We start from the raw sequence: 115,343 nt of genomic DNA, 5'->3' as shown, positions 1-115,343 counted from the left end.
ATGGTGGGCGCCTATTCGGCCCTGCTCGCCTTGACCTGGATCGACCCGAGCACCAACCCGACGGCACTGGTGTCGGTCTTGTTGGTCGCGGCGGGGTTGGCCGTTTCCGGTACCGCCGGAGCGGCCACGGCCTTCGCTCTGGAAAAAGTCGCGTACAGACCGCTCAGACGCAGGAACGCGCCACGTTTGGCGTTCTTGATCAGCGCGATCGGGGCCTCCTACTTCCTGCAGAACCTGGCGGGGAAGTTGTTCGGTCGCGACTCGCGCGCACTGCCGACGCTGTTCGAGAACAAGAAGGTCTTCTCGGTCTTCGGCACCCAGGTGACCATCCTGCAGCTGCTCATCGTGTGCGCGGCCGTGCTGATGATGGTCGGCCTGGACTACCTGGTGAACCGCACCAAGCTGGGCTCGGGTATCCGGGCGGTGGCGCAGGACGCCGAGACGGCGGGCCTGATGGGCGTGGACATCGACAAGGTGATCTCGCGTACGTTCATCATCGGCGGCTTCATGGGTGGCATCGCCGGTTTCCTGTTCGGCCTGCACCTGCAGTTGTCGTTCACGATGGGCTTCCTGCCGGGCATCACCGCGTTCGCCGCGGCGGTCGTCGGCGGGGTCGGCAACATCCGCGGCGCGATGATGGGCGGCATGCTGCTCGGCATCGTGGAGAGCTTCTCCTCGCCGATCTTCGGTGAGTCGTGGCGGTACGTCAGCGCCTTCGCGGTGCTGGTCCTGGTGCTGATGTTCCGGCCGACCGGCATCCTGGGCGAGCGCTTGGGGAGGTCGGCGTGACCACGACCACGACACAGACGGATTTCGCGCCGACGGCGGCGACGCTGGCCAAGTTGCGGCGCAAGCGCTGGTACCAGCACCCGATGTACGGCCGACTGGTGGGCACCGTTGCGGCGGCCGTGCTGCTGGACGTGATGAGCGGCCCGCAGGGCAGCCGCGAGGACGTGTTCTTCTCGCTGGACAAGACCCTCGGCTCGATGCGCGTGGTCTGGTGGATCATCGGCGCGGTCGCGCTGTGGGCGGTGATGGAGTTCGGCAAGCCGCTCTATCAGCGTTTCCTGGGGCCGAAGGTGGGCCCGTTGGACCGCTTCACCACCCCCGTGACCGAGCCGGTCAAGGCGGTGGCGGCGCAGGCCAGGGCGAAGACGGCGGATTGGCGGCGGATCATCTGGGTCCGGCTCGGCTTCTCGGCGGTGGTGATCGGCCTGCTGATCCTGCTGCCGAACCTGCTGTCCACCTTCTGGAACCAGGTTCTGGTCAACGAGGTGGCGATCTACGTCCTGCTCGCGATCGGGCTGAACGTGGTGATCGGCTGGGCGGGTCTGCTCGACCTGGGCTTCATCGCGTTCTTCGCGATCGGCGCGTACAGCACGGCGTATTGGACCGGCGCGATGCCGGTGGATCCGCCGTTCAAGCTGAACGCGTTCCTGGTGATCCCGGTGGCGGTGGCCACGTGTCTGCTGGCCGGGCTGCTGCTCGGCGCGCCGACGCTGCGGTTGCGCGGTGACTATCTGGCGATCGTCACGCTCGGCTTCCACGAGATCATCTACCTGATCGCCAAGAACGCGGACGGGTTCACCAACGGTCCGCGCGGTGTCCAGGGCATCTCGAACTTCGGGATCCACATCGGTCCGATCGACTACGACTGGGAACTGGATCCGGTGCCCTACTGGTACCTGCTGATCGGGATCGCCACGATCTTGATCATCGCGTTCCTGCGGCTGGAGCACTCTCGGGTGGGTCGGGCCTGGACGGCGATTCGCGAGGACGAGGTGGCCGCGTCGGCGACGGGCGTGCCGACGGTGAAGTTCAAGCTGATGGCGTTCGCGATCGGCGCGTCGACGTCCGGTATCGCCGGGGTGGCGTACGCGAGCAAGGCGCGCTTCATCAGCCCGGAGAGCTTCCTGCTGTTGTTCTCGGTCCTGGTGGTCGCGTACGTGATCTTCGGCGGCATGGGTTCGCTGTGGGGCGTGATCATCGGTACCGCGTTCCTGGCCTGGCTGCCGCAGTACATGAAGGACTGGGTCGATCCGAACGACCGCTTCATGTACCTGGGCGCGCTGCTGATCATCATGATGATCTACCGCCCACAGGGTCTGATCCCCTCGGTGCGGCGCAAGCGTGAGTTGAGCATGGCCAAGGCGGGTCTCGGCGACGCGGACGCGATGTCGGAGCCGGCCGGCGGGAGGATGACGTGAGCATCACCACGACGAAGGCGGACGAGCGGCCTCGGGTGGATCCGGGCGACCAGGTGATGCGGGTGCGCGGTGTGACGCTGCGCTTCGGCGGCCTGGTGGGCCTGTCCGATGTGGCGTTGGATCTGCACCGGGGCGAGATCCTGGCGGTGATCGGGCCGAACGGCGCGGGCAAGACGTCGCTGTTCAACTCGCTCACCGGGATGTACGTCCCGCAGGAGGGCACGATCGTGCTGCGCGACCGGTCGGGCGGCGAGCATTCGCTGCTCGGTCGCAAGCCGCATCTGGTCAACCGGCTGGGGGTGGCCCGCACCTTCCAGAACATTCGCCTGTTCGGCGCGTTGACCGCGCTGGAGAACGTCAAGATCGCGGCGGAGACCCGGCAGAAGTCGGGCCCGGTGTCGATCATGCTGGGGTTGCCGAACGCGCGCCGCGAGGATCGCGAGAGCGACCGGCGGGCGCTGGAGTTGTTGCACTTCGTCGGTCTGGACGGGCTGCTCAACGAGTTGGCGGCGTCGTTGTCCTACGGTCAGCAGCGCAGCCTGGAGATCGCCCGGGCGCTGGCCACCGATCCGCAGGTGTTGCTCCTGGACGAGCCGGCGGCGGGCACCAACCCGACGGAGAAGCTCGACCTGGAGGTGTTGATCCGGCGGATCAACCGCGAACTGGGCATCAGTGTGCTGCTGATCGAGCACGACATGCGTTTGGTGATGTCGGTGGCGGACCGGGTCACGGTGCTCAACTTCGGCAAGGTGATCGCCTCCGGCTCGCCCGCCGAGGTGCAGCGCGATCCGGAGGTCGTGGCCGCGTATCTGGGCGCGGAGATGGCCGCCGAGATGACCGGTGCGACGCAGGCCGAGGTCGGCGGGGTGCCCGAGGACGGTTCGGTCCCCGCGCAGCGGGACGGGGAGGAGCAGCGATGAGCGCCGCCGACGCTGCGGGCGCGGACGCGGTCGGGTTGGCCAAGCCGGCCGCCGGCACCGCCGTACCGCCCCGGAAGAAGATGCTGGAGCTGGACGATCTGCACGTGTTCTACGGCGCCATCCAGGCGCTGAAGGGTGTGCACATCGAGGTGAACGAGGGCGAGATCGTGGCCCTGCTTGGTGCCAACGGGGCGGGCAAGACCACCACGTTGCGCACCATCTCGGGGTTGTTGACGCCGCGTGAGGGCGAGGTGCGCTGGCGCGGCGAGCGCATCGACGGGGTGCCGGCGCATCACGTGGTGGGGCTCGGCATCGGGCACTCTCCGGAGGGTCGTCGGGTGTTCCCGGCGATGACCGTCACGGAGAACCTGAACATGGGCGCCTACCGGTTCAAGTCGGTGCCCAAGGCCGAGTTGGACCGGGTGTTCGAGCTGTTCCCGCGCCTGGCGGAGCGCCGCGAGCAGTTGGCGGGCACGTTGTCGGGTGGCGAGCAGCAGATGCTGGCGATCGGGCGCGCGTTGATGGGGCAGCCCAAGCTGCTGCTCCTGGACGAGCCGTCGATGGGTCTGGCGCCGCTGATCGTGGCGCAGATCTTCGAGATCATCCGGGAGATCAACGAGCAGGGCACCACGGTGTTGCTGGTCGAGCAGAACGCGGCGCAGGCGTTGCGGCTGGCGCACCGGGGCTATGCCCTGGAGACCGGGTCGGTGGTGTTGTCCGGGCCGGCCGATCGGCTGTTGTCGGATCCGAAGGTGCGCGAGGCGTATCTGGGCGAGGGCGCGTAGCGCGAAGGTGTCCGCGCGGCGGAGGGGGTCGGCCCCTTCGCCGCGCGGTCCCGGCGCCGGTCGGCGTGGTCAGGGGCGCTTGATCATGCAGCTGAGCCGTGCGGTGCAGATGCGCCGGTCGTTCTCGTCGGTGATCACGATCTCGTAGGTGGCCAGGGTGCGGCCCAGGTGTACGGGGGTGGCCACGCCGGTGACGACGCCGGCGTCGGCGGAGCGGTGGTGGGTGGCGTTGATCTCGATGCCCAGGGCCATGGCGTCGCGGCCGGCGTGCAGCGCGGAGCCCACCGAGCCGAGGGTTTCGGCGAGGACGCACGACGCGCCGCCGTGCAGCAGCCCGTAGGGCTGGGTGTTGCCCTTGACCGGCATGGTGGCGACCACACGCTGGGCGGATGCCTCGACGAATTCGATCCCCATGCGCTCGGAGAGGGTGTCCCGGCTGCCGAGGTTCATCTGGGCCAGGATCTCTTCGAGGCTGGGCGGGGTGGTCTCGTCGGGCATGGTGCGCTCCTGTCGGATACATGGTTGTGTCGGCCTGACAGCCTAGGATCGCGGTCGTGGCAGCTACTCGGACCCCCCAGACCTCCGTTCCCGCCGGTTCCCGGCCGCGACTCCTGCTCCTCGACGGGCACTCGTTGGCGTACCGGGCCTTCTACGCGCTCAAGGAAGCGTCGATGAGTACCGCGACGGGTCAGCCGACCCAGGCGGTCTACGGGTTCACGTCGATGTTGGTGAACGTGTTGCGCGACGAGGCGCCGACCCATCTGGGTGTGGCGTTCGACGTGTCCCGGCAGTCGTTTCGCACCGAGGAGTTCCCCGACTACAAGGCGAACCGCTCGGAGACTCCGGAGGAGTTCAAGGGCCAGGTCGAGCTGATCGTCGAGGAGCTGACGGCGATGGGCGTGCCGACGATGCGCGTCGCCGGTTTCGAGGCCGACGACGTGATTGCCACGCTGGCCACCCGGGCCGCGGCCGAGGGTTTCGAGGTGCTGATCCTCACCGGCGACCGTGACGCGTTGCAGCTGGTCACGCCGGATGTGACGGTGCTGTATCCGATGATGGGCGTGAGCAAGCTGCACCGGTTCACGCCGGACGCGGTGGAGGAGAAGTACGGGCTGACCCCGGCGCAGTATCCGGACTTCGCGGCGCTGCGCGGCGACCCGAGTGACAACCTGCCGGGCATTCCGAAGGTGGGCGAGAAGACCGCGGCGAAGTGGATCCGCGAGTTCGGCTCGTTCGCCGAGCTGGTGGCGCGTGCCGACGAGGTCAAGGGTCAGGCCGGGCAGAATCTGCGCGACAACCTGGACAACGTGAAGTTGAACCGGCGGCTGACGGAGCTGGTGCGCGACGTCGAGCTGGACGTGACGCCGACGGATCTGGAGCGCAAGCCGTTCGACCGGGTGGCGGTCGAGGTGGTGCTCGACGCGCTGGAGTTTCGCAACGCGAGCTTCCGGGAGCGGTTGTGGGCGGTGGACCCCGGGGCGGTGGTCGCGGTGGCGGAGCCCGAGCCGGGCTTCGAGATGGACACCACGGTGGTCGCGCCGGGCGCGCTGGCCGAGTGGTTGGCCGAGCATGCGGCGGGCGCGGAGCGTACCGGTCTTGCGGTGGACGGCTCGTGGGGGCGCGGCACCGGTGAGGTCAGGGGGCTGGCGTTCGCCGCGGCGGACGGGTCGGCGGCGTTCGTGGATCCGCTGACGATGGACGCGGGCGACGACGCGGCGCTGGCGGCGTGGCTGGCGGATCCGCGGCGGACCAAGGCGGTGCACGACGCGAAGGGGCCGATCCTGGCGCTGGCCGCGCGCGGCTGGGCGCTGTGGGGGATCACCAGCGACACCGCGCTGGGCGCCTACCTGGTGTTGCCCGGGCAGCGCTCGTTCGCGCTGGAGGGCCTGGTGGAGCGGTTCCTGGGGCGCGAGTTGCGGGTGGATGCGGGTGGTTCGGGCGACGGGCAGTTGGCGCTGGACATGTCCGATGAGGCCGACGCGGAGCCGGGCGCGGCGCTGATGCTGGCCGCGCGGGCGGTGGTGGACCTGGCGGCGGCGCTGGATACCGAGCTGGCCGCCAAGGGCGGGTTGGAGCTGCTGCGCGACATGGAGTTGCCGCTGTTGCCGGTGCTCGCGCACATGGAGCAGATGGGCATCGCGGCCGACCTGCCCTATCTGGAGCGGCTGCAGGAGCAGTTCGCGGCGGCGGTCAAGCAGGCCACCGAGGAGGCGCACGCCGCGGTGGGGCACGAGTTCAACCTGGGCTCGCCCAAGCAGTTGCAGGAGATCCTGTTCACCGAACTGGGCCTGCCCAAGACGAAGAAGATCAAGACCGGGTTCACCACCGACGCCGATGCGCTGACCTGGCTGGCGACGCAGACCGACAACGAGTTGCCGGTGATCCTGCTGCGTCACCGCGACCAGACCCGGCTGCGTACCACGGTCGAGGGTCTGATCAAGACGGTCGCCGACGACGCGCGCATCCACACCACGTTCAATCAGACGGTGGCGGCGACGGGCCGGTTGTCCTCGCAGGACCCGAACCTGCAGAACATCCCGATCCGGACCGAGGAGGGCCGGCTGATCCGGCGCGCGTTCGTGGTCGGCGAGGGCTTCGAGGGGCTGCTCACCGCCGACTACAGCCAGATCGAACTGCGGATCATGGCCCACCTGTCGCAGGACACGGCGCTGATCGAGGCGTTCACCTCGGGTGAGGACCTGCACTCGACGATGGCCGCGCAGGTCTTCTCGGTGGCGCCGGAGGCGGTGGATCACGGGCTGCGCAGCAAGATCAAGGCGATGTCCTACGGATTGGCGTACGGGCTCTCCGCGTTCGGCCTGTCCCAGCAGTTGGACATCGAGCCGGCCGAGGCGCGCGGGCTGATGGAGACCTACTTCGAGCGGTTCGGCGGGGTGCGCGACTACCTGCACAAGGTGGTCGAGGAGGCCCGGCAGACCGGCTACACCGAGACCGTGTTCGGCCGCCGGCGCTATCTGCCGGATCTGACCAGCGACAATCGGCAGCGGCGCGAGATGGCCGAGCGCATGGCGTTGAACGCGCCGATCCAGGGTTCGGCGGCGGACATCGTCAAGGTCGCGATGCTCGCGGTGGATCGGGCCATGCGGGAGGAGAAGCTGGCCTCGCGGATACTGCTCCAGGTCCACGACGAACTGGTCCTGGAGGTGGCGCCCGGCGAGCGGGAGCAGTTGGAGGCGCTGGTGCGGCGGGAGATGGCCGGCGCCTATCCGCTGCGCGCGCCGCTGGACGTCTCGGTCGGTTTCGGGGCGAACTGGGAGGACGCCGGTCACTGATCCGGAACGAGTGCGTCGTGGGGGTGGAGAGCCGGCCGAAGCCGGCATAGGTTCGCACGGGCACCGGTGGTCACCGACGACCGGTGCACCGTCGAACTCGCGCACAGAGGGGGGAGCTTCGTGGAAGAGGCCGAATCGGGGCCCGATCCGCGGAAGCCGGGCGAATCGGAGGCGGACGCCGGCGAGGTGTCGGCGGAGCGGATATCCGCCGCCGCGCCCGCGGCCGAATCCGAGGGCACGCCCGGTCCCGAGAAGCCGCCGACGTCCGGCGCGCCCGAGGAGCCGGCCAAGCGCAGACGGATCCTGAATCCGTGGCTGGGCAGCGCGGCGGCGATCCTGGTCGTGTTGGCGTGCGGCGCGGCGGTGCAGTCCCCGTTCACCATGGTCACCGCGCACCGGGTGCCCACCTCCGATCTGCCGCGCCTGTCGGACGCGGCGCCGGTCGGCGGCGTCTCGGTCAACGGCGGCGGGCCGGCGCACTTCGAGTTGCCGCCGCCGGTGGTGCCGGCCGCGCTGCCGGGGGCCGCGACCACCGCCGCCACGCCGCCGGCGACCACGGCGGCCCCGGGCGCGACGTCCTCGGCCGGGCCGCGGGGCACCACCGCGACCGGGACCGGTGGGATACCCCAGACGGTGCTGCTCGCGTATCAGCAGGCGGCGTCGAACCTGGCCCGGATGGATCCCGGCTGCAAACTGCCGTGGACGCTGCTCGCGGGCATCGGCCGGGTGGAGTCGGAGCACGCGTACGGCGGCAACGTGACCGTGGACGGCACGTCGGTGACCCCGATCCTGGGTCCGCGCCTGGACGGCGGGCAGTTCGCCCGGATCACCGACACCGACGGCGGACGCTACGACTTCGACACCGAATTCGACCGCGCCGTGGGGCCGATGCAGTTCATCCCGTCCACCTGGAAGAGCTGGGCGATGGACGGCAACCGGGACGGCGTGGCCAACCCGCAGAACATCTTCGACGCGACGCTCACCGCGGGGCGCTACCTGTGCGCGGGCAACCGGGACCTGTCCACCGGGGCCGGGTTGAACGCGGCCATCCTCAGCTACAACCACTCCAACGAATACCTGCGCACGGTCACCTCGTGGATGACCTACTACGCGACGGGCGCGCGTTCGGTGCCCGACGCGCGGCAGCCGGTCAAGCCGACCACGAAGGCGCCGACCACCAAGCCCGCCGCCACCAAGTCGGCGGACCCGCCCGCGACGGGCGATCCGTCGAAGAGCGCGACGGCGAGCGCGTCGGGGTCGGTGACGCCGCCGATCTCGTCGAGCGCGTCGGGAGCACCGGAGCAGTCCGCCTCGGCGGCGGCATCGGCCGACGCCCCGACGGCGGGCGGTCGGTAGCCGGTCCGAACCCGAGCAGAATCCGATCCGCAAAAAACGGGAACCTGTTCTCGTTTCTTGCTACCGTGCCCCATCGCCGACCGTCGCGGCGTCGGCCGGGGCAGCAGGAAAGGTGGGACCGCCGAATGCGTTCCTTCGCAGCGGTCGTGGCCGGGGCGCTCCTCGCGGTCGGGGCCGCGTTCGTGCTGAACGCGTGCGCCGCCGCGGATCCCGGGCCCGTGCACAAGCCGCTTCAGGTCACGAGCCCGCCCGCGCGTCCCTGACCACGCCGGCGCGAATCCGTACCCGGTTCCATCGTCAAGGGGTCCACCTCGATGCGTCGTAAGTCCGGTCTGATCCTCCTGGTCGCGGCCGTGTTCTGCGTGGCCCTGGCGCCGCTGTTGCGCGAGTTCGTCCTCCCGAGGCTGGTGGCCAAGGCGCTCGCGGGCGAGGACGCCTACCGGGTGCTGGTCCTGGACGCGACGAACGCCACGCTCCTGGGCGCGCCCGAGGGCCCGGGCAAGGCCAAGGTCACCGCGATCCAGGCGATCCGGCCCAACGCCAAGGACAGCCACGGCTCGACCGTGGTGTGGGACCTGAACCTGGCCGTGCTGGACGGCACCGGCAAGGTGGTCACCCAACTGCCCGAGCGCTACGCGTTCGACGCGGCCGGCCAGATCCCGAAGAACTGCTGCGGCGAATCCGTCGACGGCGCCCCGGCCGCGCACACCGGCCTCGCCTACAAGTGGCCGTTCTTCACCGGCAAGCGCGACTACAACTACTACGACTCGCAGGCGCACAGCGCGAACGTGATCTCGTACAAGGGCACCGCCGAGCGCGACGGGCTGCGGACGTACCGCTTCGAGCAGGTCGTGCCGTGGATGAAGATCCCGATGCCCAGGCAACTCCCGGGCGGCCTGGACCCGGTCGCGGTGGAGAAGGAGGGCATGCAGCTCTGGTACACCGCGACCCGGAAGATGTGGGTCGAGCCGGTCACGGGCATCCCGGTGTACGTCGAGGAGACCCGCACCGAGGAGCTGCGCACGTCGCCGCCGGCGGACGACCCCAACGCCAAGCCGGTGGTCACCAAGGTCTTCGACGGCACCTTCAAGCTGCGCCCGGAGTGGTCGGCCGCGCTCGTCGCGGACGCGAAGGACTGGAGCGGGACGCTGCGGCTGCTGCACGATACGGCGCCGTTGGGGTTGATCGTGGTGGGTGTGTTGTTCTTTGTGACGGCCGTCGTGTTGCAGTTCGTGGCGGACCGGAAGGCGGCACGGCCGCGGCTGCGGCCTTCGGTCGAGGAGGAGCGGGCGGTGCGCACGTTGGCCGAGGTGCCGTAGCGCGCTTTGCGCGCGAGGTTGGTGTGCGAGAGCGCGCTTCGCGCGACTTTGGTGTGCGAAAGCGCGCTTCGCGCGACTTTGGTGTGCCCGCCCGCTCCGCCCGTTGCGTTTGGTGTGGATGCTGCGGGTTCAGGGCTTCGGGGGAGGCCGGCTCGGCTCCTTGGCCGCCCGTCGGTTGTAGTGCTTGTTGCGTTTTGTGTGTGGGCTGCGGGTTTGGGGGCTTTGGGGGTGGCCGGCTCGGCTTCTCGGTCGTGCTTCGGGTGTGGGTGCTCAGTCCTTGGTGCAGACGAAGATTGCCGTGCCTGGGAGCAGGCGGCCGCGTAGGGGGCTCCAGCCGCCCCAGGTGGACTCCAGGTCTTCGGGCCATTCCGGTTCGACGATGTCCAGGAGGTGGAAGCCGGCGCCGACCACCTCGCGTACCCGCTCGCCGAGCGTGCGGTGTTGTTCGACGTAGGTGGCCCGGCCGGTGTGGTCCTGCTCGACGTAGGGGGTCGTGTCGAAGTACGAGGCGACCGCGGTCAGCCCCTCCGGCCCCGGCTCGTCCGGGAACGCCCAGCGGATCGGGTGGGTGATCGAGAACACCCACCGCCCGCCCGGTCGCAGCACCCGGAACACCTCGCGCATGATCCCCGCCCCGTCCGGGCTGAACGGCAACGCGCCGTATGCGGAGAACGCCAGGTCGAAGCTTGCGTCGGCGAACGGCAGCCGGCCTGCGTCGGCCTGCACCACCGGCACCCGGGTGCCGTGCTCGGCGTCCAGCCGACGCGAGTGCTGGAGCTGGCGCAGCGACAGGTCGAGCGCGATCGGGAACGCGCCGCGCGCCAGCAGTCGCCGCGAGCACTGCGCCGCGCCCGCGCCCACTTCGAGCACGGTGCGCCCCTCGACCGGACCGAGCAGCTTGACCCGGTCCTCGTCCAGCCCCTCCGGGCACCACGTGAAGCGCGCGTCGCCGAGGAAGTCGCCGTGCTCGACCTGGTACTCGTCGGCGTTCGCGTCCCACCACCGGCGGCCCGCGCGCACACTCTCGACGAGGCCGACCCTGCGGCGTACCGCGTCGTCGTCGACGCCTTCCGCGTCCTCGGGGTCGACGTAGCGCGCGACCAGTGACGCGTGGGGGTCGTGGGACGTGGGCCGGTTCACTTGGCTCCCAGGTTGCGGTGAAGCCGCGGTATCGCTGCGGGCGGGCACGGACGCGCGTAGGGTACTCCCTTCGGGACGTCCGGGTTGATCGCATGCATCCGGTGCGCGTTGACCGCACCCGGTCGGCCCCGTATGCTGCAAGTTGCGCCGCGGGCCTGCGTGAACTCAGACGGAGCAGGTCGCGCTCACCTTTGTCGATCCCACGCCATCCTCTTGCATGGACTGCGGTCGTCGGGGGCGAAACCGGGTCCACAAGCGTGTTTGAAAACGACTTCTGTCCGTACCCGGAGCCCTTACCCACATGACGAGCAGCACCGAGGCCACGCCCAGCACCACCCCGCAGGTGGCGGTCAACGACATCGGCTCCGAGGAAGACTTCCTCGCAGCGATCGATGAGACGATCAAGTACTTCAACGACGGCGACATCGTGGATGGCGTGATCGTCAAGGTCGACCGGGACGAGGTCCTGCTCGACATCGGTTACAAGACCGAAGGCGTCATCCCGTCCCGCGAGCTTTCCATCAAGCACGACGTGGACCCCCACGAGGTCGTCACTGTCGGTGACCACATCGAGGCCTTGGTTCTCCAGAAGGAGGACAAGGAAGGCCGCCTGATCCTCTCGAAGAAGCGGGCGCAGTACGAGCGCGCCTGGGGCACGATCGAGAAGATCAAGGAAGAGGACGGCATCGTCACCGGTACCGTCATCGAGGTCGTCAAGGGTGGTCTCATCCTGGACATCGGCCTCCGCGGCTTCCTCCCGGCCTCGCTGGTCGAGATGCGTCGTGTGCGGGACCTCCAGCCGTACGTGGGCAAGGAGCTCGAAGCCAAGATCATCGAGCTGGACAAGAACCGCAACAACGTGGTCCTGTCCCGCCGTGCCTGGCTCGAGCAGACCCAGTCCGAGGTGCGCCAGACGTTCCTCACGACCCTGCAGAAGGGTCAGGTCCGCACGGGCGTCGTCTCCTCGATCGTCAACTTCGGTGCGTTCGTGGACCTCGGCGGCGTCGACGGCCTGGTGCACGTCTCCGAGCTGTCCTGGAAGCACATCGACCACCCGTCCGAGGTTGTCGAGGTCGGCCAGGAAGTCACCGTCGAGGTCCTCGACGTCGACATGGACCGCGAGCGGGTCTCCCTGTCGCTGAAGGCGACCCAGGAAGACCCGTGGCAGCAGTTCGCCCGGACCCACCAGATCGGCCAGGTCGTTCCCGGCAAGGTCACCAAGCTCGTTCCGTTCGGTGCGTTCGTCCGCGTGGACGAGGGCATCGAGGGCTTGGTGCACATCTCCGAGCTGGCCGAGCGCCACGTGGAGATCCCGGAGCAGGTCGTCCAGGTCGGCGACGAGATCTTCGTCAAGGTCATCGACATCGACCTCGAGCGTCGCCGCATCAGCCTCTCGCTGAAGCAGGCCAACGAGGCGTTCGGCGCGGACCCGGCCACGGCCGAGTTCGACCCGACCCTGTACGGCATGGCCGCGACCTACGACGACGCGGGCAACTACATCTACCCGGACGGCTTCGACCCCGAGACCAACGACTGGCTCGAGGGCTTCGACAAGCAGCGCGAGGAGTGGGAGAAGCAGTACGCCGACGCCCAGGCGCGCTTCGAGTCGCACCAGCAGCAGGTCGTCAAGGCCCGCGAGGCCGAGGCGGAGGCCGTGGCCGGCGAGGCCGCGGGCGCGTACTCCTCGGGTGGTGACGACGAGGTCGAGGCCGACACCACCGGCGGCGCCCTCGCGTCCGACGAGGCGCTGGCCGCGCTGCGCGAGAAGCTGGCCGGCGGCCAGAGCTGAACTCGGGCACACGACGCCTGAGGTGAACCTCGGGTAGCCGGATGTATCGCGAGGCCCCATCTCCCTTCGGGGAGGTGGGGCCTTTCGATGTTCCGGGGCGTCGGCGTTTTCCGGTGCGGGGGCGCTAGGGTCGGGATCGGTCACACGGCAGCCGGGGGAGGGTGCGGCGTGTACGTCTCGTCCACACGTGCGGATGCGCCGCTCGCGCGGCCCGGGTCGGGGCGCGGTGCGGTGGTCACCGGCAATGTGATCGCCCTGGGCATGGTCAGTCTGGTCACCGACATCTCCTCCGAGATGGTCACCGCGGTGATGCCGGTCTACCTGGTCACGGGCCTGGGTCTGACGATGCTTCAGTTCGGCTTCCTGGACGGCCTGTACTCCGGTGTCACGGTCTTCCTGCGGTTGATCGGCGGCCACCTCGCGGATCGGTTCGCCGCCCGCAAGCCGGTCGCGGTGGTCGGCTACGGGATGTCCGCCGTGGCCAAGCTCGGCCTGCCGCTGGTGGGCGCCTCGGTGCCGGGGATCGGCGCGGTGCTCGCCGCCGACCGGGCGGGCAAGGGGCTGCGGACGGCGCCGCGCGACGCGCTGATCTCGCTGTCGAGCACGCCCGAGGCGCAGGGGCGCGCGTTCGGCGTGCATCGTGCGCTCGACACGGTCGGGGCGTTCACCGGGCCGCTGGTGGCGTTCACCATCCTGGCGGCGGTGGGCACCGCATACGACGCGGTGTTCGTGGTGAGCTTTTGCGTCGGCCTGGTGGCGGTGGCGATGCTCGTGCTGTTCGTGCGCGACCACCGCGATCCCACGGAGCACCGGCCCGGATGGCGTGACGGGGCGCGGCTGTTGCGGGATCGGCCCTATCGCCGGTTGTGCGTGGTCGCGGCGGTGCTGGGCCTGGTCACGGTCAGCGACGCGTTCGTGTATCTGTTGCTCCAGCACCGGCTGGAGATCCGCCCGCACTGGTTCCCGCTGTTGCCGCTGGGCACCGCCGGGGTCTACCTGGTACTGGCGCTGCCGCTGGGGCGGCTGGCCGACCGGATCGGGCGGCGCCGGGTGTTCCTGGCCGGGCACGGGGCGCTGCTCGCGGCGTATCTGTTCCTGGGCGGCCCGCTCGGCGGGGTACCGCTGTTGCTGATCGTGCTCGCCCTGCACGGGGTGTTCTACGCGGCCACCGACGGCGTGTTGTCGGCCGCGGTGGGGGCGCGGTTGCCGGCGGCGGGTCGGGCGGGCGGGATGGCGGTGGTGCAGACCGGGCAGGCGGTGGGCCGGTTCGCCTCCTCGATGGTCTTCGGCGCGTTGTGGACCGCGTGGGGGCCGGCGACGGCGATCCGGGTGCTCGCGGTTGCCCTCGCGGTGGCCCTGTTCGGCTCCACCCTCGCCCTGGCGGGTCGCCGGGTGCGGGCGACGCGACCCACGGAGGTCCACGATGTCCGCTGACCTCGACGCCGATGCCGACGCGCCGGTGAAGCCGGTGGTCACCCGGCGGCGCGTACTGGTGTTCGCGCTGGTTCTGGTGCTGCTCGCGGGCATCGCGGTCGGCTACACGGTGTACGCGGTGCGGCGCGAGGACGACCGGCTCTACGGCGGCGACGGCACCGCGCCGGGCGGGCCGCCGCTGAGCCTGGTCGGCGCGCCGCGGTTGTTGTTCCGCAGCACCGAGTCGGGCCCGGGGTACGGCCGGCTGGCCACCGTCGCGGCTGCCGATCCGGGCGGGCCGCGCACGGTGGGCGAGCGCTCCTGCGACCGGGTCTACGCGGCCGGCGGCACCGCGGTGTGCCTGGCCACCGAGGGCGGCCTGACCAGGACCCCCGTCGCGCTGGTCCTGGACGCGGACCTGCGCCAGGTGCGCCGGGTCGAGTTGGCCGGCACGCCCAACCGGGCCCGGGTCTCGGCGTCGGGGCGGATGGCCTCGTGGACCGTGTTCGTCTACGGCGACTCGTACGCGTCCATGACCTTCTCCACCCGGACCTCGATCCTGGACACCCGCACGGGCGAGCTGACCGCGAACCTGGAGGACTTCACCACCACCCGCGACGGCAAGGAACTCAAGTCGCCGGACCGCAACTTCTGGGGTGTCACCTTCACCGCCGACGACAACACCTTCTACGCCACCCTGTCGACCAACACCACCGGCCGCACGTACCTGGTCCGCGGGGACCTCGCGGCGCGCACCATGACGGTGTTGCGGGAGAACGTCGAGTGCCCGTCGTTGTCCCCCGACGGGACCCGGTTGGTGTTCAAGAAGAAGATCTCGCAGAGCACCCGCAACCCATGGCGGCTGCATGTGCTCGACCTCGCCACGATGCGCGAGACGCCGCTCGCGGAGACCCACAGCGTGGACGACCAGGCGATCTGGATCGACGACCACACGGTGGGGTACGCACTGCCCACCGGCTCCGGTGCGGCCGGCGACGTGTGGTCGGTGCCGGCCGACGGCGGCGGCGCGCCGACCCGGCTCGTGATCGGCGGATTCTCCCCGGCGCCGCTGCGCTGACCGCGCGCAAGGACGCGCTTGTGCATCGGCCCGGCCTCGCGCAGGCTGCGGGTCTGCCACAGTTCCGTCACGAAATGCCGGTCGCGGCCCGGGCGGTGTCAGCCGTTCGGCAGCGTGTGACCTGGAACGAAGCCGCAGGACGGGTGCCCGATCGGTGGCGGCCCCTTCGGGGCGATACCGGGCCGACTCGGCGAAGAGCGCCTGCGAGGTTCGCGTACCCTGACTCATTGGTGCCATGCGCCGGGCTCATATGGAAGTGGCCCGTGTGGCGGTCGGGACGACCGCCGAAGCACGTAGGCCCCCGGACTTCGGGGCAGGGCGCCCACTCGACGTGCAGTAGGAATTGGGGATTTCGATGGCCTTTGGTGGAGCGTTCGCCACCGGGCAGGTAGTCAAGAACGTCGGCGCGTCCGACGTCGCCCTGTATCGCGGGGTGCGCGGGCGCACCGGGCACCCGGTCGTCCAGCGCACGAGCAAGGCACTGTCCTTCGCCGGGGAGCACGCGGGTGTCTGGCTCGCCGCGGGTCTGGTCGGCGCCGCGGTGGACCGCGACCGTCGGCCCGAATGGCTGCGCGCCACCGCGACCGTCGCCGGGGCGCACGTGGCCAGCATGGTGATCAAGCGGGTCGTGCGCCGCCCCCGACCGGCGATAGCGGGTCTGGAGCCGACCGTGCGCACCGCCGGCCGACACAGCTTCCCCTCCTCGCACTCCGTCTCCTCCGCTGCCGCGGCCGTGGCGTTCCACGGTCTGCTGCCCACGGCCGTCACCGGCACGGCAGCCGCCGCGACGTGTTTCTCGCGGCTCGTCGTGGGCGTCCACTATCCGTCCGACGTGGCCGCCGGCGCGACCATGGGTCTCGCCGCGGGTGGCCTGGGTCGAGCCTGGGTCCGCCGCGCAGAGCGTCCGAAGGGGTTCTGAAGTCTTGAGTACATCCGAAGTCGAAGCGTCGCTCGAGCCGGACGAGGCCCTGGTCGTACCGGGCCCGGCCGCCGGGGCGGCGACCGCCGTGGCCCCGACCCCGGTCGAGGCGCCCGCGCCGCCGCGTGGCGGACTGGCCGGCGGCCTGCTGAAGCTGGCCCGGCCCAAACAGTGGGTCAAGAACGTGCTCGTGTTCGCCGCGCCGCTGGCGGCCGGGCGACTGGACGAGGGCTACGTCCTGGGCCACAGCGCGATCATGTTCGTGCTGTTCTGCCTCGCCGCCTCGGCGATCTACTACATCAACGACGCGTTCGACGTCGAGGCCGACCGCGAGCACCCCACCAAGCGCAACCGCCCGATCGCCTCCGGCGTGGTGCCGGTCAAGCTCGCCTGGACGCTCGGCCCGATCCTGGGCATCGCCGCCGTGGTGCTCGGGGTGCTGCTGTGCAACCCGGGGACCGCGCTGGTCCTGGGACTGTACGTGGTGCTCAACGTCGCGTACTGCTTCTCCTTCAAGCACGTGGTCGTGCTCGACCTGGCCATGGTCGCCTCCGGCTTCCTGTTCCGGGCGATGGCCGGCGGCACCGCGTCCGAACTGCCGCTGTCGCGCTGGTTCCTGCTCACCGCGGGCTTCGGGTCGTTGTTCATGGTCGCGGGCAAGCGCTACTCGGAGATGGTGTTGATGGGCGAGGAGGCGGCCAAGACGCGCGCCTCGCTGGCCAACTACTCGATCACCTACCTGCGCTTCGTGTGGCAGATGGCCGTGTCGGTGACGCTGCTCACCTACTCGCTGTGGGCGTTCCAGATCCCCGAGGGCGATTCCACTCTGGCCTGGCACCAGTTGTCCCTGGTCCCGTTCGGCTTCGCCTTCCTGCGCTACGCCGTGTACGTGGACGCCGGAACCGCGGGGTCCCCCGAGGACGTTCTCCTCAAGGACAAGGTCCTCGTCGGCCTTGGCTTCGCCTGGCTTCTCACCTTTGTTCTGGGAGTGTTCCATGTCTGACGGCCCGTCGGCCGACGTACGACCAACCGCTCGGCGGGTCCGGCTGAACGGGTGGGGACGCACCGCCCCCACCTTCGCCGACGTCGTGCGACCCACCACCCGCGAGCAGGTCGCGACCGCCCTGGGGCAGCGCACCTCGCGCGGGGTGATCGCCCGCGGCCTGGGCCGCTCGTACGGCGACCCCGCGCAAAACGGCGGCGGCACCGTCCTGGACATGACCGGCTTGGACCGGATCCTCGCAGTGGACCTGGAACGTGGTCTGGTCACCTGCGAGGCCGGGGTCAGCCTGGACCGGTTGATCGAACTGTTCGTCCCGTTCGGCTTCTTCGTCCCCGTCACGCCCGGCACCCGGCAGGTGACCGTGGGCGGCGCGATCGGCGCCGACGTGCACGGCAAGAACCACCACGCCGACGGCAGCTTCTGCAACCACGTGTTGTCCATGGACCTGCTCCTGGCCGACGGCACCGAGCGCACCGTCACCCCGGACAACGACCCGGAGCTGTTCTGGGCCACCGCCGGCGGCATGGGCCTGACGGGCCTGGTGTTGTCCGCGACCATCCGCATGACGCCCATCGAGACCTCGCTCGCGTCGGTGGACACCGACCGCACGCGCAACCTCGACGAGGCGATGGCGCTGATGGCCGAGACGGACGAGAAGTACACGTACACCGTCGCCTGGCTCGACTGCCTGGCCAAGGGCCCGAACCTGGGCCGCTGCGTGCTCACCTGCGGCGAGTTCGCGGCGCTGGACGACCTGCCCGCCAAGCAGCGCCGGGACCCGCTGCGCTTTCGGACCGGCTCGCTGCTGACCGTGCCGGACCTGGTGCCGGGTCGGCTGCCGAACAAGCTCACCATGGGGCTGTTCAACGAGCTGTGGTACCGCAAGGCGCCCAAGCACAAGGTCGGCCAACTCCAGTCGATCACCGCGTTCTTCCACCCGCTGGACCTGGTCCAGGAGTGGAACCGGGTCTACGGGCGGACCGGCTTCCTCCAGTACCAGTTCGTGGTGCCGTTCGGCCGCGAGGACGGGCTGGTCAAGGCGGTCGAGACGATCAGCCGGCACGGCGCGCCCTCCTCGCTCACCGTGCTCAAGCGCTTCGGTCCGGGTAACGCGGGCTTCCTGTCCTTCCCCAAGCCGGGCTGGACGCTGACCCTCGACTTCCCGACCAACACCCCCGGCCTGGCCCGGCTGCTGCGCGAGCTCGACGAGATCGTGCTGACCAACGAGGGCCGCTTCTACCTCGCCAAGGACTCGCGGATGGACCCGGCCGACCTGGCCCGGATGTACCCGCGGCTGGAGCAGTTCCGCGAGGTGCGCGCCAAGGTCGACCCGGACGGGGTCTTCGTCTCCGACCAGGCGCGCCGGCTCGGGATCTGACCGGCCGGCCACGCAGCACTCCCTCCTCCGTCTCGTGAACCACGCTTTTGTGAAGGACGCACCGTGAAAGACGCCTTGGGCGCACCGCAGTCCCTGCTCGTTCTCGGCGGTACCTCCGAGATCGCGCTGACCACGGCCCGCGCGATGGTCGCCGAGCGTGTGCGGCGGGTCGTGCTCGCCGGACGCCCCTCCGCCGGGCTCGAGGCCGCCGCCGACGACCTGCGCGGTCGCGGCGCCACGGTCGAGGTGGTCGCGTTCGACGCGGCCGAGCCCGACGACCACGAGAAGACCATCGACGAGGTCTTCGCGGCGGGCGACATCGACGTCGTGCTGCTCGCGTTCGGGGTGCTCGGCGACCAGGACGCGGACGCGAAGGACCCGGCCGCCGCCGCGCGCGTCGCGCAGGTGAACTACGTGGGCGGCGTCTCGGCCGGGCTCGCGGCGGCGAACGCGCTGTCCCGGCAGGGGCACGGGGCGCTCGCGGTGATCTCGTCGGTGGCCGGCGAGCGGGCCCGCAAGTCGAACTTCATCTACGGCTCGACCAAGGCCGGCCTGGATGCGTTCGCGCAGGGCCTGGGCGACAAGCTGCACGGTACGGGCGTGCACGTGATGGTGGTCCGGCCCGGGTTCGTCCGGACCAAGATGACCGAGGGCCTGCCGGACGTGCCGCTGGCCACCACGCCGGAGGTGGTCGCCGAGGCGATCGTCAAGGGCCTGCGGCGCAAGTCGTCGGTGGTGTGGGTGCCCGGTCAGTTCCGCTTCGTGATGTCGGCGCTGCGGCACGTGCCGCGGCCGATCTTCCGCAAGCTCAACATCTGACCTCACGCCGCGCGAAGGCCCGTCCCGGTGGTCCGGGGCGGGCTTTCGCGTGTCCGGGGCCGGGGCCTTCGGGGCGGGCGCCGCCCGGCCGCTACGGTGGCCCGGTCGTGGTTGACCCGGGTACGGACGAGGGGCGCGGGCATGGGCAGCAGGGGAAACGTCGGCCTGACCGGTGGGATCGGGGCGGGCAAGAGCGAGGTGGCGCGGCTGCTCGCGGAGCTGGGCGCAGTGGTGATCGACTCGGACCGGATCGCGCGCGAGGTGGTGGCGCCCGGGACGCCCGGCCTGGCGGCGGTGGTCGCCGAATTCGGCGAGTCTGTGCTGCTGCCCGACGGCTCGCTCGATCGACCGGGGCTGGGCCGGATCGTCTTCGGCGCGCCGGAGCGGCTGGCCGCGCTGAACGCGATCGTGCATCCGCTGGTCGGGGCGCGCGCGGCGGAGCTGACGGCGGCGGCCGGGGAGGACGCGGTGCTGGTCAACGACGTGCCGCTGCTCGTGGAGAACGACCTGGCCGGGCTGTACGACCTGGTGGTGGTCGTGGACGCGGCCCCCGAGACGCAGCTGGACCGGCTGGTGCGGCTGCGGGGCATGCCGGAGGCCGACGCGCGGGCCCGGATGGCCGCGCAGGCGTCGCGGGAGCAGCGGCTGGCGGTCGCGGACGTGGTGATCGACAACGACGGGCCGCTGGAGGCGCTGGAGCCGCAGGTGCGCTCATTGTGGTCGCGGTTGACGGGCGCCTGAGGCTTGGTCGTGGGTGGGGCGCGGGTCGGTGGGGTTTACCCGCCCGTTCCGCCCGTTGCGTTTGCTGTGGAGGCTGCGGTTTCTGCGGTGAGCAGGTGGCCCGATCCGGCCCGTGGGCGGCCCGTCGTGGCCTTGGGGGTGGGTTTCCGGGGGTACGGAAGGCTGCCGAGGGTTGGGCTTGCGGCGTTTGTCGGCGTGGGGTCGTAACGTGTATGGCGTGCGACCCATCACCGATCTCGAACGCAAAGTGGCGCCTTTCGAGGTCGTCAGTCCCTTTCAACCGTCCGGCGACCAGCCGCAGGCGATCGATCTGCTCGAGGAGCGGATCAAGGCCGGCGACCGCAACGTGGTGCTGCTCGGCGCCACCGGCACGGGGAAGTCGGCGACGACCGCGTGGATGATCGAGCGACTGCAGCGACCGACGCTCGTCATGGCGCCCAACAAGACCCTCGCCGCGCAGCTCGCCAACGAATTCCGCGAGCTGCTGCCCAACAACGCCGTCGAATACTTCGTCTCGTACTACGACTACTACCAGCCCGAGGCGTACGTCCCGACCACCGACACCTACATCGAGAAGGACTCCTCGATCAACGAGGAGGTCGAGCGGCTGCGGCACTCGACCACCAACTCGCTGCTGACCCGCCGTGACGTGGTCGTGGTCGCCTCGGTGTCCTGTATCTACGGCCTGGGCACCCCGCAGGAATACGTGGACCGCATGGTCCGGCTGCGGGTCGGCGAGGAGATCGAGCGGGACGAGCTGCTGCGCCGCTTCGTGGGCAACCAGTACACCCGCAACGACGTCGCGTTCACGCGCGGCACCTTCCGGGTGCGTGGCGACACGATCGAGATCTTCCCGGTCTACGAAGAGCTGGCCGTGCGGATCGAGATGTTCGGCGACGAGATCGAGTCGCTGATGACGCTGCACCCGCTCACCGGCGAGGTGGTCAGCGAGGACGACGAGCTGTACGTCTTCCCCGCCACCCACTACGTGGCCGGCCCCGAGCGCATGGAGCGCGCGGTCGTCGGGATCGAGCGCGAGCTGGAGGAGTCGCTGGCGCTGCTGGAGAAGCAGGGCAAGGTGCTGGAGGCGCAACGACTGCGCATGCGCACCACCTACGACATCGAGATGCTCCGCCAGATCGGCACCTGCTCCGGCGTGGAGAACTACTCGCGGCACATGGACGGCCGCGAGGCCGGCAGCGCGCCGAACACGCTCCTCGACTACTTCCCCGAGGACTTCGTCCTGGTGCTGGACGAGTCGCACGTGACCGTGCCGCAGATCGGCGCGATGTACGAGGGCGACGCGTCGCGCAAGCGCACGCTGGTCGAGCACGGCTTCCGGCTGCCGTCCGCGATGGACAACCGCCCGCTGAAGTGGGAGGAGTTCCTGGAGCGGGTCGGCCAGACGGTGTACCTGTCGGCGACGCCCGGCAAGTACGAGCTGGCCAAGGCCGACAAGGTGGTCGAGCAGATCATCCGGCCGACCGGACTGGTCGACCCCGAGGTCGTGGTCAAGCCGACCGAGGGCCAGATCGACGACCTGCTGCACGAGATCAGGATCCGGGCCGAGAAGGACGAGCGGGTGCTGGTCACCACGCTCACGAAGAAGATGTCCGAGGACCTGACCGACTACTTCCTGGAGCAGGGTGTGCGGGTGCGCTACCTGCACAGCGACATCGACACGCTGCGCCGGGTGGAGCTGCTGCGCGAGTTGCGGCTGGGCGAGTTCGACGTGCTGGTCGGCATCAACCTGCTCCGCGAGGGCCTGGACCTGCCCGAGGTCTCGCTCGTGTCCATCCTGGACGCGGACAAGGAGGGCTTCCTGCGCTCGGGCACCTCGCTGATCCAGACCATCGGCCGCGCCGCGCGCAACGTGTCCGGCCAGGTGCACATGTACGCGGACCGGATCACCCCGTCGATGGAGAAGGCGATCGACGAGACGAATCGCCGGCGCGAGAAGCAGGTCGCGTACAACGCCGAGCGCGGCATCGACCCGCAACCGCTGCGCAAGAAGATCGTGGACATCCTCGACTCGATCTCGCGCGAGGACGCGGACACCGCCGACCTGCTGTCCGGCGGGGGCCGGGGCCGGCAGAAGGCACCGGTGCCGGCGCTCGGCCGCAAGGGCGGGGCGAGCGACATGCCCGCGACCGACCTGGCCGACATGATCCGGGTGATGACGGACCAGATGCACGCCGCCGCCTCCGAACTGCAATTCGAGCTGGCCGCGCGGTTGCGCGACGAGGTCGGGGAGCTGAAGAAGGAGCTGCGCGGGATGAAGGCCGCGGGCATCGCGTAGCAGGATGACGGGACGGCTCGCCGGATCCGAGGGAACGGCCTGCCGAGCCCGTACGTCATGACCGGTAGGTTCGTGACCCTGAATGTGTCCGAGGGGGCTCGCCGGGACACCGGCGACCCCCGAGGACTACTCTGCGGCCAGTACGGGCCCGCCTGCCTCGTTCCGGGGCGGGGCCCACGAGCCGCGTGACCGAAAATCTGTGAGGGGAGACGTCGCCAGTGGCCGTCAACATGTCCAAGGGCCAGAGGATTTCACTCGACAAGCCGGGTGGTGGCGAGCTGACCATGGTCCGGATGGGCCTGGGCTGGGACGCCATCAAGCGCCGCGGCCTGTTCGGCAGCCGGGAGAAGGAGGTCGACCTCGACGCGTCGTGCGTGCTCTTCGCGGAGAACCAGCCGGTCGACGTCTGCTACTTCGGCCAGCTCACCAGCAAGGACGGGTCCGTGCGCCACACCGGCGACAACCTGACCGGGCACGGTGACGGTGACGACGAGTCGATTCTGGTGGACCTGGGTCGCGTGCCGGTGCACGTGGACCAGATCATCTTCACGGTCAGCTCCTTCCAGGGGCAGACCTTCCAGGAGATCGAGAACGCGTTCTGCCGGATCGTGGACGAGACCACGAACACCGAGCTGGCTCGCTACACGCTCTCCGGCGGTGGCAACTACACCGGCCAGATCATGGCCAAGCTGTATCGGCACGGCACCGGCTGGAAGATGGCCGCGATCGGCGAGCCCGCCCACGGGCAGACCCTGCGCGACCTCCTGCCGGCTCTGATGGCGCACCTGTAGGACGCACAACCACACATGGCGAGCGGGCCGGGACGGGCGGACGACGCCTCCCGGCCCGCTCGCGCGGGGTCCGTCCCGGCGGGGCGGGGAGGGGACGAACGCACGTGAGCACCGAACTGGTACGGGGTCAGAATCTGGCACTGCCCGACACCCGGGTGGAGGTCGAGGTCGCCGCGCAGTGTCCGGTCGAGCTGGTGGTGGCCCTGGTGGGGGCCGACGATCGGGTCCGCGGCGACGACGACGTGGTCCAGCGCGGCGGTGGCGACACCGCCGGGGTGACGATCCGTCAGGCCGGTGCGACCTTCGAGTTGGACAAACTGCCCGCCGAGGTCGAGCGGGTGCTGGTCGGCGCCTCGCTCGAGGGCGGCGGCGTGGACCGCTTCGGCGTGGTCGCGGCGCCCGTGGTCACCGTGCGCGCGGGGGGCGAGGACCTGGCCTCCTTCCGGGTCACCGACCTCGGCAACGAGCGGGCACTGCACACCGTCGAGCTGTACCGGCGCCAGGGGGCGTGGAAGGTGCGCGCCGTCGGGCAGGGCTACGACGCGGGCCTGGAGGCGCTGCTCAAGGACGTCGGGGTACAGAACCGGGCCCGGGTGGTGGACCGCGCGCGGACCGCCCTCGGCGGGCCGGCCGCCGCGCCGTTCAGCGCCGCGAACGCGCCCACGGAGCCGCGCGAGCCGGGCACCGTGCCGCGCGTGGACGCGAACGGCGGCATGGCCTGGGCCGCGCCGCCGCCGGATGTCGAGCAGGAAGCGAACCGGCGCGCCGCGCGGCGCGAGGTGGAGAAGCTGTACGAGCAGGTCTGGGGCGTCTTCGAGGACGCGGCGCGGTCGGCGGCGGCCTATCGCTCGGCGATCGAGTACGCGGACGGCCGGCTGGACAAGGAGCTGGAGGGGGTCCTGAACGACCCCGCCGCGCGCTTTTCGCCCGCCGGGCTGGCCGCGCAGGACACCGCGCGGGATCGGCATCGGGCGCTGGCCGAGCAGGCCAAGGCGGTACTGGATCGCGACACCGCGCAACTGGTCGGCGAGGTCGAGCAGTTGGAGCCGAACCTGCCGCCGGTGATGGCGCGTTGGGACAGCACGTCGTGGGCCGGGTGGCAGGCGCCGGAGGACGGGGCGCCGGCGATTCGGCTGGGCGACCTGTATCTGCCGGAGCGGCCCGAGTTGCGGGTGCCGATGGTGTTGCGGCTGCCGATGGACCGCGGGTTGTGGGTGGACACCGGCGCCACCGGTCTGGAGGGCGAGCGGGGCGACGGCGCGGAGCGGGCGAACGAGCTGGCGGTGTCGTTGACCGCGCGGATGTTCGCGGCCTTCCCGGTGGGCGAGTTCAAGGTGCACGTGATCGACCCGGCGGGCAAGGGCACGGCGGCTGCGCCGTTGCAGCCGCTGGCGGCCTCGCGGCTGCTGGTGGGGCCGGTGGCCACGGACGCGGCCGACATCTCGGCGCTGCTGGGTCGGATCATCGACCGCATCGAGCTGGTGCGGATGGCGGTGGCCAACGACGCGGTGGACTCGCTGCCGGACGGGCTTGATCTGGCGCGGCAGTTGTTGCTGGTGCACGATTTCCCGTTCGGGTTCGACGATCGCAGTGCGGCTCAGTTGCGACACATCGTCGAGGAGGGGCCGCGGGTCGGGGTGCACGTGATCGTGGTCGGGTCGCGGGTGGACGCCGAGTCGTTCGGGCCGCTGCTGGAGCCGTTGTGGCGGTCGTTGTTGCGGCTGACGGCGATTCCGGAGGATCACATCATGGATCCGTGGATCGGCCTGCCGTGGGTGTACACCCCGGACCTGCCCTCCGGCGGCGCGGAGGCCACACGCCAACTCCTGTCCTGGGTGGCGGGCGCGCGCTAGGCCGGGGGCGGCCGGGTGGGGGGCCTCCGGGCCGCGGGCCGCGCGGTGTCCTCAAGCGCCGGACGGGCTGGGTGTTTCGGGTGCGTCGGCGCCGGGGGCTGGGGTTGGGTGGTGGCCTCCGGCCGGGTGTCTTCGGGCGCCGGACGGGCTGATTGTTCGGTGTCCCGAGTGTCGGGGCTGCGGTTTGCTGGTCGCCTTCTTGCGGGTTGTCCTCAAGCGCCGGACGGGCTGGGTGTTTCGGGCGTCCCGAGTGCCGGGGGCTGGGGTTGGGTGGTGGCCTCCGGCCGGGTGTCTTCGGGCGCCGGACGGGCTGATTGTTCGGTGTCCCGAGTGTCGGGGCTGCGGTTTGCTGGTCGCCTTCTTGCGGGTTGTCCTCAAGCGCCGGACGGGCTGGGTGTTTCGGGCGTCCCGAGTGCCGGGGGCTGCGGATGGGTGGTGGCCTCCGGTCGGGTGTCTTCAAGCGCGTCGGGCGGGCTGATTGTGTTCGGTGCTCCAAGTGCCAAGGCTGCGGTGGTTGTTGGGCTCCGGCCGGGTGTGCTCAAGTGCCGGGCGGCGCGCTGATTGTTCGGAGCCTCGAGTGTTGGGGGCTGTGGCCCGCTGTCCACAAGTGGCGGATGGGCTGATTGAGGGTGCTCGGCCGAACGTCATTACCCGACCTCAGCCGCCGGCGCTCGGCGTTCTCGAACCAGCTGCCCCGTCCGGCGTTTGGGGACACCGGGCCGGCGGTCATCACCATGCCGCAGCCTCCGGGACTCGGGGTACCCGAACCGAAGTCCCCAGCCTTTCCGGCGTTTGAGGACACCCGGCCGGAGGCCACCAGCAAACCGCAGCCCCGGCGCTCGGGGTACCGAAAACAGTCAGCCCGTCCGGCGTTGAGGACGACCCCCGGGTGAGTCACCGTCCAGCCGCAGCTTCCGGCGGTCGGCGCATCCGAAATCCATCCAGCCGGTCCGGCGTTCGAGGACGACCCCGGGCAGGCCGGGTGCCCAAAGCATCCAGCCCGTCCGGCGGTTGAGGACGATCGCGGGTGAGCCATGACCAAGCCGCGGCCTCCGGCGCTTTGGGGTGGACGATCCCACCCGGCCGGTCCGGCGTTCGGGGACGCCCCGGGTGGGTCGCCGTCCGGCTGCGGGATTCGGTGGTTGGGGCATCCGGCAACCGGCCGGCGCGTTCGGGGGTTGAGCGCCCGGCAGCAGGCCAACGTCGCGCCGCAGCTTTCGGCGGTCGAGATGCCCGAATTGCCAAATCCGTCCGGCGTTTGAGGACGATCCCGCGTGGGTCGCCGTCCGGCTGCGGCTTCCGGTGGTCGGGGCATTCGGAAAGCAGCCGGCCCGTTCGGCGTTTGAGGACAACCCTGGCGGGGGTGGCTACCAGGCTGCCAGGCGTGGTGCTCGGGTGCCCGAAATCGCTGCGCCGGTCGGGTGTTTGGGGGTGATCCGGGTGGGCGCGCACCATGCTGCGGCTCGGTCGAGATCGGCCGGCCGGGTCGGTGGTGGACTGGGAAGGGTCGTCGGTTTGGGGGAGTTGGGGGGAAAGGGGCGGGAAGCGGGGGCCTGGGGTCGTAGACTCTCGGGCCGTCGGTCGTGATCGAGGCGGCCTGGGGAAAGGGATGTCGCCTTGTTCGCCTATGCCGATCCGGTGCGGATGCTCGGGGTGGCCGCCGAGGTCGCGCGGACCGAGTTCGCGGTTGTCGATCTGGAGACGACGGGGTTCTCGCCCGCTCGTGGGGACCGGATCGTGGAGATCGGCGTCGTGCGGATGCGCGGCACCGGTGAGGTGCTGCGGGAGTGGACCACGCTGCTCGATCCGGGGCGGTCGGTGGGCGCGAGCCACGTGCACCGGATCACCGCCGCCGACGTGGTGGGCGCGCCCCGTTTCGCGCAGATCGCCACCGAGTTGGCCGGCCTGCTCGCGGGCACGGTCGTCGTCGCCCACAACGCTTCCTTCGAGCAGCGTTTCCTGGAGGCCGAGTTCGTCGCCGCCGGCCTGGCCCCGCCCACCCTGCCCGCGCTGTGCACGATGCGGCTGGCCAAGGCGTCCGGCCTGCCGCTGGCCGACCACAAGCTCGGCACCTGCTGCGCCCACTTCGGGCTGACCTTCCCCGACGCGCACGCGGCCCTGGCCGATGCCCGGGTCACCGCCCGCCTGCTGCCGCTGCTCCTCGCCGGCCTCGGTACCCGCAGCCTGGGTCTGCCGGTGCCGCCGGCCCGTGCCCCCGAGACCCTGCACGCGCCCGTGCTCAAGCCGCGCCGGGGGTTCGCGCCCGCCCGGTGACGGGTATCCGGGCAGCCCGACACAGGGATCACCGGGCGCCCTGTCACCAGGATTTGGCAAAGGATCGCTTGGTGTTTCCTTTACCTTCTGGCATCCTGGAGGCAATCGGAGGGGTACAGACCCCCCTCCGGCGATGACGCGACCCCCCACGTCTGCCGGAGGCGCAGTGGACGTTTCACCCGTTGCCTGGATCCTGACCATCGTCGTGCTGCTGGCACTGGTGGCCGTCGATCTGTTCATCAACCGCAAACCCCACGAGGTGACCCTCAAGGAGGCGTCCCTGTGGGGCATCTTCTGGGTCGGCCTCGCCGTGCTGTTCGGCATCGGCCTGACGGTCTTCGCCGGCGCCGAGCCCGGCGGCGAGTTCTTCGCGGGCTTCATCACCGAGAAGTCGCTGAGCGTCGACAACCTGTTCGTGTTCGTGCTGATCATGGGCAAGTTCGCGGTGCCGCCGCAGTACCAGCAGCGGGTGCTGCTGGTGGGTGTGCTGCTCGCGCTCGTGCTGCGCGGCGCCTTCATCGCCGCCGGCGCCGCCGTGGTCGCCGCGTTCTCGTGGGTCTTCTTCATCTTCGGCGCGTTCCTGATCTGGACCGCGTGGAAGCTGATCAAGGAGGCGCAGTCGGACGAGGAGGAGGAGTTCGAGGAGAACGCCCTCCTGCGCAAGGTCGAGAAGGTGCTGCCGACCACCGACGGCTACCGCGACATGAAGCTGGTGGTGCGCGAGAACGGCAAGCGACTGGTCACGCCGATGCTGATCGTGATGATCGCCGTCGGCACCACCGACGTGCTGTTCGCGCTCGACTCGATCCCGGCGATCTTCGGCCTCACCAAGGAGCCGTACATCGTCTTCACGGCGAACGCGTTCGCCCTGATGGGGCTGCGCCAGCTCTACTTCCTGATCGGCGGACTGCTGAAGAAGCTGGTCTACCTGTCGTACGGCCTGTCGGTGATCCTGGGCTTCATCGGGGTCAAGCTGATCTTCGAGGCGCTGCACGGCGAGGGCGTGCACGTGCCGGAGATCGGCATCCCGCTCTCGCTCGGCGTGATCGTGGCGACCCTGGCGGTGACCACGGTGCTGAGTCTGCGCAAGACGAAGAAGGACGAGCGGGCGGCGGCCGAGGCGGCCGCGAAGGCGGACCGGGACGCGAGCGTCTAACCCGGAAGCGGTACGGCCGGCGGCCCCTGCGCGAGGACGATCTCGTGCGGGGGCCGCCGTGCGTCCGGGCCCGGCCGCAGTCGTACGCCGACGCTGCCGCACAGGCAGCGGGTGTAGACGACTTCGCCCTGGGATGTGAGGTGCCGGGACAGTACGGTCATACGCGGATCCTCGATCCGCCCGCAGGCGTCGCACCGGGAAGACATCGCGTTGCCCCCATGTTCACTAGGGTAATGGGTGTGCTGGTGTAGCTCCTTACATAGTTCGCAGCCTAGGTAAGGGTTCAATGGAAGTCAACGGTTACCGCAGTGACGGGGTCGGCGCTGCCGTCGCGATGGTCAACGCGTGGACCGGCGAGGAGGGCGCGGCGCCGGACGTGCAGTCCGCGCGCGATGTGCTGAGGCCGTTCTCGTATCTGGTCGCCGACCTGGACGAGAGCGCGCTCGAACCGTTGCTCGCCTGGGCGCGGGAGCTGCGCGCGTTCTTCGTGCTCGGTGATCTGGAGGCCGCCGTGGCGCACGTGAACGGCCTGCTGGAGCGGGTCGAGTCGCGACCTCGGCTGGTGGATCACGGGTATGGGCTGCACCTGCACCACGCGCCGTCGGGGGTGCCGTTCGTCCAGCGCATCCGGATCAGCACCGCACTGGGGCTGGCCAACCTGGTGGCCGACTACGGGCTCGGCCGCTCCGGGGTGTGCGCGGCGGCGGCCTGCGACCGCGTGTTCGCGGACACCTCGCGCAACGGTCGCAAGCGCTACTGCTCGGACACCTGCGCCAACCGGGCGAACGTGGCGGCGCACCGGGCCAGGCGGCGGGCCGCCGAGGGCGCCGGACGGGTCTGAACCGGCCCGGCGCCCCGCGGATCCGCTACCAGCGGCGGGCGCGCCATTCGGCGAGGTTGGGGCGCTCCGCGCCCAGCGTGGTGTCGTTGCCGTGGCCCGGGTAGACCCAGGTCTCGTCGGGGAGCACGTCGAACAACTTGTGCTCGACGTCGTCGATCAGGTGGTCGAAGGCGGCGGGATCGCCGAAGGTGTTGCCCACCCCGCCCGGGAACAGGCAGTCGCCGGTGAACAGGTGCGGGTGCCCCTTGGGGTCGTCGTACAGCAGCGCCACGCTGCCCTCGGTGTGCCCCACCAGGTGGATGGCCCGCAGCTCGATCGCCCCGAACGCGACCGTGTCGCCGTCGTCCAGGAGCACGTCGCTGGGCACCGGAATGGCCTCGGCGTCGGCGCGCCCCGCGAGCGTGGTGGCCCCGGTGTGTGCGACCACCTCGGCCAGCGCCTGCCAGTGGTCCTGGTGCCGATGGGTGGTGACCACCTTGGCCAGGCCGCCGTCGCCCACCAGGGTGATCAGCGTGCCCGCGTCGTTGGCCGCGTCGATCAGCAACTGCTCATCGGTGGCGCGACAGCGCAGCAGGTAGGCGTCGTTGTCGTAGGGCCCGACGGCCACCTTGGTGATCATCAGCTCGGCCAGCTCGCGCACGGCCGGGGCGCCGCCGACCTTCACGGATCCGTGATACGTCATGCGGGCCATCCTCCCCGGCCGCGCGCCCTCTCGGCTACCGGCGGGCTACATCCAGGCGGGCGGTGTCGGCAGGGGGCCGGCCGGCTCGACGCTCAACCCGTCGCCGTTGGCGCGGCCGATCAGCCAGGCGAGCAGCGACTGGCGGCGGCCCGAGACGACCGCGGCGGGGGCCACGCCCTCCGGGCCGATCAGCAGCTCGCGGTGGGTGATGTCGTCGCGCAGCAGCAGCGGCGGGCAGTCCGGCCGGCCGCGGAAGGAGGCCGCCACCTCGTTCAGCTCGCGGTCGGCGTACTCGGTCGGCCAGTGCGCCGGCGTCCAGCCCGCGTCCAGGTCGACGTGGTGGATGTACAACTCGCGCAGCCGTTTGGCGGGCAGCGTCGTCGCGGCGATCTCGCCGGCGTTGCGCGCGGTCACCTTGGCGCCCCACGCGGTCGGCGTCATCGCCGTGAACGCCTGGGCGAACCGGCCCGAGGCGTCGTACAGGTCGGTGAGCTGCTCCCGCGGCGGCCGGCCGGCGCCCTCCTCGATGGCCCGGTCGCGGGCGTCGCCCGGCGGGTACATCGGGGTGGGTATCCCGGTCCGCGCCCAGTTCAGCAGGTTGGTCAGGGCGTCCGCGTTGCGGGCCAGATGGGTCAGCACATGGCCCCGGCTCCATCCGGGCAGCAGCGACGGGCCGGCCAGGTGCTCGGCCGACAGTCGTTCCGCGCTCGCCAGGACCTGAGCGGTCGCCTCGTTGATCTCCGCGAGCAGTGCGGCCGGCTCGAACCCGTCCGTGGTCACGATTACCTCCCCCGGATCGCCCTCCGCCGCGGATTCGCGGAACGAGACGGGTCCCGATGCGACGGAGGTCTGTGATGTTGCAGCTTAGTGCGGCGGGCAGGCCCGAGTGCCCGGGCCGGGGCTTCACACGATCGGGTGAAGAAGGGCCCGAAGAAGTTTTGTTCGAATGAATGTGCGATAGCCTGGCGCCTCAAAGGGGAACAAACACCTGCCCGCGGCTGCTTACGATGGCGCGAGGACGTAACGATCCGGGGCCGCAGAACGTCACCACCGGCGTGACCTCGACTGCGACCGCCCCCGGGTCCGCATCCTCGATCCGCACTGTCGACGCGTACCGATCAGCCTCTGATCGGCTTCCGTTCAGCTCGACACCATTCAGCCGCAGCGGCATGTCGTCGAAGGGTTTCGATTCTCAAGTGGCCGACCGTCTCATCGTCCGTGGCGCGCGCGAGCACAACCTCAAGGACGTCTCCCTCGACCTTCCGCGCGACTCGCTCATCGTCTTCACCGGCCTGTCCGGGTCCGGCAAGTCCTCCCTCGCCTTCGACACGATCTTCGCGGAGGGACAGCGCCGCTACGTCGAGTCGCTGTCGTCCTACGCGCGCCAGTTCCTCGGGCAGATGGACAAGCCCGACGTCGACTTCATCGAGGGCCTGTCGCCCGCGGTCTCGATCGACCAGAAGTCGACGAACCGCAACCCCCGCTCCACGGTCGGCACCATCACCGAGGTCTACGACTACCTGCGCCTGCTCTACGCCCGGATCGGCCACCCGCACTGTCCCGAGTGCTCCCGGCCGATCGCCCGGCAGAGCCCGCAGCAGGTGGTCGACCGGGTCCTGGAGCTGGAGGAGGGCACCCGCTTCCAGGTGCTCTCGCCGATCGTGCGCGAGCGCAAGGGCGAGTTCGTCGACCTGTTCGCCGAACTCCAGTCCAAGGGCTACAGCCGGGCCCGGGTGGACGGCACGGTGATCCAGCTGACCGACCCGCCCAAGCTGAAGAAGCAGGAGAAGCACACGATCGAGGTGGTCATCGACCGCCTCACCGTGAAGTCCTCCGCCAAGCGCCGGTTGACCGACTCGGTGGAGACCGCCCTCGCGCTCGGCTCCGGCATGGTCATCCTGGACTTCGTCGACCTGCCCGAGGATGACGCGCACCGCGAGCGCATGTTCTCCGAGCACCTCTACTGCCCCTACGACGACCTGTCGTTCGAGGAGCTGGAACCGCGCTCGTTCTCGTTCAACTCGCCGTTCGGCGCCTGCCCCGACTGCACCGGCATCGGCACCCGCATGGAGGTCGACCCCGAGCTGGTCGTGCCCGACGGGCAGAAGTCGCTCGACGAGGGCGCGCTCGCGCCGTGGAACGTCGGACACGCGTCGGAATACTTCGGCCGGTTGGTCTCCTCGCTCGCCGAGGAGATGGGCTTTCGGACCGACATCCCCTGGGACGGGCTGCCGCAGCGGGCCAAGAAGGCGCTGCTCAACGGCCACAAGACGCAGATCCACGTCAAGTACCGCAACCGCTACGGGCGCGAGCGCTCCTACTACACCTCGTTCGAGGGCGCGCTGCCCTACATCGTGCGCCGACACTCCGAAGCGGAGACCGACGTCAGTCGCGAGCGCTTCGAGGGCTTCATGCGCGAGGTGCCGTGTGCCACCTGCCACGGCGCCCGGCTCAAGCCGATCGTGCTCGCGGTGACCATCGCCGACAAGTCCATCGCCGACGTGGCGGGCATGTCGATCAGCGACTGCGCCGAGTTCCTGAGCCGGATCAAGCTCGTGGCGCGGGAGAAGAAGATCGCCGAGCGGGTGCTCAAGGAGGTCAACGAGCGGCTGCGCTTCCTGATCGACGTGGGCCTGGAATACCTCTCGCTCAGCCGTCCCGCGGCCACTCTGTCCGGCGGCGAGGCGCAGCGCATCCGGCTCGCCACCCAGATCGGCTCCGGTCTGGTCGGCGTGCTCTACGTACTCGACGAGCCCTCCATCGGCCTGCACCAGCGCGACAACCACCGGCTGATCGAGACCCTGGTCCGGCTGCGCGACATGGGCAACACGCTGATCGTGGTCGAGCACGACGAGGACACCATCCGGGTCGCCGACTGGGTCGTCGACATCGGCCCGGGCGCCGGTGAGCACGGCGGCGAGGTGGTGCACTCGGGCACCTACAAGGACCTGCTCAAGAACAAACGCTCGGCCACCGGCGACTACCTCTCCGGCCGCAGGTCGATCCCCACCCCGACCGAGCGCCGGGTACCGGACAAGAAGCGCCGGCTGGTGGTGCACGGCGCCCGGGAGAACAACCTGCGCGACGTCGCCGTGGGCTTCCCCCTCGGCGTGCTCACCGCGGTCACCGGCGTCTCCGGCTCGGGCAAGTCGACCCTGGTCAACGACATCCTGTACACCCACCTGGCGCGCGAGCTCAACGGCGCGCGCAGCGTGCCGGGCCGGCACACCCGGATCACCGGCACCGACCTGGTGGACAAGGTCGTGCACGTCGACCAGGGGCCGATCGGGCGCACCCCGCGCTCCAACCCGGCCACCTACACCGGCGTGTTCGACCACATGCGCAAGCTGTTCGCGGAGACCACCGAGGCCAAGGTGCGCGGCTACCTCCCGGGCCGGTTCTCGTTCAACGTCAAGGGCGGTCGCTGCGAGAACTGCGCGGGCGACGGCACGATCAAGATCGAGATGAACTTCCTCCCCGACGTATACGTGCCGTGCGAGGTCTGCCACGGCGCGCGCTACAACCGGGAGACCCTGGAGGTGCACTTCAAGGGCAAGAACATCTCCGAGGTGCTGGACATGCCGATCGAGGAGGCCCTGGCCTTCTTCGAGGCGGTCCCCGCGATCGCTCGGCACCTGCGCACGCTCAACGACGTCGGCCTGGGCTACGTGCGTCTGGGCCAGCCCGCCACCACGCTCTCCGGCGGCGAGGCGCAGCGCGTCAAGCTGGCCTCCGAGCTGCAGCGCCGCTCCAGCGGCAAGACGGTCTACGTCCTCGACGAGCCGACCACGGGTCTGCACTTCGAGGACATCAGCCGGCTGCTCGGCGTGCTGACCAGCCTGGTCGACAAGGGCAACACGGTGATCGTGATCGAGCACAACCTCGACGTGATCAAGACCGCCGACTGGGTCGTCGACCTCGGCCCCGAGGGCGGCAGCGGCGGCGGTCTCGTCATCGCCGAGGGCACCCCCGAGGAGGTCGCCGAGGTGGCGGGCAGCCACACCGGCAAGTTCCTCCAGGACGTGCTGTACGACCGACGCTGACGCGAGTGGCGCAGGGGCCGGGTGCGAGGATTGACCGGCCTCACGGTGGCGCGGCCGACGTCCGGCCGCGCCACCGGCGTCACCCGTTCACAAGGAGATCCCGCATGACCGCGCAGCACCAGCCCCGGCCCGAGCACCCGTCCGACACCGCGGGCGGGACCGGACCGGATCGGCGCACGCTGCTGCGCGGCGCCGCGGTGGTGGGCGCGGTCGGCGTCGCCGGGGCGGCCGTGACCGCCTGCGCGACGGACAACCAGCCCGCGACGCCGCACGAGAAGAAGCTGCTCGACGGTCCGGTCACGGTGGGCCGGGCCGACGACGTGGTGGTCGGCAAGGGCAAGGTCTACACCGACACCTCGATCGTGGTCACCCAGCCGGCCAAGGACGATTACAAAGCGTTCGACGCCCGTTGTCCGCACCAGGGCTGTCTGGTCACCAAGGTCGACCAGGGTGTCATCCAGTGCCAGTGCCACGGCAGCCAGTTCTCGATGAACGACGGTTCGGTCGTGCGCCGACCCGCCAAGCGCGGTCTGACGCCGCTGCCGGTCACCGTCGCGAACGGCGAGATCGTGGTGGGTTGACCGCGAAAATCTGTTGGAGCCAGCACATAGGGTGGAGAAATGGACCCGTCGTCGTACCGGCCCGCGCCCGGCCAGATCCCGACGTCGCCCGGTGTGTACCGGTTCAGCGACGAGCACCGGCGCGTGGTCTACGTCGGCAAGGCGAAGAACCTGCGCGCCCGGCTCTCGTCCTACTTCCAGGACCTGGCCAACCTGCACCCGCGCACCCAGACCATGGTCACCACCGCCGCCTCGGTGGACTGGACCGTGGTCGGCACCGAGGTCGAGGCGCTCCAGCTCGAATACTCCTGGATCAAGGAATTCGACCCCCGCTTCAACGTCAAGTACCGCGACGACAAGAGCTATCCCTCGCTCGCGGTGACGCTGAACGAGGAGTTCCCGCGCGCCCAGGTGATGCGCGGTCCGCACCGCAAGGGGGTGCGCTACTTCGGGCCGTACGGGCACGCGTGGGCCATCCGCGAGACGCTCGACCTGCTGCTTCGGGTCTTCCCGGTACGCACCTGCTCGGCCGGGGTGTTCAAGAACGCCCGCCAGGTGGGCCGGCCCTGTCTGCTGGGCTACATCGGCAAGTGCGCGGCGCCGTGCACCGGCAAGATCTCCGCCGAGGACCACCGCGCGCTGGCCGAGGACTTCTGCGAGTTCATGGCCGGCCGCACCGGGCCCTACGTCAAGCGCGTCGAGGGCGAGATGAAGCAGGCCGCGCAGGCGATGGAATACGAGAAGGCGGCCCGGCTGCGCGACGACCTGGCCGCGCTCACCCGCGCCCTGGAGAAGAACGCGATCGTCTTCGGCGACGGCACCGACGCCGACGTGATCGCCCTCGCCGAGGACGAACTCGAGGTCGCCGTCCAGATCTTCCACGTGCGCGGCGGCCGGGTGCGCGGCCAACGCGGCTGGGTCACCGAGCGGGTCGAGGACGTGGACACCGCCGACCTCGTCGAGCACTTCCTCCAGCAGCTCTACGGCGAACAGCGCGGCGAGGCGGTGCCGCGCGAGGTGCTGGTGCCCGCGCTGCCCGCCGACACCGCCGCCCTGAGCGAATGGTTGTGCGAACTGCGCGGCGCCAAGGTCGAATTGCGGGTGCCGCAGCGCGGCGACAAGAAGTCGCTCCAGGAGACCGTGCAACGCAACGCCGCCCAGGCGCTGAACCTGCACAAGCTGCGCCGGGCGGGCGATCTGACCGCCCGCTCGCTGGCGCTGCAACAGCTGGCCGAGGCACTGGAGATGGACACCGCGCCGCTGCGCATCGAGTGCTACGACATCTCGCACCTGCAGGGCACCGAGGTGGTCGCCTCGATGGTGGTCTTCGAGGACGGGCTGCCGCGCAAGAGCGAGTACCGGCGCTTCGCGATCAAGACCTTCGAGGGCCAGGACGACCCGCGCGCGATGCACGAGGTGCTGACCCGGCGTTTTCGGCGGTACAAGTCCGACCTCGCGCGGGACGCGGCCGGCGATGCCGCGGCGGAGGCGACGGACGCGCAGGGCGCCGACGGCGCGGAGCACACCGGGCCGATCGACCCCGAGACCGGCAAGCCGAAGCGGTTCGCGTATCCGCCGCAGCTGGTCGTGGTCGACGGCGGGCAACCCCAGGTCGCCGCCGCGATGCGGGCCCTGGAGGAGGCCGGCGTGGTGGACGTGACCGTGTGCGGCCTGGCCAAGCGGCTCGAAGAGGTCTGGGTCCCGGGGGAGGACGACCCCATCGTGCTCCCGCGCAGCAGCGGCGAGGCGCTGCTGATGCTCCAGCGCATCCGCGACGAGGCACACCGCTTCGCGATCACCTACCACCGCGCCAAACGCTCCAAGGCGATGACGGCGAGCGCGCTGGACGACATCCCGGGCCTGGGCGAGACCCGGCGCAAGGCGGTCCTCGCGCACTTCGGCTCGCTCAAGCGCCTGCGCGCGGCCCGGATCGAACAGATCACCGAGGTGCCCGGCATCGGTCGGGCCACCGCGGCGGCGATCGTGGCGGCGCTCGCCACGCGGGCGCCCGCGGCTCCCGCCGTGAACACCGCCACAGGCGAGATCATGGAAGACGACGACGCCGCCGGCGGCATCGACGCCGGTAGCGGTGCCGAGGTCGACGACGGCGGCGAAGGCGGCGCCGACGACGGTGTCGGCGCGACGGACGAGGCGGTCCCGGTTGCACCCCCGAGGCAGGAACCAGCAGGAGGAAGCGTTGAACTCGCCCAGCCGTAGGTGCGGCACGCACCGGGGGGACGCATGAGTACCGAGAACACGAACGACGAGGTCGAGGGCACCCCGGAGCTGGTGATCATCTCCGGCATGTCCGGCGCCGGTCGCAGCACCGCCGCCAAGGGCATGGAGGACCTCGGCTGGTTCGTGGTGGACAACCTGCCGCCGTCGCTGATCCCCGCCATGGTCGACCTCGGGGCCCGCACGCAAGGGGCGGTCGCGCGGATAGCGGTCGTCGTCGACGTGCGCGGCCGCACCTTCTTCGACGACCTGCGCTCCGCGCTCGGTGAGCTGGACGCGTCCGGTGTGGTGCGTCGGATCGTCTTCCTGGAGGCCTCCGACGACGTGCTGGTGCGCCGCTTCGAGGGGGTCCGCCGGCCGCACCCGCTCCAGGACGACGGCCGCATTCCCGACGGCATCGCCCGCGAGCGCGAACTGCTGCGCGAGCTGCGCGGCGAGGCCGACCTGGTGATCGACACCTCCGACCTGAACGTGCACCAGCTGCGGGCCCGGATGGACGACCGGTTCGCCGGCTCCGGCGAGCCGCAGCTGCGCGCCACGGTGATGTCCTTCGGCTTCAAGTACGGCCTGCCCGTGGACGCCGATCTGGTGGTCGACTGCCGCTTCCTGCCCAACCCGCACTGGATCCCGGAGCTGCGCCCACACACCGGCATGGACGAGGCGGTCAGCCGCTACGTGTTCGACCAGCCCGGCGCGAAGGAGTTCCTGGACCGCTACGCCGAGCTGCTGCACATCGTCACCGAGGGCTACCGGCGCGAGGGCAAGCGCTACGTCACGCTCGCGGTGGGCTGCACCGGCGGCAAGCACCGCAGCGTTGCGATGGCCGAGCGCCTCGCCCGCCGGCTCACCGAGGACGGCCTGGACACCGTGCTCGTGCACCGCGACATGGGCAGGGAATGAGCGGCCCCAAGGTGGTCGCCCTGGGCGGCGGACACGGGCTCTCCGCCTCGCTGGCGGCGCTGCGCCGGCTCACCGACGACCTGACGGCGATCGTCACGGTCGCCGACGACGGCGGCTCCAGCGGGCGGCTGCGCAAGGACCTGGGCGTATTGCCGCCGGGCGATCTGCGGATGGCGCTGGCCGCGCTGTGCGGCGACGACGAGTGGGGGGTGACCTGGAGTCGGGTCATCCAGCACCGGTTCCGCCGCGAGGGCGAGTTGAACGGGCATGCGGTCGGCAACCTGCTCCTGGTCGGCCTGTGGGAACTGATGGACGACCCGATCGCGGCGCTGGACTGGATGGGCCGCCTCCTCGGCGCGCACGGGCGGGTGTTGCCGATGTCGGCGGTCCCGCTCGACATCGAGGCCGACGTCGCCGGGCACGACCCGGCCCACCCGGAGCGGGTGTCCACGGTGCGCGGGCAGGCGCAGGTCGCGGTCACCCCGGGCGACGTGCGCGGGATCCGGCTGCTCCCGGCCGATCCGCCGGCGGTGCCCGAGGCGGTCGCGGCGGTCCGTGACGCCGATTGGGTGGTTGTCGGGCCCGGTTCGTGGTTCACCTCGGTACTGCCCCACCTGCTCGTTCCCGAGTTGGCGGCGGCGCTGGTGGAGACCAAGGCCAGGCGGTTGCTGGCGCTGAATCTGGCCCCGCAACCGGGCGAGACGGCGGGTTTCTCGCCGCAGCAGCACCTGGAGGTACTGGCCGCGCACGCCCCGGGGCTGACCTTTGACATCGTCCTCGGCGACCGCGACCGTGTGGAGGACGTACCGGGCCTGGAACGGGCCACGGCGGCGCTCGGTGGACACATCCATCTGGCCCCCGTGTCGGCGGTCGACGGCTCGCCGCGACACGACCCCGAACGGTTGGCCTCGGCCTACGGCCGGATCTTCGTCGATCGTGAAAGGATCGCTCCATGGCGATGACGGCAGCAGTGAAGGACGAGCTCAGCCGCCTCCCGGTCACCCGGTCGTGCTGTCGCAAGGCGGAGGTCTCCGCCCTCTTGCGCTTCGCGGGCGGACTGCACATCGTGGGCGGGCGAATCGTCATCGAGGCGGAGCTGGACACGGCGATGGCCGCGCGCCGGCTGCGCAAGGACATCCTCGAGGTATACGGGCACAGCTCGGACCTGGTCGTGGTGGCCCCCGGCGGGCTGCGTCGCGGCAGCCGCTACGTGGTCCGGGTCGCGGTCGGCGGCGATCAGCTGGCCCGCCAGACCGGGCTGCTGGACGCGCGCGGACGACCGGTACGCGGACTGCCGCCCCAGGTCGTCTCGGGTGCCACGTGCGACGCGGAGGCCGCCTGGCGCGGTGCGTTCCTGGCCCACGGCTCGCTTACCGAACCCGGCCGCTCCTCGGCCCTGGAGGTGACCTGCCCCGGCTCCGAGGCGGCGCTCGCCCTGGTCGGCGCGGCCCGTCGGCTGGGCCTGGCGGCCAAGTCGCGCGAGGTGCGCGGGGTGGACCGGGTGGTGGTCCGCGACGGCGACGCGATCGGTGCGCTGCTCACCCGGCTCGGCGCGCACGAGAGTGTGCTGGCCTGGGAGGAGCGGCGGATGCGCCGCGAGGTGCGGGCCACCGCGAACCGGCTGGCCAACTTCGACGACGCGAACCTGCGCCGCTCGGCCCGGGCGGCGGTGGCCGCGGGGGCACGGGTGCAGCGGGCGTTGGAGATCCTGGGCGAGGAGGTCCCGGAGCACCTGGCGGCGGCCGGCAAGCTGCGGCTCGACCACAAGCAGGCGTCCCTGGAGGAGTTGGGCGGGCTGGCCGAGCCGCCGCTGACCAAGGACGCGGTCGCGGGTCGGATCCGCCGCCTGCTGGCGATGGCCGACAAGCGCGCGGGCGAGCTGGGCATGCCCGGCACCGACGCCGGATTGTCCGTGGACATACTCGTGTCCTGAGCGATCCCGGGGCCGGTGGCGCGACCCGCACGGGCGGTGCGAACCGGCGGGTCCGGCACGCGGCCCCGCCGCGTGAGCCAAAACCATTCGAAGGCGTCGATCCGCGAGGCATAGGGTCTCCGGATCGGCGCCTTCGTCCGTTGCCGCGGAGGGAAGGCCGCGCACGCGAGGGAAGGAACCACCACCGTGGACGTCCGCACGATCGACGAAGACGAGATCATCCCGTGGACCGCCGCCGTCGGCGTCGGCTTTCTCCGAGTCCCCGACGACTCCAAGGAGAACCGCGAGAAGCGGTTGGCCCACTGGCGCGAGCGGGCCGACCTGGCCAGGACGCGCGGGGCCTACGACGGAGATCGTTGTGTGGGCACCTTCCGCAGCTTCGCCACCGGGCTGACCGTGCCCGGCGGCGCGATCGTGCCGGTGTCGGCGATCACCAACGTGACCGTCTCGCCCACCCATCGCCGGCGCGGACTGCTGACCGAGATGATGCGGCTCGACCTGGCGGACGCCGCCGCGCGCGGCGAGATGCTGGCCATCCTGATCGCCGCCGAGTACCGCATATACGGGCGGTTCGGCTTCGGCGTGGCTACCGAATACCAGAAGTTCACGCTCGACACGCTGCGCACCGACTTCGTCCCCGACGCGCCGGTCGAGGAGGGCGGGCGGGTCGAACTGGTCACCCCCGAGGAGGTGGCCGAGCTGGGTCCGCCGCTGCACGAGGAGTTCCGCGGGCTGCGCGCGGGCGCGATCGGCCGCACGGCGCTGTGGTGGGGCAACTACACCGGTCTGAACCCCTCCCCCGCCAACCCGGCGCCGCCCCGCTTCCACGCGATCTACCGCGACCCGTCCGGCAAGGTCGCCGGCCTGGTCTCCTACCGCACCGACGACCACTGGGACGAGTTCGTACCCAAGGTGACGCTGACCGTGGACGCGCTGCTGGCGCTGACCCCGGCGGCCGAGTTCGCGCTGTGGCGGTTCTGCGCGAGCGTGGACTACGTGGAGAAGATCGAGGCCGCCGACCGCAGCCCCGACGAACTGCTGCCGATGTTGCTCACCGACGCCCGGGCGATCACCACGCAGACTCGCCGGGACTTCGTCTGGACCCGGATCCTGGACGCGCCGGCCGCGTTCTCCGCGCGCACCTACGGCGCCCGGGACCGGCTCGTGGTCGAGGTCTTTGACGATCTCGGGTACGCGGCCGGCCGGTTCGCGATCGACGGCGGACTCGACGGCGGCACGTGTGTGCCGACCGGGGAGCCGGCCGACCTGTCCCTGGACGTGGCCACGCTCGGCGCGTTGTACCTGGGTTCGGGGTCGCCGGTACGGCTGGCCGTGGCCGGGCGAATATCCGAATTGGTACCCGGTGCCGCCGAGCGGGCCGAGGCATTGTTGCGGACGCCGCGCGAGCCGTGGTGCCCCGACTGGTTCTGACCACATCGTGGAATCTTTGCGCGTAGCTTCGACCGAATATGACCGTCAGTCAGGTCTCGTGTACCACGCGGTAGGTGCCGTAGCATGCGCAACACCCGGGCGCAGGAGTCACGTTCCATCCCTCGGGTGGTGATTTCGCGCCTTACCCGTATGCACGCCTAACCCACGACTGGGGGGTCGATGAGGCGTCATCGTTCCACGGGCACCACCAAACGAGTTCGGCTGGCCACGACGGGGATCGCGGCGCTTTCGCTGGCACTGGGTCTGTTGACCGCAGCGCCGGCGAGCACCGCGGCACCCGCCGCCGGTCCCGGCTCCTATCCCGAAGTGACCAGCGCACCGCCGGAAGCGAAGCTTCCTCCGGCGGGCGACAACGGTCCGCAGTCCTACCGGATCAAGGCCGACGCCGCCCAGGTGAAGCAGATCTTCGACCTGGGCGTGGACCGACACGAGACGAAGGCCACCAAGGCCGCCGACGGCAAGGCCGAGCTGGAGGTGGTTCTGAGCGATGCCCAGGCCGCCAAGCTGCGTGCCGCCGGCCTCTCGGTGGAGGCGAAGTCCCAGGCGCAGGACCGCACGGTGGCTCCGGCCGCGGCGGGCGTCTTCCGCAAGTACAGCGGCCCTGGCGGCCTCGGCGCCGAACTGGTGCAACTCGCCAAGGACCACCCGGACATCGCCAAGACCGTCAGCATCGGCAAGACCGTGCTCGGGCAGGACATCCTCGCGGTCAAGGTGACCAAGAACGTCCGCACCAGCCCCGACGGTTCCAAGCCCGCCGTGTTGTACATGTCCAACCAGCACGCGCGCGAGTGGATCACGCCGGAGATGACCCGCCGGCTCCTGCACCACTACGTCGACGGCTACGGCACCGACGCCGAGGCGACCCAACTGGTCGCGGACAACGAGCTGTGGTTCGTGATCTCGGCCAACCCCGACGGCTACGACTGGACCTTCCAGACCGGTCAGCGGTTGTGGCGCAAGAACCTGCGCGACAACAACGGGGACGGGGTGATCACCGCCGGCGACGGTGTCGACCTCAACCGCAACTTCGATTACAAGTGGGGCTACGACAACGAGGGCTCCTCGCCCGACCCGCTGAACGAGACCTACCGCGGCCCCGCCCCGTCCTCCGAGCCGGAGACCCGGGCGCTGGAGGGCTTCGCCGGGCACATCAAGGCCAAGTTCGTGGTCAACTACCACTCCGCCGCGCAGCTGATCCTGTACGGGGTCGGTTCGCAGGTGGCCACGCCCAGCCCCGACGACGAGATCATGGTCGCGCTCGCGGGCGACGACGCGCACCCGGCCGTCGCGGACTACGACCCGGACCTGTCGGCCGAGTTGTACGTGACCAACGGCGACACCGACGGGCAGATGAACGAGGCGTACAAGACGTTGTCGTTCACCCCGGAGATGTCCACGTGTGCCACGGCCGCCGGCTACCTGCCGGACGACCCGTACACGGTGGAGAACTGCGGCGGCATCTTCAGCTTCCCGAACGACGAGACGCTGATTCAGATGGAGTACGCCAAGAACCAGGCGTTCGCGCTGTCGGTGGCCAAGTCGGCCAAGGACCCGGACGACCCGGTCTCCTCGGTCGGGCGCAAGGCCCCCGACCTGGTCGCCGACCGGTTCGAGCACTCCTACGCCGAGGACCACGACGACCAGACCGTCGCGGTGATCGCCAAGCGCGCGCTGACCAACCGCAAGCTCAACTACCGCGTCAACGGCGGCCCGGCCAAGACCGCGGGCGTCAAGGAGTGGAAGGGCGGCAAGCGGTACGGCGAGCAGGGTTCGGCCTACTACGCCGAATACCGGGGCGACATCAAGAACGTGCGCACCGGTGACCGGATCGAGGTGTGGTTCACCGGCGAGAAGGCCGGCACCGGCAAGGTGGAAAGCGATCGTTTCACCTTCACGGTGGAGAGCGGCATCGCCGAGAAGACCGAGACGCTGGTCCTGGCCAACGAGGACTACAAGGGCGTCAACCCGACCTACCCGCCGAACACCGTCGGTCCCAAGTACGCGCAGCAGTACGTGGACGCGCTGGCAGCCAACGGCATCAAGGCGGCCGTCTACGACGTCGACAAGCTCGGCGCACCGCACCACCTCGGCGTGCTCTCGCACTTCAAGGGGGTGTTCTGGTACCTCGGCGACAACCGGCTGACCACGGACGCGGCCCACGAGAACACCGACGTCCAGGGCGAGATCTACAAGGATGCCCAGGTCACCCCACTGGTGCAGGACCTGACCGTCAACGTGCGCGACTACCTCAACGAGGGCGGCAAGCTCGCCTACCTCGGCGAGACCGCGGGCTACTACGGTCCCCTGCGCAGCGCCGCGGGCGGTGGCATCTACTACGGCTTGAACGGGCACCCGGACCAGCCGTGCAAGGTCACCACCGACCCGACCGGTGACTGTCTGATCGTCTCCGACGACTTCACCCAGTACTGGCTGGGCGCCTTCGACCGGTCGGCGACCAACGGCGCCACCGGCGTGGTGGGTTCGGCCGCGCCGTTCGAGGGGATCGACAAGGCGCTCCCGGGCACCGCGTCCAACCCGCTGAACGAGGCGGGCGGGTTCCTGCCCACCAGCGCGATCCTGACGCCGGACAAGTTCCCGATGTTCGACAGCCGTTCGGTGGCGACCTACTCGGGCAACACGTCCGGGCCGTACTCGCCGGCCGAGGGCAAGTGGTACATCAACGGTCTGCACACGGACAACGCGTACAAGCGCCTCGTCCGCACGATCGACCTCACCTCCGTCACCGCGGCGGACGCGGCGAAGCTGACCGCGCAGTTCTCGTACAGCACCGAGGCCAACTGGGACCACGCGATCGTGGAGGCGCACACGGTCGGCGCCGACGACTGGACGACGCTGCCCGACCTGAACGGCAACAGCAGTACCAAGCCGCCCACCTCGTGTGAGGACGGCAGCTTCGCCGCCACCCACCCGCAGCTGCGGCACTACCTGACGGTGACCACCCCCAAGTGCCTGAGCAACGGCACCACCGGGTCGTGGAACTCCTTCACCGGCAACTCGCAGGGCTGGAAGCCGGTCGCGTTCGACCTGTCCGCGTACGCGGGCAAGAAGATCGAGGTCTCGATCTCGTACGTCAGCGACGCGAACACCGGCGGGACCGGCCTGTTCGTGGACGACACCAAGGTCGTCAAGACGTCGGGCGTGATCGACGCCGAGGGCTTCGAGACCGGACTGGGCCCGTGGGCCCTGGCCGGCCCGCCGCCCGGCGACCCGGCGCTGGTCGGATTCACCCGCAGCCAGGCCGTGTTCGGCTCGTCGGTGATCGCCACCGACGACACCATGCTCGTCGGCTTCGGCCTGGAGCAGCTGGCCACGGCGGAGGACCGCAAGGTCTTCGTCGACCGCATCCTGCGGGAGCTGTACAAGTAGGCGCGAGCGCGCGTGATCGACCCACCGGTGAAAACCGGTGGCCGTGATACCGGCCCCCGGCGGAGACTTCTCCGCCGGGGGCCATTAACGTCTCTGCGCACATGCGAGTTCCCGCATGTGCACTTCTTTCGGGGGGATTTCTTCGTGAGCAACAACGCGCCGGGGTCGTGGGGGCCGCAGCAGCAGGGTCCCGGCCAGTGGGGGCCGCAGCCGGGCCCGCCCGGACCGTTCGGCTCGGGCCCGTACGGCGGCCCGCCGCCGCAGCCGCAGCCGCCGCGCACCGGCAACGTGGGTCTGGCCGTGCCGGCCGGGGTGGGAGCGATGCTGGTCGGCGCCGGGGTGTACGGCGTGATCGTGAAGTCGATGGAGATCCAGAGCACCTGGTTCGGGGTCGGAATCGCGGCGCTGATCGCGCTGGCCATGGGGAAGATCGGCGGGGCCAATCCGGCGCTACCGGTGATCGCGGTGCCGCTCGCTTTGCTCGGTGTCCTGCTGGGGCAGCTCACGGCAGTGGCGCTGTTCAACGCCGAGGCCTACGACGTGCCGGTGGTGGAGTTCGTGTCGGACCACGCGAGCGACATGTGGGACGCGTGGAAGGAGAACGTGGGTTTCGGCGAACTCGTCGTCTTCGTCATCGCGGGCGTCGCGGCTTTCGGTATCACCAAGTCGGTCGGCGGGAAGTAGTTCCGCCGGAGATCACCCCCCGCACTGCTTTTCCGATCATCCGTCCCGCTCCGGGCCCCTTGCGCAGCAAGCCTGCGTGGAGGTGCCCGGGGCGTCACGGTAGGGTCGGACATGGCCGGGGATATCGCAGATTCCACTGACCATCTCCTCGGCCATTCACCATCAGGGCATTCGGCGTTCGACAGAGGAGATCGGTTCGTGACGATCCGGGTAGGCATCAACGGATTCGGCCGTATCGGCCGCAACTTCTTCCGCGCGGCGCTGGCCTCGGGCGCGGACTTCGAGATCGTCGGGGTCAACGACCTCACGAACATCGCGACCCTGGCCCACCTGCTGAAGTACGACAGCATCCTCGGCCGCATCGGCCAGGAGGTCACCCACACCGACGACGCGATCACCGTCGGCGACAAGACCTTCAAGGTCATCGCCGAGCGTGACCCGGCCGCACTGCCCTGGGGCGAGCTGGGCGCCGACATCGTGATCGAGTCCACCGGCATCTTCACGGACGCCGAGAAGGCCAAGAAGCACATCGAGGCCGGCGCGAAGAAGGTCATCATCTCGGCTCCGGCCAAGAATGAGGACGTCACGATCGTGATGGGCGTCAACCACGAGAAGTACGACGCCGCCGCGCACACGATCATCTCCAACGCCTCCTGCACGACCAACTGCGTCGCGCCGATGGCCAAGGTGCTCCTGGAGAACTTCGGCCTGGTCAAGGGCATGATGACCACGGTCCACGCGTACACGAACGACCAGGTCATCCTGGACTTCCCGCACTCGGACCTGCGTCGCGCCCGCGCCGCCGCCACCAACATCATCCCGACCTCCACCGGTGCCGCCAAGGCCACCGCGCTGGTCATCCCCGAGCTCAAGGGCAAGCTGGACGGCATCGCCATGCGCGTCCCGGTCCCCACCGGCTCGGTCACCGACCTGGTCGTCGAGCTCGAGCGCGAGGTCACCCGCGACGAGGTCAACGCCGCCTTCCAGAAGGCCGCCGAGGGTGCGCTCAAGGGCTACCTCACCTACACCGAGGACCCGATCGTCTCCTCCGACATCGTGACCGACCCGTCCTCGTGCACCTTCGACTCGGGCCTGACCATGGCCCAGGGCAAGCAGGTCAAGGTCGTCGGCTGGTACGACAACGAGTGGGGCTACAGCAACCGCCTGGTCGACCTGGTCGGCTACATCGGTGGTCAGCTCTGACGGACCGGCACACGTGCCGATAGTCGACGCTTGACGATGCGGGCCCGGGTGACACGTCGTCACCCGGGCCCCGTTTCTTCGACGTCCGAGCACGACCATCCCCACCGTTTCTTCGACATCCGAGGACGAGTCGAACTTGAAGACCATCGACGACATCGACGTATCCGGTAAGCGCGTCCTGGTGCGCGCCGACCTCAACGTCCCGCTCGACGGCGGACGCATCACCGACGACGGCCGGATCCGGGCGAGCGTGCCGACCATCGAGGCGCTGCGTGCCCGCGGCGCCAAGGTGATCGTGTGCTCGCACCTGGGTCGGCCCAAGGGCGCCCCCGAGCCCGAGTTCTCGCTCGCCCCCGTGGCCGCGCGACTGGGCGAACTCCTGGGCGCCGACGTGGCGTTCGCGACCGACACGGTCGGCGACAGCGCCCGGGCGACGGTCGGCAAGCTCGCCGACGGCGAGGTCGCGCTCCTGGAGAACCTGCGCTTCAACCCGGGCGAGACGGCCAAGGACGACGCCGAGCGCGGGGCGTTCGCGGACCGGCTCGCCGACCTCGCCGAGGTGTACGTGGGCGACGGTTTCGGCGCGGTGCACCGCAAGCACGCGTCGGTGTACGACGTGCCGGCCCGGCTGCCGCACGCGGTCGGCGGCCTGATCGCCACCGAACTGGACGTGCTCAAGCGGCTCACCGACGACGTGCAGCGCCCGTACGCGGTGATCCTGGGCGGCTCGAAGGTCTCCGACAAGCTCGGCGTGATCGACAGCCTGCTGGAGCGGGCCGACCGCATCCTCGTCGGCGGCGGCATGGTGTTCACCTTCCTGGCCGCGCAGGGCCACGAGGTGGGCAAGTCGCTTCTGGAGCGGGACCAGATCGACCGGGTCCGCGAGTATCTGGCCCGGGCCGAGGCCAAGGGCGTGGAGTTCGTACTGCCCGTCGACGTGATCGCGGCCACCGCGTTCGCCGCCGACGCGGACCACGCGGTGGTCTCCGTCGAGGCGATCCCGGCGGACCGGCTCGGCCTGGACATCGGCCCGGCGTCCGGCGAGTTGTTCGCCGACAAGCTGGCCGACGCGCAGACGGTCTTCTGGAACGGCCCGATGGGCGTGTTCGAGATGGAGCCGTACAGCCACGGCACCCGCGCGGTGGCCCAGGGGCTGATCGACTCGGACGCGTTCACCGTGGTCGGCGGCGGCGACTCGGCCGCGGCCGTGCGTACCCTCGGCTTCGACGAGAACGCCTTCGGCCACATCTCCACCGGTGGCGGCGCGAGTCTGGAATACCTCGAAGGCAAGTCCCTGCCCGGCCTCGAAGCCCTGGAGGGCTGAATCCGATGTCCGCCGTGAAGAACACCTCCGGTCGTATCCCGCTGATGGCGGGCAACTGGAAGATGAACCTCAACCACATCGAGGCCATCTCCCTGGTGCAAAAGCTTGCATTCACGCTGAACGACAAGGACTTCGACCGGGTCGAGGTCGCGGTCCTGCCGCCGTTCACCGACCTGCGCTCGGTGCAGACCATGGTCGAGGCGGACAAGCTCCGCTTCACCTTCGGCGCCCAGGACATCTCGCAGCACGCGGGCGGCGCGTACACCGGCGAGATCGCCGGGTCGATGCTGGCCAAGCTCAACTGCACCTACGCGCTGGTCGGCCACTCCGAGCGGCGCCAGTACCACCACGAGGACGACGCACTGGTCAACGCCAAGGCGCACGCCGCCTACGCGAGCGGCCTGGTGCCGATCGTGTGCGTCGGCGAGGGCTTGGACGTGCGCAAGGCCGGCGAGCACGTCGCGTACACGCTCGCCCAGGTCGAGGGCGCGCTCAAGGGCATCACTCCCGAGCAGGCCGAGTCCGTGGTGATCGCCTACGAGCCGGTCTGGGCGATCGGCACGGGCGAGGTGGCCACCCCGGAGAACGCGCAGGAGGTGTGCGCTGCGATTCGGGGCAAGCTCGCCGAGCTGTACTCCGCCGACCTGGCGGACCGGGTGCGGGTGCTGTACGGCGGTTCGATGAAGCCGAACAACGTGGCCGGCCTGATGGCGCAGGCCGACGTGGACGGCGGCCTGGTCGGCGGCGCCTGCCTCCTCGCGGAGGACTTCGCGCGGATCGTGCGTTACCAGGAGCAGTAGGACCAAGGGTGTTCGGTCGGGCCCGGGGCGTGCGTCGCCCCGGGCCCGACGCGTGTCCGAGATTGTGCGCCGATCGGTCATCGGGGCCGGAACCACTCGTTCCTCATAAACCCGACGCGAGTATTTCCAACCCGCTTGCCCCACCCATAACCGGTACCTGACGATAAGTCATCGCCAAGTGGCCGGTAGTCGCCCCTCTGCGGCGACTGTGGCCGGCTGCCCCCAGGGGGTGCGGGTGTCCTTTCCAGACATGTCCAGAACCGGGGATACCGGAGCCACACGGTATCTGTGTACGGGTGCGGAGATCGACGAGCGGTTCGCCGCGCGGGTGATCGAGGAACTGTGGGAGAACGCGCACCGGGACCGCGCGCCGTCCTACGGATACAACGAACAGGCGGTCCTGGAGCACGCGTTGGCCGCCCGCAGGCGGCGGATCCTGCGTGATGTGATCGCGTTTTTGGTGCCGGTGATGATGGCCCTGATCGGGTTCGGCGTCGCGGCCGGGCTGACCTGGCTGGCGCTGGTGGTCTTCTTCGGTCTGGTGACGGTGCGCAGCGGCGTCGTCGGCGGGGGTGGTGTGCGCGACGTCCGGAGCCGGGCGGCGGCGCAGGTGTCGTGGATGGCGGCGCTGCTGTTCGGGCTGATGTTGTACCTGGTTGCGGGCGGGACCGGGGAGCCGCCGGACTTCACGATGATCGCGCTGACCGTGCTGCCCGCCTACGCCGTGGTGGTGTTCGTGGTGTGGATCGAGCGTATGCAGCAGCGCGCCACGGTGGTCTCGGACCTGGGCCCCGGGCGCACCTGGGTGCCGACGCCGCCGCCGATCGGCCCGGCGCCGGGCGGCGGGGTCGGGACGTTACAGGGGGCGCTGACCGAGGTGTTGCCGCCGCGCCCGACACACGCCCCGGTCGACATCGCCGAGCCGCCGGGGTCGCCGGCGCCGCCGCCGATTCCCTCCACCGTGCGCTACAGCGGCTACGTGCCGTTCGTCGGCGCGGGCGAGCTGGTGGAGAGCTGGACCTTCCCGGTCGAACTGCGCGGGGCCGGGCCCTCCGTGCTGGACGCACCGCGACCGCGTACCGCCGACAAGAACGGATACACCCCGTTCACCGTCGACGAGCTGACCGCTGCGATCTGCACCGCGTTCGAGGGGTTGTCCCGGTCCGAGGAGGGCCGGCACCGGTTGACCGGGCTGAGTGTGCAGATGCACGAGTTCAGCAGCGGCGTCACCGGCGGCGCGGTGCCGCCGCCGGCCGAGGCGACCCGGCGCTACCTGTGTGTGCGGGTGGGCACGTGGTCGCAGGAGGTGGTCGTCTCGGTTTTGATCCGCTTCACCCTGGACGGCCGCATGTTGTACACCGAGCTGCACGAGTTGGTGCTGCCGCCGATCCGGCCCGACTTCCACGTCGCCGACGAGTGGCTGCACGCGGCCGACGCGGCCACCCTATGGGGGGCGTTCGGCCACGCGCTCGTGGAGGCGCCGGGGTTGATGGCCTCGGCGGTGGGCCGGCTGATGCGGGTGTGGACCTCGTGGTGGCGCCGGTCCGGCAACCTGCGCGCGGCGCACGAGCGCACCGCCCGCAATCTGCCGGTGGATCGAGGTGCGCGGGCCTCGGTGCGCGAGTTGGGCGCGTCGGCGAACTACGCCACGTTCTTCCAGAACTCGGACGCGGAGAAATACCTCAAGCTGATCGAGCGCAAGTTCACCGTATTCGTGCTGGACTTCCTCCAGCGCAGGAACGTGGATGTCACCGAGTATCGCGCGCGCAACGAGCTGGTCCTCAACAACGGGATCATCCAGCACGTCTCGGGTGATCTCAACAACAGCGGCGCGATCGTCGCGGGCCGCGGCAACCAGGCGTCCGTGCGCGGTTCCGGCGGGGTCGGCACCGGCGCACGATCGACAGCGGGAGGTACCTCGTGAACGCCGCCGAATCGAACGTGCCCGAGCCGGAGCCCGAGGAGCGGGACGCGGAGGGGTCGCGCAACGACGGGATCAGCCTGTCGGGCGGCCCGGTGACCAACACCGGCGCGATCGTGGCGGGCGGTGACAACCGGGTCACGGTGCGCCGCACGGGCGCGGTGCGCGGCACCCGGGACGCCGGCCGGGGGCACCCGCTGACCAGCACGGGTGCGCTGGTCAGCGGCAGTGGTCACGAGGTGGAGCTGGAGGACACCGGCGACGTCGAGCCGGCCGACGCCGCGGCGGCAGACGCCGGGGAGGGGCGGTCGCCGGGGGAGCGGAGCACGCCCGACCAGCCGTAATACTATGATCCGCCGGATTAGCCGAAGGGCCGCACGGCTCCCACTTGCGGGGCGCGGCAGCGTACTCTGTCCGGTGGCCGGGAATCTCCGGCCTCCGCGTTCCGCCAGAAGGAGTTGGGCCCGGCCGTGATCACCGGTTTCTCGATCGCCCTGATCGTCTTCAGCCTGCTCATGGTGCTGTTGGTGCTGCTGCACAAGGGCAAGGGCGGCGGCCTGTCGGACCTGTTCGGCGGCGGCATGTCCTCCTCGCTCGGCGGTTCCTCCGTCGTGGAGAAGAACCTCGACCGCATGACCATCATCGTCGGCGTGTGCTGGATCACGACGATCGTCGTACTCGGTCTGCTCCTGAAGCACTCGTACTGACGACTCGTAGCGACAAACGCGTACCGACAGGGCCGGTTCGGCCGCTGTTTCCACCCGCGCGGTGGCCTTTCTGACGGACTGTCGGAAACAGTCGGAAAAGGGCCACCGCTCGGTTCAACCTTGCGCGAGGCGCACGTACACTGGACGCCAAGCCGCGCAACGGGGGCGCGACCTCAAGGACCAAGGGGAGTTTTTACCGTGGCAAGTGGCAACGCCATCCGTGGGAGTCGGGTCGGCGCCGGCCCGATGGGGGAGGCTGAGCGCGGCGAAGCAGCCCCACGTCTCCGTATTTCTTTCTGGTGCGCGAACAAGCACGAGACCCAGCCGAGCTTCGCGACCGACGCTCAGGTCCCCGAGACGTGGGACTGCCCCCGCTGCGGTCTGCCCGCCGGGCAGGACCAGCACAATCCGCCGGACGCCCCGCGTACCGAGCCCTACAAGACGCACCTCGCCTACGTGCGCGAGCGGCGCAGCGACGCGGACGGCGAGGCGATCCTCGCCGAGGCGCTGGCCAAGCTGCGCGGCGAACTCTGAGTCCGGTTCCGGGCTCGACGAGCGTGTACCCGTACGGTAGGCCGTAGGCCCGCCGTCGGGGGAGCCGCCGGGAGTGACGACCCACCTTCGGGTGCCGTCGTGACTCCCGGCGGCTTTTTTGCGCGTGGTTCGGCGTGCGCCGCCCCGGCCGGGGGTCAGTCGCGGACGGGCAGTGCCTCCTGGGGGATCGGGCGGTGTACGCGGCGGCGGTCGGCCTGGTGCGGGAGCGGGCGCTGACCGCGTTCGATCCAGGCCGGCAACTCCTCGCCGGTGGCCGCGAGCCACCGCTTGCGCACCGCGTCGGGGTCGGCGTGGTGGGCCCGCACGAGGGTGTCGCCGGCCAGGTCGGAGACGCGGTCCAGGTTCAGCGCGGTGCCCACGCCCAGGGCCGCGGCGAGCGGCGGCACCGCGTCGGCGGGCCGGCCGGCGGCGACCAGGACGATGCCGTACAGCGCGTAGGTGACCGGGACTTCGGGGCGGCGGGCCAGCACGGGGTCGGCCCGCACCCGTCTCGCCCGCAGCCGGACCGCCTCCTCCAGCGCGTCCACCGCCTCGTCGTGCGCGCCGGCGGCGCTGTGCAGCAGGCCCAGACTCTGGAGCGAGGCGGCGAGTTCGTCCTCGCGGCGCCCGGCGGGGGCATGCTCGGCGCTTGCGTAGCCGCGGCGCACCTCGACCGCCTCGGCAGCCAGTGCGATCGCCTCGGGGCCGCGGCCGAGGCGGGCGAGCAGGGTGGCGTGCCGGAGCAGCACGGCGGCCTGCCGGGCCTCGGGCGGGCCGACCCCGAGCAGCCGTTCGGCCTCGGTGAACGCGGCCAGCGCGGGTTCGCTCGCGCCGCCGGCGGCGAGTCGGCCGGCGAGTTCGTCCAGGGACAGGGCGAGTTCGACCCGGTGCCGCTCGGGCGTGCGGGCGGCGAGGGTGCGGAAGAGCTGTACCGACTCGTGCAGCGCGCCGAGCGCGGCCGGTTCGTCGCCGTGGTCGCCGAGTCGGGCCCCCAACTCGCGCAGGGTCAGCGCGAGCAGCGGGCGGTGCGCGCGGTGGTCGAACGCGGCCAGTCGGCGGGCGTGTTCGGCGGCGCTCGCGGCTACCTTCACCGCGTCCTCGGTGCGCGCGTCGGCGGCCAACACGGCGGCGAACGCGCGCAGTCCGCCGACCAGGGCGGGCCCGTGCCGGCGGTGGTCCCTCGCGGCGAGCACGCCCAGCATCCGCACCGCGGCACGGGCGGGCGCGGCGGCGTCGGCGTGCCGACCGGCGCGGGTCAACCGTCGTGCCTTCTCGGTCAACATCTCGGCCCGGGTCGCCTCGGCGTCGTCGGCCTCGGCCGGAGCGCTCGCGCCGCCCGGCGGATTCGATTCCGGTTCGGCCGGATCATGCCCCTCGGTTTGCCCGGGTTCGGCGAAGGATGGCGCGGCCGGCGGGGTTTCGGGCGTGGCGAGGCCCGGACACGGCGATTGCAGCTCGCGCCGGTGCCGGTATTCCTCCAGGTGACGCTCATGGCGTCGCAGCCATCCGAACCGCACGGGTCCCACCTCGCCTCTGGTCCCGAAGACCTCCGCGTGACGCTATCGCGAGCGGGGCGCCGACGGGGCCGAACGGGTACGGATCCGGCCACGAACACCTGACCGAGACGACGGCGGGATGTCCGTGGCATGCCGGTTTGCCCGGCCCGGTTCACTCCTTGGGCTCGGCTTTGCCAACTCGGGGGCGGATCCCGGGTGCTCGCGTTCCAAGATCGCTAATGTGTGCGAGTTCCATCGAAGTACGGGCGCGCCGCGCCCGACGCACAGGGGGTTCGATGCATCCGATTACACGCAGGACGTTGGGCGGGATCACCGCCGTGACGATCGGCGCGCTCGCGCTGGTCGCCTGCAACGCGGACGACAAGAAGAAGGGCACATCCGAGGCGGCCGACAGCCCGCCCTCGACGGCGCCGGTGGTCGCGCCGCCGCCCACCGGCAACCCCGGCGGCTCCGGTGCGCCGGGCACCCAGGCGCCGAAGTCGACCAAGCCGTCGGCGAGTCGGTCCTCGGCGGGCGTCCCGGGCGACGATTGCGGCCCGGCGCCGACCACCAAGCCCGGACACCGGATCGTCTACCCGAACAAGGCACCCGGCAAGGACTCGTTGTACTACCGCAACACCAAGTTCGTGTGCGACCCCAACGACGGCCACTACGAGCCGGTCGGCGCCGAACAGACACCGCTGCACTTCGCGCCGCAGGCCACGGGCACGCTGTCCGGCCCGGCCCCGTGGAAGGCGGAGTACCTCGGCCAGGTGTGGGACCACATCGACAAGTGCCTCACCCACCAGACCGACCCCGGACACGCTTGCTCGTCGTTCGGGGCCTACGAGGTCACCCTGAACGCCGCCGGTGAGATCAGCGACATCAGGGAGATCTTCCACTCCTGACCCGTCGGCAGCGCCGGACTCTCCCGCCGCGGGGGAGTCCGGTACCACCCGGCGCGGGCGGGGGTTCACCGCCCCAGCCGGGTCCGGAGGGGTTGCGGCGGGGCCGGGCGGACCGGCCCGCCCGTCAGCCCTGCGCGCCGCCCAGTTGCAGGCCCGCCATTCGGGACCACTCGTACTCGGTCGTGCGCACCTTCGCCGCGAGTTCGTTCGGGAACTCCTCGTGCAGCGTCACGCCCGCCTTCACGATCGCCGCGCGGGCGATGTCGCGGTCGCGTACGACCTGGTCGCCCCAGGCCCCGTCGGTGCCGACGAGCACGATCCGGGTCGCGTCGCGGCCGACGTACTCGACGACCGCGTCGCCCCCGCCGCCGTGCGCGGCGGTGAAGCGCTCGATGTGTTTGGCGATCCTGCGCACCTGTCGCTCGACCCGCGCATCCGGGGAACCCGGTTCCGGCGTGGCCGTCGTGGTCTCGGTGTCCGTCATGGCGCCCACATTACCGACGGGGCGTCACCGGATCCGGCGCAATCGCGCGTGGTCCGGATCACGTCGCGACACACCGGTTCGGGCACGGTGCGGGCGCCGTGCCCGAACCGGCTCAGAACAGCAGCGGGTCGACCGCGACCGCGACGAACAGCAGCGTCAGGTAGGTGATCGACCAGTGGAACAGCCGCATCTCCTTGAGCCCCGCGCCGGTCACCTCGGCCTTGGCCCGACGCTGCAGCCCGTGCGCCTCCCACAACCAGGCCGCCCCCAGCAGCGCCGCGGCGATCGGGTACAGCGGTCCGGTGTCCGCGGCCGGCCACAGCAGCATCGACACCCCGACCATGACCCAGCTGTAGAGCACGATCTGGTTCGCGACGACCTTGTTGCCCGCGACCACCGGCAACATCGGCACACCGGCATTGGTGTAGTCGTCGGTGAACTTCATCGACAGCGGCCAATAATGCGGCGGGGTCCAGAAGAAGACCACCGCGAACAACACCACCGGCGCCCAGTCCAGCGAATTCGTGACCGCGGTCCAGCCGATCAACACCTGCATACAACCCGCGATACCGCCCCACACGATGTTCTGCGGCGTGCGCCGCTTCAGCAACATCGTGTAGACGACGACGTAATAGAAGATCGCGAAGACGGAAAGCGCCGCCGACAGCGGATTGACCAGGAACCAGAACCACGCGGTGGAAATCACCCCGAGCGCGCTCGCGAACACGATCGACTCGCGCGGCGACACCATTCCGGTGACCAGCGGGCGCCGTTCGGTGCGGTGCATCAGCCGGTCGATGTCCCGGTCGATGTACATGTTGAAGGCGTTGGCGCTGCCCGCCGAGAGGTAACCGCCGAAGACGACCAGCAACACCAGACCCAGATCCGGCAGCCCGTGCGCCGCGAGGAACATCACCGGAATCGTGCTGATCAGCAGCAGTTCGATGATGCGCGGCTTGGTGAGGGCCACGAATGCGAGAACCCGGGCCATCGGCGGGCGGGCGCCGGCGGGCGCATTTCCCACCAGCCCGGCCGGTCGGGATTCGACGGCTGTCACGAACACCCCATCAGCAGCGTTTTCGGCCGGGCCCGGGTGCCGCCCGGAAGCCGGTTTGCTCGTCAATACGTAAGCGGAAGGCAAGCGGTGTCGAGACGTCGAGGCCCGGACCCACTAGCAGGAAACTGTAGTCCCTCACCAGGGGCACGAAGCCTCCGGGGCATGCCCGCCGCACCGCCGGGTAGCCGACCGGAAGGTCGCCGCGTGCGTCGTCCCGTGCCCACCACGCGTCGTGCCTCGTCCCGCGTGTCCCCGCGGTCCGTTCGACCACGTGGACATCGGGGTGAACCCCACGGTGAACGTCACCACCCGGGTGGCCGTCCTCCGAGCGAGGGAACATGCCGCCCCCGGTAGGCTCGGCCACGTGCCTGAGGCGCCGGGGCGAAGGTCCCGAGCCGGCCGCAATCATTCGGCCTATCCCGGAAGACCCCGGAAGGAGCCCTGACAAGGGTGAGCACCAAGCCGACCCCCGACAACAGCTCTCTCGACTGGAGCGACCTCGACAAGCGAGCCGTCGACACCGCTCGTGTGCTCGCGATGGACGCCGTTCAGAAGGTCGGTAACGGCCACCCCGGAACGGCCATGAGCCTGGCCCCGGCGGCCTACCTCATCTGGCAGAAGTTCCTGCGCCACGACCCGACCGACCCGGACTGGACCGGTCGCGACCGCTTCGTGTTGTCCCCGGGCCACACCAGCCTGACCCTGTACACCCAGCTCTACCTGTCGGGCTACGGCCTGACCCTGGACGACCTGAAGTCGTTCCGCACCTGGGGCAGCCGCACCCCCGGCCACCCCGAGCACGGCCACACCGCCGGCGTCGAGACCACCACCGGGCCGCTCGGCCAGGGCGTGGGCAACGCGGTCGGCATGGCGATGGCGGCCCGCTACGAGCGCGGCCTGTTCGACCCGGACGCGGCCCCCGGTACCTCCCCGTTCGACCACACCATCTGGGTGATCGCCTCCGACGGCGACCTGGAAGAGGGCATCTCCGCCGAGGCCAGCTCGCTCGCCGGGCACCAGAAGCTGGGCAACCTCGTCGTGCTCTACGACGACAACCACATCTCGATCGAGGGCGACACCGAGACCGCGTTCAGCGAGGACGTCCTCGCTCGCTACGCGGCCTACGGCTGGCACACCATCCGGGTCGAGCCGCAGGCGGACGGCGACATCGACGTCGTGGCGCTGCACGCGGCCCTGGAGGCGGGCAAGGCGGAGACCGGCCGGCCGACCATGATCGCCATGCGGACGATCATCGCCTGGCCCGCGCCGAACGCGCAGAACACCGGCAAGGCGCACGGCTCGGCGCTCGGCGCCGACGAGGTCGCGGCCACCAAGCGCGTGCTCGGCTTCGACCCGGAGCAGACCTTCGAGGTCGCCGACGAGGTGCTCGCGCACGCTCACCAGGTGGTCGACCGCGGCCGTGCGGCGCACGACGCGTGGAAGAGCGCGTTCGCCAAGTGGGCCGAGACCAACCCCGAGCGCGCCGCCGAGCACGCCCGCATCTCCGCTCGCCGGCTGCCCGACGGCTGGGAGAAGGTGCTGCCGGAGTTCGAGGCCGGCAAGCCCGTCGCCACCCGCAAGGCGTCCGGCAAGGTGCTCGCCGCGCTCGGCCCGGTCGTCCCCGAACTGTGGGGCGGCTCGGCCGACCTGGCCGAGTCCAACAACACCACCATCGACGAGGGCAGTTCGTTCCTGCCCGACGGCAACCCCCTCAAGGGCGCGAACCCGTACGGGCGCACCGTGCACTGGGGCATCCGCGAGCACGCCATGGGCTCGACCATGAACGGCATCGCGCTGCACGGTGGGACCCGCATCTACGGCGGCACCTTCCTGGTGTTCAGCGACTACATGCGCCCGGCCGTCCGGCTCGCCGCGCTGATGAAGCTGCCCACCACCTACGTGTGGACGCACGACTCGATCGGTCTCGGCGAGGACGGCCCCACCCACCAGCCGATCGAGCACATCGCCGCGCTGCGCGCGATCCCGGGCCTGGACGTGGTTCGCCCGGGTGACGCCAACGAGGTCTCGGTGGCCTGGCGCAAGATCCTGGAGACCACCGACCGCCCGGCCGGCATCCTGCTCACCCGCCAGGACGTACCCACCTGGGACCGCACCGAGTTCGGCTCGGCCGAGGGCACCGCGCGCGGTGGCTACGTGCTCGCCGAGGCGTCCAGCGGCACCCCGCAGGTGATCCTGATCGGCACCGGTTCCGAGGTGCAGATCGCGGTCGCCGCGCGCGAGGTGCTGGAGGCCGAGGGCGTGCCCACCCGGGTCGTCTCGCTGCCCTGCCTGGAATGGTTCAACGAGCAGGACCAGGCGTACCGCGAGCAGGTGCTGCCGCCGGCGGTCAAGGCGCGCGTGTCGGTCGAGGCCGGCATTGCCCAGGGCTGGCGCGAGCTGGTCGGCGACGCGGGTCGGATCGTCTCGCTGGAGCACTTCGGCGCGTCCGCGGACTACAAGAAGCTGTTCGCCGAGTTCGGGCTGACCCACGAGGCCGTCGTTTCGGCCGCTCGGGAATCCCTGGCGCACGCCGGTAGCTGAAGATCATGTGACCCGGTGGGCGGTGTCGGGTGGCAACACCCGCCCGACACCGCCCGCGCCGGGCGTAGATCCGCCGCCCACGACGCGGCCGGATCCGGCCGCCCACTCGATAAGGAGCAAAGTGTCATGACGGAATCCCTGCGTCGCCTGTCCGCCGAGGGCGTGGCCGTATGGCTCGACGACCTGAGCCGGACGCGGCTGGAGTCCGGCAACCTGCACGAACTGGTCCGCGACCGCGAGGTCGTCGGCGTGACCACCAACCCGGCGATCTTCCAGAAGGCGATCACCGGCAACGACGTCTACGACGCGCAGTTGCGCGACCTCGCGGTGCGCGGGGTGACCGTCGAAGAGGCCGTGCGGATGATCACCTCGGCCGACGTACGCCAGGCGTGCGACGTGCTGCGCCCGGTCTACGACGCGACGAACGGCGTCGACGGCCGGGTGTCGATCGAGGTCGACCCGCGCCTCGCGCACAAGACGGAGCCGACCATCGCCGAGGCCCGCCAGCTGTGGTGGCTCGTCGACCGGCCGAACCTGTTCATCAAGATCCCCGCCACCAAGGCCGGTCTGCCCGCCATCGCGCAGACCCTCGCCGAGGGGATCAGCGTCAACGTCACGCTGATCTTCTCGCTGGCCCGCTACCGCGAGGTGATGGAGGCTTACGTCGAGGGCATCGAGCGCGCCCGCGCCGCCGGTCTGGACATCTCGAAGATCGAGTCGGTCGCGTCGTTCTTCGTCTCCCGCGTGGACACCGAGATCGACAAGCGGCTGGCCGCACTCGGCACCGACGAGGCCAAGGCCGCGGCGGGCAAGGCCGCGGTGGCCAACGCGCGACTGGCCTACCAGGCGTACGAAGAGGTCTTCGGCACCGAGCGCTGGCAGGCCCTCGCCGCCGCCGGGGCCCGGCCGCAGCGCCCGCTGTGGGCCTCGACCGGCGTCAAGGACCCGGCGTACCGCGACACGATGTACGTGGACGACCTGGTCGTCAAGGGTGTGGTGAACACCATGCCCGAGGCCACCTTGAACGCGGTCGCCGACCACGGCGCGATCACCGGCGACACCGTGCACGGCACCTACGAGTCGGCGCAGGCCGACCTCGACGCGGTCGCCAAGCTCGGCATCTCCTACGACGAGGTCGTCGACCTGCTCGAGGAGGAGGGCGTCGAGAAGTTCGAGACCTCCTGGAACGAGCTGCTCGCGTCCGTACAGGGCGAGCTGGACCGGCTCGCCAAGGGCTGACGCCCACCTCGTCGAACGGCCGTTGCACCCGGTCGGCCTCCCTCGCCGACCGGCGCAGTATCCGCTCGTCCCACCGCCGCCGCATGTGACCCGTTCGGCGGCGGTGGGACGGGTAATCCACGCAATCAGGGCATGATTTCAGCACACTCCCACCCCATTCATAGGAGGGCTGACCGCCCGTGGTACACGCAAACGACGAACGCGTGACCGCAGGCGGCGTGGACGTCACCGTTTCCGGTGACCTCGTTCACTCCGCCGCAGTCGCCGAAGTCATCACCGCCTGCGTCGTGGACAAGGTGCCCGCGCGCCTGGCCGCCTCCGACGCCACCCTGTGGGGTCCGGACGCCGAGTCGCTGGCCGCGATCCGCCTGGGATGGGTGGACCTGCCCGCCTCCTCGCGCGCGCTGTTGCCGCAACTCGCCGAACTGCGCGAGCGGCTGGCCGCCGAGGGCCTGGACCACGTGGTCCTGGCCGGCATGGGCGGCTCCTCGCTGGCCCCCGAGGTGATCACCGCCACCTACGGCAAGCCGCTCACCGTGCTCGACACCACCGACCCCGCCCAGGTCCGCCGCGCGCTCGGCGACGACCTGGAGCGCACCGTCGTGGTCGTCTCCAGCAAGAGCGGCGGCACCGTGGAGACCGACAGCCACCGCCGCGCGTTCGAACAGGCCTTCCTCGACGAGGGGTTGACCAACGACCAGCTCGCCGGGCGGATCGTGGTGGTGACCGACCCCGGCTCGCCGCTGGAGAACACCGCGCGCAACGCCGGCTACACCATCGTGCTCGCCGACCCCAACGTCGGCGGCCGCTACTCCGCGCTGACCGCGTTCGGCCTGGTGCCCAGCGCGCTGGCCGGCGTGGATGTGGAACGCCTGCTCGACGAGGCCGCGGCGCTGGCCCCGACGCTGGCCGGCGATCGGGACAACCCCGGCCTGCTGCTCGGCGCGGTGCTCGGGGCCGCCGCCAACCACGGCCGGGACAAGCTGGTCCTGGCCAACAGCGGCGACATCGTCGGATTCGGCGACTGGGCCGAGCAGTTGATCGCCGAATCCACCGGCAAGCAGGGTCGGGGCATTCTGCCCGTCGTGGTCGAGGGCCCGACCGCGCCCGGCTTCGACCACGCGAGCGGCCCCGACGCGGTGCGCGTGCTCATCGGCGCCGAGGACATCGAGCGCCTCGCCGCCGACCTGCGTGTGTCCGGCCCGCTGGGCGCACAGTTGCTGCTGTGGGAGTACGCGACCGCGGTCGCCGGCCGAGTGCTCGGCATCGACCCGTTCGACCAGCCCAACGTGCAGGAGTCCAAGGACAACACCGGCGCGCTGCTCGAGCGCGCGGGCGACGACGGACCGCTGCCGGTGGGCACGCCCGCGTTCGTCGACGGCGCGGTCGAAGTACACGGCGACGCCGAGCTGTTGGCCGGCGCGAGCGACCTGACGGGGGCGCTGCGCGCGCTGCTGGCCACGGTGCCCGACAACGGCTACCTCGCGGTGATGGCCTACCTGGACCGGCTCGGCGACACCGACGCGCCCAAGCTGCGCCCGCTGCTCGCCGAGGCACTGGACGGGCAGCAGGTCACCTTCGGCTGGGCACCTCGATTCCTGCACTCCACCGGCCAGTTCCACAAGGGTGGACCCGCCGTCGGCGCCTTCCTCCAGATCACCGGCGCCAACGCCGAGGACCTGGACGTACCGGCCAAGCCGTACAGCTTCGGCCGCCTGCAACTGGCCCAGGCCCTGGGCGACCTCGGCGCGATCACCTCGCGCGAGCGCCCGGTCCTGCGCCTGCACCTGACCGACCGCGCGGCCGGACTCGGGCAACTGCTCGACGCCGCCCGCGCCCTCGCGGACGGAGCGGCTCGATGAGCCCCAAAGCCGGCAAGAGCAAGCCGGCCGTCTGGCCGGAGAACCCGCTGCGCGACCCCCAGGACCGCCGACTCCCGCGCATCGCGGGCCCGTCGGGCCTGGTCATCTTCGGCGTCACCGGCGACCTGTCCCGCAAGAAGCTGATGCCGGCGATCTACGACCTGGCCAACCGCGGCCTGCTGCCGCCGGGCTTCGCGCTGACCGGGTTCGCCCGGCGCGACTGGGAGAACCAGGACTTCGCCCAGGTGGTCTACGAGGCGGTCAAGGAACACGCCCGGACCCCCTTCCGGGAAGAGGTCTGGCAGCAGCTGTCCGAGGGATTCCGGTTCGTCCAGGGCGAGTTCGACGACGGCAAGGCGTTCGACCAGCTGCGCCAGACGATCGACGAGCTGGACGAGCAGCAGGGCACCCAGGGCAACCATGCGTTCTACCTGTCGGTGCCGCCGAAGGCCTTCCCCGAGGTGGTCCGCCAGCTCAAGGAGCACGGACTCGCCGACCCCAAGGCCGACTCGTGGCGCCGCGTGGTGATCGAGAAGCCGTTCGGGCACGACCTCAAGAGCGCGCGCGAGCTGAACAAGGTCGTCGACGAGGTCTTCCCGCCCGAGTCGGTCTTTCGCATCGACCACTACCTGGGCAAGGAGACCGTCCAGAACATCCTGGCGTTGCGCTTCGCCAACACCATGTTCGAGCCGCTGTGGAACCGCTCCTACGTGGACCACGTACAGATCACCATGGCCGAGGACATCGGCATCGGCGGCCGGGCCGGGTACTACGACGGCATCGGCGCCGCGCGCGACGTGATCCAGAACCACCTGCTGCAACTGCTCGCGCTGACCGCGATGGAGGAGCCGGTGTCCTTCGACGCCGACGCCTTGGTGGCCGAGAAGCTGAAGGTGCTCGGCTCGGTCAAGCTGCCCGACGACCTGTCGCGCGGCACGGTGCGGGCCCAGTACACCCGCGGCTGGCAGGGCGGCGAGCTGGCCAAGGGCTACCTCGAAGAGGACGGCATCCCGCCGGACTCGCGCACCGACACCTACGCCGCGATCAAGCTGGAGATCGCCAACCGCCGCTGGGCGGGCGTGCCGTTCTACCTGCGCGCGGGCAAGCGCCTCGGCCGTCGGGTCACCGAGATCGCGGTGGTCTTCCAGCGCGCCCCGCACCTGCCGTTCGACGCCACCGCGACCGAGGAGCTGGGGCAAAACGCCCTGGTCATCCGGGTGCAGCCGGACGAGGGCATGACGGTGCGCTTCGGCTCCAAGGTGCCGGGCACCGCGATGGAGGTGCGCGACGTCAACATGGACTTCGCGTACGGCGAGTCGTTCACCGAGTCGAGCCCGGAGGCGTACGAGCGCCTGCTGCTCGACGTGCTGCTCGGCGACGCCCCGCTGTTCCCCCGGCACGAGGAGGTCGAGCTGTCCTGGAAGATCCTCGACCCGATCGAGGAGCACTGGGCACAGCACGGCAAGCCCGAGCCCTACGTGTCCGGGACCTGGGGCCCGGACGCGGCCGACGAGATGCTCGCACGTGACGGACGGAGCTGGCGCCGCCCATGATGATCGATCTGACGGACACCAAGTCGAGCAAGATCAATGCCGCGCTGGTCGAGGCCCGCCGAGGAATGGGCAGCCCCACCCTCGGCATGGTGCTCACCCTGGTCATCGTCACCGACGAGGCCAACCAGTACGACGCGATGAAGGCCGCGAGCACCGCCGCCCGTGAGCACCCCTCGCGGATCCTGGTGGTGATCGGCCGCCCGGGAGCGGAGATCGCGCCGCGCCTGGACGCCGAGGTCCGGGTCGGCGACTCGGGCGTGGGCGAGACCGTACTGCTGCGCATGCACGGCGAGTTGGCCAACCACGCCGAGTCGGTCGTGCTGCCGCTGCTGCTGCCGGACGCGCCGGTCGTGGTGTGGTGGCCGGGGCGCGCGCCCGAGGTGCCGAGCAAGGACCTGCTCGGCGCGCTGGCCACCCGCCGGGTGACCGACGCCGCCGCGCCGCCGCGCCGGGCCGATGTACTGCGGCTGCGGGCGAGCGCGTACACGCCGGGGGACACCGACCTGGCCTGGACCCGCACCACGCCGTGGCGCAGCCTGCTGGCCGCGGCGCTCGACCAGAAGTACAGCCGGATCCTGAGCGCGAAGGTCGGCGCCAAGGCAGGCAACCCGAGCGCGGAACTGCTCGCGCTGTGGTTGACCGATCGCCTGGAGGTCGACGTGGAGCGGGTGGAGACCAACGGCCCCGGGATCACCGCGGTCACGCTGGTGACCGAGGACGGCGAGATCGTGATCGACCGCCCCGACGGGATGATGGCGTCGCTGTCCTCGCCCGGCCAGCCGGACCGGGTGGTCGCGCTCAAGCGGCGCGAGGCCTCCGACCTGGTCGCCGAGGAGCTGCGCCGGCTGGACCCGGACGACGTGTACGCGGCGACGTTGGCGCGGGCCGCGTTGGAGGCGGCGCGGGTGCCGTCGGCGGCGTCGTTCACCGAGTCGCCCGTGTCGCAGACGCCGGTGAGCGACGTGGAGAAGGCCGAGGAGGGCGAGGCGCCGCTCCGAAAGGCGAAGAAGGAGGTCGGTGCGGCTCCGCCGCTGAAGCGCACGTCGAGCGCGGCGGGGGCGAAGCGGCCCACCGCCCGGGCGCGGGTGGCGGACGAGGGCGCGCCCGCCGCCACGCCGAAGAACGCGGCCGGCCGGGCGCCTCGCAAGAAGAAGGGCGACGGCGCGTGAGCCCGCACGGCCCGGTTCGGGTGCACGCCGACACGGCACTGCTTGCCAAGGCGGCGGCGACCGGGCTGATCCAGCGGGTCGCCGACGCGCAGGCCGAGTTCGACGTGGCGCACATCGTGCTCACCGGTGGCCGCAACGGCAACGCGTTGTTGCACGAGTTGTCGCTCACGCCCACGCTGGGCGCGATCGACTTCGACCGGCTGCACGTGTGGTGGGGCGACGAGCGGTTCCTGCCGGCGGGCCACGCCGACCGGAACGAGACGCAGGCGCGCGAGGCGTTGTTGGACACCGTCCCGGTGTTGCCGGAGCTGGTGCACCCGATGCCGGCCAGTGACGGTCCGGACGGGGACGACGTGGAGGCGGCGGCGGCGCGGTACGCCGCCGAACTGGCCGCCGCCGCGCCCGAGGGCGCGCTGGTGCCGGCGTTCACCCTGGCCATGTTCGGGGTGGGCCCCGACACGCACGTCGCGTCGCTGTTCCCGGGCTTCGCGGCGACGGAGGAGACGGGGCGCACGGTGGTCGCGGTCCGCGAGGCCCCCAAGCCTCCGCCGACCCGGATCACCCTGACCTTCCCGGCGATCCGAGCCGCCCACGAGGTGTGGCTGCTCGCGGCGGGCGAGGACAAGGCCGACGCGGTGGCGGCGGCGCGGGCCTCCACCGACCCCACGAAGACCCCGGCGGCCGGCGCCTACGGCACCGGCGCGACGCTGTGGCTGCTCGACCGGGCCGCGGCGGCGCGGCTGCCGGAGCACTAGCCGCACCCGAAGGGCGGGGCGGAGGCCGGGATCGGCTTCCGCCCCGCCCTTTCGCATGCCCCGCGCGACCGATCGCGGGCGACGGTCGACGCCGGCCCGTTCCCTGACACACCGTTACATTTTGCGCACCGTAATCGGGCGGATGCGGCAACCGGATGGTCTTGCTCGGGGGTTTGTGGGGCTTCATCCCCGCGTGGGCCCGCGTTCACGGAGGTACGGGTGTTCCGGTCGGCAATGCCGGGTACAGCAGACCGGGAAAGTTACGGGAGGGCCACACTGGGGGCCACGAGTGGGCCCGGAATCGGGACCACGCGAGGGATCGAAGGAGTGCGTGCGATGGCTACCACTCTGCAGGAGGACGACGCACAGGCCCATGTACACGGGGTGTGCTTCAAGACCGGCCCGCCCGCGCGGGTCGGGATCGAACTGGAATGGATCGTGCACGACGGCGCCGACGCCCACCGGGAGGTGGCGCCGGAGCGGCTGGACGAGGCCCTGGCCCCGCTGGAGGCGCAGGGGCTGCCGTTCGGCAGCAGATTGACCCGCGAGCCGGGTGGGCAGGTCGAACTGAGTTCACCGCCCGCCGACACGCTCGCCGGATGCGCCCGAGACCTCCGCGCCGACATGACGGCCCTGGAGCAGGCGCTGGCCGCCGGCGGACTCGTGCTCGCGGGCCACGGCCTGGAGCCGTATCGAAACCCGGCACGCGTCCTGGACCATCCGCGCTACCGGGCGATGGAGGCGTACTTCGACCGGGACGGCTCCTGGGGCCGGATGATGATGCGCGGCACTGCGTCCGTGCAGGTCAACCTGGACGCGGGCGACGAGAGCGCGGGCCTTCGCGGCTATCGATCACGCTGGGAGCTGACCCACCGGCTGGGCCCGGTACTGGTCGCCGCGTTCGCCAACTCACCGCTGTGGCAAGGCAAACCGACTGGTTGGCGATCCACTCGGCAACTGGTCTGGGCCCGGATGGACCCCGGCCGTACCCGCCCGCCCGGCCCGCCGCCGGGCATCGACGGCGACCCGCGCGCCGCGTGGGCGCGCTACGCGCTGGACGCGCCGCTGTTGTGCCTGCGCGGCGCCACGGCGGACGGCTGGAACGCCCCGGAGGGGCTGACCTTCCGCTCCTGGCTGCGCGGTGTACCCGGGATGCGGCCACCCACCCTCGACGACCTCGACTACCACCTGACCACCCTCTTCCCGCCGGTGCGCCCGCGCGGCTGGCTGGAGTTGCGGATGATCGACGCGCAGTGCGGCCGGGACTGGATCGTGCCCGCCGCGATGGCCGCCACCCTGCTGGACGACCCGGTCGCGGCCGAGGCGGCCTGGGCGGCGACCGAGTCCCTGTGCGCCGACGGCGCGACCGTACCGACCGAGGCGGTCTGGCTGCGCGCCGCCCGGATCGGCCCCGCCGACCCGGTGCTCGGCAAGGCGATCCTCGCCTGCTTCGCCGCCACGGAGAACGCGCTGGCCGACGCCGACGCGCCCGGCCCGGTCCGTGCGGCCGTCGCCGAATTCACCCGGCGCTACGCCGAACGGGGCCGATGTCCCGCCGACGATCTGCTCGAAAGGACCTGTCGATGACGTCGCTGAAGCCGTCGGAAACCTCGACATCCGCGAAATCGATAGCCGAGGCCGCGCTGGCGCGGGCCCGGCGCCGGACGCTGGCCCTGACCGAGTGTCTGACCGACGAGGAACTGAGCGCCCAGCACTCCCCGTTGATGTCCCCGCTGGTCTGGGACCTGGCGCACATCGGAAACCAGGAGGAGTTGTGGCTGGTCCGCCGGGCCGGCGGGCGCCCGGCGCTGCGTGCGGATCTGGACGCGCTGTACGACGCGTTCCGCCACCCTCGCGCGAACCGGCCGGCCCTGCCGCTGCTCGCGCCCGATCCGGCCCGGGACTACGTCCGCGAGGTGCGGGTCCGGGCGCTGGAGGTGCTGGAGGGCGCCGACTTCGACCCCGACGGTGATCCGCTCCTGGCGCACGGGTTCGTGTTCGGCATGCTCGCCCAGCACGAGCAGCAGCACGACGAGACCATGCTCGCCACCCACCAGCTGCGCGCCGGACCGGCCGTCCTGGACGCCCCCGAACCGCCCGCCGCGCCGCCGGACGCGGCCGGATTGCCGCGCGAAGTGCTGGTCGCGGCCGGGCCGTTCGAGATGGGCACCGACACCGACGGGTGGGCCTTGGACAACGAGCGACCCGCGCACACCGTCGAGGTGGCGGCGTATTGGCTGGACACCGTGCCGGTGACGAACGCGGCCTATCTGGAGTTCATCGCCGACGGCGGATACGACCGGGACGACTGCTGGACCCCGGAGGGGCGCCGGCATCGGGACGAAGCCGGGCTGCGCGCACCGCTGTTCTGGTGGCGCGACGGTGACACGTGGCTGCGCAGGCGGTTCGGCCGGACCGAGCCGGTGCCGCCGGACGAGCCGGTCGTGCACGTGTGCTGGTACGAGGCCGACGCCTACGCGCGCTGGGCCGGGCGGCGGTTGCCGAGCGAGGCCGAGTGGGAGAAGGCGGCGCGGCACGATCCGGCGGAGGGGCGGTCGCGGCGGTATCCGTGGGGCGACGCCGAACCCACGCCCGAACACGCCAACCTCGGGCAGCGGCATCTGCGGCCGGCGCCGGCCGGGGCGTATCCGGCGGGTGCCGCGCCTTCCGGGGCGCGGCAGTTGCTCGGCGACGTCTGGGAGTGGACCGCCTCCGACTTCACCGCCTACCCCGGGTTCGCGGCGTTTCCCTATCGGGAGTATTCCGAGGTGTTCTTCGGGCCCGGGCACAAGGTGCTGCGCGGCGGCGCGTTCGGGGTCGACGAGGTGGTCGCCCGGGGCACGTTCCGCAATTGGGACCTGCCGATCCGGCGGCAGATCTTCGCCGGATTCCGCACCGCGCGCGACGCGGCGCCCGGGGAGGCGGGCTGATGTGCCGTCACCTGGCCTATCTGGGGCCGGAGATCCCGCTGGCGTCGGTGCTGGTGGAGCCGACGCGCGGGTTGTACGAGCAGTCCTGGGCGCCGCGCCGGCAGCGGTACGGGACGGTCAACGTCGACGGGTTCGGCTTCGGCTGGTATCCCGACGCGGGCCCGGACGCGGATCCGGCGGACGTCGAACCCGCCCGCTATCGGCGCGCGTTGCCGATCTGGGCCGACCCGAACCTGCCCGACCTGGCCCGGACCGTACGCAGCGGCGCGTTCCTGGCCGCCGTGCGCAGCGCCACCGCCGGCACCAGTCAGGAGGAGGCGGCGGCCGCGCCGTACCGGGACGGTGTGTGGTTGTTCAGCCACAACGGCGCCGTCCCGGACTGGACCCGGCTGCCGGTCGGGCCCGCGCTCGATCAGGCCGCCCTGCTGGAGATGGAGGCGCGCTGCGACTCGGCGCTGATCTGGGCCCTGCTCGCGCGCCGGCTGCGGCAGCGTGAGCCGGTCGGCGGCGCGCTGGTCGACGTGGTCCGGCGGATCGCCGAGGCGCGCCCGACGGCCCGGCTCAACCTCCTGCTCACCGACGGCCGGACCGTGTTCGCCACCCGCTACGCGGACACCCTCTGGTACCGCACCGGCCCCGGCCGGGTCCTGGTCGCCTCCGAGCCCGACGAGCACCCGGATGCGACCTGGGGGGCGTGGCGGGAGGTACCCGACCACTCTCTCCTCGTCGCCACCCGCGACGGCGTCCGCATCGCCCCGATCCGTCCCGTGCGACCCGTCGCCGCACGTCCGTCATCCGCACCACAGGAACGGCGTCCCATGAACAGCCGATTCACCCTCGACCACCGGCTGCCGGCCGACTACTTCGATACCACCCTGCGCGCCGACGTGCGCCACGGACTGACCGCGCCGAGCAAGTCGTTGCCGCCCAAGTGGTTCTACGACGCGCGCGGCAGCGAGTTGTTCGAGGAGATCACCCGGCTGCCCGAGTACTACCCGACCCGCGCCGAGCAGGAGATCCTGACTCGACGCGCCCCCGAGATCGCCGCGGCGACGCGGGCCCACTCGCTGATCGAATTGGGCTCGGGCTCGTCCCGCAAGACCCGGCTGCTCCTGGACGCGCTCACCGCGGCGGGCACGCTGGAGCGCTATGTGCCGCTGGACGTGAGCGATTCGGCGCTGGTCCAGGCCGGTGAGGCGCTGTGCCGCGACTACCCGGCGCTGCGGGTCGCGGCCACGGTCACCGACTTCGAACACGAACTCGCCCTGGCGGACGAGCCGGGCCCGCGCCTGCTCAGCTTCCTGGGCAGCACGCTCGGCAACCTCGACCCCGCCCAGCGCACGGCCTTCTACCGCATCCTGCGCCGCGCGCTGAGCGCCGACGACACCCTGCTGCTCGGGGTCGACCTGGTCAAGGACCCGGCCGTGCTGGTCGCCGCCTACGACGACGCCCAGGGCGTCACGGCCGAGTTCAACAAGAACGTGCTGCACGTGCTCAACCGCGAACTCGATGCCGACTTCGACCCCGACGCCTACGACCACGTGGCGCTGTGGAACGCGGACGAGGAACGCATCGAGATGCACCTGCGCTCCAGGATCGACCAGACGGTCAAGATCCCGCCCCTGGACCTGTCCGCCGACTTTGCCCGAGGCGAACACCTGCGCACCGAGATCTCCACCAAATTCCGCCGCGAGCCGCTGGAAGCCGAACTGGCCGAGGCCGGCTTCACCATCCGCCAGTGGTGGACCGACGCGCAAAACCGCTTCGCCCTCCTCCTGGCCGTCCCCGCCCGCTGACCCGGGCGACACCGCCCGAGAACACCGAGACGGACCGGACCCCGCCGGGGTCCGGTCCGTCTCCACGGGTGCGGCGCTCAGTAACTGGTGGCGACCGGTTCGCGGGCTTCGGCTGCTGCCTCCGGGGTGGGCTCGGCGTGTTCGCCTCGGATGCGGAGGGCGAAGAGGGTTCCGGTTGCGGTGACCACCGTGAGGGCGGCGCCGAGCATGTGGGTGAGGACCATCCACTCGGGGAGGCCGTTGAAGTATTGGATGTAGCCGATCAGGCCCTGGGGGATCAGGACGGCGAGCAGCCACCACACGCGCGTCTGGGCGGCCCGGGGGGCGTCGGTGACGCGCAGGGCCAGGGCCAGGGCGACGGCCGCGCCCAGGAGGAGGAAGGCCAGGTCGGCGTGCAGCCAGGCGATCTGGTCGATGTCCACGTCGAAGCGCTTGGCCTTGAGGTCGCCCGCGTGCGGGCCGGAGCCGGTGACCACGGTGCCGATCACGATCAGGGCACCTGCCAGGCCGAGGGTGCCGTAGCCGAACCAGCGGATCTCGGGGCGGACCAGGAACCGGGCCGGCGCGTCGCCCTCGCCGGAGCGTTCGTACAGCGCCACCGCCGACGCGATCAGCAACATCGACAGGAGCAGATGGCTCGCCACCGCCATCGGGTGCAGGTCGGTGAGCACGGTGATGCCGCCGAGCAGGGCCTGGCCGACCACCGTGCCGATCTGGATCCAGGCCAGCGTGGTGATGTCCTTGCGGCGCACGGTCATCCGGTACGCCGCCACCACGCACGCCACCGCGATCGCGCCGACCACGTAGGTCAGCATGCGGTTGCCGAACTCGATGTACGCGTGGTGGCCGACCGCCTCGTGCGGCGTCCAGTTGCTCGTGTCGCTGTCGCACCGGGGCCAGGTGTCGCACCCCAGACCCGAGTCGGTGAGTCGGACGAGACCGCCCGTGACGACGATGCCGATCTGCGCCACCAGGTTCGCGAGGAACACGCGGCGCGCGACGAGTGGGGAGACGGCCTGCAGACTCATGCGCGACATGCTACGTCGTGAACGAATTCACAAGCGCACCAGGGGTGTCGGCTCGCGCCCGCCCCGACCCCCCTCCGGCCTCACTCCCAACGGAAGAAGCGCGCCGCCGCGCCGAGGCCCAAAACCGCCCAGACCGCCAGGATGGCCAGATCGCCCAGCGGCAGACCCGATCCGTCCCGGAGCACGTCGCGCAGCCCGTCCGACAGCGCCGAGATGGGCAGCAGCGCGAGCGTGTGCTCGACCCCGGAGGGGAACTTGTCCAGCGGCACGATCACCCCGCCGCCGAGCAGCAGCAGGATGAACACCAGATTCGCGCCCGCCAGGGTCGCCTCTGCCCGCAGCGTGCCGGCCATCAGCAGGCCGAGCCCGGAGAACGCCGCCGTGCCCAGGAGCAGCAGCAGGATCACCCACACGGGGTTCCCGTGCGGTGACCAGCCCAGCCCGAACGCGATCGCCGTGAGCAGCGCCACCTGGAGGATCTCCACCACCAGGACACACGCCGTCTTGGCCACCATCAGCCCCCACCGGGGCAGCGGGGTCGAGCCCAGCAACTTGAGCACGCCGTAGCGCCGCTCGAACCCGGTGGCGATCGCCTGCCCGGTGAACGCGGTCGACAACACCGCCAGCGCGAGCAGCCCCGGCGCCAGGAAGTCCACCCGGTCGCCGTCCCCGGTGTCCACGAGGTCGGCCGAGCTGAACACCACCAGGAGCAGCGTCGGAATGATCACCGTCAGCAACAGCTGCTCGCCGTTGCGCAACAACATCCGGGTCTCCAGGGCGCTCTGCGCCAGGATCATCCGACCCAGCGGCGCCGCGCCCGGCGCGGGCGTGAACGTACCGCGCCTCTCGTCCCGCGTTGCCGCGGCCTTCGCCACCGCGCTCAACTCCGCAGCTCCCGTCCGGTCAGCTCCATGAACACGTCCTCCAGGCTGCGCCGTGCCACCGTCAGCCGCTCCGGCATCACCCCGTGCTGCGCACACCAGGAGGTGACCGTGGCGAGCAGTTGGGGGTCGATCTCGCCCTCGATCCGGTACGCGCCGCGCGAGACCTCGAACGCCTTGGCGCCCTCGGGCAGCGCGTTCAGCAGCGAGCCCATGTCCAGACCGGGCGGGCCGGAAAAGCGCAGCGAGTTCTCCGCGCCGTCGTGGCACAGCGCCTCGGGCGAGCCGGACGCGATCACCCGGCCGCGGTCCACGATCGCCACCTCGTCGGCCAGCTTCTCGGCCTCGTCCATCAGGTGTGTGGTGAGCACCACGCTCACCCCGTCGGCGCGCAGCTCGCGCACCAGGTCCCAGGTGGCGTGCCGGGCGTGCGGGTCGAGGCCGGCGGTCGGCTCGTCCAGGAACACCAGTTCGGGGCGGCCGACCACGGCGAGCGCGAGCGCCAGGCGCTGCTGCTGGCCGCCGGACAGCCGGCGGTAGGTGGTCCGCCCGCACGAGCCCAGGCCCAGGCGTTCGATCAGCATCGCCACGTCGAGGGGGTGTGCGTGCAGTTTGGCGACGTGGCGCAACATCTCCTCGGCGCGCGCTCCCGAGTACACGCCCCCCGACTGCAACATCACCCCGATCCGGGGCCGCAGCGCGGCGGCGTCGCGCACCGGGTCCAGGTCGAGCACCCGGACCTCGCCCGCGTCGGCGCGCCGGTAGCCCTCGCAGATCTCGATCGTGCTGGTCTTGCCGGCACCGTTGGGGCCGAGGACCGCGGTAACCCGGCCGCGTTCGACGGTGAGCGAGAGCCCGTCCACGGCGGTCTTGTCGCCGTAGCGCTTGACCAGGCCCGTGAGCGCGACTGCCGGCGACGAGGAGTCCATGACGAGTCAGTCTAGAAAGCCCCGGGCACCCCTCGTGCCGGGGTCGGCGAGAACGGCCGGAACAGCGCGGGGCTGACGGGTCGTCAGGTGAATCCGCAGGTCGAACGCCATGCCGAGAGGAGTGTGATGTTAGGTACACCTAAGTGATGGACTCCACGCGGACGCCGTTTGGCCTGGCGCACTATTAACGCAACAATGGTGTTGTGGAAAACGCGCGGACGAGCGAAGAGGCACCGAGGCGGGCGACCGTCCCGGGTGCCGGCACGCCCGAACACGACGGCCACGAGGGCACCCGGCACCGGGTCACCCGGTCGATCGTCGAACACGGTCCGTCCACCGCGGCGGACCTGGCCGAGCGACTGGAGCTGACCCCGGCGGGTGTGCGTCGCCACCTCGACGCACTGCTCGCCGAGGGTGTGTTGGTGGCCGGCGAGCAGCGCGTCTACGGACGCCGGGGCCGGGGTCGTCCGGCCAAGCTGTTCGCGCTGACCGACGCCGGCCGCTCCGGGTTCCACCAGGAATACGACGAGCTGGCGGCCGAGGCGCTGAGCTTCGTGGCCGAACGGCTCGGCACCGAGGCGGTGGCAACTTTTGCCCGCGAGCGGCTTGCCGCCCGCGAGGAGAGGTATCGTCCCTCGGTCGAGTCCGCGCCCACCGGGGAGCGGGCCCGAGCGCTGGCCGAGGCGCTGTCCGCCGACGGGTATGCCGCGAGTGCGCGGCCCGCACCCGGCGGAGAGCAGCTTTGCCAGCACCACTGTCCGGTGGCGCACGTCGCCGAGCGGTTCCCGCAGCTCTGCGAGGCCGAGGCCGAGGTGTTCGCGCGCCTTCTCGGCACGCACGTGCAACGGCTGGCGACCATCGCCCACGGCGACGGCGTCTGCACCACGCACGTTCCTGCTGTACAGGCTGAAACGGCCGGTCCGACCGGTCGCAGGACCGGCTCGTCCGGTCCGCCGGCCGCACCTTCCGTTTCGAAAACCAGCGAAGACCAGAATCCGCCGCGCCGGGGCCCCTCCCGTTCGCGGGAATCGACCGCCGCCGACCCGGCTTCCGGGAGGACTACTTCATGACCACCGACGCTCGCCCCGAGCTCGAGGGCCTGGGCACCTACGAGTACGGCTGGGCCGACTCGGACACCGCCGGCGCCTCCGCGCGCCGGGGCATCTCCGAGGAGGTCGTCGCCGACATCTCGGCGAAGAAGTCCGAGCCCGAGTGGATGTTGAAGCAGCGCATGAAGGGCCTTCGGCTCTTCGCCAAGAAGCCCATGCCGACCTGGGGCTCCGACCTCTCCGGCATCGACTTCGACAACATCAAGTACTTCGTCCGCTCCACGGAGAAGCAGGCCGCCTCGTGGGAGGACCTGCCCGAGGACATCAAGAACACCTACGACCGGCTCGGCATCCCGGAGGCGGAGAAGCAGCGCCTGGTCGCGGGCGTCGCCGCCCAGTACGAGTCCGAGGTCGTCTACCACCAGATCCGCGAGGACCTGGAGGAGCAGGGCGTCATCTTCCTGGACACCGACACCGGGCTGCGCGAGCACCCGGAGCTGTTCAAGGAATACTTCGGCTCGGTCATCCCGACCGGCGACAACAAGTTCTCCGCGCTGAACACCGCGGTGTGGTCGGGCGGCTCGTTCATCTACGTCCCGCCGGGCGTGCACGTGGAGATCCCGCTCCAGGCCTACTTCCGGATCAACACCGAGAACATGGGCCAGTTCGAGCGCACGCTGATCATCGCCGACGAGGGCTCCTACGTGCACTACGTCGAGGGCTGTACGGCGCCGATCTACAAGTCGGACTCGCTGCACTCGGCCGTGGTCGAGATCGTGGTCAAGAAGAACGCCCGGGTGCGCTACACGACCATCCAGAACTGGTCGAACAACGTGTACAACCTGGTGACCAAGCGCGCGGTGGCCCACGAGGGCGCCACGATGGAGTGGATCGACGGCAACATCGGTTCCAAGGTCACCATGAAGTACCCGGCCGTGTGGCTGCTCGGCGAGCACGCCAAGGGCGAGACGCTGTCGATCGCCTTCGCGGGCGAGGGCCAGCACCAGGACGCGGGTTCGAAGATGGTGCACTGCGCCCCGAACACCTCGTCCAACATCGTGTCCAAGTCGGTGGCGCGCGGCGGTGGCCGCACCTCCTACCGCGGCCTCGTGCAGATCGAGGAGGGCGCGCACGGCTCGACCTCGTCGGTCAAGTGCGACGCGCTGCTCGTGGACACGGTCAGCCGCTCGGACACCTACCCGTACGTCGACGTTCGCGAGGACGACGTGTCGATGGGTCACGAGGCGACCGTCTCGAAGATCTCCGACGACCAGCTGTTCTACCTCATGAGCCGCGGCATGACCGAGGACGAGGCCATGGCGATGATCGTGCGCGGGTTCGTCGAGCCCATCGCGCGCGAACTGCCCATGGAGTACGCCCTCGAATTGAACCGCTTGATCGAGCTTCAGATGGAAGGGGCTGTGGGCTAGTCCATGGCTGCGAACACCAACACTCCCGGTAGCACCACCGCCGGATCGATCGCCGTGCGCGAGGCCGGGGCCGAGAACGTGCTCGCCGGCCCCGGCACCGGCCGTTCGGTCGCCCAGCCCGCCGACGCCCGCCAGGTCGCCGCCGCGTCCTACGACGTGGCCGACTTCGCCGTGCCGACCGGCCGCGAGGAGGACTGGCGGTTCACCCCGCTGGCCCGCCTGCGCGGTCTGCACGACGGCACCGCGGCGGCGGCCGAGCGCGGCGAGGTCACCGTCTCGGTGACCGCCCCCGAGGGCGTCACCGTCGAGACGGTCGACCGCTCCGACGCGCGCATCGGTCGGGCCGGCAAACCCGTCGACCGGGTCGCGGCCCAGGCGTACAGCTCGTTCGAGAAGGCCACCCTCGTCGTGGTCGGCAAGGACACCCAGCTCGCCGAGCCGATCGTGATCGACCTGCGCGGCGCCGGTGGCACCGCGTTCGGGCACGTCGCGATCGAGGTCCAGCGGTTCGCCGAGGCGACCGTGGTGCTCGACCACGCCGGCTCCGCCACCTACGCGCAAAACGTCGAGTTCATCGTCGGCGACGGCGCGAAGCTCAAGGTCGTCTCGATCCAGGACTGGGACGCCGACTCGGTGCACGTGGGCGCGCACCTGGCCCGGGTGGGCCGCGACGCGTCCTTCACCTCCGTGGTGGTCACCCTCGGCGGCGACCTGGTCCGGCTCTTCCCGCGCGTGGTCTACGACGCCCCGGGCGGCGACGCCGAGCTGTACGGCGTGTACTTCGCCGACGCCGGCCAGCACCTCGAACACCGCCTGTTCGTCGACCACGACGTGCCGCAGTGCCGCAGCCTGGTCACCTACAAGGGGGCCCTGCAGGGCGCCGACTCGCACACCGTGTGGATCGGCGACGTGCTCATCCGCGCCGCGGCCGAGGGCACCGACACCTACGAGCTGAACCGCAACCTGGTGCTCACCGACGGCGCCCGCGCCGACTCGGTGCCCAACCTGGAGATCGAGACCGGCGAGATCGCCGGCGCCGGACACGCCAGCGCGACCGGCCGCTTCGACGACGAGCAGCTGTTCTACCTCCAGTCGCGCGGCATCCCGGCCGACGAGGCCCGCCGCCTGGTGGTGCGCGGCTTCTTCGCCGAGGTGATCGCCCGGGTCGGCATCGCCGACCTCCAGGAGCGGCTGATGAAGCAGATCGAGGCCCGGCTCGAGGGCGGCGCCCGATGAGCTACCTCAAGGCATGCGCCGAGGGCGACCTGCACGAGGACACACCGCTGCGCGTCGTGCTCGACGACGTCCCGGTGACCCTCGTGCGCACCGAGGGCGACGTGTACGCGATCAACGACGTGTGCTCGCACGCCAACGTCTCGCTGTCCGAGGGCGAGGTCGAGGACTGCACGATCGAGTGCTGGCTGCACGGCTCGCGCTTCGACCTGCGCACCGGCCGTCCCTCGGGTCCCCCGGCGAACCTGCCGGTCCCCGTATACCCCGTGAAGATCGACGGCGGCGCCGTCTACGTCGAAGTGAACCAGGAGTCCTGAGTCCGTTATGGCAACGCTTGAGATCCGCGACCTGCACGTCAGTGTGGACGCCGAGAACGGTCCGCGCGAGATCCTGCGCGGCGTCGACCTGACCGTGAAGCAGGGCGAGACCCACGCCATCATGGGCCCCAACGGCTCCGGCAAGTCGACGCTGGCGTACTCGGTCGCGGGACACCCGAAGTACCAGGTCACCGGCGGCAGTGTGCTGCTCGACGGCGCGGACGTGCTGTCCATGACCGTCGACGAGCGGGCCCGCGCCGGCCTGTTCCTGGCCATGCAGTACCCCGTCGAGGTCGCCGGCGTCTCGGTGTCCAACTTCCTGCGCACCGCCGCCACCGCCACCCGCGGCGAGGCCCCCAAGCTGCGGCTGTGGATCAAGGAGGTCAAGGAGGCCATGGAGCGCCTCCAGATGGACCCCTCCTTCGCCGAGCGCAACGTCAACGAGGGCTTCTCCGGCGGCGAGAAGAAGCGCCACGAGATCCTGCAGCTGGAACTGCTGCGGCCGAAGATCGCGATCCTCGACGAGACCGACTCCGGTCTGGACGTCGACGCGCTGCGCGTGGTCTCCGAGGGCGTCAACCGCGTGCAGGCCACCGGGCAGATCGGCACCCTGCTGATCACCCACTACACCCGCATCCTGAAGTACATCAAGCCCGACCACGTGCACGTCTTCGCGGGCGGCCGGATCGTCGAGTCCGGCGGTGCCGAGCTCGCCGACAAGCTGGAGGACGAGGGCTACGAGGCGTACACCGGCAAGGGGGAGTCTGCATGACACTGCACCTGCCGGGGCTGCTCGACACGGACACGATCCGCAAGGATTTCCCGATCCTCGAACGGCTCCTGCACGACGACCGACCGCTCGTCTACCTCGACAACGCGGCGACGTCGCAGACCCCGCGTCAGGTGATCGACGCCATGACGCACTACTACGCGAGCAGCAACGCGAACGTGCACCGCGGCGTGCACGTGCTGGCCGAGGAGGCCACCGCGCTGTACGAGGGCGCGCGGGACAAGGTCGCGGCGTTCATCAACGCGCCCAGCCGGGACGAGATCGTCTTCACCAAGAACTCCTCCGAGGCGATCAACCTCGTCGCGAACATGCTGACCTGGGCGGACGAGCCGTTCAAGGTGGGCGTGGGCGCCGACGTGGTGATCACCGAGATGGAGCACCACTCGAACATCGTGCCGTGGCAGCTGCTCGCGCAGCGCACCGGCGCCCAGCTCAAGTGGTTCGGACTCACCGACGACGGCCGGCTCGACCTGTCGAACATCGAGCAGGTGATCACCGAGGAGACCAAGGTCGTCTCGGTGGTGCACACCTCGAACATCCTCGGCACGGTCAACGACCTGGACCCGATCGTGCGCCGCGCGCACGACGTCGGCGCCCTGGTCGTGGTCGATGCGTCGCAGGCCGCGCCGCACATGGTGCTCGACGTACAGGCGCTCGGCGCCGACTTCGTCGCGTTCACCGGCCACAAGATGTGCGGCCCGACCGGGATCGGCGTGTTGTGGGGCCGGCTCGGTCTGCTGGAGGAGTTGCCGCCGTTCCTGGGCGGTGGCGAGATGATCGAGACCGTCACGATGAGCGCGTCCACGTACGCGCCCGCGCCGCACAAGTTCGAGGCCGGCACACCGCCGATCGCGGAGGCGGTCGGGCTCGGTGCGGCCATCGACTACCTGTCGGCGATCGGCATGGACCGGATCGCCGCGCACGAGCACGCGCTCACGGGATACGCGGTCGACGCGCTGAACAGCGTCGAGGGGCTGAAGATCATCGGCCCGGCCGACAACGTGGCGCGTGCGGCGGCGATCTCCTTCACCTTCGGCGACATCCACCCGCACGACGTGGGCCAGGTGCTCGACGAACAGGGCATCGCGGTCCGGGTGGGGCACCACTGCGCCCGTCCGGTCTGCCTGCGCTACGGCGTGCCGGCGACCACCCGCGCCTCGTTCTACCTGTACTCCACGCCGGCCGAGGTCGACGCGCTCGTGGCCGGGCTGGAACATGTCCGACGGTTTTTCGGTTAGTACGGGTTCGGCGGAGGAGGGGCGGGAGGCGAAGAGATGAAGCTCGACGGGATGTATCAGGAAATCATCCTGGATCACTACCGGCACCCCCACAACAAGGGGTTGCGGGATCCGTTCGACACCCAGGTCCACCACGTCAACCCGACCTGTGGGGACGAGGTCACGCTGCGCGTGAAGCTGGACGGCGAGAAGGTGCTCGACGTCAGCTACGAGGGCCAGGGCTGTTCGATCAGCCAGGCCAGCGCGTCGGTGATGACCGACCTGGTGATCGGGCACACGATCGAGGACGCGATGCACGCCGGGGACGAGTTCCTGGCGCTGATGCAGTCCAAGGGTCAGGGCGAGCCGGACGAGGACGTGTTGGAGGACGCCGTGGCGTTCGTCGGCGTCAGCAAGTATCCGGCGCGGGTGAAGTGCGCGCTCCTGGGGTGGATGGCCTTCAAGGACGCCACGGCGCAGGCGCTGGACACGGCGCACTCGGCGCAGGCGCCGCAGACGATGGAAGGGCAGAAATGACCGAGACCCAGGCGGCCGGTGTGGCCACGCCGGAGGACGTCACCGAGGCGATGTACGACGTCGTCGACCCCGAGCTCGGGATCAACGTGGTCGATCTGGGGCTGGTGTACGGCGTGCATGTCGACGACGCGAACATCGCCACGATCGACATGACGTTGACCAGTGCGGCCTGTCCGCTCACGGATGTGATCGAGGATCAGACGCGGACCGCCACGGAGGGGATTGTGGCGGACATGCGGATCAACTGGGTCTGGATGCCGCCGTGGGGGCCGGACAAGATCACCGATGACGGGCGTGAGCAGCTGCGGGCTTTGGGGTTCAACCTGTAGCTCTTGGGCCGCTGGGCCCTTTGGCCTCAAACGCCGGCCGGGCTGGGGGGTCGGGCTTGGGGTTTTTGGCTGGCGTTGGATGTTGGTTGGCCGGGGTGGCCTCAAGCGCCGGCCGGGCTGAGGTTGCGTGATGGGCTGTGCCCTCCGGTGGAGCGCAGCGGAGCCGGAATTCGCTGCGCTACCGGTGGAGCGCAGCGGCACCGGAAACCCGATGCCGCGCAGCGGCAACGCCTCCCGCGCCTCCGCCCCCGACGGAGCGCAGCGGAGGAGAATCACTTCGCCCGGGGGCGGCCCGGCGGCGGCTTTGCCCGGACGCCGGGGGCCAGTCCCGACACGGCTCACTACCTGCGCCTCCACGATCATGGCCGAGTCTCGGTGGCCTGCCTGGTCCGTGGCGCCCTTGCGGAGTGGTTTCTCCTCCGCTGCGCTCCGTCGGGGGCGGAAGGGCGCGGGCGCGTTGCCGCTGCGCGGCGCCGGGTTTCCGGTTCCGCTGCGCTCCACCGGTGGCGTAGTGGGTTGCGGTTCCGCTGCGCTCCACCGCTTGGACCCGGTTCCGCTTCGGTTATGGGCGGGGTTGGGAGACGCCCAGGAGTTCGAGGATGTCTGTGTCGCCCCGTTGTTGTAGGTGGTGCAGGACGGCCTTGAGGTCGATGGCTGGGTCGAGGCCGATTCTGGCGCCCAGGAGTTCGGGGAGGTTCACCTGCTCCGGGACCGGGTCTACGCCGGTGTGGCGTAGGGCTCTTGCCCAGCGGGGGAGGCGGACCGTGGCGTCGCCGCGGACCAGGCGGGCCTCCAGGCGGCCCTGGTGGATCGACGAGATGAAGACCATGTCGCCCTCGTGTGCGGACAGGCCGGCCAGGATCGCGCGCAGGGACACCAGGTAGGGCGTGTCGGACCAGCGCAGTGCGGCGGGGCCGTGGCCGTGGTGCAGCCGGACCTGGCCGCCCGGTGTGACGCCGAGGGATTGGGCGAACGCCGCCGGCACCTTGACCGGCTCGCCTTCGAGCATCGCGGTGGACACGTCCACCCGGAACGCCCACGCGCCGGTGTCCTCGCGGAAGCAGCCCGCAGTCCGGGACGGATCGCCGATCGGTGCCGACCCGCCCTTCCGGGCCGGCCGCTCCAGGGTGTCCGCGGAGCGGGACAACACCTGGCCGTTCTCCACCTGGAAGCCCTCCAAGCGGGCGATCCAGGCGGCCTGCAGCGGCGGGCGGATGCCCATCGCGGTCAGGTCCCGCTCCAGCGCGGCCAGCGGCACCGGGCCGCGAGCGCAGGCCGCGTCCAGGGTGGCCTGGGTGCGGTCGGACAACTCGCCCAGCGGCGCGCTCGACAACCAGCCGTCGACCGAGGTGTGCAGGCCGAGCAGGCCGCGCAGGACCTGCCAGACCTGGATCTCCAGACCCGGCACGGTCTCGGTGTGCTTGGGGTGCAGCGTGCGCAGTTCGGACACCGTGGTCAGGACGCCGAGCCGGTCCCGGACGAAGCTCAGGTGCACCCGGACCGGCGCGCCGTCGGAGCGGCCGATGCGCTCGTCCAGGTTGCGCCGCAGGTCCCGCTCCAGGATCTTGACCTCGGCCGGCGAGGTGCCGAACTCGGCGGCCAGAGAATCCAGTTCGCGGGGTTCGTCGGTGAACAGCCGGTCCCGGGCGAGTACCCGGCGGCGCGGCTCGCTCGCCGGGAACCAGGTTGCCAGGACGATGACGAGGTCGCCGCCGCCGGGCTCGCCGGCGCGCGACTGCGGCCGGTCGACGAGCATCGTGACGTCCTCGGCGGGCGCGGCCGGCAGCGTGCCGGGCACCATCTCGACGGTGGCCTCGGGGTCGGCCGCCTTCGCCTTCGTTCCCCGATTGGTGGGCGGCACGGCGGACGGGTCCGGCGGCGCGGGCACGGACGGTACCTCCGCGGCGGTCGCGGCGGCCGGCGCGGGCGTCGGCGCGGAACGCGGCGGGTGGCTCGGTCGGGGCGGGATGCGCAGGCCCTCGGGGGTGCGCGGCACGGCGGCCTCGCCCACCGCCGGGACCGCGCCGGCGGTGAGCGGCGGGACCTCGCCGAACGCGTCCCGGCCGCCCTCCTCGTTCGGGTCGGCGCTCTCGGCGCGCGACTCGGATCGGGTCGGCGGGGCGGTGCGCTTGCCCTTGCGGGTGAGCGCGGGGATCGGGACGTCGGCGACGGTCATCGGCGGCGTCTCGCCGAACGCGTCCACGCCGGGCGCCTCGTCGATCGTGGGCTCCTCCGCCGGCGGGACCGGGTGCGGCCGGCGGTCCTCGGAGGTGTCCGTGGTGCGGATCTTCGGCACCGGCCTGGCGCCGGTCGGGGCGGCGGGCTCGGCCGCGGGCGCGTCGAGGTGGTGGGCGGCGACCTCGGGGAGGGGTTCCGTGCGGGCCTCGGCGGCCGACGCGCGCTCGGGGCCGGGCGCCGCGACGGAGGGCAGGCTCGCCCGGGTGGTCGGCGGGATCTCACCGTAGGCGTCCCGGCCCGAGTCGGTCGCATCGTCGTCGTCGGAGTCGGCGACATCGTCATCGGCGTCGGGCGCCTCGGCGGCGGCCGGCTCCGGCTGGGTCGCGACGGGGGCCGTCGGCAGTGCCAGCGACGCGCGCAGCCCGGACGGCACCTGGGTGAGCAGCGCGGTCAACGCGATCCGCACCTCGTCCGTGGCGTCCTCCAGGCCGACCACGGCCGCGGTCTCCAGGGTGACCTGGGCGAGCTGCGCCATCAGCGGTACGTCCGGCGCCTGTTCGGCCAGCCAACGCACCACGGTGCCCAGTTCGGCGGTCAACGGCTCGGGCAGCTTGACCGGACGCAGTTCCTCGTCGTCCAGGTCGCCCCACTCGTCCGGGTTGTCCCAGTCGCCGTCCTCCGGGGCGGGCGGGATCACGGTCGCCGCAGCGGGCGCCGGCTCCGGCGCGGGTTCCGACTCGGGCTCGGGCTCCGGGTCGGCGACCGGCTCGGGCATCGCCGCCGGGCTCGCCGCCATGCCGGACGCGTCGAACAGCGCGTCCACGTCTACCGATTCGTCGTCCTGCGGCAGCAGTCCCAGGACCTCCTCGAACAGCCGGGCCACCAGCGGCCGCACGGTCGAGGTGCCGATCTGGGTCCAGTCGCCGACCTCGCGCACCGTCGTGGTGAGCAGGTCTGCCCAGTCGGGGGTGCGCACCATCACGTTGGTCCGCGCGCCGTCGGGCCACTGGGACAGCCGGAAGCCGTTGCGCGCCAGCCAGGCCCCGGGCAGCAGGTCGCCCAGGCGCAGGTGCCGCAGCTCGGTGTAGGCGAGATCGGCGAGCCGTCCCGGCAGTTCGTCCCGGCCGAAGGTGTCGGCGGCACGCACCACCGGCACGCTCATCCACCACGCCGCGGGCAGATCGTCGTGCTCGAGGTAGTCGGCGACGAGTTCGGGCGCGACGAAGCGCAGGGCGGGCACGAAATCGGCCAGAGTGGCCTGGAGCCGGGGCTGCATGCAGGTCCTCCGTGACGCGGTCGGTAACCCCGACGTTAGTACCCCGGCCGGAAAGGTTCACCGGCTCCGGTGTGCGGTGTGGTGCGTGATGCGGCGCTTCGCCGCACCTCGCACCGGGAGCCGGTGGAACTCTCCGGTCGCGATCCCGACGGTCGGGTGGCGAGCCGGCACCGGGGGGTCCCGGGTCGTTGCCGTCTGTTTGCGGGACGAAACGGCGGTTCGGTTGGTTCCCCGAGCCGGGGTTCGAGCCGTGCGACGAGGGTCACGCGACGACTTCGAGCCGGTGGCATGGGGCGGCTGTCGTCGGGGATCGCTACCCCGCCGGCCCGGCCGGGAACCGCCCCTCGGGCGTCGGGCGACGCTTTCCACCACCATGTGCGCCGACCGAGCGCCGCCCGTGCGTCCATCGCCGGCCCGCGCCACGTTTCACCAGGGGGAAAGAAGTCGATCTCACCAACAGCGGAGACAAGGACGGCTAGTTTGGACAAAGGTCGCCGATGCCTCCGGCCGCCTCATCCGCGCCACCAGGGGAGACAGGGGGAGACGTGGGCGAAATCGCATCATCGCCGCGATTCGGGGAGTCTCCGGCCGGCCCGCTGTTGTTGTCGCTGTGTCTGTCGGCCACCGTCGAGGCCGTACCTCGCGCCCGACACGCGCTACGCGCGGTGCTTGCGGAGCGGGTTCCGCACGCACCTGTGGACACCCTCGAACTGCTGCTCTCCGAACTGGTGACCAACGCGGTCCAGCACTCGACGCGGGGGCGTACGGTCGCGGTCGCCGTGCTGCGTCGGGAGAACTCGATCCGGATCGCGGTGGTGGACGACGATACGGCGCTTCCCGAAACGGGGGACGCGGTGGACCTGCTGGACGAGCATGGTCGCGGGTTGTTGCTCGTGGAGGCGATGGCCGAGGAGTGGGGGAGCTATCCGGTGCCGGACGGCAAGGTCGTGTGGTGTGACGTGAAGACGGTGGAGTGAGACGTCTTCGGGTCGGGCGGTTCGTTGGTCGGTTGGTCGAAGGTGGGCGAGGGCCTACCCGGGTGTGGGTGGGTCGAACCAATAAGTGCAAAAAATGGCGCAATTGGTGTCTGCCGTGCACCCTGGCAGGAACGATTTCGGTCGCCTGTACACGTGTGCAAGGAGGATCCGTTGCGCGAACAGACCATCGGGGAACACCTCGATCGACTGGCCAGTCCCGACGTCCGGGTGCGGGGGGCTGCCGCCGCGCTTCAGGCCGCGCAGGCCGCCGCGCTCGTCGAGCGGGCCGCCGCACTCGCCCTGCACACCACCGACGCGGAGGAGACGATGCGGGCGGCGCGGGCCGAGGCGGGGCGGATGCGGGAGCGGGCCATGCGCACGGGCCATACGGCGCGGGAGGTTTCGGATCGGCCTGGGTCGGGGGTGGATTCCGCCGAAGTGCCTTTGCGGGTCGCGGCGTTGGCGGCGGATGTGATCGGGCTCGCGGGTACGGTGCGGGATGGGGCGGATGACGATGTGCTGCCGTATCTGGCTGCGGCTGCGGCCAGTGCGCGGGCTGCGCTCGAGGCTTCCGCCGCTTGGGTTTCGTTGCTTGTTGCCGATGGCGGGGGGCGGGAAGTGCGGGTTCGGATGGCGCGGCATCTTTCGGCTGTCGCCGATGCGGAGGAGAGCGTGGATCGGGCTCGGGCTGCGGCCTGAGGTTGGCCTCGAACGCCGGCCGGGCTCCTGAGTTGGCCTCAAGCGCCGGCCGGGCTGATGTGCGTTTGGCCGGCGCCGGGCGTGGGTTGGGTTGGCCTCGAACGCCGGCCGGGCTGATGTGCGTTCGGCTGGCGCCGGGCGTTGATTGGGTTGGCCTCAAGCGCCGGCCGGGCTGAAGTGGGTTCGGCCGGCGTCGGGCTTGGGTGGGGTTGGGTTGGCCTCAAGCGCCGGCCGGGCTGATGTGCGTTTGGCCGGCGCCGGGCGTGGGTTGGGTTGGCCTCGAACGCCGGGCGGGCTGGTGTGTGTTTGGCCGGCGTTGGGCGTTGGGTGGGGTGGGGTGGCTCGGGCGGGGGTGGGTTAGATGCGGCTGGTGAAGGTGTCGCATTTGGTTGGGTCGCCTGTGGTGTAGCCGGTTTGGAACCACTGTTGGCGTTGGGCTGCCGAGCCGTGGGTCCAGGATTCCGGGGTTACTCGGGCCTGGAATTCCTGTTGGATGCGGTCGTCGCCTACCGCTGCTGCGGCGTCGAGGCCGTCGGCGATGTCCTGGGGGGTGAGGTTGGTGATCAGGGCTCCCGGGGGTGTGGTCGCGTGTTGGGCCCAGACGCCGGCGTAGCAGTCGGCCTGGAGTTCGAGGCGGACCGAGGCGCTTTGCGGGCCCTGGCGGTCGTTGCCGACCTTGGCCATTTGGCCGGTGAGGTCCTGGATGTGGTGGCCGTACTCGTGGGCCAGCACGTACGCCTCGGCGAACGGCCCGCCCCTGGCGCCGAACTTGGTGCGTAGTTCGTTGAAGAAGCCCAAGTCGATGTAGACCCTGCGGTCGCCGGGACAGTAGAAGGGGCCCACCGCCGAGGTGGCGCCGCCGCACGCGGTCGAGGTGCTGCCGGTGAAGAACCGGGTCGGCGCCGGCTTGTACGTCGCGCCCCGGCGCCGGTACTCGTCCGTCCAGTACGCCTGCACGCTGTTCACCACCCCGACGATCCGGCAGTCGTCGCGCGCGTTGGCGTCGGTGCCCTTGCGGCACGAGTCCTGGAGCGCACGATTGTCCGCCGGCACGGCGCCGCCCCCGCCCCCGCCGCCGTCGCTCAGGCCGAGCTGGTTCGGGCTCAGACCGAAGATCAGGCCGAGGACCACGGCGATCAGGCCCGCCGCGCCGCCGCCCACCGCGAGACCGGGACGACGCAGCCCGCCGCCCCCCGAGCCGCGCTCGTCCTCGATCTGGGACGTGTCCAGATCCGCATCGTCGTCGAACTGCATCGTGCGACCGCCAAGGCAACAGGGAATAGACGTCGGGTGACGGATATCCCTTTTCGCGGGTTTTATCGCGCCCGTCGTCTTCGCGCCGGGAGGATGCCCGGAAATTCGTTCCGACGGCTCCCGTAGACTCGTGGGCATGGTCGGTTTCCCTGGATATCCCCGCGAGCGGCCTTAGCGCGGTGCGGCTTCCCAGCGAGCCCCGCACGATCGTCCGTCTTCGTCAGTCCCCGACCGGGAGTCCAGTCCTTCATGATCAACGCAACCAACGTCGAACTGCGGGCCGGCGCCCGCATCCTCCTCGAGCCGGCCTCCTTCCGGGTCGCGGCCGGCGACCGGATCGGCCTGGTCGGCCGCAACGGCGCCGGCAAGACCACGCTCACCAAGACGCTGGCCGGGGAGACCCAGCCCGCGGCCGGGACCATCACCCGCACCGGCGAGGTCGGCTACCTGCCGCAGGACCCGCGCACCGGCGACCTGGACGTGCTGGCCCGGGACCGGATCCTGTCCGCGCGCGGCCTGGACGTCGCGCTCTCCGGGATGCGCGAGGCCGAGGGCCTGATGGCCAGCGCCAGCGGCGAGACCGCGGCCAAGGCGATGCGCCGGTATTCGCGCCTGGAGACCGAGTTCCTGACCAAGGGCGGCTACGCGGCCGAGGCCGAGGCGGCCACCATCGCGGCCAGCCTCGGGCTGCCGGACCGGATCCTGGGCCAGGAACTGCACACGCTCTCCGGTGGCCAGCGGCGCCGGGTCGAGCTGGCCCGGATCCTGTTCTCCGACGCCGACACGCTGCTCCTCGACGAGCCCACCAACCACCTCGACGCCGACTCGATCGGTTGGCTGCGCGACTTCCTCAAGACGTACAAGGGCGGCTTCATCGTGATCAGCCACGATGTCGGCCTGATGGAGGCGTGCGTCAACAAGGTGTTCTACCTGGACGCCAACCGCACCACGATCGACATCTACAACGTCGGCTGGAACGCCTACAAGCTCCAGCGCGAGACCGACGAGCGCCGCCGCAAGCGCGAGCGGGCCAACGCCGAGAAGAAGGCCGACCAACTCTTCTCGCAGGCCGACAAGATGCGCGCCAAGGCGACCAAGACGGTGGCCGCGCAGAACATGGCCCGCCGGGCCGAGAAGCTGCTCTCCGGCCTGGAGAGCGAGCGCAAGTCCGACAAGGTCGCCAAGCTGCGCTTCCCCAAGCCCGCCCCCTGTGGCAAGACCCCGCTGATGGCGACCGGGCTGTCCAAGTCGTACGGCTCGCTGGAGATCTTCACCGACGTCGACCTGGCCATCGACAAGGGTTCGCGCGTGGTCATCCTGGGCCTCAACGGCGCGGGCAAGACCACGCTGCTGCGGCTGCTCGGCGGCGTCGAGGACCCGGACACCGGCAAGGTCGAGCCGGGCCACGGCCTGCAACTCGGTTACTACGCACAGGAACACGAGACGCTGGACCCGGAGCGCACGGTCCTGGAGAACATGCGCTCGTCCTCGCCCGACCTCGATCTGGTCGAGGTACGCAAGGTGCTCGGCTCCTTCCTGTTCTCCGGCGACGACGTGGACAAGCCGGCCGGTGTGCTCTCCGGCGGCGAGAAGACCCGGCTCGCGCTCGCGACGCTCGTGGTGTCCAAGGCCAATGTGCTGCTCCTGGACGAGCCGACCAACAACCTCGACCCGGCCAGCCGCGCCGAGGTGCTGGACGCGCTGCGCACGTACGAGGGCGCCGTGGTGCTCGTCACCCACGACGAGGGCGCGGTGGAGGCGCTGCAGCCGGAGCGGATCATCCTGCTCCCGGACGGCGTCGAAGACCTGTGGAGCGAGGACTACGCCGACCTGGTCGCGCTCGCCTGACCGTCCGGGCGGTGCGCCCGAGCTTCCGGGCGACGCGGCCCGGGAGCCCCGAACGACCGACACCCCGTCGGGTTGCCTTCCTCGGCAACCCGGCGGGGTGATCGCTTTCGTCCCCCCGACAGGTTTTCCCCACGAAACCCTCACAAGGGGAAGCCATCCTTCCGGTCCGTACGTGACGCCGGTCACGAGGCGCGACGGCGACACAGAGCAAGGTCGTGAATCTCATGGGTGACCAGCGCCTTTGTCGGCGGACACAGGATTCGGTCAAGCATTCGGCAAAGGAAGGCGTGATTCCGCTCGGGTGATCTTTGTGTGCAAGAGGCCACGCGCCGCGATGATCAAGCCATCGGGCCTGGTGGAATCACTGGCCTTGCCATGCCCCAGGGGTGATCATGGGATTCCAGAGCGCACTTCCTATGAGGAGGCACGTGTGGCCGAGACTCTGAAGAAGGGCAGCCGGGTGACCGGTGCCGCGCGCGAGCAGCTCGCGGCTGACCTCAAGAAGAAGTACGACTCCGGTGCCAGCATCCGCGCCCTTGCGGAGGAGACGGGCCGTTCCTACGGCTTCGTGCACCGGATGCTCAGCGAGTCGGGAGTGACCCTCCGCGGCAGGGGTGGGGCAACACGGGGCAAGGCCAAGACCGCCGCGTCGTCCTCGGCCTGAGACCGAGTCCCGGGGCAGTACGGCACCATCCGTCGAACGACCATGTGACCGACCGGTAACGTCGGACACGTGGTCGTTTGCCGGAAGCGACCCGAACACGGGAGGGACCGTGGACGTGGGCGCGAATCAGCTCGGCTCGAACGACGACACGAGTGGCAACACGAGTGACAACAGGGGCGGCACGGACAACAGCGGTCGCGGGGTCGGCGGTGCCGACAGCGCGGCAGGGCAGGGCCTTTCGGTCGTGATCGAAGGTGCGTTCGCGGTGGTGAGCCTCACCAACCCCGATCGGCGCAACGCGCAGACTCCCGCGCTCTGGCGCGCGCTCGCCGCCGTCGGCCGCGATCTGCCCGGTGATGTCCGGGCCGTGCTGTTGCGCGCGGAGGGCGTCTCGTTCTCCGCGGGCCTGGATCGACGGATGTTCCCCGGTGGTGGGGGCATCCCGGGGGAATCGGACCTCGCCACGCTGGCCGGGGCGAGCGACGACGAACTCGACGCCACCATCGCCTCGTTCCAGGAGGCGTTCACCTGGTGGCGACGCCCGGACCTGATCACGGTGGCCGCCGTGCAGGGGCATGCCGTGGGGGCCGGATTCCAACTGGCGCTGGCCTGCGATCTGCGGGTGTGCGCCGACGACGCGCGGTTCTCGATGCGCGAGACCGCGCTCGGTTTGGTCCCGGACCTGGCCGGGACGAAGCCGCTGACCGACCTGGTCGGCTATGCCCGGGCCCTGGAGATCTGCGTTACGGGCCGCTGGGTGGGGGCCGATGAGGCGGTCTCGATGGGACTGGCCACCCTCGCGGTGCCGCGCGAGGAGTTGGACGGTGCCGCACGCGACCTGATCGCGGCACTCGTCGCCGCACCGCGCGACGCGGTGATCGAGACGAAAGCCCTGCTCGCGGGTGCCGCGACGCGTGGCTACGACGAACAGCGCGCCGCCGAACGCGCCGCACAGGCCCGTCGCCTGCGCGACCTCGCGGGGATGGGGGAGTAGACCCGGCCCGGCGGATCCCGGCACGACCCGCTTCCTCGGGATCCGCCGGGCACGTTTCGGTGAGACGTGCGCCACATGTCCGCCCGCCGGCGGTCGACGCGCCGGGCGCGGGTCCGGGACTAAGCGTGCCCGTGTCGGTGTTCCCGTGTACGAAGTACTGAGGTTGACTCAGGAATTTGTTCGAGCATTCGGCTCGGGCAGGCGACACGTACGGGATGTACGGGGAACGAGGCGGGATGAGTGGCGGCGGCCCGATGGGGATGAACCTGCGCTCCTACACGCGCGACGCGTCCGTGGTGGAGCGAAAACTCGCGCCCGGCACGGTGCGCCGGGTGGGCGAGTTCGCGAGACCGTTCGCGCGGCAGATCACCGCGTACCTGGTCCTGGTGGTGATCGGCGCGGTGTTGACCATCGTGCCGCCGCTGCTCGCGCAGCGGATCGTGGACCAGGGTGTGCTGAAGGGCGACGGTCACCTGGTGACCGTGCTCGCGATCGTGGTGGCGGGCGTCGCGCTGCTCGCCGCCGGGTTCGGCCTGGCCGAGCGGTGGTATTCGGCGCGGATCGGCGAGGGTTCGATCTACGCGCTGCGCAGCAAGGTGTTCGCGCACGTGCAGCGCCAGCCGATCGCGTTCTTCACCCGGACCCAGACCGGCGCGCTGATCTCGCGCCTGAACAACGACGTGCTCTCCGCACAGCGCGCGTTCACCTCGACCCTGGCGGGCGTGGTGTCCAATCTGGTCAGCCTGGTCCTGGTGGCCGGGACGATGTTCTACCTCGCCTGGCAGATCACCCTGGTCTCGCTGGTGCTGCTGCCGCTGTTCCTGCTGCCGGCCAAGTGGATCGGCCGCCGGTTGCAGGCGATGACCCGCGAACAGATGCAGTTGAACGCGGAGATGTCGACGGTGATGACCGAGCGGTTCAATGTCTCCGGCGCGACGCTGGCCAAGATCTTCGGCCGGCCCGAGGAGGAGGACGCGCTGTTCTCCGGGCGGGCCGCGCGGGTGCGCGACATCGGCATCCGGATCGCGTTGGTGAACCGGGTGTTCGCCACCGCGCTCACCCTGGTCGCCTCGCTCGCGACCGCGCTGGTGTACCTGATCGGCGGGCATCTCGCGGTGGACGGTCGGCTCACCGTGGGCACCCTGGTGGCGCTCACCGTGCTGCTCGGCCGGCTGTACGGGCCGCTGACCGCGCTGGCCAACGTGCGGGTGGACGTGATGACCGCGCTGGTCAGCTTCGAGCGGGTCTTCGAAGTCCTCGACCTGCCCGCGATGATCGCCGACAAGCCGGACGCGAAGCCGCTGCCGGCGGACGCGGCCACGGTGGAGTTCGACGCGGTCGGCTTCGCCTACCCGGGGGCCGACGAGGTTTCGCTGGCCTCGCTGGAGAGTGTCGCGGTGCTCGATCGGCGGCGCTCCGAACCGGTGTTGCACGACGTGTCGTTCCGGGCCGAACCGGGTCAGTTGGTGGCCCTGGTCGGACCGTCGGGCGCGGGCAAGACCACGATCACCTCGCTGGTCGGCCGGCTCTACGACGCGACCGAGGGGACGGTACGGATCGGCGGACACGATGTGCGCGACGTCACCCTGGCCTCGGTGCGCGACACGGTCGGCGTGGTGACCCAGGACTCGCACATGTTCCACGACACGATCCGCGGCAACCTGCGCTATGCCAAGCCGGACGCGAGCGACGAGGAACTGTGGGCGGCGCTGCACGCGGCGAACATCGGCGACCTGGTCGAGGGACTGCCGGACCGCCTGGAGACGGTGGTGGGCGAGCGCGGACACCGGTTGTCCGGCGGGGAGAAGCAGCGTCTGGCGATCGCCCGGCTGCTGCTCAAGTCGCCGCGTGTGGTGGTGCTCGACGAGGCCACCGCGCACCTGGACTCGGAGTCGGAGGCCGCCGTGCAGCGCGCATTGGCCACCGCCCTGGTCGGTCGTACCGCGCTGGTGATCGCCCACCGACTGTCCACCGTGCGCGACGCGGACCTGATCCTGGTGGTGGACGACGGCCGGATCGCCGAACGCGGCACGCACGCCGAGTTGTTGGCCCGGGACGGTCTGTACGCGGATCTGTATCACCGTCAGTTCCGGGACCGGGAAGAGGATCCGATCGATTCCGCGGTGCTCGCGAGTTGACCGACCGCAGCCCGGGGCGCCGGGTAGTGTGGTGATATTCCAAATGGTTGGCAAGAGGGGCTTTCCGGGTGCGTGTTCTCGTCGCCGGCGGCGGCATAGGTGGTCTTGCTGTGGCACTCAGCCTGCACGACGCGGGCATCACCGAGGTGACGGTGATCGACGCGGCACTGAGAATCCGGCCCCTGGGGCTCGGGATCAGCCTCCTGCCCCACGCGGTGCGCGAACTCGTCGAACTCGACCTCTACCATCCGATCGCCAACCTGGGCGTGCCGCTGTCCGGGGTGGCCTTCCCCGACCGCCGTGCGACCCGGGTGGTACTGGCCCCGCGCGGGCAGCGGGCGGGCTTCCTGTGGCCGCATCTGTCCGTGCACCGGGGTGAGTTGCAGGTTGCGCTGCTGCGCGCGGTGTATCAGCGGCTCGGCCGCGCGGCGGTGCGTACCGGGTCCCGGCTGACCGGGTTCGACCAGGACGACGACGGGGTGACCGCGTATTTCGTGGACGGCGAGGGGCGGCCCTGGCAGGAGCGGGCCGACGTGCTGATCGGCGCGGACGGGATCAACTCGGCGACGCGCGCGACGTTGTTGCCGGACGAGAGCGCGCCGGTCGCCCAGCCGCGCATCCTGATGCGCGGCACCACGCGCTGCGCGCCGTTCGCCGACGGGCACACCATGATCATGACCGCGCACGGCGAGGCGCGGTTCATGGCGCACCCGATCAAGCCGATCGATCCCCGTGACGGGTACACGCTCACCAACTGGCTCGCGGAGCTGCCCGATCGGCAGTCGGCGGGCGAACTCGGCGACACCGGCTGGAACGGCCCGGCGGACCTGCGCCGGCTGGCCCGGGTCTTCCGCGGCTGGAGCATCGCCGGGGCCGACATCGGGGCCATGGTCAGGTCGCCCACCGAGGCGTCCGGCTATCCGCTGGTGACCCGACCGCCCCTGGACCAGTGGTCGTTCGGCCGGGTCACCCTGCTCGGCGACGCGGCCCACCCGTTGTACCCGTACGTGCTCGGCGGCGCGTCCGAGTCGATCGTCGACGCGCGGGTGCTGGCCCGCTCGCTGGGCTCGTACCGGGACCCGGTCGAGGCGCTGGAGATGTACGAGCGGGCCCGGCTGCCGCTGAACAAGTGGCTGCAACTGATCGGCCACGGCCGGGTGCCGCGCGCCGAGGACGCGACCGGGCCGCTGACCGCCACCGAGGAGATCGGCGGCATCATCGGCGCCTACGGCCACCTGCCCGGACACGACCCGGCGGCACTGAACAAGCGGCCGTCGTACGGCCTGGCGAAGGTCTGAGCGAGGGCCTGCTTCACGCCCCCGCGTCGGTGACCAGGACGTGTACCACCACACGTTGCCGGCCCGTGCGCTCGCGCACCTCCGCGGTGACCGCCGTGCGCACCGCGCGAGCCACGTCCAGGACGCGGTGGTCGGCCGCGGCGCGGAACTGCACGTCCACGTGCAGCACTCCGTCGAGCACGCGCGTGGTCACCCCCGGGACCCGGCCCGGGAGCAGGCCGCCCGAGACCTGGGCGACCGCGTCGAGCAGACCCGGTTGCAGGTCCACCACGCCGGGGACGGCCAGCGCCGCGCCGCCGGCGGTGGTCCGGGCCAGGACGGACATCTCGCGGGACGCGCGCTGCGCCGGCTGCCTCATCGGTTCCCCTCCCGAGCGTCGGCGGCCGGTTCCAGGCCCACCACGTCCACGTCCACCTTCGCCACTTCCAGCCCCAGTCGCTCCATCGCGGCCCGGCGCACCCGCTCGCGCAGCCGATCGGCCAGCGCGTGGATCGGCTCGCCGTACGGCACGCCGACCGACAACCGCACCGTCACCGGACCCGGCACCGCCGCCCCCGCCCGGTTCTCGAACGGCCGGATCCGGCAACTGCGGGCCTGCACGCCGGGCTCGGCGTCGGCCGCCGCGCGCAGCGTGCGCGCCGCGGCGGTCTCGGTCAGCATCAACTGCTCGTCCGGTTCGCCCAACGGGAGCAGCCGACCGGTGTGCAACTCGGCCCGGACCAGGCGCATCACCCGAGTGCCCAGATCATCCGGCACCGGGACCGGCAACTCGGCCCACTCGCGGGTGACCTGATCGAGCACCGAATGGTCGCGCAGCACCGCCTGGCACTCCGGACACGAGCGCTCGTGCTCGTCCAGCGCGTCCGCGGCGGCGTGTTCGAGCACCGACTCCGGTTCGCGCCCGCAGGGCAGCAGCTCCTCGTCCGGGTCGAAGTCCGCCGGCTCGCCGAAGCCCGAGTCCGGGTCCGGGTCCGGGATCGAGCCCGAGTCCGGGTCGGCGCCGAGGCCCGAGCCCGGGCCCGGCGACGCCCCGCGGGTCCCCGCGAGCAGTTCCGCCGCGGACGGCAGCCGCAGCGCGTCAGGGGCGTCGCCCGTCTCGTCGGTCACGTCCACGGTCGCATCGCCTCCGCCAGGGTCTGTCGTGCTCGGAAGATCCTGCCCCGCACCGCGTTCGTCCCGATCCCCACGGCCGCCGCGATCTCGTCGTAGCTCTGGCCGTGCATCTCGCGCAGTACCCAGCAGGCCCGCTGCTCCTCGGTCAGTGTGGTCATCGCCTCCTGGAGCGCCTTCAGTGCCGCCGATCCCTCCGCCCGTCGCTCCGGATTGTCCGCCATCTGCTCTATCGCCCGATCGGGTACCTGGTCCAGGCCGACCGTGGGTCGCCGGGTCCGGGCGATGTTCAGGGCGCGGTTGGTGACGATGCGATACATCCAGGTCAGGAACGACGAGTCGGCGCGGAACCCGGGCAGTCGGCGCCACGCGCTGATGAACGCCTCCTGTACCGCGTCCTCCGCGTCGCCGGCGCTGCCCAGGATGCGCAGCGCGAGCGTGTACAGGGATCGCCCGTGCCGACGCATCAGCACCTCGAATGCCTCGGCGTCACCCTCTCGAGCGCGCACCACCAGGGTGCCCTCGTCGAGCTCGGCCTCGTCGGCCATCGGCTTTCCCTCCTCGTCCCAACCCGGCGAACGGTACTGCGCCCGGGGGCGCAAGACGAGAACCGCCACCCGAACGGCGGGCCGCGCGTTGGGTACGTGCCCGCGACCGCCCCGGCGAGATAGCGTCGGATTCCGCGAAACATCCTCCGATCGACGCGTGACGTTCGCCCGGTGTGTGTGTCGTACAGGTGTGGTGAACCCGGCAAGGGGCACCGATGACAGGCGGGACCGAGTGGGGTTCCGGTCGCAGGGTTTCGGGCATTCGCAGCCAGTCGAGGAAGGAAGTGCGCCGATGGCGGACACAACGACCCAGGGCAAGACCGGCACGCAGGCGCTCCAGAAGGACGAAGAGCGTTCGGTGGGCAACGGCGCTCGTTCCACGGAGGTCGTCAAGCTGGCCACCGACAAGGGACGCACGTCGATCGCGGACGGCGTGGTGGCCAAGATCGCGGGCATCGCGGCCCGGCAGATCCCGGGCGTGTACGCGCTCGGCGGCGGCGCGGCCCGGGCGTTCGGCGCGGTGCGTCAGCGCATTCCGGGGGGCAAGCCCAACGTGGCCCAGGGCGTCAGCGTCGAGGTGGGCGAGCGGCAGTGTGCCGTGGATCTCAACATCGTCGTGGATTACGGCGTGCCCATCGCCGAATTGGCGCAGGCCGTCCGGGAGAATGTCATCGACTCCGTCGAGCGGATGACCGCGCTCGAGGTGGTCGAAGTCAACATCGCGGTGGACGACATCCACATCGACTACGACGGCGACGACTCCAAGGAGCGCCAGCTTCAGTGACGCGTGCGCCCGGCGACGACGAGCGGCGACAACTGCTGCGCGAATACCGGGAATTCATCCGCACGAGTCACCCCGATCGTGGGGGTGACCCGGCGGAGTTCGTCGCCGGACTCGAACGTTTCAGGGCGCTGATCGACGCGGCGGGACCACCCGCGCCGATCCGTTCGGGGGCCGCGGCGGAGACTACGGTCTACCGCCGCGGCCGCTTGCCGGGCCGGCTCTGGCGGCAGTTGACGGAGCGCCATCGGCGGCGCAACAACCCGCGTGTCGAGTAGCGGGCCGGCGCGGCACCGATGGATTCCGGACAGCTCCGCGGCAGGACACCTCCGCGGCATTCGGCCCGACAGGGGTCGGCAACTCGGCAACAACCAATGGTCGGTTCAGTGAGGAGTCGTTCGCCAATGACTACACCCATGGTCGGCCTGTTGGTCGGCATGGCCCTCGGCCTGGCCGCCGCGCTGGGCGGGTTCGGGGCCTTTCTCCTGGTCGCCGCCCTCGGGGTGGTCGGCTTCCTGGTCGGCCGCTTCCTGGACGGCGACCTGGATCTCGGTGAGCTGTTCAGCTCGCGCAATCGGCGCCGCTGATGCGCGCGGTACCGGCGGAGGGCCTGGCGCCGGCCGCGCACCGCGGAGTACTGCAGATCGGCGGACGGGTGGTGGAGAAGATCGCCGCGCGCGCGGCGCGTGAGGCCACCACCGAGGCCGCCCCGGACACCGTGCTGCGCGCCCCGAGGGCGGGCGCCACGATGCACCACGACCACGCGACGGTGAACCTCGACGTGGACGTGCCCTATCCCGGCCCGGTGGTCGAGATCGCCCGGACCATCCGGCAACGGGTGCGCGCCGACGTGGAGTACCTGACCGGGATGCCCGTGGTGCGGGTGGACGTGACGGTGGCCCGGTTGACCCGTGGGGGGCACGGCAAGAGGAGAGTGCAGTGAGCCTGGAGGCTTCGCCGGAGGCGCAGGCCGACGGCTCGACGGCCCTGGCGGCCGACGACGACTGGGGCGACGGCGCGAAGGTGCGCCGGGCCTGGTCGACGCGGGGGCTGCCGGCCGCGCTGGTGGCGCTGGTCGTGGGCGGCATCGCGGGCACCGCGCTGTACATCGGCGTGACGGCCCGGATCGATCGGGCGCCGCGCTGGTCGCGGGACCTGTTGGAGCGGGCCCAGACGCACGTGTGGCGCGACGGCTGGACCATCGCCGCCGGGGCGATCGCCGCCGCGGTGGGCCTGTGGCTGATCGTGCTCGCGCTCACCCCCGGACGGCGTGCGCTGCTGCGACTGCGCTCGCCCGGCGGCGGGATGACCGTCTACATGACCCGGCGTACCGCCGCCTCGTTCCTGCGGCACACCGCGCTGGCCTCCTCGGGCGTGTTGGACGCGCGGGTGCGGATGGGGCGGCGCAAGGCGGTACTGCGGGTGGACTACCACTTCCGTGATCCGGACGATCTGCACGACGAGTTGATCGAACGCCTGGAGGAACGCGCGAACGCGCTCACGCTGGCCCGGGTGCCACGCGTGGACCTGCGCCTTCAGCCCGTGAGCGGGAGGTGAGGCGATGATGCGCACGGTCTGCAACCGGATCCTGCTGTTCCTGGCCGGGCTGGTCCTGATCGTCGGCGGGCTCGCCGTCGCCGCGCGCGGTCGGGGCTGGTACCCCGACCTGCTGCACACCGCGGACAAGCCGTTCATCACCGCGAGTCAGGCCGAGCGGCTGACCGACCACGGCTGGTGGTGGTGGGTCGCCTTCGGAGTGCCGGGGCTGATCCTGGTGCTCGCGCTGTGGTGGCTGCTGGCCCAGGTGGGGCGGCGTCCGGTGCGGTCGGTGCGGGTGCAAGACACGAGCGACCACGCCGGCGAGGGCCCGTCGGGGCTCGGCACCGGGTTCGGCATGGTCGGCGACGAGGCGGACACGCTGACCGTCTCGGGCAACGCGCTGGCCGACGCGATCGAGGACGACCTGGCCTACGTGACGGGCGTGGAGCACGTCACCGCGCATCTGGTGCGCCGGCGGCACGGGCCCACGTTGCAGGTGCTGGTCCGGGCCGAGCCGGGGGCCGAACCGCGCGAACTGCTCGGCGCGGTGCGCGACCGGGTGTTGCCCAACGCGCGCGAGGCGGTGGGCCTGGAGACGCTGCCCACGGTGCTCACGCTGCGGACCAGCCGAGGGCTGCCGAAGCGACACCTGGACTGACCGGGGCACGGGCCGGGAACGTCACCCCCGGCCCGCACCTCGGCTCTCGGACGGCCTCCGACTCGCCGGCTGCGTCCGGCTGATGCGGCTGCCTTCGGCTGATGCGGGCTGCCTCTGGCCGATGTGCCATTTTCGGCTCGTGTGCCGCGTTCGGTTGCGCGGTCGGGATCCGGGTGTGGTGTCGGTTCGGGGTGGCGACTCGGGTCTGCGGGCGCGTTGGGTCGGTGTGCTGTTCTCGGCTTGTGTGCCGCGTTCGGCTGTGGCCGGGATCCGGGTGCGCGTCGGTTCGGGTGGCGTCTCGGGCCTGTGGGCGCGTTGGGTCGGTGTGCTGTTCTCGGCTTGCGTGGCGCGTTCGGCTTGTGCGCGGGCTTCCGGCTATGCGCGTCGTTCGGTTTGCGCGCCGCTCAGGGCCGGGCCCACGCGCCGGGTCGGCTCGTGCGCCGTCTTCGGCCCGCGAGCCTCGCCCGGCTTGCGGCGCCGCCTCCGGGGTGGCGCCGCCGCCGGTCCGCGGGCTGCTCCGGGCGGCGTGCCGCGTACCGACGGGCCGCAGGCCGGTGTGTACGCCCCGGCGTCGGCTCGGGCCGGGGTCGGGGTCGGGGTCGGGGTCAAAGCGAACGGGCCAGGCCGCCGTCGATCGGGATCAGCAGGCCGCTCAGGTAGGACGCCGCCGGGGAGAGGGCGAAGGCGGCCACTCGGCCGAACTCCTCCGGGGCGCCGTAGCGGCCCAGCGGGATGGCCTCGCTCTGCCGGGCCCGGGTGGCCTCCGCGTCGCCGCTGAGGTCGTCCAGCTCGCGGACCCGGTCGGTGTCGATCCGGCCCGGCAGCAGGCCGAACACCCGGATGCCGCACGGGCCCAGCTCGTCGGCGAGGGACTTGGCCACCCCGGCCAGGCCGGGCCGCAGGCCGTTGGAGATGCCAAGCCCGGGAACCGGCTGACGCGCCGACGAGGAGAGCACGAAGCCGATCGCGCCGCCCGCGTGCAGCGCCGCCGAGGTGGCCCGGGCCAGCCGTACCGCGCCCAGGAAGACCGACTCGAACGACTCCCGCCACTGATCGTCGTCGACCGCGCCGATCGTGCCGGCCGGCGGGCCGCCCACGCTCACCAGTGCGCCGTCCAGCCGCTCGAAGCGGGCCAGCGCGGCGGCGACGAGGCGTTCGGCCGTGCCGCTGTCCCCGTTGTCGGCGGCGATGCCCAGCGCCCGCTCGGGACCGCCCAGCGCGGCCACGGCCTCCGCCGCGCGCTTTTCGTCCCGCCCGGAGACCACCACCCGGGCGCCGTCGTCCACCAGCGCTCGGGCGGTGGCGAAGCCGAGGCCGCGGGTGCCGCCGGTGACCAGATACACACGATCGCGAAGTCCAAGATCCATGCCACCCATCCTGCCCGCTACCGGCCCCGGAGCCCGGTAAATGACAGGCCGTCGCTTCGGCCGGGTCGCTACCCTCGGTGCCATGACCGAACAGATCGACCTCGTGCGGAAGTGGATCGCGGCGGCCGAGGACGGCGTCACCGTGCTGACCGGAGCGGGCATCTCGACCGACTCCGGGATCCCCGACTACCGGGGGCCGCAGGGCGTGTGGACCAAGGATCCCGACGCCGAGAAGTTGGTCACCTACGGCTACTACATGGCCGACGAGGACATCCGCCGTCGCTCGTGGCTGCTGCGGCGGGACAACCCCGCGCGACTGGCCGGGCCGAACGCGGGACACGCCGCGCTGGTCGCGCTGGAACGGGCCGGTCGGCTCAACGCGTTGATCACGCAGAACGTGGACGGGCTGCACCGGCGGGCCGGCACTTCCCCGGAGAAGATCATCGAGCTGCACGGCACGATGTTCTACGTCCTGTGCACCGACTGCGACACGCGCACCACGCTGGACGCCGCCCTGGAGCGGGTCGAGATGGGCGAGGACGACCCGCGCTGCCTGCAGTGCGGCGGGATCCAGAAGACCGCGACGATCATGTTCGGCCAGGGGCTCGACCACGGGGTGCTGGAGCGGGCCGCGATCGCCGCGCAGATCGGTGATCTGTTCCTGGCCGTCGGCACCTCGCTCCAGGTGGAGCCGGCCGCGTCGTTGTGCCGGGTGGCGCGGGATTCGGGGGCCCGCCTGGTGATCGTCAACGCGGGGGAGACGCCCTACGACTCGATCGCCGACGCGGTGATCCGGGAGCCGATCGGCGAGGTGTTGCCGGAGCTGGTCGAGGGGTTGTGAGCGACGGGGGAGCCGGGGTCAGACCTTCGCGGCTTCCTCGTGCTCGTCCGCCGGGTCGGCCTCGTCGAGCGCGGCCAGTTCGGCCTCCAGCTCCCGGGCCTCGCTCCGGATCAGCTTGACGAACATCGCGAGCAGCGCGAACGCGAAGATCCACCACTGCACCGCGTAGGCCAGGTGCGGGCCCAGGTCCTCGTCGTCCGGCTCCGGGATCAGCGCGGGGGCCCTGGCCGGCATCGGGGTCTGCTCGGTCAGTTCGACGTAGCCGCCGAACAGCGGGTGCGGCACCTTCGGGCCCAGTTCGAAGCCGGAGATCCGCAACACCTGGCCCTCGATCGCCGTCTGGCCGCGAATGCCGGAGTCCTTGCGGGTCTCGTCCGGGCGCAGCCGGCCGGTCACCGTGACCTGGCCGGTCGGCGCCGGCGGTACGTCGGGTCGGTCGGCGGCCTGCGGCGGGTTCTTCACCCAGCCGCGGTCGACCAGGAGGGTGCGCCCGTCGGCGCCGACCAGCGGGGTGAGCACGTAGTAGCCGGGCACGCCGTCCTGGGACCGGTTGCGCACGAGCAGTTCGTGGTCGGTGTCGTACCTGCCGGTCAGCGTGACCCGGCGCCACTGGAGATCGCCCGGCAGCTTGCGCCCCACCGCGAGGATCTCCTCGGCGGGCGCCGGCTTGCGGTCGATGTTGGCACTGATCAGGTCGTTGTGCGCGACCTTGTTCTCGTGCCGGTGGAACTGCCAGAAGCCGAGCTCGACCATGATGGGGATCAGCACGGCGACGAGCAGCGCCATCGCGATCCAGCGCGGGGTGAGCAGGAAGCGGTACACACCGGCACGGTACCCCTCGTCGTGCGCGCCGCGTTTCGCCGGGTGGGGGTCGGGGTCGCGGTTTCCGTCTTGCTCGGGGCGCGTCGGCGCGTCGTGTGGTCTCGGCGCGTCGTGCCGTCGCGTCGTGTGCGTTGCCCTGTCGCGTCATGTGCGTCGCCCGGCGCAGGGTCGGCGACGAAACGGGCGGGGTGTCCGGGTCGGCCGCCGGCCGGGGGTCCCCGCCGATAGGCTGCCCGCACGCCGTCTCCGGAAGCCTCGCCCGCAGGCCCCGACGGGCCACGGTGCGGACGCGGCATCGCGCCGCCGGCTCGGGAGACATCCAGCCTCGGGAGTCACACAGCATGGAAGGTCCCTCGCGCGATCCCGTGCCCGGGCGACGCGGCACCGCCGGTCACTGGGTCGGACTCATCGGGATCGCCGTCGTCGCGTTCGCCTCGATCGGCATGCTGGGGTGGATCGCCCCGCTGGTGGCGGGAGTTCGCACCCGTCGGCGCTGGGACTGGGTGGTCCTCACGCTCAGCGTGGTGTTCCTGATCCTGGCCTTCGTCTGTCTGATCGTGGGCAGCGAGACCGAGGACGAGAAGGCCGCGCGCGAGGCGGTGGGCGGACCCGCGCCGCAGACGATCCTGGACGACGTCGGGGCGATCATGCTGCTCGTGCTGATGGTGGCCATGCCGGTCTGGTGGTGTGTGCGGTCGGCCCGGTGGGCGCGGGCGATGCGGGGGCAACTGCCGCCGCGGCAGGCCGGATACGCGCCCTGGGCGGGGGCGCACGCGGGGGTGGGCCTCCCGCCGCAACCGGTGTCGCAGCCGTTGCCGCGACCGGTGCTGCCGGGCTACCCCCACCCCGGGCCGGCGGTACGCCCGCACATCGCGCCGGTCGCGCCCCCGCCGGTCGCGCCGCCCGTGGCCGGGCCGCCGCCCGCCGTCGACGATCCCGCCGCCCGGGCCCGGGCCCGGCTCCAAGGGCTCAGCGAACGGCTGCGCGAACAGGACGGCGGCAACCCCGGCGGGCCTCGATGAGTGCGCCGGGCCGGGTGATCGCGGACCGCTACGAGCTGTCCGCGGCGATCGGCCGAGGCGGCATGGGCCAGGTCTGGAAGGCGTACGACCGCACCCTCCAGCGCCGGGTCGCGGTCAAACTCCTGCGCACGGACCTCGTGGACACCGGCGGCGAGCGCGGCGCGATGGAACGCCGCTTCCTGCGCGAGTGCCGGGTCACCGCCGGCATCGACCACCCCGGTCTGGTCACCGTGTTCGACGGCGGCGCGGACGCGGGCGAGTTGTACCTGGTGATGCAACTGCTCGACGGTTGCGACCTGGCCGACCTGATCGCCGAGCACCGGCCGCTGCCGTGGGAGTGGGCGGTCGCGGTGGCCGCGCAGATCTGTTCGGTGCTGGCCGCGGTGCACGCGGTGCCGGTGGTGCACCGCGACCTGAAGCCGCGCAACGTGATGGTGCGGCGCGACGGCACGGTCAAGGTGCTCGACCTGGGCGTGGCCGCGGTGCTCGATCCGGAGTCGACCAAGCTCACCACGACCGGCGCGATGCCGGGGTCGCCCGCGTACATGGCGCCCGAACAGATGAACGGCATCGTCGAGCCGCGCACCGACCTGTACGCGCTGGGCTGCCTGCTGTACGAAATGCTGGTCGGCCGCGCGCCGTTCGCCGGGCCGACGATGGCCTCGGTGATGCTGGGGCACCTGAACACCGCACCCGAACCGCCGAGCGCACGGCGGCCGGGGCTGCCCGCCGGCCTGGATCGGCTGGTCCTGGACCTGCTCGGCAAGCAGCCCGATCAGCGGCCGGCGAACGCGCAGGAGGTGTATCGGCGGCTGGCCCCGCTGCTGCCCGCGCCCACGGGCGACGCGAGCGCGGCGCCGGCCCCGACCGCGCCGATGGACCCGACCCGGCCGCTGCGCTTCCCGGCGGCGCCGCAACCGCTGCCGGGGGTGCCCGCGCCGGTGCACGCGCCGACCCCGGCCGCGCCGGCCGCGTCGTGGGGGATGAGCGCGGGGCCGGCCGCGTACGCGCCCAGGACGGATCCGGCCTGGGCCGCGGTGCCCTCGGCGGCGCCGCCCACACCGGATGTGGGCAGTGCGCTCGACGAGGCCAACCGGCTGCTCGGCGAGGGTGCGCTGACCCAGGCCGTGGATGTGCTCGGCGCCGCGCTGCCGGTGGCCGTCGCCCGGCATGGTGAGCACGATCCGCTCGTCCTGGGCCTGCGCCAGGCGCTCGCCGACACGCTGCTCGCGGACCGGCAGTTCCGCCGCGCGCTGCCGGAACTGCGGTACATCGCGAGCGTGTTCGCGGCCACGGGTGGGCCGGCCGACGCGGAGGCGATGGAGTACGGCAGGCAGGTCGCCGCGTGCCTGGAGGAGTTGGGCGAACTGCCCGCCGCGCTCGGCGAGTACCGGCGCCTGCTCGACCTGCACCGCCGGGTCCCGGACGCCGACGTGTACCAGGGCTTCGACCTGCGCGAGCGCATCGGGCTGCTGCTCGCCGCGCTGGGCGACCCGTACCGGTCGGAGAGTGTGCTGGTCCCGCTGCTCGCCGAACAGGAGCACCGGTTGGGCCCGCAACACCCGCGTGTGGCCACGTTGCGGCAACACCTGGCCCGGATCCACGGCGCCTCGGGGTATCGGCGCCGCTGAGCCGTTGTCGAGCCGCCGCCGAGCCGCCGCGACGGGTCAGGCGGCGGTCGGCTCCACGTCGAGGACCACCTTGCCCGCGATGCGCCGGTCGAGGAGGGCCCGGGCGGCTTCGGCGACCCGCTCCCAGGAATCGCGCCGGTCCACCTCCGGGGCGAGCCGGCCCGCCGCCACGAAGTCCAGGAGCGTCGCCAGGTCCGGGCCGACGTCGTGAACGTCGCCGAATGTGCTCATGGTCTTGGCCGGCCCGATGGAGAACAGCGAGTACGGCGCGAACACCGCCGGTTCGTCGCAGGCCCAGCCGATGTTCTGCACACTCCCGCCCGGCGCGAGCAGGTCCCAGGCCGCGACCAGCTGCGGGCCGCCGACGGTGTCGAGGACGAGGTCCACCGGTCGGTCGATGCCGGCGAGGCCGACCACGACCTGGTGCGCGCCCAGTTCGGCCAGGCCGGCGGCGCGGGTCGGCGATCCGACCGAGGCGATCACGTGGGCGCCGCCCAGGGCCGCGAGTTGGACCGCGTAGCGGCCGACGCCGCCGGCCGCGCCGGTGACCAGTACCCGTCGGCCCAGAACGGAGCGGGTGCGCAGGGTGCGCAGCGCGGTGATGCCGGCCATCGGCAGCGCGGCGGCGTCGGCGAGGTCGACCCCGGCCGGCAGCTCGGCCACGGCGGTGGTGTCCACGACCATGCGCTCGGCCCAGGCGCCGGCGCCGAACGCGGCGACCTCGGCGCCCACGGCCGGCCCGGTGCCGTCCGCGGCGGCCCGTATGACGACACCGGCGGCGTCGTAGCCGTGCACGGTCCCGGCCGGAAGGCGTCCGGCGAACGCCACTTCGCCGCGGTTGAGCGAGATGTGCCGGACGGCGATGACCAGTTGGTGTGGTGCGGGGTGGGGCTCCGGGGCCGACCCGAGACGCAGTGATCCCGAAGCGTCGGGATCGACGACGAGCGCGCGCATGACCATGAGTCCCCCAGAAGTCGTGGATTACACGGACCGTCGGTCCGCTTATCTCCACGCTAATATGCGGACCGACGGTCCGTCCAGCCGGGAGATGCCGATGAGCGAACAGCGCGCCGAGCGCGCCGACGCGGCGCGTAACCGCCGTGCCGTGCTGCGCGCGACCGAGCGGCTCTTGGCCGAGGGCGGCGGGGACCACGTGTCGCTCGACCGGGTCGCCGCGCTGGCCGGAGTCGGGAAGGGCACCGTGTTCCGGCGCTTCGGCAACCGCGCCGGGCTGTTGCAGGCGCTACTGGAGGAGCGGTCCCGAGAGTTGCGCGACGCGGTCGGGAACGGCCCCCCGCCGCTGGGACCGGGCGCGCCCGCACCGGAGCGCATGCTCGCCTTCCTCGACGGGCTCGGCGCGATCGCCGAGGGCAACGCCACCCTGCTGTCGGCACACGGACAGGCCTGCGCCGAGGACCGGTACGGCGATCCCAGCTACCGGTTCTGGCACCACCACCTCGCCGCCCTGTTCACCGACGGCCGCCCCGACCTCGACGCCGACTTCCTGGCCCACGCCGTACTCGCGCTCTTCGACGGCGACCTGATCCGCCATACCACCCCACCCGACGACCCCCGCCATTTCACCCGCTCCGTCCAGGCGCTGGCCATGGCACTGCTGCGCCGGGCCTGAGGGGCGCCACACCACCGATCGCGCTCGACGCCCCACGGCGGTAGGGCGGTTCAGGGGTAGGACCGGCCCGGCGGCGCGACGGCTCGCGCGCGATCGGCCGGCATCGCCCACATCCCGCCGGCGTCGAGCGGCTGCACGGTGATCGTCCGACGCGCGCGGGGGTGGGGCATATTTTCTGCCACTTGTCCGACATCGTGGTCTTCCGTAGCGGGCCGTCATGGGCGACCGTGGAGACATCGACGCGCGGAGGGGTGACGTGGCGATGGAGCTTCACGATGTGTCCCTGCCCTGGTTTGTGGTCGGTGTGGCCGGCGCGGTGTCGTCTCTGGCGCTGCCCTGGTTCCAGACCCGGACCTATCGTCGGGCGCGCGCGCTCGACTTCGACGAGTCGCGCTACGGCACCACGCCCGACACGGTCTTCCGGGTCCCGATCACGCCGCTGAAGGTCTACGCGGAACCGGTCGCGGCGCGGGCGGTGGGGCTGCCGCTGGGTGTTGCCGGTGCGGTGTTGTTCCTGGTCTTCGGCCTGTGGCCGTCGATGCTCACGTGGTCGGTGTGCGGTGGTGTGACGATCCTGCTCACCCCGGTGCGCCGCGCGCTGGGCCTGCGGGTGACCCATCGGATCGCGCGGGACGTGCAGTTCCGCAACGGGCCGCTGCGCGATCGGGACGGCACGGTGATCGCCGAGCAGAGCTGGCCGCAGGTGGTGCGCACCTGGTATCGGCACGAGTACCGTGATCGGCCGCCGGGCGAGGACGATCTCTCGGTGGCGGTGCTCGGCAAGTTCTGGTGGCTGGCCGGACACCTGCTGTGCTGGCCGATCACCCTGCCGGGCACCCAGATCGTGCAAACCGCGATGTGCCAGAACCCGGCCTGGTCCCTCGGCCACGTGGGCGACGACGCGGGCGCGCCGTGGCTCGCCGATCTCGGCGAGGCGCGAACTCCTGTACAACGCGACTCCTCCGGAAAGGCTCGCCAGACCGCGCCGGACGGGTGACCGCCGCGTGGGTGACCACGTCCCCACCCGGTCGTTGGGCGGGGTGTGACTCGAAATGTCTCCATGGTCCGGATCGCGGCGGCGTCCTTCGTCGGTACCGCGATCGAGTTCTACGACTTCTTCGTCTACGGCACCGCCGCCGCCCTGGTGCTCGGGCCGCTGTTCTTTCCCGGCTTCTCGCCGATCGCCGGCACCCTCGCCGCGTTCGCGACCTACGCGGTCGGGTTCGTCGCGCGCCCGCTGGGTGCGGTGGTGTTCGGGCGCCTGGGCGATCGGCGCGGGCGGCGGCCGGTCCTGGTGGTGTCGCTCGTCCTGACCGGTGTGGCCACCGTGCTGGTCGGGCTGCTGCCGACCTACGAGCGGATCGGCGTGGCCGCGCCGATCCTGCTGGTGGTGTTCCGGTTCTGCCAGGGCTTCGGCGTGGGCGGCGAGTGGGGCGGCGCGGTGTTGCTGGCCGCCGAGCACGCACCGCCGGGGCGGCGGGCGTTGTGGGCCGGGATTCCCCAGGCCGGCCCCTCGATCGGGTTCCTGCTCGCCAACGGGCTGATGTTGATCCTGTCCGGGTCGCTGACCGACGCGCAGTTCCACGCGTGGGGCTGGCGGGTGCCGTTCCTGTTCGCCGGGGTGCTTGCGACCGGCGGGCTGCTGCTGCGCGCCTCGGTCGAGGAGACGCCCGCGTTTCGGGCGCTGGTGGCCGGCAACGAGACCTCGGCGAGTCCGGTCGTCGAGGTCCTGCGCGGGCACTGGCGCCTGGTCCTGCTCGCCGCGGGGGCGCTGGCCTGCGGCTACGTGGGCTTCTACCTGACCACCACGTGGTCCCTGCAGTACGCCGACGACCGGCCGACGGTGGGCCGCACCACGATGCTGGCCTGCATCATGATCGCGGTGTCCGGGATGGCCCTGGTCACCCCGCTGTTCGCCGTGGTGGGCGATCGGTACGGGCGCAAGCCGATGTGCCTGGTGGGCTGCGCGGGGATGGGCCTGTGGGCGTTCCCGATGCTCGGCCTGCTGGCCACCGGCGAGCCGATGTGGATGACCCTGGGATGCCTGGGCACGCTGGTCGCGTTCATGGCGATGTTCTCGGTGGTCGGGGCGTACCTGTCCGAGCTGTTCGAGCCGCGGGTGCGGTGTACCGGCGCGTCCACCGCGTACAACCTGGGCGGGGTGCTCGGCGGCGCGCTGACCCCGATGGTGGCCACCGAACTGGCCCGCGGGGACAGCACACCGTGGGGCGTCGCGGCCTATCTGGCGGGCGCGGCGACGGTGAGCGCGACCTGCCTGCTCCTGCTGCCCGAGACGAACGTGGTGCCCGTCACGGACGGTGAACCCGCCGCAGCGTGAACCGGCCACCGCGTGAACCCGCGCGGTGCGAACCCGCCGCGGCCTGATCCCACGCGGAGGCGATCTTCCATCGCGGGCCGATCTGCGCCAGGGTGCGGCCATGACCACGCATTCGACCGAACCGGCCGAGGCACGCCGCGCGCACCACACCCGCGTCGCCGAACGGCTGCTCGCCGCCGTCGGCGCCGGCGACCGCGCCGCCCAGGTGGCCTGCTACCACCCCGACGTCGTGCTCGAATTCCCCTACGCCGCGCCGCCGGTGCGGATCGAGGGCCGGGCCGCGGTGGAGACCTACCTCGCCATCGCGCTCGGCGTCTTCGAGCTGAGCCTGACGGTGACCCGGGTCCACGACTGCGTGGACCCGGACACCGTGATCGTCGAGTTCACCGGGACGGGTCGGGCCCGGACCACGGACCGGCCCTACGCCAACACCTACATCGCGGTGCTGACCTTTCGGGACGGTCTGGTGGTCGGGCAGCGCGAGTTCTACAACCCGGTGCCGGCCGCTCAGGCCTTGACCGCGACGCCCGCCAGCTGAGGCAGCTTCACCGCCGGGTCGCCGAGCGGGCCCTCGGGGCCCCACACGTCGACCGGAACCAGGCGGGCGGGCAGCAGTTCCAGTCCGCCGAAGATGGCCAGGATCCCGTCATGCGAACGGGCGTGCATCTGCTGCACGTTGGACGAGTACTCGCTGAGCGCGCGGTCCATCCCGGCCGGGCGCTCCTCGCTGCGGTGCGCGTGGGACAGGGCCAGGTGGCTGCCGGGGACGGTGGCGTCCATGTACTGGCGCACCACGCCGACGGGGTCCGCCTCGTCCGGCAGGAAGTGCAGCACCGACACGATCAGCACGCCGACCGGCTGGGAGAAGTCGATCAGCTTGCGCACCTCGGGCGAGTCGATCACCTTGGCCGGATCGGTCAGGTCGGCGCCCACCACGGTCGCGTTCGGGTTGTCCGCGAGCAGCAGTTGGCTGTGCGCGACCGCGACCGGGTCGTTGTCCACGTACACCACACGCGCGTCCGGGTCGGCCTTGTGTGCGATCTCGTGCACGTTGCCCACGGTCGGGATGCCCGAGCCCAGATCGAGGAACTGCCGGATGCCCAGGTCCAACAGGTGGTGGACGGCGCGGGTGAGGAAGACCCGGTTTCCGCGCAGCACGTCGCGCAACTCGGGCATCGCCTGGGTGACCAGCTCCGCGGCCTCGCGGTCGACCGCGAAGTTGTGCGCGCCGCCGAGCGCGTAGTCGTAGACGCGGGCGACGCTGGCGCGCGTGATGTCGATGTGCTCTGGAGCCCAGTCCGGTCGAGTCATGGCTCGGACTCTAAGCCGTGCCGACACGATTCACCGGAAAAATCGCCCGCCCGCCGGTACGAAGCCCTGTGCAAGGCGTCACACCCCCGGTGGCGGGAGCGGAACGAGGGTTCCACTCCCGCCACCGACAGGCTCGGCCGGCGCCGACCCGGCTCGACCGGCCCTACGGCTTGACGCCGGTCACCCCGACGAACGCCGGGCACTTGTCCGCGCCGACCGGGATGTCCTCCGGCGCGAGCGGTGCCCAGACCTGCTCGACCCTCGGGCCCACCCGGGCCGCGATCGGGGCCAGCGCGTCGAGGTCGAAGCCGTACAGCTTCGCCGCGTTGCCGCCGACCATGGCCGCGACCTCGACCGGGTCGATGCCGTTGTAAGTGAGCTGGAGCGCCTCGCGGCTGAACGGGTGGCTGGCCTCCTTGTGCGGGTAGTCGCTGCCCCACATGACCCGGTCCACGCCCACCTGGTAGCGCAGCTTGGCCTCGGCGGGACGCTGGAAGCTGGCCCCGACGTGGCACTGCCGGGCCCAGTACTCGCTGGGCTTGAGCGCCATCCGGCCGACCAGTTCGCTGCCCCACTCGTACTCCTGGGAGCCGACCGCGGTGCTCATCCGGTGCCAGTAGTAGTCCAGCCGCCGGGTCTCCTCCGGGATCCAGGCGGTGCCCTGCTCGGTGAAGACGAACTGGAGATCGGGGTGGCGGTCCATCGCGCCGGAGACCACCAGGTGGGTGAACGCGCGGTGCGCCCACCAGGACACCTCGGTCAGGAACACCACCTTGTCCACGTCGGTGTCCCCGGCCGGCGGCGCCGCCGAGCCGGTGTGGTGGTTGAGCGGCATGCCCAACTCCTCGCACACCCGCCACAGCGGCTCGTAGTGCGCGTAGTCGAACATCGGCACCAGGCCGGAGCCGGGCGGGGTGCCGGGCAGCAGCACGCCGCCGGTGAGCCCCGCCTCCTTGGCCCAGCGGATCTCCTCCACCGCCGCCGGGATGTCGTGCAGCATGATCTGGACGATGCCCGCGCGGCGTCCGGGAGCCGCCGCGCAGAAGTCGACCATCCAACGGTTGTGCGCCTTCAGCCCCTCCCAACGCAGCGCCAGGTCACCGGCGTTCGCGGCGGGCGGCTGGTCGGTCAGCGACGGCTTGGGGAAGAACGGCGGCACGGTGTTCGGGAAGATCACCTCCGCGACCACCCCGTCCGCCTCCAGGTCGCGCAGCCGTCGATCGGAGTCCCAGTTGCGCGGACCCAGATCGCCCTTCAGGTCCGGGTACGGGATCTCGTAGCCGGCCACCCACGCGTCGAACTCGGCGTGCAGACGGGCCGGCAGGTAGTCGCGATAGCCGTGGATCTCGCCGCCGCCGTGGCAGTCGGCCGAGATCACCGTGTATCGCTCGGGCAGGTCGGTGAACGGGGGGCCGCCCGGGACGGCGGGCGGGGTGGTGCGCTCGGTCATCGGGGATCAGACCTCCTGGGCCGGCGCGTTCGGGTTGATCGCGGCGCCCGTGTCGTGTCCGGTGAGCCAGTGCCGGCCGATCTCGGCGGCGGCGGCCCACTTGGTCGTCAGGTCCTTCGCCGAACCGTCCGCGTTCACCTGGCCGAGTGTCGCGGGGGTGACCCCGACCCGCTCGGCGTGCGGCTTCAGCGCGGCCAGGTCGAAGCCGTACACATCCGCGACCGCCTCGCCGAGCATCACGCGCGTCTCGGCGATCGGCACGTCGGAGAACGTCTTGCGCAGGATGTTCAGCGTCTCCGGCCAGGTGCCTTCCGGATGCGGGAAATCGTTACCCCAGCAGATGTTGCCGATGCCGATCTCGTAGCGCATGCCGATCTCGCGGCGCTTGGTGTTCGAGGCGCCGATGAAGCAGTTGCGGTCGAAGTACTCGCTCGGGAGCAGCTTGATCTCCTCGAACCCGGCCAACTTGGCCGCGCCGCGCGAGCCGAGCAGCAGCCGGTCGGTGAACCACAGCAGGTTGCCCACCCACCAGCAGCCCGCCTCGGTCACCCCGAACCGCAACCTCGGGAACCGCTCGAACACGCCGGACCACAGCAGGAACCACAGCGGCCGGGACGGCCACCAGGTGACCTCGGTGACGTAGATGCCCAGGTGGTTCCCGTACGCCTCGCGGTCGGCCGGACCCGAGTGGGTGACCACCGGCAGCTCCAGCTCCTCGCACAGCGCCCACACCGGGTCGTACCTGCGGTCGTGGTACGGCGTCTGGTTCATCCACATCGCCGGGATCATCACCGCGCCCAGGCCGTCGGCCTTGATCCGGCGGATCTCCTTGAGTACGTCGTCCAAAGCCGCGGTGATCGGGATCAGCGCGACCCCGCGCCGCCGCTCCGGGCTGGTCTTGCACAACTCGGCCAGCCAGCGGTTGTGCGCCTGCGCGCCGGCCAGGCCCAGTTCGGGATCCAGGTCACCGGACAGGCCCAGGCCCGCGCCGAACGGCACACACGTACGCGACTCGACCGCGTCGGCGTCCGGGAAGATCACCTCGCCGACCACGCCGTCCTTGTCCAACTCCAGGTCGCGCCGGTCCACTTCCCAACCGCTGCGCAGCACCTCCTCGTTGGTCTCGAACCAGTTCGCCGCGAAGTCCTCGTTGCGCACGCCCAGATCGGTGATCGCCTTGAGCTGCGCCTCGCGCTCGGACATGAATTGGTCGAACGCCGCGTGGTGCTTCGTGGCGAGGTAGTCGCGATACAGCTCCGTGGGCAGGCCGGCGTGGGTGTCCGAGGAGATGATCGTGTAGGGAGTGGTGAGTTCGGTCGTCGCTTGCTCAGTCATCGTCGCTCACTTGTCCAGGACGAAGGTCTCGAGGTACGAGGGGTTGCTGCGGTCGAGCATGCTGCGCGACCGTGCGGTGATCTGGGCGTCGCTGTGCTCGCTCGCGGGCAGGATCCAGAACCGGTTCTCCCGGATGCCGTCGAGCACGTCGGCAGCGACCGACTCGACCGGGGTGAACTCGATCTCCCGCCCCGCGTCGCGCATCGCCTTCTCCCACGCGTCGAGCGTGTTGTAGGGAGTCTTGCGCGGTACCGACTTGGCGAAGCGCTCGGGCCGGTTGCGGTACGACTCCCACAGGCCGGTACGCAACATCTTCGGTCCCGGGAACAGCACGGACGCGCCCAACTTGGCGCGTACCTGGCCCAGTTGCGCGTACAGCGCCTCGGTCATGGTGACCACGGCGGCCTTGGTGGTGGCGTATACCGAAGCGTTCGGCAGCGGGGCGATGCCGCCGTCGCCGGAGGAGGTGTTGACGATGTGCCCGGGGGTGTCCTGCGCGAGCATCCTCGGGACGAACGCCTGGATGCCGTTGAAGACGCCGAACACGTTGACGGCGAAGCACCAGTCCCAGTCCTTGGGGTCGTGCTCCCACATCTTGCCCTCGGAGCCGGACCCGATTCCCGCGTTGTTGCACAACACGTCCACCGCGCCGAAGTGTTCGAACGCGGCGTCGGCCAGCGCGAATACGGATTCGCGCACCGACACGTCCACCACGTGTCCGAACGCCTGTCCGCCCGCATCGGTGATCCGCGCGACCGCCTTGTCCAGCGCGCCCTGTTCGATGTCGCCGAGCACGACCTTCATGCCCTCGGCGGCGAACCGTTCGGCCATCGCGAGCCCGATGCCGCTCGCGGCGCCGGTGACGACGGCGACTCTGCCGTCGAATTCCTGCAGCATGTGTCCCGTTCCCTTGTCGTCTGTTTGTCGTCGCTGCCGTTGCCGTGTCTGCGGCGTGCTACTTCGTGGCGGGCGGCGGGTCGTCGGTGATCTGCTGCACGTCGTCGTAGCGCTGGTGGATGTACGGCAGCACCAGGTCGGCCTTGACCCGCTCGGCGACGAAACCCTGCTGGTCGGAGGTGCGCTCGCTGAGGGTGATCGAGATCAGCCTGCGGACCGGAAGGTCGGCGACGGGATCGAAGTCCGAGTCGCGCAGGATCACCTCGCCGGTCACGGTGTGTGCGCTGCGGGTGCGCTCGTTGCGGGTGACGTGGACCAGGAGCGGGTCTGCGTCGAAGCCGTCGCCGTCCACGGCGGGCAGGAACTTGTAGTAGAAGCTGAGCGTCTGCCGGGGCTCGGGCAGCGGCAGTTCCTCGCCGACCGTGCCGCGGACCTCGATGTAGGTGACGCCCATCCGGTTCACGGTGGCCACGACGGAGTCGCCGTCGCGCTCGACCTTGACGTCGGCCAGCTTCTTCGGCTCGCCGAACACCTCCCGGCCGCCGATCACGGCACGCTCGGTGGTCATCGGCATGGTCAGCGTGTAGTCGCCCTCGATGTCGCCGTGCTTGCAGCGCACCGCGATCGCGCCCGCGCCGAGCGGGTAGCCGTTGATGTCGCAGCCGGAGATGTTCGCCCGGACCAGCGGCCGGTCGGCGGGCACCAGCGGCGGCGGCAGTACGGCCGCGATCACCTCGGGGTCGGTCTCCCAGATCGCCATCACGCCGGTGGACCAGATCTCCGGAAGGCTGGACCGTTCCCGGGAGGACTTCTTCAGCGCCTCCGCCGGCCGGGCGCCGTACCGAATGCGTGCCACGTACCTCACCTCTTCCGCTCGTGCCGTGCTCGTGCGTGTGCTTGCGCCTGTGCTCGGTGCTCGGGTGCTCGTGCGAGGGCTGCGCGCGGGTCGTCGACCCCCGTTGTCGCGATCTCGTGCGCAGTGGTGCCGGTTGCTCTGTAACACTGTTACACCGGTAGGTCGGCGAGGTAAAGACCTGCGGCCCGGTTGACCGTGTATCGGGCCGGCGGCCCGGGGCGCGAGAATGGGACGTGATGGACAGGATCACGCGAGACACCGTGCTCGACACCGCCATGCGTCTCGTCATGGAATCCGGTATCGAGAACCTCAGCATGCGCAAACTGGCCGCCGAGTTGGGCGTGGCGGTCACCTCGATCTACTGGCACGTGGGCAACCGCGACGTGCTGGTCGACCAACTGGTGGATCGGGTGATCGCGGAGATGGGCGCGATCTCGGTGGACGGGAGCACGCCGGTCGAGCGGGTCGTGTCGATCGCGCGATCGACCCGGCGGATGATCCTGGAGCGCCCGCACCTGGTCGGCCTGGTCCGCGAGCGCGGCCTGGAGTCACTGATGATGTTGCCCGCCCGCAAGGCGCTGGTGCACGAGATGACGGCGGCCGGCCTGCGGGGCGCGCGGGCGGGCGAGGCGGTCCAGGCGGTGCAGTACCAGGTCGCCGGCTTCGTGATGCTGGAGCGGGCCCTGGAGAACAGCGCGGCCGAACCGCCGGCGGTGGACGAGTGGCGAGCCGAGCTGGCCCACGACGACCCGGAACTGGCGGACAGCCTGAACAACGTCACCGACGGCGACCGACTGTTCGTGCTGTCGGTCCGAGCGCTGGTGGAGTCGCTGCTGGGGTGAGCGGCTCGCGCGGCGGAACCCGGGCCGAGCCGTACCCGGGGGGCGTGGATCACGCCGGCGCCATCACCCGTCCGGCGCGGTCTGGCGAGCCTTTCCGGAGGAGTCGCGCTGTACAGGAGTTCGCGCCTCGCCGAGATCGGCGAGCTACGGCGCGCCCGCACCCGCTCCTCGGGCCGTCCCGTAAGCCCGGATCCGCTCGAAGACGGCCGGCCGGCGGTTGGTGCAGATGTCCGGCGTTTGCCGTTCTTCTGCCGCGCGGGCCGATTCTGCTCGGCTAGCCTCGACCCATCTGCAATCCGTCCCCTGAACCTGGACACGACGACGGGTCGAACCCGGGCCCACGATCGAGGAGGACCGTGTCTCGGTGACTGGCGGGTACGACTCGGCGAAGGTGCGAGCGGCGCTTCAGGTGTGCCCGAGGTGTGGCTGGACGCCTGAGCAGGGAATCGGCGTACGGTGCGGCACCGTCGGGGTGTTGCCGGCTCGTTGCCGAACGTTGGCCGAACTCCGTTGCGGGGCCTGCAACATGCGGCGGTCGATCGAGAATCGTGTCCTCAGGCGCGGCATCCGGCAAGGTTCGGCCGCGCACGTCGACGGACCGAGAAGAGAACATGACCCATCCTTTGTTATCCCTGCGGGCAGCCCTCGTCTTCCTCCTTGCGGGGTTGACCGGCGCCGGGGGTGGTGTACTGACCGCGATGTCCGGCTCCGGCCACTCGCAGTCGGTGCTCTATGGCGCCACGGTGTTCGGGTTTGCGGTGGGTTTCTTCGACCGCATCGTCGGTCCGGGGCACGGGTGCTCCACTCCTGTCGCGGGGAACCCGACCGGGGAACCGACTCGCCTGCCTTCCGTCCGTGACTGACGAGGGATCGTATGGGATCACTCCGCCCCTTGGACGCAGGAATCACCAAGGAGTGCCGCGACTTCGTCGAGGCACTCCGGCACCTGTTCGGCTTGCTGGACATCTCCGTCCGCGGCTACGGCGCACAGCGCTTCCGCGACGCCGGGAGCATCTCCCGGTTCCTCAGCGGCGCACGCATCCCGCCGTGGAAGTTCGTCGCCGAACTTCTGGACGATGTCGGCGAGTGTCAGGAACAGCCGCTGTCTCCGGACGAGGTCGCGCGCGTGCGACGCCTTCATCGGGCAGCGCTGCGACACAGCGGAGTAGCGGCCGGCCCGGTCAAGGCCGCTCTCGAACTGCAACTCGCGGAAGCCGAGTTGGACGCCCGTCGTTCGACCGTGGAGGAGGGGGTGATCGGCGACGCCCTCCTCGACCGCAGTCACCGAATAGTCGAACTCGAGACGCGGCTGACGCGGCTTGAGGCGACCTGGGTCGGATCGGAGCCGCCTCCACACCACACCGTCCTTGAATCGGAGCATGACGTGCTCGCGATGCAGGTGGGCAGGCTGTCGGCCGAGTTGGAAACCGCCCGACGCCGGGGGATGGACGCCGAGGCACGTTGCGACATGCTGGAACGGCAACTTGCCGCGTTGGAACGGAATTGGCCGCGCCCTGCGGATCCGACCGGCGGGGCACAACCCAAGATCCTGCTGGTCGACGACCAGCCGAACAACCTCCTGGCGCTGGAGGAGGTCGTCGCCGCGCCGGGTTATGACGTGGTCTCCGTCAGGTCGGGGCATGAGGCGCTCAGGGCCCTGCTCGACCACGACGACTTCGCGGTGATCATCCTCGACGTGCAGATGCCGGGCATGGACGGGTACGAGACCGCGGCCCACATCAAACGACGGTCCCGAACGCGCAGCATCCC

At 71.1% G+C, this 115,343-nt stretch carries 102 protein-coding genes and 1 pseudogene (2 of these 103 cut by a window edge); 79 read left to right on the top strand and 24 right to left on the bottom strand.

Features of this window, described 5'->3' with window-relative positions; translation table 11 throughout:
* From ACFXKZ_RS44725 to ACFXKZ_RS44710, 4 genes are all read left to right on the top strand, one after another.
* Positions 1-789, top strand: partial view of a branched-chain amino acid ABC transporter permease gene (locus ACFXKZ_RS44725; RefSeq protein WP_126641401.1) — the 3' portion only. Its footprint begins 93 nt before the window's first position; 789 of the gene's 882 nt are visible here — the last part of the coding sequence; its start codon lies off the left edge, out of view; the stop codon is at positions 787-789.
* The gene (locus ACFXKZ_RS44720; protein WP_380011385.1) at positions 786-2,207 is read left to right on the top strand and encodes a branched-chain amino acid ABC transporter permease; all 1,422 of its coding nucleotides are present in this window, start codon (positions 786-788) and stop codon (positions 2,205-2,207) included. Before ACFXKZ_RS44725 ends, ACFXKZ_RS44720 begins: the two co-directional genes overlap by 4 nt.
* A complete protein-coding gene (locus ACFXKZ_RS44715) occupies positions 2,204-3,127 on the top strand; it encodes an ABC transporter ATP-binding protein (protein ID WP_380011382.1) in 924 nt (307 codons plus the stop codon). The genes ACFXKZ_RS44720 and ACFXKZ_RS44715 overlap by 4 nt, the downstream gene beginning before the upstream one ends.
* A gap of 80 nt (positions 3,128-3,207) precedes the next feature.
* Complete coding sequence (locus ACFXKZ_RS44710; RefSeq protein ID WP_170222322.1) at positions 3,208-3,912, top strand: ABC transporter ATP-binding protein; 705 nt, start codon at positions 3,208-3,210, stop codon at positions 3,910-3,912.
* Between the two features lie 69 nt (positions 3,913-3,981).
* Here ACFXKZ_RS44710 and ACFXKZ_RS44705 read toward each other — a convergent pair whose 3' ends face one another.
* A complete protein-coding gene (locus ACFXKZ_RS44705; RefSeq protein ID WP_380011379.1) occupies positions 3,982-4,410 on the bottom strand; it encodes a hotdog fold thioesterase in 429 nt (142 codons plus the stop codon).
* Positions 4,411-4,457: 47 nt separating this feature from the next.
* On the opposite strand from ACFXKZ_RS44705, the gene polA reads away from it, so the two are divergent.
* The 4 genes from polA (at position 4,458) to ACFXKZ_RS44685 (ending at position 9,880) form a co-directional block, all read left to right on the top strand.
* A complete protein-coding gene (gene polA / locus ACFXKZ_RS44700; protein ID WP_380011466.1) occupies positions 4,458-7,205 on the top strand; it encodes a DNA polymerase I in 2,748 nt (915 codons plus the stop codon).
* Between the two features lie 120 nt (positions 7,206-7,325).
* Entirely contained in the window at positions 7,326-8,561 is a 1,236-nt protein-coding gene (locus ACFXKZ_RS44695) for a lytic transglycosylase domain-containing protein (protein WP_380011376.1), read from the top strand.
* Between the two features lie 125 nt (positions 8,562-8,686).
* Positions 8,687-8,824: a hypothetical protein gene (locus tag ACFXKZ_RS44690; protein ID WP_160161682.1), complete on the top strand. Its 138-nt coding sequence runs from the start codon at positions 8,687-8,689 to the stop codon at positions 8,822-8,824.
* A 51-nt stretch (positions 8,825-8,875) separates the two neighbouring features.
* Positions 8,876-9,880, top strand: a complete 1,005-nt coding sequence (locus ACFXKZ_RS44685; protein ID WP_380011372.1) for a DUF3068 domain-containing protein — start codon at positions 8,876-8,878, stop codon at positions 9,878-9,880.
* Positions 9,881-10,150: 270 nt separating this feature from the next.
* Here ACFXKZ_RS44685 and ACFXKZ_RS44680 read toward each other — a convergent pair whose 3' ends face one another.
* Positions 10,151-11,020, bottom strand: coding sequence for a class I SAM-dependent methyltransferase (locus tag ACFXKZ_RS44680; RefSeq protein WP_380011369.1), 870 nt, complete (start codon positions 11,018-11,020; stop codon positions 10,151-10,153).
* A 301-nt stretch (positions 11,021-11,321) separates the two neighbouring features.
* On the opposite strand from ACFXKZ_RS44680, the gene rpsA reads away from it, so the two are divergent.
* From rpsA to ACFXKZ_RS44615, 13 genes are all read left to right on the top strand, one after another.
* A complete protein-coding gene (rpsA, locus tag ACFXKZ_RS44675) occupies positions 11,322-12,809 on the top strand; it encodes a 30S ribosomal protein S1 (protein WP_078977653.1) in 1,488 nt (495 codons plus the stop codon).
* Positions 12,810-12,977: 168 nt separating this feature from the next.
* A complete protein-coding gene (locus ACFXKZ_RS44670) occupies positions 12,978-14,243 on the top strand; it encodes an MFS transporter (protein ID WP_380011366.1) in 1,266 nt (421 codons plus the stop codon).
* Complete coding sequence (locus tag ACFXKZ_RS44665) at positions 14,233-15,300, top strand: hypothetical protein (protein WP_380011363.1); 1,068 nt, start codon at positions 14,233-14,235, stop codon at positions 15,298-15,300. Before ACFXKZ_RS44670 ends, ACFXKZ_RS44665 begins: the two co-directional genes overlap by 11 nt.
* A gap of 355 nt (positions 15,301-15,655) precedes the next feature.
* Positions 15,656-16,219 carry a phosphatase PAP2 family protein gene (locus tag ACFXKZ_RS44660; RefSeq protein WP_380011360.1) on the top strand — a complete coding sequence of 188 codons (564 nt, stop codon included), beginning with the start codon at positions 15,656-15,658 and terminating at the stop codon, positions 16,217-16,219.
* A 4-nt stretch (positions 16,220-16,223) separates the two neighbouring features.
* The gene (locus tag ACFXKZ_RS44655; protein ID WP_380011357.1) at positions 16,224-17,222 is read left to right on the top strand and encodes a decaprenyl-phosphate phosphoribosyltransferase; all 999 of its coding nucleotides are present in this window, start codon (positions 16,224-16,226) and stop codon (positions 17,220-17,222) included.
* A complete protein-coding gene (locus tag ACFXKZ_RS44650; protein ID WP_380011354.1) occupies positions 17,215-18,600 on the top strand; it encodes an FAD-binding protein in 1,386 nt (461 codons plus the stop codon). The genes ACFXKZ_RS44655 and ACFXKZ_RS44650 overlap by 8 nt, the downstream gene beginning before the upstream one ends.
* Positions 18,601-18,663: 63 nt before the next feature.
* Positions 18,664-19,419: a decaprenylphospho-beta-D-erythro-pentofuranosid-2-ulose 2-reductase gene (locus tag ACFXKZ_RS44645; RefSeq protein WP_380011351.1), complete on the top strand. Its 756-nt coding sequence runs from the start codon at positions 18,664-18,666 to the stop codon at positions 19,417-19,419.
* 141 nt (positions 19,420-19,560) lie between these two features.
* Positions 19,561-20,160, top strand: a complete 600-nt coding sequence (coaE, locus tag ACFXKZ_RS44640; protein ID WP_380011348.1) for a dephospho-CoA kinase — start codon at positions 19,561-19,563, stop codon at positions 20,158-20,160.
* Between the two features lie 217 nt (positions 20,161-20,377).
* Complete coding sequence (gene uvrB / locus ACFXKZ_RS44635) at positions 20,378-22,459, top strand: excinuclease ABC subunit UvrB (protein ID WP_380011345.1); 2,082 nt, start codon at positions 20,378-20,380, stop codon at positions 22,457-22,459.
* A gap of 218 nt (positions 22,460-22,677) precedes the next feature.
* On the top strand, positions 22,678-23,250 hold the full coding sequence (locus tag ACFXKZ_RS44630) for a TerD family protein (RefSeq protein ID WP_078977660.1): 573 nt from the start codon (positions 22,678-22,680) through the stop codon (positions 23,248-23,250).
* A gap of 104 nt (positions 23,251-23,354) precedes the next feature.
* Complete coding sequence (locus ACFXKZ_RS44625; protein ID WP_380011342.1) at positions 23,355-25,103, top strand: TerD family protein; 1,749 nt, start codon at positions 23,355-23,357, stop codon at positions 25,101-25,103.
* Positions 25,104-26,720: 1,617 nt separating this feature from the next.
* Complete coding sequence (locus tag ACFXKZ_RS44620) at positions 26,721-27,377, top strand: exonuclease domain-containing protein (RefSeq protein WP_380011339.1); 657 nt, start codon at positions 26,721-26,723, stop codon at positions 27,375-27,377.
* A 166-nt stretch (positions 27,378-27,543) separates the two neighbouring features.
* A complete protein-coding gene (locus ACFXKZ_RS44615) occupies positions 27,544-28,533 on the top strand; it encodes a TerC/Alx family metal homeostasis membrane protein (protein ID WP_380011336.1) in 990 nt (329 codons plus the stop codon).
* Here the strand turns inward: ACFXKZ_RS44615 and ACFXKZ_RS44610 are convergent.
* Positions 28,530-28,694: a hypothetical protein gene (locus tag ACFXKZ_RS44610; RefSeq protein WP_380011333.1), complete on the bottom strand. Its 165-nt coding sequence runs from the start codon at positions 28,692-28,694 to the stop codon at positions 28,530-28,532. The two genes, ACFXKZ_RS44615 and ACFXKZ_RS44610, sit on opposite strands and share 4 nt — an antisense overlap.
* A 125-nt stretch (positions 28,695-28,819) precedes the next feature.
* Here ACFXKZ_RS44610 and ACFXKZ_RS44605 point away from each other — a divergent pair, with 125 nt between their 5' ends.
* Positions 28,820-29,374: a CGNR zinc finger domain-containing protein gene (locus ACFXKZ_RS44605; protein WP_380011330.1), complete on the top strand. Its 555-nt coding sequence runs from the start codon at positions 28,820-28,822 to the stop codon at positions 29,372-29,374.
* A 25-nt stretch (positions 29,375-29,399) separates the two neighbouring features.
* Here the strand turns inward: ACFXKZ_RS44605 and ACFXKZ_RS44600 are convergent, their stop codons facing one another.
* Together ACFXKZ_RS44600 and ACFXKZ_RS44595 are read right to left on the bottom strand one after the other, a co-directional pair.
* Positions 29,400-30,056: an MBL fold metallo-hydrolase gene (locus ACFXKZ_RS44600; protein WP_126641290.1), complete on the bottom strand. Its 657-nt coding sequence runs from the start codon at positions 30,054-30,056 to the stop codon at positions 29,400-29,402.
* Positions 30,057-30,101: 45 nt separating this feature from the next.
* Complete coding sequence (locus ACFXKZ_RS44595; protein WP_380011327.1) at positions 30,102-30,836, bottom strand: maleylpyruvate isomerase family mycothiol-dependent enzyme; 735 nt, start codon at positions 30,834-30,836, stop codon at positions 30,102-30,104.
* 416 nt (positions 30,837-31,252) lie between these two features.
* Here ACFXKZ_RS44595 and uvrA point away from each other — a divergent pair, with 416 nt between their 5' ends.
* The 16 genes from uvrA to ACFXKZ_RS44515 all read left to right on the top strand — a co-directional run bounded on the left by uvrA (position 31,253) and on the right by ACFXKZ_RS44515 (position 51,739).
* Complete coding sequence (gene uvrA, locus ACFXKZ_RS44590; protein WP_380011324.1) at positions 31,253-34,099, top strand: excinuclease ABC subunit UvrA; 2,847 nt, start codon at positions 31,253-31,255, stop codon at positions 34,097-34,099.
* Between the two features lie 104 nt (positions 34,100-34,203).
* Positions 34,204-34,680: a Rieske (2Fe-2S) protein gene (locus tag ACFXKZ_RS44585; protein ID WP_380011321.1), complete on the top strand. Its 477-nt coding sequence runs from the start codon at positions 34,204-34,206 to the stop codon at positions 34,678-34,680.
* A 39-nt stretch (positions 34,681-34,719) separates the two neighbouring features.
* Positions 34,720-36,876 (top strand): excinuclease ABC subunit UvrC, encoded by a 2,157-nt coding sequence (gene uvrC / locus ACFXKZ_RS44580; RefSeq protein ID WP_380011318.1) that lies wholly within the window; start codon positions 34,720-34,722, stop codon positions 36,874-36,876.
* Between the two features lie 24 nt (positions 36,877-36,900).
* Positions 36,901-37,794 carry an RNase adapter RapZ gene (gene rapZ, locus ACFXKZ_RS44575; protein WP_380011315.1) on the top strand — a complete coding sequence of 298 codons (894 nt, stop codon included), beginning with the start codon at positions 36,901-36,903 and terminating at the stop codon, positions 37,792-37,794.
* Positions 37,791-38,756, top strand: coding sequence for a uridine diphosphate-N-acetylglucosamine-binding protein YvcK (gene yvcK, locus ACFXKZ_RS44570; RefSeq protein WP_380011312.1), 966 nt, complete (start codon positions 37,791-37,793; stop codon positions 38,754-38,756). The genes rapZ and yvcK overlap by 4 nt, the downstream gene beginning before the upstream one ends.
* Entirely contained in the window at positions 38,747-39,727 is a 981-nt protein-coding gene (whiA, locus tag ACFXKZ_RS44565; RefSeq protein WP_020553580.1) for a DNA-binding protein WhiA, read from the top strand. The genes yvcK and whiA overlap by 10 nt, the downstream gene beginning before the upstream one ends.
* 186 nt (positions 39,728-39,913) lie before the next feature.
* Positions 39,914-41,158: a GNAT family N-acetyltransferase gene (locus tag ACFXKZ_RS44560; RefSeq protein ID WP_380011309.1), complete on the top strand. Its 1,245-nt coding sequence runs from the start codon at positions 39,914-39,916 to the stop codon at positions 41,156-41,158.
* Between the two features lie 180 nt (positions 41,159-41,338).
* Positions 41,339-44,566, top strand: coding sequence for a M14 family zinc carboxypeptidase (locus ACFXKZ_RS44555; RefSeq protein WP_380011306.1), 3,228 nt, complete (start codon positions 41,339-41,341; stop codon positions 44,564-44,566).
* A gap of 144 nt (positions 44,567-44,710) precedes the next feature.
* Complete coding sequence (locus ACFXKZ_RS44550; RefSeq protein WP_380011303.1) at positions 44,711-45,250, top strand: hypothetical protein; 540 nt, start codon at positions 44,711-44,713, stop codon at positions 45,248-45,250.
* A 198-nt stretch (positions 45,251-45,448) separates the two neighbouring features.
* Positions 45,449-46,453, top strand: a complete 1,005-nt coding sequence (gene gap / locus ACFXKZ_RS44545) for a type I glyceraldehyde-3-phosphate dehydrogenase (protein ID WP_380011300.1) — start codon at positions 45,449-45,451, stop codon at positions 46,451-46,453.
* A gap of 136 nt (positions 46,454-46,589) precedes the next feature.
* A complete protein-coding gene (locus ACFXKZ_RS44540) occupies positions 46,590-47,777 on the top strand; it encodes a phosphoglycerate kinase (RefSeq protein WP_380011298.1) in 1,188 nt (395 codons plus the stop codon).
* 44 nt (positions 47,778-47,821) lie between these two features.
* Positions 47,822-48,577: a triose-phosphate isomerase gene (tpiA, locus tag ACFXKZ_RS44535; protein ID WP_380011463.1), complete on the top strand. Its 756-nt coding sequence runs from the start codon at positions 47,822-47,824 to the stop codon at positions 48,575-48,577.
* 250 nt (positions 48,578-48,827) lie between these two features.
* Positions 48,828-50,501, top strand: coding sequence for a hypothetical protein (locus ACFXKZ_RS44530; protein WP_380011296.1), 1,674 nt, complete (start codon positions 48,828-48,830; stop codon positions 50,499-50,501).
* Entirely contained in the window at positions 50,498-50,842 is a 345-nt protein-coding gene (locus ACFXKZ_RS44525) for a hypothetical protein (RefSeq protein ID WP_380011293.1), read from the top strand. Before ACFXKZ_RS44530 ends, ACFXKZ_RS44525 begins: the two co-directional genes overlap by 4 nt.
* Before the next feature lie 126 nt (positions 50,843-50,968).
* Positions 50,969-51,205 carry a preprotein translocase subunit SecG gene (gene secG, locus ACFXKZ_RS44520; RefSeq protein WP_380011290.1) on the top strand — a complete coding sequence of 79 codons (237 nt, stop codon included), beginning with the start codon at positions 50,969-50,971 and terminating at the stop codon, positions 51,203-51,205.
* 198 nt (positions 51,206-51,403) lie between these two features.
* Complete coding sequence (locus ACFXKZ_RS44515) at positions 51,404-51,739, top strand: RNA polymerase-binding protein RbpA (RefSeq protein ID WP_040877318.1); 336 nt, start codon at positions 51,404-51,406, stop codon at positions 51,737-51,739.
* 155 nt (positions 51,740-51,894) lie between these two features.
* Here ACFXKZ_RS44515 and ACFXKZ_RS44510 read toward each other — a convergent pair whose 3' ends face one another.
* Entirely contained in the window at positions 51,895-53,256 is a 1,362-nt protein-coding gene (locus ACFXKZ_RS44510) for a hypothetical protein (protein WP_380011285.1), read from the bottom strand.
* 275 nt (positions 53,257-53,531) lie between these two features.
* Between ACFXKZ_RS44510 and ACFXKZ_RS44505 the strand changes: the two genes are divergently transcribed.
* Positions 53,532-54,143 (top strand): hypothetical protein, encoded by a 612-nt coding sequence (locus ACFXKZ_RS44505; protein ID WP_380011282.1) that lies wholly within the window; start codon positions 53,532-53,534, stop codon positions 54,141-54,143.
* 124 nt (positions 54,144-54,267) lie between these two features.
* On the opposite strand, the gene ACFXKZ_RS44500 is transcribed toward ACFXKZ_RS44505, so the two are convergent.
* Together ACFXKZ_RS44500 and ACFXKZ_RS44495 are read right to left on the bottom strand one after the other, a co-directional pair.
* On the bottom strand, positions 54,268-54,627 hold the full coding sequence (locus ACFXKZ_RS44500) for a hypothetical protein (protein WP_126641309.1): 360 nt from the start codon (positions 54,625-54,627) through the stop codon (positions 54,268-54,270).
* 112 nt (positions 54,628-54,739) lie between these two features.
* Positions 54,740-55,690: a heme o synthase gene (locus tag ACFXKZ_RS44495; protein WP_380011279.1), complete on the bottom strand. Its 951-nt coding sequence runs from the start codon at positions 55,688-55,690 to the stop codon at positions 54,740-54,742.
* 444 nt (positions 55,691-56,134) lie between these two features.
* Between ACFXKZ_RS44495 and tkt the strand changes: the two genes are divergently transcribed.
* From tkt to egtD, 10 genes and pseudogenes are all read left to right on the top strand, one after another.
* Positions 56,135-58,225, top strand: a complete 2,091-nt coding sequence (gene tkt / locus ACFXKZ_RS44490; RefSeq protein ID WP_380011276.1) for a transketolase — start codon at positions 56,135-56,137, stop codon at positions 58,223-58,225.
* A 126-nt stretch (positions 58,226-58,351) separates the two neighbouring features.
* The gene (tal, locus tag ACFXKZ_RS44485) at positions 58,352-59,464 is read left to right on the top strand and encodes a transaldolase (protein WP_380011273.1); all 1,113 of its coding nucleotides are present in this window, start codon (positions 58,352-58,354) and stop codon (positions 59,462-59,464) included.
* Between the two features lie 179 nt (positions 59,465-59,643).
* Positions 59,644-61,326, top strand: a complete 1,683-nt coding sequence (locus tag ACFXKZ_RS44480) for a glucose-6-phosphate isomerase (RefSeq protein ID WP_380011270.1) — start codon at positions 59,644-59,646, stop codon at positions 61,324-61,326.
* Positions 61,323-62,879 (top strand): glucose-6-phosphate dehydrogenase, encoded by a 1,557-nt coding sequence (gene zwf, locus ACFXKZ_RS44475; RefSeq protein ID WP_380011267.1) that lies wholly within the window; start codon positions 61,323-61,325, stop codon positions 62,877-62,879. The genes ACFXKZ_RS44480 and zwf overlap by 4 nt, the downstream gene beginning before the upstream one ends.
* Positions 62,876-64,048, top strand: a complete 1,173-nt coding sequence (gene opcA / locus ACFXKZ_RS44470; protein WP_380011264.1) for a glucose-6-phosphate dehydrogenase assembly protein OpcA — start codon at positions 62,876-62,878, stop codon at positions 64,046-64,048. The genes zwf and opcA overlap by 4 nt, the downstream gene beginning before the upstream one ends.
* Positions 64,045-64,803, top strand: a complete 759-nt coding sequence (gene pgl, locus ACFXKZ_RS44465) for a 6-phosphogluconolactonase (protein ID WP_380011261.1) — start codon at positions 64,045-64,047, stop codon at positions 64,801-64,803. The genes opcA and pgl overlap by 4 nt, the downstream gene beginning before the upstream one ends.
* 336 nt (positions 64,804-65,139) lie before the next feature.
* Positions 65,140-66,390: an ergothioneine biosynthesis glutamate--cysteine ligase EgtA gene (gene egtA / locus ACFXKZ_RS44460; RefSeq protein WP_380011258.1), complete on the top strand. Its 1,251-nt coding sequence runs from the start codon at positions 65,140-65,142 to the stop codon at positions 66,388-66,390.
* On the top strand, positions 66,387-67,733 hold the full coding sequence (gene egtB, locus ACFXKZ_RS44455; RefSeq protein WP_380011255.1) for an ergothioneine biosynthesis protein EgtB: 1,347 nt from the start codon (positions 66,387-66,389) through the stop codon (positions 67,731-67,733). The genes egtA and egtB overlap by 4 nt, the downstream gene beginning before the upstream one ends.
* Positions 67,733-68,434 (top strand): annotated as a pseudogene (gene egtC / locus ACFXKZ_RS44450) (ergothioneine biosynthesis protein EgtC); the annotation flags it as partial. The gene egtB and the pseudogene egtC, both read left to right, overlap by 1 nt.
* 117 nt (positions 68,435-68,551) lie before the next feature.
* Positions 68,552-69,529: an L-histidine N(alpha)-methyltransferase gene (egtD, locus tag ACFXKZ_RS44445; protein ID WP_380011460.1), complete on the top strand. Its 978-nt coding sequence runs from the start codon at positions 68,552-68,554 to the stop codon at positions 69,527-69,529.
* A 77-nt stretch (positions 69,530-69,606) separates the two neighbouring features.
* Here egtD and ACFXKZ_RS44440 read toward each other — a convergent pair whose 3' ends face one another.
* The 3 genes from ACFXKZ_RS44440 to ACFXKZ_RS44430 form a co-directional block, all read right to left on the bottom strand.
* A complete protein-coding gene (locus ACFXKZ_RS44440) occupies positions 69,607-70,557 on the bottom strand; it encodes a heme A synthase (RefSeq protein ID WP_380011252.1) in 951 nt (316 codons plus the stop codon).
* 80 nt (positions 70,558-70,637) lie between these two features.
* On the bottom strand, positions 70,638-71,354 hold the full coding sequence (locus ACFXKZ_RS44435) for an ABC transporter permease (RefSeq protein ID WP_126641407.1): 717 nt from the start codon (positions 71,352-71,354) through the stop codon (positions 70,638-70,640).
* Between the two features lie 83 nt (positions 71,355-71,437).
* Complete coding sequence (locus tag ACFXKZ_RS44430; RefSeq protein WP_380011249.1) at positions 71,438-72,367, bottom strand: ABC transporter ATP-binding protein; 930 nt, start codon at positions 72,365-72,367, stop codon at positions 71,438-71,440.
* 203 nt (positions 72,368-72,570) lie between these two features.
* On the opposite strand from ACFXKZ_RS44430, the gene ACFXKZ_RS44425 reads away from it, so the two are divergent.
* From ACFXKZ_RS44425 to ACFXKZ_RS44390, 8 genes are read left to right on the top strand one after another with little or no spacing between them, the layout of a single operon-like run.
* On the top strand, positions 72,571-73,437 hold the full coding sequence (locus ACFXKZ_RS44425; RefSeq protein ID WP_380011246.1) for a helix-turn-helix transcriptional regulator: 867 nt from the start codon (positions 72,571-72,573) through the stop codon (positions 73,435-73,437).
* The gene (gene sufB / locus ACFXKZ_RS44420; RefSeq protein WP_380011243.1) at positions 73,434-74,846 is read left to right on the top strand and encodes a Fe-S cluster assembly protein SufB; all 1,413 of its coding nucleotides are present in this window, start codon (positions 73,434-73,436) and stop codon (positions 74,844-74,846) included. The genes ACFXKZ_RS44425 and sufB overlap by 4 nt, the downstream gene beginning before the upstream one ends.
* A 3-nt stretch (positions 74,847-74,849) precedes the next feature.
* Positions 74,850-76,082, top strand: coding sequence for a Fe-S cluster assembly protein SufD (gene sufD / locus ACFXKZ_RS44415; protein WP_380011240.1), 1,233 nt, complete (start codon positions 74,850-74,852; stop codon positions 76,080-76,082).
* Complete coding sequence (locus ACFXKZ_RS44410) at positions 76,079-76,396, top strand: non-heme iron oxygenase ferredoxin subunit (protein WP_380011237.1); 318 nt, start codon at positions 76,079-76,081, stop codon at positions 76,394-76,396. The genes sufD and ACFXKZ_RS44410 overlap by 4 nt, the downstream gene beginning before the upstream one ends.
* A gap of 7 nt (positions 76,397-76,403) precedes the next feature.
* Positions 76,404-77,168, top strand: a complete 765-nt coding sequence (gene sufC, locus ACFXKZ_RS44405) for a Fe-S cluster assembly ATPase SufC (protein ID WP_380011234.1) — start codon at positions 76,404-76,406, stop codon at positions 77,166-77,168.
* Positions 77,165-78,424, top strand: a complete 1,260-nt coding sequence (locus ACFXKZ_RS44400) for a cysteine desulfurase (protein WP_380011231.1) — start codon at positions 77,165-77,167, stop codon at positions 78,422-78,424. The genes sufC and ACFXKZ_RS44400 overlap by 4 nt, the downstream gene beginning before the upstream one ends.
* Before the next feature lie 36 nt (positions 78,425-78,460).
* The gene (gene sufU / locus ACFXKZ_RS44395) at positions 78,461-78,940 is read left to right on the top strand and encodes a Fe-S cluster assembly sulfur transfer protein SufU (RefSeq protein WP_380011228.1); all 480 of its coding nucleotides are present in this window, start codon (positions 78,461-78,463) and stop codon (positions 78,938-78,940) included.
* Positions 78,937-79,269: a metal-sulfur cluster assembly factor gene (locus ACFXKZ_RS44390; protein ID WP_078977703.1), complete on the top strand. Its 333-nt coding sequence runs from the start codon at positions 78,937-78,939 to the stop codon at positions 79,267-79,269. The genes sufU and ACFXKZ_RS44390 overlap by 4 nt, the downstream gene beginning before the upstream one ends.
* 562 nt (positions 79,270-79,831) lie before the next feature.
* On the opposite strand, the gene ACFXKZ_RS44385 is transcribed toward ACFXKZ_RS44390, so the two are convergent.
* On the bottom strand, positions 79,832-82,723 hold the full coding sequence (locus tag ACFXKZ_RS44385; RefSeq protein WP_380011224.1) for a hypothetical protein: 2,892 nt from the start codon (positions 82,721-82,723) through the stop codon (positions 79,832-79,834).
* Between the two features lie 545 nt (positions 82,724-83,268).
* On the opposite strand from ACFXKZ_RS44385, the gene ACFXKZ_RS44380 reads away from it, so the two are divergent.
* Both ACFXKZ_RS44380 and ACFXKZ_RS44375 read left to right on the top strand, forming a co-directional pair.
* Positions 83,269-83,700, top strand: coding sequence for an ATP-binding protein (locus tag ACFXKZ_RS44380; RefSeq protein ID WP_380011221.1), 432 nt, complete (start codon positions 83,269-83,271; stop codon positions 83,698-83,700).
* A 171-nt stretch (positions 83,701-83,871) separates the two neighbouring features.
* Positions 83,872-84,399, top strand: a complete 528-nt coding sequence (locus ACFXKZ_RS44375; RefSeq protein WP_380011219.1) for a hypothetical protein — start codon at positions 83,872-83,874, stop codon at positions 84,397-84,399.
* Between the two features lie 357 nt (positions 84,400-84,756).
* Here the strand turns inward: ACFXKZ_RS44375 and ACFXKZ_RS44370 are convergent, their stop codons facing one another.
* Positions 84,757-85,653 (bottom strand): neutral zinc metallopeptidase, encoded by an 897-nt coding sequence (locus ACFXKZ_RS44370; RefSeq protein ID WP_380011216.1) that lies wholly within the window; start codon positions 85,651-85,653, stop codon positions 84,757-84,759.
* A 249-nt stretch (positions 85,654-85,902) separates the two neighbouring features.
* On the opposite strand from ACFXKZ_RS44370, the gene ACFXKZ_RS44365 reads away from it, so the two are divergent.
* From ACFXKZ_RS44365 to ACFXKZ_RS44345, 5 genes are all read left to right on the top strand, one after another.
* Entirely contained in the window at positions 85,903-87,501 is a 1,599-nt protein-coding gene (locus tag ACFXKZ_RS44365) for an ABC-F family ATP-binding cassette domain-containing protein (protein ID WP_380011213.1), read from the top strand.
* Between the two features lie 430 nt (positions 87,502-87,931).
* The gene (locus ACFXKZ_RS44360) at positions 87,932-88,165 is read left to right on the top strand and encodes a helix-turn-helix domain-containing protein (protein WP_020553538.1); all 234 of its coding nucleotides are present in this window, start codon (positions 87,932-87,934) and stop codon (positions 88,163-88,165) included.
* A gap of 244 nt (positions 88,166-88,409) precedes the next feature.
* Positions 88,410-89,159 (top strand): enoyl-CoA hydratase/isomerase family protein, encoded by a 750-nt coding sequence (locus tag ACFXKZ_RS44355; protein WP_380011456.1) that lies wholly within the window; start codon positions 88,410-88,412, stop codon positions 89,157-89,159.
* Positions 89,160-89,395: 236 nt separating this feature from the next.
* Entirely contained in the window at positions 89,396-91,297 is a 1,902-nt protein-coding gene (locus tag ACFXKZ_RS44350; protein WP_380011207.1) for an ABC transporter ATP-binding protein, read from the top strand.
* A 68-nt stretch (positions 91,298-91,365) separates the two neighbouring features.
* Positions 91,366-92,595 (top strand): FAD-dependent monooxygenase, encoded by a 1,230-nt coding sequence (locus ACFXKZ_RS44345; protein WP_380011204.1) that lies wholly within the window; start codon positions 91,366-91,368, stop codon positions 92,593-92,595.
* 13 nt (positions 92,596-92,608) lie between these two features.
* Here the strand turns inward: ACFXKZ_RS44345 and ACFXKZ_RS44340 are convergent, their stop codons facing one another.
* Genes ACFXKZ_RS44340 through ACFXKZ_RS44330 form a run of 3 tightly spaced genes read right to left on the bottom strand, consistent with a single transcriptional unit; the run spans position 92,609 to position 94,253 of the window.
* Complete coding sequence (locus ACFXKZ_RS44340) at positions 92,609-92,953, bottom strand: Asp23/Gls24 family envelope stress response protein (protein WP_380011201.1); 345 nt, start codon at positions 92,951-92,953, stop codon at positions 92,609-92,611.
* Entirely contained in the window at positions 92,950-93,708 is a 759-nt protein-coding gene (locus tag ACFXKZ_RS44335) for an Asp23/Gls24 family envelope stress response protein (protein WP_380011198.1), read from the bottom strand. Before ACFXKZ_RS44335 ends, ACFXKZ_RS44340 begins: the two co-directional genes overlap by 4 nt.
* Entirely contained in the window at positions 93,699-94,253 is a 555-nt protein-coding gene (locus ACFXKZ_RS44330; RefSeq protein WP_078977714.1) for an RNA polymerase sigma factor, read from the bottom strand. The genes ACFXKZ_RS44335 and ACFXKZ_RS44330 overlap by 10 nt, the downstream gene beginning before the upstream one ends.
* A 292-nt stretch (positions 94,254-94,545) precedes the next feature.
* Between ACFXKZ_RS44330 and ACFXKZ_RS44325 the strand changes: the two genes are divergently transcribed.
* The 6 genes from ACFXKZ_RS44325 to ACFXKZ_RS44300 all read left to right on the top strand — a co-directional run bounded on the left by ACFXKZ_RS44325 (position 94,546) and on the right by ACFXKZ_RS44300 (position 97,231).
* Positions 94,546-95,037: an Asp23/Gls24 family envelope stress response protein gene (locus tag ACFXKZ_RS44325; RefSeq protein WP_380011195.1), complete on the top strand. Its 492-nt coding sequence runs from the start codon at positions 94,546-94,548 to the stop codon at positions 95,035-95,037.
* Positions 95,034-95,312: a hypothetical protein gene (locus ACFXKZ_RS44320; RefSeq protein ID WP_380011192.1), complete on the top strand. Its 279-nt coding sequence runs from the start codon at positions 95,034-95,036 to the stop codon at positions 95,310-95,312. The genes ACFXKZ_RS44325 and ACFXKZ_RS44320 overlap by 4 nt, the downstream gene beginning before the upstream one ends.
* Positions 95,313-95,438: 126 nt before the next feature.
* Complete coding sequence (locus tag ACFXKZ_RS44315) at positions 95,439-95,621, top strand: hypothetical protein (protein ID WP_078977717.1); 183 nt, start codon at positions 95,439-95,441, stop codon at positions 95,619-95,621.
* Positions 95,621-95,977, top strand: coding sequence for an Asp23/Gls24 family envelope stress response protein (locus ACFXKZ_RS44310; protein ID WP_126641336.1), 357 nt, complete (start codon positions 95,621-95,623; stop codon positions 95,975-95,977). The genes ACFXKZ_RS44315 and ACFXKZ_RS44310 overlap by 1 nt, the downstream gene beginning before the upstream one ends.
* Positions 95,974-96,591 carry a DUF6286 domain-containing protein gene (locus tag ACFXKZ_RS44305; RefSeq protein ID WP_380011188.1) on the top strand — a complete coding sequence of 206 codons (618 nt, stop codon included), beginning with the start codon at positions 95,974-95,976 and terminating at the stop codon, positions 96,589-96,591. The genes ACFXKZ_RS44310 and ACFXKZ_RS44305 overlap by 4 nt, the downstream gene beginning before the upstream one ends.
* A 4-nt stretch (positions 96,592-96,595) precedes the next feature.
* On the top strand, positions 96,596-97,231 hold the full coding sequence (locus ACFXKZ_RS44300; protein WP_380011185.1) for a hypothetical protein: 636 nt from the start codon (positions 96,596-96,598) through the stop codon (positions 97,229-97,231).
* A gap of 605 nt (positions 97,232-97,836) precedes the next feature.
* Here the strand turns inward: ACFXKZ_RS44300 and ACFXKZ_RS44295 are convergent.
* Positions 97,837-98,598 (bottom strand): SDR family oxidoreductase, encoded by a 762-nt coding sequence (locus tag ACFXKZ_RS44295; protein WP_380011182.1) that lies wholly within the window; start codon positions 98,596-98,598, stop codon positions 97,837-97,839.
* Between the two features lie 82 nt (positions 98,599-98,680).
* On the opposite strand from ACFXKZ_RS44295, the gene ACFXKZ_RS44290 reads away from it, so the two are divergent.
* Positions 98,681-99,439 (top strand): NAD-dependent deacetylase, encoded by a 759-nt coding sequence (locus ACFXKZ_RS44290; protein ID WP_380011179.1) that lies wholly within the window; start codon positions 98,681-98,683, stop codon positions 99,437-99,439.
* An 18-nt stretch (positions 99,440-99,457) separates the two neighbouring features.
* Here the strand turns inward: ACFXKZ_RS44290 and ACFXKZ_RS44285 are convergent, their stop codons facing one another.
* Complete coding sequence (locus ACFXKZ_RS44285; RefSeq protein WP_380011176.1) at positions 99,458-100,261, bottom strand: SURF1 family protein; 804 nt, start codon at positions 100,259-100,261, stop codon at positions 99,458-99,460.
* A 341-nt stretch (positions 100,262-100,602) separates the two neighbouring features.
* Between ACFXKZ_RS44285 and ACFXKZ_RS44280 the strand changes: the two genes are divergently transcribed.
* Complete coding sequence (locus tag ACFXKZ_RS44280) at positions 100,603-101,283, top strand: hypothetical protein (RefSeq protein WP_380011173.1); 681 nt, start codon at positions 100,603-100,605, stop codon at positions 101,281-101,283.
* Positions 101,280-102,914, top strand: a complete 1,635-nt coding sequence (locus ACFXKZ_RS44275; protein WP_380011170.1) for a protein kinase — start codon at positions 101,280-101,282, stop codon at positions 102,912-102,914. Before ACFXKZ_RS44280 ends, ACFXKZ_RS44275 begins: the two co-directional genes overlap by 4 nt.
* A gap of 36 nt (positions 102,915-102,950) precedes the next feature.
* Here ACFXKZ_RS44275 and ACFXKZ_RS44270 read toward each other — a convergent pair whose 3' ends face one another.
* On the bottom strand, positions 102,951-103,868 hold the full coding sequence (locus tag ACFXKZ_RS44270) for a zinc-binding dehydrogenase (RefSeq protein ID WP_380011167.1): 918 nt from the start codon (positions 103,866-103,868) through the stop codon (positions 102,951-102,953).
* A gap of 100 nt (positions 103,869-103,968) precedes the next feature.
* Here ACFXKZ_RS44270 and ACFXKZ_RS44265 point away from each other — a divergent pair, with 100 nt between their 5' ends.
* From ACFXKZ_RS44265 to ACFXKZ_RS44250, 4 genes are all read left to right on the top strand, one after another.
* Entirely contained in the window at positions 103,969-104,544 is a 576-nt protein-coding gene (locus tag ACFXKZ_RS44265) for a TetR/AcrR family transcriptional regulator (protein ID WP_380011164.1), read from the top strand.
* Positions 104,545-104,806: 262 nt separating this feature from the next.
* Positions 104,807-105,541, top strand: coding sequence for a hypothetical protein (locus ACFXKZ_RS44260; protein ID WP_380011161.1), 735 nt, complete (start codon positions 104,807-104,809; stop codon positions 105,539-105,541).
* Positions 105,542-105,604: 63 nt separating this feature from the next.
* Positions 105,605-106,882, top strand: coding sequence for an MFS transporter (locus ACFXKZ_RS44255; protein WP_380011158.1), 1,278 nt, complete (start codon positions 105,605-105,607; stop codon positions 106,880-106,882).
* 100 nt (positions 106,883-106,982) lie between these two features.
* On the top strand, positions 106,983-107,420 hold the full coding sequence (locus ACFXKZ_RS44250; RefSeq protein WP_380011155.1) for a nuclear transport factor 2 family protein: 438 nt from the start codon (positions 106,983-106,985) through the stop codon (positions 107,418-107,420).
* Here the strand turns inward: ACFXKZ_RS44250 and ACFXKZ_RS44245 are convergent.
* The 5 genes from ACFXKZ_RS44245 to ACFXKZ_RS44225 form a co-directional block, all read right to left on the bottom strand.
* Positions 107,390-108,193 carry an SAM-dependent methyltransferase gene (locus ACFXKZ_RS44245; protein WP_380011152.1) on the bottom strand — a complete coding sequence of 268 codons (804 nt, stop codon included), beginning with the start codon at positions 108,191-108,193 and terminating at the stop codon, positions 107,390-107,392. The two genes, ACFXKZ_RS44250 and ACFXKZ_RS44245, sit on opposite strands and share 31 nt — an antisense overlap.
* A 163-nt stretch (positions 108,194-108,356) precedes the next feature.
* The gene (locus tag ACFXKZ_RS44240) at positions 108,357-109,643 is read right to left on the bottom strand and encodes an amidohydrolase family protein (protein WP_380011149.1); all 1,287 of its coding nucleotides are present in this window, start codon (positions 109,641-109,643) and stop codon (positions 108,357-108,359) included.
* A gap of 6 nt (positions 109,644-109,649) precedes the next feature.
* Positions 109,650-110,978 (bottom strand): amidohydrolase family protein, encoded by a 1,329-nt coding sequence (locus ACFXKZ_RS44235; RefSeq protein WP_380011146.1) that lies wholly within the window; start codon positions 110,976-110,978, stop codon positions 109,650-109,652.
* Between the two features lie 6 nt (positions 110,979-110,984).
* On the bottom strand, positions 110,985-111,875 hold the full coding sequence (locus tag ACFXKZ_RS44230) for an SDR family NAD(P)-dependent oxidoreductase (protein WP_380011143.1): 891 nt from the start codon (positions 111,873-111,875) through the stop codon (positions 110,985-110,987).
* Positions 111,876-111,933: 58 nt separating this feature from the next.
* The gene (locus ACFXKZ_RS44225) at positions 111,934-112,731 is read right to left on the bottom strand and encodes an acetoacetate decarboxylase family protein (protein WP_380011140.1); all 798 of its coding nucleotides are present in this window, start codon (positions 112,729-112,731) and stop codon (positions 111,934-111,936) included.
* A 236-nt stretch (positions 112,732-112,967) separates the two neighbouring features.
* On the opposite strand from ACFXKZ_RS44225, the gene ACFXKZ_RS44220 reads away from it, so the two are divergent.
* Positions 112,968-113,573: a TetR/AcrR family transcriptional regulator gene (locus tag ACFXKZ_RS44220; protein ID WP_380011137.1), complete on the top strand. Its 606-nt coding sequence runs from the start codon at positions 112,968-112,970 to the stop codon at positions 113,571-113,573.
* A 955-nt stretch (positions 113,574-114,528) separates the two neighbouring features.
* Positions 114,529-115,343, top strand: the 5' portion of a protein-coding gene (locus ACFXKZ_RS44215; RefSeq protein ID WP_380011134.1) for a response regulator. The gene runs 172 nt beyond the window's last position; the window shows 815 of its 987 coding nt (coding positions 1-815); the start codon lies at positions 114,529-114,531; the stop codon falls past the right edge of the window.

Origin of the sequence: Embleya sp. NPDC059237, assembly GCF_042754105.1 — a bacterium.
GTDB lineage: Bacteria > Actinomycetota > Actinomycetes > Streptomycetales > Streptomycetaceae > Embleya.
This window is presented reverse-complemented; position numbering and strand designations above follow the sequence as displayed.

Coding starts and splice junctions, on each gene's coding strand:
- ACFXKZ_RS44370 (WP_380011216.1), bottom strand. CDS start 85,653: ATGCAGTTCGACGACGATGCGGATCTGGACACGTCCCAGATCGAGGAC.
- ACFXKZ_RS44440 (WP_380011252.1), bottom strand. CDS start 70,557: ATGAGTCTGCAGGCCGTCTCCCCACTCGTCGCGCGCCGCGTGTTCCTC.
- ACFXKZ_RS44500 (WP_126641309.1), bottom strand. CDS start 54,627: ATGACGGACACCGAGACCACGACGGCCACGCCGGAACCGGGTTCCCCG.
- ACFXKZ_RS44505 (WP_380011282.1), top strand. CDS start 53,532: ATGCATCCGATTACACGCAGGACGTTGGGCGGGATCACCGCCGTGACG.
- ACFXKZ_RS44690 (WP_160161682.1), top strand. CDS start 8,687: ATGCGTTCCTTCGCAGCGGTCGTGGCCGGGGCGCTCCTCGCGGTCGGG.
- ACFXKZ_RS44260 (WP_380011161.1), top strand. CDS start 104,807: ATGGAGCTTCACGATGTGTCCCTGCCCTGGTTTGTGGTCGGTGTGGCC.
- ACFXKZ_RS44230 (WP_380011143.1), bottom strand. CDS start 111,875: ATGCTGCAGGAATTCGACGGCAGAGTCGCCGTCGTCACCGGCGCCGCG.
- ACFXKZ_RS44325 (WP_380011195.1), top strand. CDS start 94,546: ATGGCGGACACAACGACCCAGGGCAAGACCGGCACGCAGGCGCTCCAG.
- ACFXKZ_RS44365 (WP_380011213.1), top strand. CDS start 85,903: ATGATCAACGCAACCAACGTCGAACTGCGGGCCGGCGCCCGCATCCTC.
- sufC (WP_380011234.1), top strand. CDS start 76,404: ATGGCAACGCTTGAGATCCGCGACCTGCACGTCAGTGTGGACGCCGAG.
- ACFXKZ_RS44310 (WP_126641336.1), top strand. CDS start 95,621: ATGCGCGCGGTACCGGCGGAGGGCCTGGCGCCGGCCGCGCACCGCGGA.
- coaE (WP_380011348.1), top strand. CDS start 19,561: ATGGGCAGCAGGGGAAACGTCGGCCTGACCGGTGGGATCGGGGCGGGC.
- sufD (WP_380011240.1), top strand. CDS start 74,850: ATGGCTGCGAACACCAACACTCCCGGTAGCACCACCGCCGGATCGATC.
- ACFXKZ_RS44555 (WP_380011306.1), top strand. CDS start 41,339: ATGAGGCGTCATCGTTCCACGGGCACCACCAAACGAGTTCGGCTGGCC.
- ACFXKZ_RS44235 (WP_380011146.1), bottom strand. CDS start 110,978: ATGACTGAGCAAGCGACGACCGAACTCACCACTCCCTACACGATCATC.
- ACFXKZ_RS44650 (WP_380011354.1), top strand. CDS start 17,215: ATGTCTGACGGCCCGTCGGCCGACGTACGACCAACCGCTCGGCGGGTC.
- ACFXKZ_RS44275 (WP_380011170.1), top strand. CDS start 101,280: ATGAGTGCGCCGGGCCGGGTGATCGCGGACCGCTACGAGCTGTCCGCG.
- ACFXKZ_RS44530 (WP_380011296.1), top strand. CDS start 48,828: ATGTCCAGAACCGGGGATACCGGAGCCACACGGTATCTGTGTACGGGT.
- sufB (WP_380011243.1), top strand. CDS start 73,434: ATGACCACCGACGCTCGCCCCGAGCTCGAGGGCCTGGGCACCTACGAG.
- ACFXKZ_RS44250 (WP_380011155.1), top strand. CDS start 106,983: ATGACCACGCATTCGACCGAACCGGCCGAGGCACGCCGCGCGCACCAC.
- ACFXKZ_RS44665 (WP_380011363.1), top strand. CDS start 14,233: ATGTCCGCTGACCTCGACGCCGATGCCGACGCGCCGGTGAAGCCGGTG.
- ACFXKZ_RS44660 (WP_380011360.1), top strand. CDS start 15,656: ATGGCCTTTGGTGGAGCGTTCGCCACCGGGCAGGTAGTCAAGAACGTC.
- ACFXKZ_RS44315 (WP_078977717.1), top strand. CDS start 95,439: ATGACTACACCCATGGTCGGCCTGTTGGTCGGCATGGCCCTCGGCCTG.
- uvrC (WP_380011318.1), top strand. CDS start 34,720: ATGGACCCGTCGTCGTACCGGCCCGCGCCCGGCCAGATCCCGACGTCG.
- ACFXKZ_RS44270 (WP_380011167.1), bottom strand. CDS start 103,868: ATGCGCGCGCTCGTCGTCGATCCCGACGCTTCGGGATCACTGCGTCTC.
- ACFXKZ_RS44710 (WP_170222322.1), top strand. CDS start 3,208: ATGCTGGAGCTGGACGATCTGCACGTGTTCTACGGCGCCATCCAGGCG.
- ACFXKZ_RS44385 (WP_380011224.1), bottom strand. CDS start 82,723: ATGCAGCCCCGGCTCCAGGCCACTCTGGCCGATTTCGTGCCCGCCCTG.
- ACFXKZ_RS44435 (WP_126641407.1), bottom strand. CDS start 71,354: ATGATCCTGGCGCAGAGCGCCCTGGAGACCCGGATGTTGTTGCGCAAC.
- ACFXKZ_RS44255 (WP_380011158.1), top strand. CDS start 105,605: ATGGTCCGGATCGCGGCGGCGTCCTTCGTCGGTACCGCGATCGAGTTC.
- ACFXKZ_RS44265 (WP_380011164.1), top strand. CDS start 103,969: ATGAGCGAACAGCGCGCCGAGCGCGCCGACGCGGCGCGTAACCGCCGT.
- ACFXKZ_RS44605 (WP_380011330.1), top strand. CDS start 28,820: ATGGAAGTCAACGGTTACCGCAGTGACGGGGTCGGCGCTGCCGTCGCG.
- tal (WP_380011273.1), top strand. CDS start 58,352: ATGACGGAATCCCTGCGTCGCCTGTCCGCCGAGGGCGTGGCCGTATGG.
- opcA (WP_380011264.1), top strand. CDS start 62,876: ATGATGATCGATCTGACGGACACCAAGTCGAGCAAGATCAATGCCGCG.
- zwf (WP_380011267.1), top strand. CDS start 61,323: ATGAGCCCCAAAGCCGGCAAGAGCAAGCCGGCCGTCTGGCCGGAGAAC.
- ACFXKZ_RS44295 (WP_380011182.1), bottom strand. CDS start 98,598: ATGGATCTTGGACTTCGCGATCGTGTGTATCTGGTCACCGGCGGCACC.
- ACFXKZ_RS44610 (WP_380011333.1), bottom strand. CDS start 28,694: ATGACCGTACTGTCCCGGCACCTCACATCCCAGGGCGAAGTCGTCTAC.
- ACFXKZ_RS44390 (WP_078977703.1), top strand. CDS start 78,937: ATGACCGAGACCCAGGCGGCCGGTGTGGCCACGCCGGAGGACGTCACC.
- ACFXKZ_RS44240 (WP_380011149.1), bottom strand. CDS start 109,643: ATGACCGAGCGCACCACCCCGCCCGCCGTCCCGGGCGGCCCCCCGTTC.
- ACFXKZ_RS44245 (WP_380011152.1), bottom strand. CDS start 108,193: ATGACTCGACCGGACTGGGCTCCAGAGCACATCGACATCACGCGCGCC.
- ACFXKZ_RS44290 (WP_380011179.1), top strand. CDS start 98,681: ATGACCGAACAGATCGACCTCGTGCGGAAGTGGATCGCGGCGGCCGAG.
- whiA (WP_020553580.1), top strand. CDS start 38,747: ATGGCGATGACGGCAGCAGTGAAGGACGAGCTCAGCCGCCTCCCGGTC.
- rapZ (WP_380011315.1), top strand. CDS start 36,901: ATGAGTACCGAGAACACGAACGACGAGGTCGAGGGCACCCCGGAGCTG.
- ACFXKZ_RS44410 (WP_380011237.1), top strand. CDS start 76,079: ATGAGCTACCTCAAGGCATGCGCCGAGGGCGACCTGCACGAGGACACA.
- tpiA (WP_380011463.1), top strand. CDS start 47,822: ATGGCGGGCAACTGGAAGATGAACCTCAACCACATCGAGGCCATCTCC.
- ACFXKZ_RS44220 (WP_380011137.1), top strand. CDS start 112,968: ATGGACAGGATCACGCGAGACACCGTGCTCGACACCGCCATGCGTCTC.
- ACFXKZ_RS44300 (WP_380011185.1), top strand. CDS start 96,596: ATGATGCGCACGGTCTGCAACCGGATCCTGCTGTTCCTGGCCGGGCTG.
- ACFXKZ_RS44600 (WP_126641290.1), bottom strand. CDS start 30,056: ATGACGTATCACGGATCCGTGAAGGTCGGCGGCGCCCCGGCCGTGCGC.
- egtD (WP_380011460.1), top strand. CDS start 68,552: ATGAACAGCCGATTCACCCTCGACCACCGGCTGCCGGCCGACTACTTC.
- ACFXKZ_RS44330 (WP_078977714.1), bottom strand. CDS start 94,253: ATGGCCGACGAGGCCGAGCTCGACGAGGGCACCCTGGTGGTGCGCGCT.
- ACFXKZ_RS44430 (WP_380011249.1), bottom strand. CDS start 72,367: ATGGACTCCTCGTCGCCGGCAGTCGCGCTCACGGGCCTGGTCAAGCGC.
- ACFXKZ_RS44400 (WP_380011231.1), top strand. CDS start 77,165: ATGACACTGCACCTGCCGGGGCTGCTCGACACGGACACGATCCGCAAG.
- yvcK (WP_380011312.1), top strand. CDS start 37,791: ATGAGCGGCCCCAAGGTGGTCGCCCTGGGCGGCGGACACGGGCTCTCC.
- ACFXKZ_RS44340 (WP_380011201.1), bottom strand. CDS start 92,953: ATGAGGCAGCCGGCGCAGCGCGCGTCCCGCGAGATGTCCGTCCTGGCC.
- ACFXKZ_RS44585 (WP_380011321.1), top strand. CDS start 34,204: ATGACCGCGCAGCACCAGCCCCGGCCCGAGCACCCGTCCGACACCGCG.
- ACFXKZ_RS44350 (WP_380011207.1), top strand. CDS start 89,396: ATGAGTGGCGGCGGCCCGATGGGGATGAACCTGCGCTCCTACACGCGC.
- sufU (WP_380011228.1), top strand. CDS start 78,461: ATGAAGCTCGACGGGATGTATCAGGAAATCATCCTGGATCACTACCGG.
- ACFXKZ_RS44280 (WP_380011173.1), top strand. CDS start 100,603: ATGGAAGGTCCCTCGCGCGATCCCGTGCCCGGGCGACGCGGCACCGCC.
- egtA (WP_380011258.1), top strand. CDS start 65,140: ATGGCTACCACTCTGCAGGAGGACGACGCACAGGCCCATGTACACGGG.
- ACFXKZ_RS44705 (WP_380011379.1), bottom strand. CDS start 4,410: ATGCCCGACGAGACCACCCCGCCCAGCCTCGAAGAGATCCTGGCCCAG.
- rpsA (WP_078977653.1), top strand. CDS start 11,322: ATGACGAGCAGCACCGAGGCCACGCCCAGCACCACCCCGCAGGTGGCG.
- ACFXKZ_RS44685 (WP_380011372.1), top strand. CDS start 8,876: ATGCGTCGTAAGTCCGGTCTGATCCTCCTGGTCGCGGCCGTGTTCTGC.
- egtB (WP_380011255.1), top strand. CDS start 66,387: ATGACGTCGCTGAAGCCGTCGGAAACCTCGACATCCGCGAAATCGATA.